Origin of the sequence: Peribacillus butanolivorans, from assembly GCF_001273755.1 — a bacterium.
Classification (GTDB): domain Bacteria; phylum Bacillota; class Bacilli; order Bacillales; family DSM-1321; genus Peribacillus; species Peribacillus butanolivorans.
The window spans coordinates 1-115,343 of sequence record NZ_LGYA01000001.1; the positions used below are offsets into that span (position 1 = coordinate 1).

A 115,343-nucleotide genomic window follows, 5' to 3' on the forward strand; every position below is an offset into this window, starting at 1 on the left:
TCGATATGCGATAAACCAGGATGGTATTTTTCTAGAAAAACCTTTTTCTAGGTTGGCCTTATTTTTGGAATTTTAAAAGTATTCACTTATTAAAATGGCGATGGATTTCTTCGGGAATAAATCTTGCCTTTATCTGTTCTTTTCATTATACTAGGAAGAATTTATTAATGAATATAAGCGAAGTATTGATGCGAAGGAAGGTAAACAATATAGAATTCGGGAAAGGAACGGTTTTGTGAGTAAGAAAAAGTTTGAAGTAATAGATGGAGAAACAATTGATGCATGTCTAGAACGAATTAAAGCAGCAGGTTACTTTCCTGTAAGGCGAACAGAAGAACCTATTTTTGCCGAAAGAATCGAGAATGGAAAGGTTCATTATGAGCCAGTTAATAGAAAAATCGTATTCGAAGCGAAATTAATCGAGTAAAACACGAACGATTTTTTGATATCCTGTAAAAATATTCGATTTTATCTTGACATTAAAAAGGCGTGAAGGTAAGATGAAGTTAGATTAATACATCTCATATAATCCTGGGGATATGGCCCAAAAGTATCTACCTAATGACCGTAAATCATTGGACTATGAGAAAAGCATCTGACTAATTCGGAAACTAGCCAAGTCTTTTTGTGTTTTTTTTAAAGGCTTTCTTCCGGGCAGATTGCTTTCTCTATGAGGAAGCAGTCTGCCCGGTTTTTTAATTTGATATAGATAATTATAAGCGTCCATCTGCATACTCAGGACGTTTTAATATGAGTGTTGGAGGGAAAGATATGAAGCCGCAAGTTGGGGTTATTATGGGAAGTGTCTCAGATTGGGAAACGATGAAATATGCATGTGAATCATTGGAACAGCTCGAGATTCCATATGAAAAAAGAGTCGTTTCCGCCCACCGTACGCCGGATTTGTTATTTGAATATGCAGAGAGTGCAAAAGAGCGAGACCTTAAAGTGATTATTGCTGGTGCAGGTGGGGCAGCTCATCTTCCAGGTATGACGGCAGCGAAAACGATTGTCCCTGTGATTGGCGTGCCTATTCAATCGAAGGCGTTAAATGGTATGGATTCGTTATTATCGATTGTTCAGATGCCTGGTGGCGTACCGGTTGCGACGGTGGCAATTGGGAAAGCTGGAGCAGTCAATGCTGGTTTGTTTGCAGCTCAGATATTAGCTGCTTTCGATTCTAAAATTGCTGATAGATTAGAGGCTTTACGAGACGAAACCAGAGAAAAGGTGTTACAGAGCAGTGAACAACTTAAATAATACAATCATTTTACCGGGACAGACCATTGGAATTATTGGCGGTGGACAATTAGGCAGAATGATGGCCTTGTCGGCTAAGGCATCGGGCTTTAGAATAGCAGTTCTTGAACCAACTACAGATGGCCCATGTGCGCAAGTGGCAGATATTGAAATCACTGGTGCTTATGATGATATTGATGCATTGAAAAGATTAGCGGATGTCAGTGACGTCATAACCTATGAATTTGAAAATATCAGTTCAGACGCTCTAGATTGGTTAAAGCAACATGCGTATCTTCCACAAGGGTCAGAATTATTAAAGCTTACACAGGATCGCTTGACTGAAAAAAAAGCCATATCGAATGCAGGAGCATCTGTTGCTCCATATGTAGAAATACAGGATATTTCAGAAATTTATCTTCATATAGAAAAAATAGGGTACCCTAGTGTGTTAAAAACGACGCGCGGCGGTTATGATGGAAAAGGGCAGTTGGTCATTAAGGAAGAAGCCGATATTAGAAAGGCAGAAACCCTGCTCCAAACAGGTGTATGTGTGCTAGAAGCCTGGATCCCTTTCGTAAAAGAAATCTCAATTATCGTGACGCGTAAAACAAATGGCGAGGTAAGTCATTTTCCGATTGCGGAAAATATTCATGTTGAAAATATCCTTCATAAAAGTATTGTACCTGCTCGTATCAGTAAGCAGGCTGAGAAGAAGGCGATTCAAGAGGCCTTACAGCTTGCTGAGAAACTTGGTTTGATAGGGACATTGGCTGTCGAGATGTTTTTAACCGATCAGGATGAGATCATCATTAATGAGCTTGCACCAAGGCCTCATAACTCTGGTCACTACACAATGGAAGCGTGTGAGACGTCTCAGTTCGAGCAGCATATACGTGCTGTATGCAATTGGCCGCTCGGAAATACGGCATTATTGAAACCAGTAGTAATGGTAAATATTCTAGGTGAACATATGGAACCTTTACTGGTTGAAATTCCAAAGCTTTCAGATTGGAAGGTTCATCTTTATGGAAAGAAAGAAGCCAAGCTGAAACGGAAAATGGGGCATGTGAATATTTTACGTCCAACGATTGAGGAAGCTCTTTTAGAAAGTAATCGAAGTAAAATATGGAATCAACAGGTTGAAACGGAGGAAGTAAAATGATTGAACGTTATACCCGCCCTGAGATGGGAAATATTTGGACAGAAACTAACCGCTTTAACGCGTGGTTGGAAGTAGAAATCTTAGCTTGTGAAGCATGGTCTGAACTTGGTGTAATTCCAAAAGAAGATGTACAACTTCTTCGTGAAAATGCAACGTTTAATGTGGATCGGATCAATGAAATTGAAAAAGATACACGTCATGATGTGGTTGCCTTTACACGTGCCGTATCTGAAACATTAGGTGAAGAACGGAAATGGGTGCATTACGGATTAACTTCTACGGATGTAGTTGATACAGCCCTTTCATATGTGATTAAACAAGCGAATGATATCCTTTCGAAGGATTTAAATAACTTTGTTGAGATTCTGAAAAACAAAGCGAAAGAACATAAATATACGGTCCAAATGGGACGTACACATGGAGTTCATGCAGAACCGACTACTTTTGGTTTGAAACTTGCTCTTTGGTATCAAGAAATGAAACGCAATGTCGAACGTTTCGACGAAGCCAGAAAAAACATAGAGGTTGGAAAAATCTCTGGGGCTGTCGGAACATATGCAAACATCGACCCGTTCGTTGAAAAATTCGTTTGTGAAAAACTGGGCCTTGAAGCAGCGCCTATTTCAACACAGACATTGCAGCGTGATCGCCATGCTCACTATATGAGCACGTTGGCTCTAATTGCGACATCCATTGAAAAATTCGCGGTGGAAATTCGTGGCTTACAAAAAAGTGAAACACGTGAAGTCGAAGAGTTCTTTGCTAAAGGACAAAAAGGATCTTCGGCGATGCCTCATAAACGGAATCCAATCGGTTCTGAAAATATGACAGGAATGGCACGCGTAATCCGTGGTTACATGATGACAGCATATGAGAATGTAGCATTATGGCACGAACGTGACATTTCACATTCTTCTGCTGAGCGTATCATCTTACCGGATGCAACAATTGCTTTAAACTATATGTTAAATCGCTTTAGCAACATCGTGAAAAACTTAACTGTTTATCCAGAAAATATGAAACGTAATATGGACCGTACACTTGGATTGATTTTCTCACAACGTGTGCTGCTATCCCTTATCGATAAAGGTCTTGTCCGTGAAGAAGCATATGACACGGTTCAACCGAAAGCGATGGAAGCATGGGAGCTTCAGGTTCCATTCAGAAGCCTGATTGAAAAGGATGATAAGATCACAAGCTTGCTTACAAAAGAAGAACTTGATGATTGTTTCGATCCTACACATCATCTGAAAAATGTTGATGTAATCTTTGATCGTTTAGGTTTATAAAAATAAAGGCGGCAAACATACCATCCCAAGCGGTTGATATGTTTGCCAAGCCTAACTAATAGCAAGAAGATTCATAATATTCACAATGTGGAGGTCTGGACAGATGGAAAAACGAGAATTGCTGTATGAAGGAAAAGCGAAACAGATTTATGCAACTGACAACAGTGAAATAGTATGGGTGGAATACAAGGATTCGGCTACAGCGTTTAACGGTGAAAAGAAGTCAGAGATTGCTGGAAAAGGTATGTTAAATAATCAAATTACTAGCTTACTATTTTCAAAGCTTGCCCAAGAAAATATTCCATCCCATTTTATTGAAAAGCTTTCCGACCGGGAGCAGCTGGTTAAAAAGGTCTCAATTATTCCTCTGGAAGTGGTCGTTCGAAATACAGCTGCTGGCAGTTTTTCTAAAAGAACGGGCATTGAAGAAGGACAACCACTGAAGAAAACGCTCGTTGAGTTTTATTATAAAGATGATGAACTCGGTGATCCTCTGTTAACAGAAGACCATATTGAAGAATTAGAACTTGCAAGCAAGGAAGACGTAGCCATTTTAAAAGAAAAAGCTCAAGAAATTAATAAGGTTTTAACAACCTTCTTTAAAGAAATGGACATTAAATTGATTGACTTTAAATTGGAGTTCGGTAAAACATCGGATGGAGCTATTCTACTGGCTGATGAGATTTCACCCGATACGTGCCGCTTATGGGATGTAGCAACGAACGAAAAATTAGACAAAGACGTATTCCGTCGTGATTTAGGTAGTTTAACAGACGCTTATGAAAAAATTCTAGCAAAGTTGGAGGGTATTCAACATGTATAAGGTTAAAGTATATATCACATTACGCGAAAGTGTATTAGATCCACAGGGAGCAGCAGTTCAGCAATCACTTCACAGTTTAACTTATAACGAAGTAAGTGATGTACGAGTGGGGAAATACATTGAACTCACAATTGAAGATACGGACCGTGATTTGGATCAGCTGGTGAAGGAAATGTGTGAAAAACTATTAGCCAATACGGTAATTGAATCTTACCGTTATGATGTTGAGGAGGTTGTCACCCAATGAAATTTGCTGTCATAGTTTTCCCTGGTTCCAATTGTGATGTCGACATGTACCATGCGATAAAAGATGCACTCGGGGAAGAAGTGGAGTATGTTTGGCATTCCACAGACAATCTAGATGAATATGACGGGATTCTCCTTCCAGGAGGTTTCTCTTACGGAGACTATCTACGCACAGGTGCAATTGCCCGTTTCTCCAATGTAATGGCGGAAGTTGTAAAAGCAGCTCAAGCAGGAAAGCCTGTTCTTGGCGTCTGTAATGGTTTTCAGATTTTACTTGAAGCAGGCCTTTTACCTGGAGCAATGCGCCGTAATGATGGCTTGAAATTCATTTGCCGCAATGTAGGATTGAAGGTTGAAAATAATCAATCCATGTTTACAACAGGCTATTCATTACATGAAACGATTACGATACCAGTGGCTCATGGTGAAGGAAATTACTACTGTGATAATGAAACATTGGCTGAATTAAAACAAAATAACCGCATCTTGTTCACTTATGATGGTGAAAATCCAAACGGAAGCTTGGAGCAAATAGCGGGAATTACAAATGAACAAGGAAATGTCCTCGGAATGATGCCTCATCCCGAACGTGCTGTTGATTCGCTGCTTGGCAGTAAAGACGGCTTAAAGATTTTTCAATCCATCGTAAAAAACTGGAGGGAATCACATGTTATTACAGCTTGAACCAAGTCCGGAAAAAATTAAATTGGATCGTTTATATGCAAGTATGGGGCTATCCGATGAAGAATTTGCAATGGTGGAGAAAATCTTAGGCAGACTGCCGAATTATACGGAAACTGGATTGTTTTCGGTTATGTGGTCAGAGCATTGTTCCTACAAAAATTCAAAACCCATCTTAAGGAAATTCCCGATTACAGGTGAGAAAGTGCTTCAAGGTCCTGGTGAAGGAGCAGGTATTGTAGATATCGGTGACAATCAGGCAGTTGTTTTTAAAATAGAAAGTCATAATCACCCATCGGCAATTGAACCTTATCAAGGTGCTGCTACTGGTGTCGGCGGTATTATCCGTGATGTTTTCTCCATGGGTGCCCGTCCCATTGCGATGTTGAACTCGCTTCGCTTCGGTGAGCTTGAGAATGATCGTGTGAAATATTTATTTAAAGAAGTGGTTGCTGGGATTGCAGGATACGGAAATTGTATCGGAATTCCAACTGTAGGCGGAGAAATTCAATTTGATCCATCTTATGAAGGAAATCCTCTAGTTAATGCAATGTGTGTCGGTTTGATCGATCATAAGGACATTAAAAAAGGCCAAGCGCATGGAGTAGGCAACACAGTGATGTATGTGGGTGCTAAAACAGGACGTGATGGTATTCATGGAGCAACATTTGCTTCTGAAGAGTTGTCGGAGTCTTCAGAAGAAAAACGGCCTGCCGTACAAGTAGGTGATCCATTCATGGAGAAACTGCTTTTAGAAGCATGCCTTGAATTAATTCAAAATGATGCTCTTGTTGGTATTCAGGATATGGGAGCAGCAGGTCTTACAAGCTCATCTGCTGAGATGGCGAGTAAAGCTGGATCAGGAATAAAAATGAACCTTGATTTGGTACCGCAACGTGAAACTGGAATGACAGCATATGAAATGATGCTTTCTGAATCACAAGAGCGGATGCTGATCGTTGTTACAAAAGGACGCGAACAGGAAATCGTTGACTTGTTTACGAAATATGACCTAGAAGCGGTTGCTGTTGGTGAAGTAACGGATGATAAAAACCTAACACTTTCTCATCAGGGTGAAATCGTTGCTGAGGTTCCAGTTGATGCATTGGCTGAAGAAGCACCAATTTATCACAAGCCATCTGCAGAACCGCAATATTTCCGTGACTTCCAAAGCATGACGGCAGAAGTACCAAACATTGAAGATTACAGAGAAACCCTTTTGGCATTATTGCAGCAACCGACAATTTCGAGTAAAGAATGGGTATACGACCAATATGATTATATGGTGCGTACGAATACAGTCGTGTCACCTGGATCAGATGCAGCAGTTGTACGTGTTCGAGGCACAAATAAGGCCCTTGCGATGACGACAGATTGTAACTCCCGCTATATTTACTTGGATCCTGAAACAGGCGGTAAAATTGCAGTTGCTGAAGCGGCTCGTAACATTATTTGTTCGGGTGCAGAACCTCTAGCAATTACAGATTGCTTGAATTTTGGAAATCCAGAAAAACCTGAAATCTTTTGGCAATTGGAAAAAGCGGCAGACGGGATGAGTGAAGCTTGTCGAAGTTTAAGTACGCCTGTAATTGGAGGAAATGTCTCTCTTTACAATGAAACGAATGGGGAAGCGATCTATCCAACACCAGTAGTTGGTATGGTAGGCCTAGTGAACGATCTTCAACATATCACAACGCAAACGTTCAAAAATGAATCAGATTTGATTTATGTGGTCGGCGAAGCGAAAGTGGAATTTGGGGGCAGTGAGTTACAAAAAATGCTTGAAGGAAAAATATTTGGGCGTGCTCCAGAACTTGATTTAACTGTTGAACAAAAGCGTCAGCAGCAAATTCTTTCAGCGATTCAATCAGGACTTGTTTCATCAGCTCATGACCTTGCGGAAGGTGGTTTGGCGGTTGCATTATCTGAATCTCTATTCGGAGCAAGTAACCTTGGAGCAAAAGTGAATTTATCTGGAGAACTCATATCCGAACTGTTTAGTGAAACGCAATCACGCTTTTTACTATCTATAAGTCCTGAAAATCAAAAGGCTTTTGAAGTACTTGTTGAAGATGCCGTTTGTATTGGTTCAGTAACAGCGGATAATAAATTAGTAGTGACGGCAGGCGGCGATAACAACGTATTGGTAGCAGACGTTGTAGAATTACAAACAGCTTGGAAGGGAGCTATACCATGCTTGCTGAAATAAGAAGCCTAAATGAAGAGTGTGGCGTAGTTGGAGTCTGGGGACATCCCGATGCAGCACAGCTTGCTTATTACGGGTTGCATAGCTTGCAACATCGTGGTCAAGAGGGAGCAGGCATCGTTGTTACGGATGGTGAGCAGATGTCTATCTCGAAGGGTGAAGGTCTTGTCACTGAGATATTCACAGCTGAAAAAATGCAGGAACTTTCCGGTTCAGGAAAAGCCGCGATCGGACATGTCCGTTATACAACGGCAGGCGGCGGCGGGTATCAAAATGTTCAGCCTTTCTTGTTTAATTCACATACAGGGGGGCTGGCTCTCGCTCATAATGGGAATATCGTCAATGCTCGTCAGTTAAAAGCACAGCTAGAAGGACAGGGCTCAATCTTTCAAACGACATCGGATACGGAAGTTCTAGCACATTTGATTAAACGTTCTGGTTATTCCGATGTGAGAGATTCTGTGAAAAGCAGTTTAAGCATGTTGAAGGGTGCTTATGCATTCGTCGTCATGACAGAAAACCAAATGATCTTGGCAAGAGATCCGCATGGTTTCCGCCCACTTTCCCTAGGGAAAATAGGCGATGCGTATTTCGCAGCATCAGAAACATGCGCCCTTGATATAGTAGGAGCGGAATTCGTCCGTGATATTGAACCGGGTGAACTTGTGGTCATTAATGATGAGGGCATCACATCCGAATACTTTTCACTTTCAAGTCAACATGCAATGTGCACGATGGAATATGTGTATTTTTCCCGTCCAGATAGCAACATTGATGGAATTAATGTTCATACCGCTCGTAAAAATCTTGGTAAGCAAATGGCACTTGAAGCTAAGATTGAAGCCGATGTCGTCACAGGAGTTCCTGATTCAAGCATTTCTGCGGCAATTGGCTATGCTGAAGCTGCAGGTATTCCTTATGAAATGGGCTTAATTAAAAACCGTTATGTTGGCCGGACATTTATTCAGCCGTCACAAAGTCTACGCGAACAAGGTGTGAAGATGAAACTTTCACCGGTAAGAGGGGTCGTAGAGGGTAAACGTGTCATTATGGTTGATGATTCAATCGTACGTGGAACAACGAGCAGAAGGATTGTTCGCATGCTAAAAGATGCAGGAGCAAAAGAAGTTCACGTTGTAATCAGCTCACCACCAATTAAAAACCCATGTTTCTATGGTATTGATACATCGAAAAAGGAAGAATTAATCGCGAGCTCTAAATCGGTGGAGGAAATACGTGAAATCATTGGTGCTGATTCATTAACTTTTTTAAGTGTCGAAGGTATGGTCGAAGCAATTGGTCGTCCGTTTCCTGGAGAAACGCGCGGTTCATGCCTAGCTTGCTTCACCGGAAATTATCCGACAGAAATTTATGATTACGAGCGAGAAAAAGCAAAATGTTAATAATGTCGGAAATAAAGAGTGATTTTCGGAGGAGGATTTCAAATGGCTAATGCATATAAGCAGGCTGGTGTTGATATAGAAGCTGGTTATGAAGCAGTAAATCGAATGAAAAAACATGTAAAGCGCACATTTCGTCCGGAGGTAATGAATGGACTGGGCGGTTTCGGAGGAATGTTTGATTTGTCTTCCCTGAACCTTAAAGAGCCTGTGCTAATTTCAGGAACGGATGGAGTCGGGACAAAACTTCTGCTCGCGTTCATGATGGATAAACATGATACTATTGGGGTAGATTGTGTAGCTATGTGCGTTAACGATGTTGTCGTTCAAGGCGCTGCGCCTTTGTACTTTTTAGATTATATTGCCTGCGGTAAAGCGGATCCTGAACGAATTGAAATGATAGTCAAAGGCATTGCAGACGGCTGCGAGCAGGCAGGCTGCGCTTTAATCGGTGGTGAAACGGCGGAAATGCCAGGTATGTACGAAACGGAAGAGTATGATGTGGCAGGATTTACTGTTGGAGCTGTTGAAAAATCACGCTTAATTACGGGTGAGACAATTTCGGCGGGTGATGTTGTTATTGGGCTTGCTTCAAGTGGTATTCACAGTAACGGATATTCTCTAGTTCGTAAAATCCTCCTTGAAGATTCAGGAATGGATCTACATGAATTCGTACCGGAGCTTGACTGCAAATTAGGCGATGAATTATTGAAACCGACAAAAATCTATGTCAAGTCTATTTTGTCCACACTTGAAAAGTTTGAAGTTAAGGGACTTGCCCATATTACGGGTGGAGGATTCATCGAGAATATTCCACGTATTCTTCCTGAAGATTGCGGTGTTGAAATCGGGCTTGGAAGTTGGACCATTCCACCTGTATTCTCGTTCCTTGAGGAAAAAGGGAACCTTGTTCAAGAGGAAATGTTCAATATTTTCAATATGGGGATTGGCATGACTGCTGTAGTGAAAAAAGAGGATGCGGCCGCTGTGGTTGCTCATCTACAGTCATGCGGTGAACAGGCTTCAGTTATTGGAACAATTGTGGATGGAAATGGAGTGTCGTTTAAACAATGAAGCGTCTCGCAGTCTTTGCATCAGGTAACGGAAGTAATTTCCAATCAATTGCTGACGCAATAAAAGATGGAGTTCTGAACGCGGAAATCTGCCTTGTTGTTTGCGATCGTGAAGATGCTTATGTGCTTGAAAGAGCTAGGCTTGAGAATATTAGAACCTTCTCTTTTTCAGCGAAAAAGTACTCAAGTAAGGTCGAGTTTGAAACGGAAATTTTGGAGATACTTCGTCAACTTGAGGTTGAATTTATTATTCTAGCTGGTTATATGCGTTTAATTGGGCCGACATTATTACAGGCGTATTCACACAGAATTGTTAACATTCATCCTTCACTTTTGCCTAATTTTCCAGGCAAGGATGCAATTGGTCAGGCTTTTGACGCAAGAGTGGAAGAAACCGGGGTCACGATTCATTATGTCGATGATGGTATGGACACGGGCCCAATCATTGCCCAAAAGACAGTACCGATTCTTGCAGGAGATACGAAAGACATTCTCCAAATAAGGATTCAGGAAACGGAACATGGCATGTATCCATCCGTTTTACAGCAGCTATTCCAAAAGAAATAACATACATTATGGAGGGACCAACATACCATGAAGAAACGTGCTTTAATTAGTGTATCGGATAAAACAGGTATTGTAGAATTTGCTAAGGGATTAATAGAAGCAGGGTTTGAAATTATTTCAACCGGCGGTACGAAAAAAACGTTGCAGGATAATGGTGTAGACGTGATTGGAATCAGTGACGTCACTGGTTTCCCGGAAATTTTAGATGGACGCGTTAAAACGCTTCATCCGAATGTCCATGGAGCAGTTTTAGCAAAACATGGTGATGCAGATCACGCGGCACAGCTTGCAGAACATAATATTGAGCCTATTCAACTTGTCTGTGTAAACCTATACCCATTCCAAGCTACAATTTCTAAACCGGATGTTACTGTAGAAGATGCAATTGAAAACATTGATATCGGTGGACCGACAATGCTTCGTTCTTCTGCAAAAAACCACGAGTATGTGACGGTTATCGTTGATTCCAATGATTATCCAACCGTATTGGCTGAACTGAAAGACGGAGGAGTTTCAAAAACAACGAATCGCCGTCTGGCTGCAAAAGTCTTCCGCCATACAGCAGCATATGATGCTGTTATTTCTGAATACATGACAGAGCTTGCTGAAGAAGAGAATCCAGAATCATTGACTGTTACTTATGAATTGAAACAGTCGCTTCGTTATGGAGAAAATCCGCATCAAAAGGCAGCTTTTTATAAAAAACCGCTTGGTTCTGTTTTCTCAATTGCTGAAGCGAAGCAATTACACGGAAAAGAGCTTTCTTTCAACAACATTAATGATGCAGATGCTGCACTTCAAATTGTAAAAGAATTCAATGAGCCCGCAGCAGTAGCTGTCAAACATATGAATCCTTGCGGCGTCGGTGTCGGAACAACCATATTAGAAGCGTACGAAAAAGCATACGAGGCGGATTCTACTTCCATCTTTGGTGGAATCATTGCCCTGAACCGTGAAGTAGATAAAGCAACTGCAGAAAAGCTTCATGAAATTTTCCTTGAAATCATCATTGCTCCTGCGTTTACAGAAGAAGCAGTGGAAGTATTAACAAGCAAGAAAAACCTTCGCTTATTAACGATTGATTTCAACGCAGCTAAAAAACCTGAGCGTAAATTGACTTCAATTGAAGGCGGATTACTTATACAAGATCGTGATGCACATAGTTTGAAGGATGCAGAAGTAAAAGTAGCAACAAAACGCGAACCTACCCTTGAAGAGTGGAAAGCCCTAGAACTTGGCTGGAAAATCGTGAAGCATGTGAAATCAAATGCAATCGTGGTATGTAACGATCAAATGACATTAGGCGTTGGCGCTGGTCAAATGAACCGTGTCGGAGCTGCAAAAATTGCGCTAGAACAAGCCGGTGAAAGAGTAACAGGCAGTGCTTTGGCATCGGATGCTTTCTTCCCAATGGATGATACTGTTGAAGCGGCAGCGAAAGCAGGAGTTACGGCAATCATTCAACCGGGTGGCTCTGTAAAAGACCAAGATTCAATCAAGAAAGCTGATGAATATGGAATTGCAATGGTATTCACAGGGATTCGTCACTTTAAACATTAATCAAAGATGAGGTGCGATAATGAATGTACTAGTGATTGGCCGGGGTGGCAGGGAGCATGCTATTGCCCGCAAACTGTTTGAAAGTAAACGGGTGGAGAAAGTTTTTGCAGCACCAGGAAATCCGGGCATGACCGATGTAGCAAATCTGGTGCCTATTGAAGAAACAAATCATGAGGATTTGGTTGCTTTTGCAAAAGAAAATGCAGTTTCATTGACGGTAATTGGACCAGAAACGCCATTATTGAATGGACTAGCTGACGACTTTGCTAAAGCGGGCCTACAGGTGTTCGGCCCAAATAGCAGGGCTGCGGTCATTGAAGGAAGTAAATCTTTCGCTAAGGATTTAATGAAGAACTACAGCATTCCGACAGCAGAATATGAAACGTTTACTGATTTTGATTCTGCAAAGGCTTATATTGAAAAAATAGGAGCGCCCATCGTTATTAAGGCAGATGGCTTGGCTGCAGGCAAAGGTGTCGTAGTCGCAATGACGATGGAAGAGGCGTTAGACGCCATCCACGATATGCTTGTCGGGGCTAAGTTTGGAGAAGCTTCTGCCAAAGTTGTTATTGAGGAATTTCTCGATGGCGAGGAATTTTCGTTGATGGCATTCGTGAATGGTGAAAAAGTGTATCCGATGGTTATCGCCCAAGACCATAAGCGCGTTTTCGACGGAGATCAAGGTCCGAACACAGGAGGAATGGGTGCCTATTCACCGGTGCCGCAAATTTCCGATGAAATGGTTCAGACAGCTGTCGAAACAATCTTGCAGCCGACAGTAAATGCGATGATTTCAGAAGATCGTCGTTTTACCGGTATTTTATATGCCGGATTAATTGCTACGGAAAAAGGTACAAAAGTCATTGAGTTCAATGCTCGTTTTGGAGATCCGGAAACGCAAGTTGTTTTACCGAGGCTAAAAACGGATTTCGTTGATACGCTTGAAGCGGTCCTTTTAGGTAAGGATTTACAACTTGAATGGCATGAAGATGCAGTACTTGGTGTAGTGGTGGCAGCAGAGGGGTATCCTGGAGATTACAAAAAGAATTCAATCATTAAAGGGTTGGACAAGATTAATCCAGATGCTCATATTTATCATGCTGGAACTGCTAAAAATAGCGAGGGATCTTTTGTTTCAAACGGTGGCCGTGTGCTTCTGGTTGCTGCAAAAGGAAAAGATTTAGCCTCTGCTCAAGCTAAAGTATATAAAGAATTGAGTCATGTTGAAAAAGACGGGTTGTTTTGGCGTACAGATATCGGTTATCGTGCCATTCAATACAATTTATCATGATATTTGAAAGAAGCTGACTCTAAGAGAGTCAGCTTCTTCTTTAGAAAAAGATTTAATAAGAATCAGGTGAAGTAAAATCATTTTCCGTTTTTTGTTCTTTTTTCATTAATGTTTGTCCATTCTCCATAGCGTCCACGATTGGACAATAGCGTAGAATGCCTTCACCTATTTTCATAGCAGAAATCATGACGACAAATAAGTAAGATTGGTTTTTCCAAGGTTTTTTAACCATTTTTGCTGTTGCCCATGATAGAAAGGTAAAACCACAGGTAATCCGCATAAGTGCATTTATTATACTAATATTTTGTTTAAACTTCATAAAAAGTACATCCCTTCACAAAAAATTAACAATTTTTCAGTTAACATTACTGTGCTAATCTGGTAAGTATGTTAGTATGAAATAAAATTGGGTTTAAAATGGTTTTTTTATTGCATTTGTTTCAAAAAAATTATGGGGGAATGTTTATGCTTGAACAGCGCTATAGATGGAAAAATAAACATCTACGTGAACATATAGATGTGCTGGATGGCAATAGGGCACCACACATTCTGCTTAAAAATACGACTTATTTAAATCAGGCTTTACGAAAATGGGTGAAAGCGAATATCTGGATCTATGATGATCGCATAATCTATGTTGGCGAAAAGCTTCCTGAAAATATAGACCGCTGCGAAATGGTTGACTGTACAAATCAGTACCTGGTCCCGGGATATATTGAGCCGCATTCACATCCTTCTCAATTATATAATCCCCTTTCTTTTTCACGTTATGCATCTCATTTTGGGACAACGACATTAATCAATGATAACTTGCCATTTCTATTGCAGTTAGAAAAAAAGAAAGCGTTTTCTCTTTTGAAAGAACTTCGTAATATTCCTGTTACAATGTATTGGTGGAGTCGTTTTGATGGACAAACGGAATTAGTAGACGAGGATATGGTATTTTCACATGGTGCAGTTAAATCTTGGCTGGAGCACGATGCCGTACTACAGGGCGGTGAACTAACGGGATGGCCGAAGCTCCTCGACGGGGATGACATGATGTTGCACTGGATTCAGGAAGCAAAGCGGATGAGGAAGAAAATAGAAGGACACTTTCCGGGTGCGTCGGAGAAAACGTTGGCGAAGATGACGTTGTTTGGTGCTGATTGTGATCATGAGGCAATGACAGGCGATGAGGTCATGTCTCGTCTGCTACAGGGTTATTATGTTTCACTAAGGCATTCTTCTATCCGACCGGATCTTCCTAAGTTGATACAAGAAATACATGATATGGGCATCGATCATTATGACAAATTCTTTTATACAACAGATGGATCACCTCCGTCTTTTTATGAAGGTGGTTTTATAGACAGCTTAATCAAAATAGCAATAGAGCAAGGTGTTCCGGTCATTGATGCTTATAATATGGCAACTATTAATATCGCCCGCTATTATAATATTGAATACCTTCATGGTAATATCGCTACTGGAAGGGTTGCCAACATTAATTTTCTGACAGATATAAAGGATCCGGCACCAGTTTCTGTAATGGCAAAAGGGAAATGGGTGAAACGGGATGGTGAAGTAATTCCCGATTCTCAGGAAATCAACTGGAGCGATTTTGATTTTAAACCGCTTGAACTTGATTGGGATCTTAGTTTAAAGGAAGATTTTGAATTTTCTATGCCGTTTGGAATTGAACTGGTCAATAATGTAATCACGAAGCCATATTATCTTTCCAATGACGTTGGGCATGAAGAACTGACCTTTAAAGATGATGAATGCTTTTTCATGCTCATTGACCGTGAAGGTAAATGGCGCATTAATACGATATTAAAAGGCTTTGCCAATAAATTGTGTGGTTTTGCAGGTTCTTATACAAATACGGGTGACATAATCTTAATTGGTAAACGGAAACAGGATATGCATTTAGCATTTAACCGGTTGAAGGAAATTGGCGGTGGTATCGTTTTGACTGAACAAGGCCAGGTGATACATGAACTGCCATTAAAATTAAAAGGAGTCATGTCCAATAAGGAGGTTCCTGAACTAATTAAAGAAGAGAATGAGTTGAAAAAGCTGCTACGTGAAAGGGGTTATCGCTTTGCTGATCCGGTGTATACCCTTTCATTCTTTTCAACAACTCATCTTCCCTATATAAGGGTAACCCAGCGAGGAGTATATGATGTAATGAATAAAACTATACTCTTTCCTACTATAATGCGTTAAAATATAAGAGAAGAAATGGTTAAAAAATCAGGGGAGTGGAAAGATGAAATTTAAGAGAGTTCTTTTCATCATTATTGCTATTTTTCTGCTAGCAGGCTGTTCGACTAAAGAAGAACCTGTACCAGATGACAGTAAGCCGAAAGATGCAGCTGTCATTAAAAATACAGATGTTAAAAATGAGCCTTCCAACATGTTTCCACTTACTGGTGTAGCCACGAATGAAGATACCGAGCAAAGGGCTGTAGCGGTGATGATTAATAATCATCCAAAAGCGCGTCCACAATCTGGTCTCTCAGATGCGGACATAGTCTATGAATTGCTGGCGGAAGGCGACATAACCAGATTTTTAGCTGTTTTCCAAAGTGAAATGCCGAACCAAATCGGACCGGTTCGGAGTGCAAGGGACTATTATATCGAAATGGCCAAAGGTTTGGACTGCATCTATGTGTGTCATGGGAATAGCCCAGAGGCAAAAACCATGCTGGACAAAGGATATATTGATAACTTGAACGGCCTATATTATGATGGTACTTTGTTTCAGCGCTCAACAGATCGAAACGCACCGCATAATTCCTACACTTCTTTTGATAATATTGAAAAGGGCGCGAAGGAAAAAGGATATGAGCTGACAGGTGCACCAGAGCCATTTACTTTCCTGACAGAGGAAGAGGCGGTTGGTCTGCAAGGAGAATCGGCTTTGAAAATTGAGATATCCTACGGATCGGCAGAGTTCAATGTAAAGTATGAATATGAAGGAACAGAAGAGAAATATAAACGTTATTCTAATGGTGAGCAAACAGTCGAGCATAAATCGAGCAAACCGATTTTACTGGATAATATATTCATCATTGAGACCACTCATCAAGTGGTTGATGATAAAGGACGCCTTAAAATTGATTTAAAAAGTGGCGGAAAAGGTTATTTACTTCAAAAGGGGAAGGTCAATGAAGTAGAATGGGTTAATAAAGATGGTCGAATTATACCAGTGAAAAACGATAAAGAAGTAGGGTTGATACCGGGGAAAACTTGGGTCAATATTATTCCGAATCAACCTGGTTTAGTAGAAGACGTCTCATTTTGATACCCATGAAAATTGAGGGGGAGAAACATGCAAATTGATAAGTTAAGAGGGAAAGAAACGGATCAGCTGTTTAAGTCGATACTTTCCTTGCGCGATTTAGACGAATGCTATCGATTTTTTGATGACTTATGTACAGTCAATGAAATTTCATCATTAGCACAGCGCCTTGAAGTAGCCCGTATGCTTGAAGAAGGTAAAACCTATCATAAAATCGAAAACGAAACAGGGGCTAGCACGGCCACGATTTCTAGGGTTAAACGCTGCTTAAACTACGGAAATGATGCCTACACCATGGCTCTTAACCGTATAAAGGAAAACGTTGAAGAAACAACGGAATCTTAATGAATTCGATTTTTTTATATTGTATGAAATAGAAAAAGCCGAGGAATTCGTTTCCCGGCTTTTTATTTTGAGCAAGCGTTTTCTATAGCAGCTACCGTCCAGTCGTATCCGTGTTATATTGGATTTTAGATTCAGAGGTTTCCAGTTGGTAAACATTTTATCGATACTTCTCTTTTTTAATGAAAAATCTTAATGCTATAATGGTGAAATGGGAAGTGTGAATGGAGGATTATAATGTACGATTTTCGCGAGTGGAAACATGTTTTCAAACTCGATCCAAATAAAGAAATAAGCGATGAGGCGTTAGAGAAAGTCTGTGAATCTGGTACAGATGCAATTATGGTTGGAGGCACCGATGGAATTACGCTTGAGAATGTACTTCATTTGATGGCGCGAGTTAGGCGATATACAGTCCCATGTGTGATGGAGATTTCATCGGTTGAAACAGTGACGCCGGGATTCGATTTATATTTTATTCCGAGTGTCCTAAATAGCACCAATCCGGATTGGATGATGAAACTGCATCAGCAAGCAGTCAAAGAATACGGATACCTTTTGAATTGGGATGAAATTTTCGTAGAAGGATATTGCATCTTAAATCCTGAGTGTAAGGCGGCTCAATTGACGAAAGCTAATACGGATCTGGATATGGATGATGTGGGTGCATATGCAATGATGGCAGAAAAGATGTTCAAACTGCCAGTTTTTTATCTTGAATACAGCGGTGCTTATGGCGATGTCCAGATGGTGGAAGCGGCGAGAGAGAGTTTGGAGAATACTGTACTATTCTACGGTGGTGGGATTAAATCAGTAGAGCAGGCCAAAGAGATGGCGGAGTTTGCGGACGTAATCGTTGTTGGCAATGTGATCTATGAAGATTTGAAAACGGCGCTTGCAACAGTTGAGGCAGTTAAATGATAATTTGACCAAAATGTAAATAGGGAAAAAATGTAGTATACTAAAACAGAAACGAATGTTCGTATAGGTGGTGTGATAATGCAATATTTAGCGGAAAAATTACTAATAGGTTTGAATGAACAGCAACAAAAAGCAGTAAAAGCAACAGATGGTCCACTTCTAATTATGGCTGGGGCAGGAAGTGGAAAGACGCGTGTGCTGACTCACCGTATTGCTTACTTGATGGTTGAGAAGGAAATAGCACCTTGGAATATCCTTGCAATCACATTTACTAATAAAGCCGCACGTGAAATGAAAGAAAGAATCCGTAGCATTCTGGGCGGTGCGTCCGAAGATATCTGGATTTCAACGTTCCACTCGATGTGTGTCCGTATTTTGCGAAGAGATATTGATCGGATTGGATTTAATAGGAATTTCTCAATATTAGATACGACGGATCAGCAATCAGTCATTAAGCAAATTATGAAAGACCGTAATATGGATACAAAGAAATATGATTACCGGGCCATTTTAGGTAGTATCAGTTCAGCAAAAAATGAATTGGTCGGACCAGAAGAATACCTCAAAACTGCGTCAGATTATTTTACTAAAGTAACGGCAGATGTATATACAGAATACCAAAAACGTTTGCGGAAAAATTCAGCCCTCGATTTTGATGATTTGATCATGATGACGATTCAATTGTTCCAACTTATACCGGAAGTGCTAGAATATTATCAGCGGAAGTTTCAATACATTCATGTTGATGAGTATCAAGATACAAACCGGGCTCAATATATGCTTGTTAAACTGCTAGCTTCACGATTCCGTAATCTCTGTGTTGTAGGGGATTCAGATCAGTCGATCTATCGCTGGCGCGGTGCGGATATTGCGAATATCCTTTCATTTGAAAAAGATTATCCTAATGCCAATATGATTTTCCTTGAACAGAATTATCGTTCAACGAAAAAGATTCTTGAAGCGGCGAATAAGGTCATCGATAATAATCGAAACCGGAAGCCGAAAAATCTTTGGACCGAGAATGTAGAGGGTAATAAGATTTTCTATTACCGTGCAGACAATGAACAAGGGGAAGCGCAATTTGTAGCAGGAAAGATAAATGAATTAGCTAAGGACGGTAGTAGAAAATATTCCGATATAGCAATCCTTTACAGAACAAATGCACAATCACGGGTAATGGAGGAAGTTCTGCTTAAATCCAATATTAACTATGCAATCGTCGGCGGCACTAAGTTCTATGATCGTAAAGAGATTAAGGATTTACTTGCCTATCTGCGTCTTATTGCAAATCCTGATGATGACATCAGTCTTCGCCGTGTAATAAATGTACCGAAACGAGGTATTGGTGCAACTTCAATGGACAAAGTAGCAGATTATGCAGATCAATATGATCTTTCCATTTATAAAGCACTTGAGTCCGTGGAAATGATTGGGATAAGCGGGAAGGCTACCAAAGCAGCAAGGGAATTCCACACGTTAATTACTAACTATACAAATCAGCAGGAGTACTTATCTGTGACGGAACTGGTGGAAGAAGTCATTAAAAAAACCGGTTACCGTGAGATGCTGCAAGCAGAAAAAACAATTGAATCACAAAGCCGTCTTGAAAATATAGATGAGTTTTTATCTGTAACGAAAGCATTCGAAAGTAACAGCGAGGACAAATCATTGATTGGCTTTTTAACTGACCTGGCGTTGGTTGCTGATATTGATCAATTAGATGAGAACTCCGAAGAAGCTACAAATACGGTAACGTTAATGACACTACATTCGGCGAAGGGATTAGAATATCCGGTAGTCTTTTTACTGGGCCTTGAAGAAGGAGTTTTCCCTCATAGCCGCTCGCTCATGGATGAGGAGGAGATGGAAGAAGAACGCCGTCTTGCTTATGTGGGGATTACAAGGGCTGAAAATGAGTTGTTCATCAGTAATGCTCAAATGCGGACACTGTATGGACGGACGAGCATGAATCCAGTTTCACGGTTCATCGGAGAAATACCCGAGGAACTTCTTGAAGATCTTAAACCGAAACCTGCTCCTAGATCCAAGCAGACTCCATTCAGTTCTCCGGCGAGAACAGGGAACACTGCGACGGCTTCCACAAGAAAAATGCCTACCTTTGGGCGAGCTGTTTCTGCCCCATCTGCAACAGGTGGTGAAGAGATTGGTTGGGCAGTTGGTGACAAGGCTTCCCATAAAAAATGGGGGATTGGAACCGTGGTGAGTGTAAAAGGAGAAGGCGAAGGAAAGGAACTGGATATTGCATTCCCAAGTCCAATCGGCATTAAACGCCTATTGGCGAAATTTGCACCAATAGAAAAAGCCTAAGCTATGAATATGCGTCTACTGGTGAAGAATAGGGATATCTGACTTAGACACCGCTCTTCTAAGATGAAGTGCGGTGGAGTCTTCTTTAGAAAGGATTGAACGTATGGACATACAAGCTGCAGAGAAGATTGTTCTTGAGCTGCAAACTTTATTGAACCAATATAGCTATGAATATTATGTGTTGGACCAGCCATCCGTACCTGATGCTGAATATGATCGGCTTTTACGTGAATTAATTGAGTATGAAGAGAAATTTCCCGAGCTGAAAACAGCCGATTCTCCAACACAGCGGGTCGGTGGGGCCATCCTGGATATGTTCGAAAAAGTGGAGCATACGACACCGATGCTTAGCCTAGGTAATGCTTTCAATGAAAGTGACCTACGCGATTTCGACAGAAAGGTCCGACAGGCTGTAGGTGACAATTTTTCCTATGTATGTGAATTGAAAATAGATGGACTAGCCGTCACACTTCAATATGAAAATGGATATTTCGTAAGAGGAGCAACCCGAGGAGACGGAACAATTGGTGAAGATATTACCGAAAACCTGAAAACAATCAAGTCAATTCCTTTGAAGGTACGGGAGCCTATTGCCATAGAAGTGCGTGGTGAGGCATTCATGCCAAAAAAATCATTCGAATCTCTAAATAAGGCGAAGGAAGAACGCGGGGAAGAACCTTTTGCAAATCCTCGTAATGCAGCTGCTGGCTCTTTGAGACAACTTGACCCAAAACTTGCCGCGAAACGGAACTTGGATGTATACCTTTATGCGATTGCTGATTTAGGTGAAACAGGGGTTCGTTCTCACAGCGAGGGTCTAGATTTATTGGATGAACTAGGGTTTAAAACAAATAAAGAACGAAAAACCTGTACGAATATAGAGGAAGTTCTTGCTTATATTGAAGAATGGACTGAACAACGTCCAAACTTGGCCTACGATATCGATGGAATTGTCGTAAAAGTGGATTCACTTGAACAGCAGGATGAACTAGGCTTTACGGCAAAAAGTCCGCGATGGGCGATTGCCTACAAATTTCCAGCCGAAGAAGTCATCACAACACTAAGAGCTATCGAGCTGAATGTTGGCCGGACGGGAGTGTTGACACCAACGGCTGTTTTGGATCCTGTTCGGGTAGCGGGAACGACTGTGCAACGAGCTTCGCTGCATAACGAAGATTTAATCCGTGAAAAGGACATCCGTATTGGAGATCAAGTGGTCGTGAAAAAAGCAGGCGATATCATTCCAGAGGTCGTCAATGTACTAGCAGAACGTCGTACGGGGGAAGAAGTAGAGTTCCAGATGCCGACTGAGTGCCCAGAATGTGATAGCGAGCTTGTCCGACTGGACGGGGAGGTCGCCCTACGATGCATCAACCCGAAATGTCCGGCACAAATCCGAGAGGGCTTGATTCACTTTGTATCACGAACAGCAATGAATATCGACAGTTTAGGTGAAAAAGTAATTAGCCAGTTATTTAAGGAAGCGCTCATACAGGATGTAGCTGATATTTATAAGCTTACATACGATCAAGTGATAGCATTGGAACGGATGGGAGATAAATCCGTCAATAAACTCCTTCAGGCAATCGAAGCTTCGAAAAGCAATTCGCTAGAAAAATTACTATTCGGCCTTGGTATCCGCCATGTTGGTTCGAAAGCAGCGAAGACCCTTGCGAGGGAATTCGGCACTATGGAAGCATTAAGCAAGGCGAGCCGTGAAGAACTTACAGCAATTAATGAAATTGGAGAAAAAATGGCTGATTCCATCGTGGCGTATTTTGAATTGGAGGAAGTGCATGCACTGTTGAATGAGTTGGAAGCAGCCGGTGTGAACCTTACCTATAAAGGGGCAAGAGCTGTTTCTATAGAAGAAATCGATTCCATTTTCGCTGGAAAAACAGTCGTTTTGACAGGGAAACTGCATCAGCTAACACGTAATGAAGCGAAAGAAAAATTAGAGGCGCTAGGAGCTAACGTTGCCGGAAGTGTCAGCAAGAAAACGGATTTGGTCGTGGCCGGCGAAGATGCTGGTTCCAAACTAGAAAAGGCAGAAGGCCTAGGCGTTCTCGTATGGGATGAAGAGAGACTGATTGAGGAACTAAAAAAATAAGAGGTGTAGCTATGAGGAAACACTCTATTTTGGGGATGATTCTTATACTACTTCTTGCTGGATGTGCACCTAGTTTTGAGGATAAGCAAGAGGTAGTTCAAGACTCCAAAAACGACAAGGATACAGCAATTATTCCGAAGTATAAAATTTCGGAAGAATATTATCAAACGATTCTTCCGTTTGAGCCATCAAAAGCCCGCGGTTTGGTCGTTTCGAATTTAAATACTCGATATGATATCGAAGAGTTTGAAAATGGACTGATGCGGTTGGCGCAAACTCAATTTGACCCGGAAGAATACCTATTTCAAGAGGGGCAAATGCTCGACAGTTCCAAGATATCATCCTGGTTGAACAGAAAATATACAAAAAGCCAGTTGAAAGAAAAGAACATGAAAGAAAAGGATAACGAAGGTTTAAATCCTGTTGATTCAGGAGAAGGTGACATTGATAAGCGGAATGATGAAAATCCAATTTATCTTGCTCATATTTTAGAACATAATTATTTAGTCAAAACAAAAGATAATTCAGTGAGCCTTGGCGGAGTTGTAATAGGCCTTGCCCTAAATTCAGTCCATTACTATCAAAAAGAAGCATACGGGGCAACCTATGAAAAGAAAATTGATAGTAAAGAACTAAAACAAGAAGGGGAGAAAATTGCTGAGGAAGTCTTAAAAAGATTGCGTAAAATGGACAAGCTGAAAAATGTTCCGATTACGATTGCCTTGTTTGAGCAAAATGAAAAATCTTCTGTAGTTCCTGGGAATTTTATTTCCTATACGAATATCGGGAAAAACTCTAACAATATTGGAAAATGGACAGACTTAAACGAAGAATACTTCCTATTTCCTTCGGCAGGTGCAGAAAAAAAATATAGGGATGACGTCAACACATTCACAAATTTTAAAGAAGATGTTGAAGAATATTTCCCTAACTTTAATGGAGTTATTGGCAGGGCATTTTATATGGATGACCAATTACAAAGCTTGAACATCGATATTCCTATCCAATTTTATGGAAACTCAGAAGCGATTGGCTTTACACAATATGTAGCTGGTCTTGTAATGGAACGTTTCCCTAAATATATTGCCGTACAAGTATCGATCACTTCTGTAAATGGACCCGAAGCACTTATTGTTCGCGAGGCAAATCAAGACGAACCAACCGTGCATATATACGAATAAAAAAAGATGAAGCTTAACAAGCTTCATCTTTTTTATTTGGAACAAATCTAGCCATGAGTAACCTTAACAAAATGGCTTTATGCCTGGCTATTATTCTTGAATGCTATTATCTTATTTATACATAATTTGAAGAGTTTAACAGTTTTAGTTAGAATAAGATTGATAGTGTTGAAAAGTTATTTAAAACAGGGAGGGATTGTTTTGGTGCAATTGTATAAACATGAACCGTTTACGGATTTTTCTCAAGTGGCAAATAGCGAGGCGTATCAACAGGGGTTAGGCAGGGTGAAAACATACTTAGGTCAGAATTATGATTTAGTCATTGGTGGAGAAAAAATCTCTACAGAAAATAAAATTATTTCTATTAATCCAGCCAAAAAAGAAGAAGTGATAGGCTATGTATCGAAAGCCAATCGTGATTTGGCTGAGAAGGCGGTTCAGGCAGCGGATGCGGCCTTTCAGACATGGCGTAAGGTAGAGCCTGAAGTAAGGGCAGATATACTGTTCAAAGCGGCAGCTATTGTCCGACGGAGGAAACATGAATTTTCGGCCTTGCTGACGAAAGAAGCTGGCAAGCCGTGGAATGAGGCAGATGGTGATACGGCTGAGGCTATCGATTTCTTAGAGTTTTATGCAAGGCAGATGCTCAAATTAAAAGACGGAATTCCTGTACAGAGTAGACCGAATGAAAATAATCGCTATGATTATATTCCACTTGGAGTGGGAATTATTATTTCCCCCTGGAATTTTCCTTTTGCTATTATGGCAGGAACGACTGTTGCTGCCATCGTAACGGGAAATACGGTTCTGTTAAAACCGGCATCGACTACTCCAGTTATCGCGGCTAAATTTGTGGAGGTGATGGAGGAAGCAGGTCTGCCTAAGGGGGTATTGAACTTTGTCCCGGGGAGCGGTTCAGAAGTAGGCGATTATCTTATCGATCACCCCCGCACCCGTTTTGTTTCATTTACAGGATCTCGTGAAGTAGGCACGAGAATTTATGAACGTGCCGCAAAAGTGAATGAAGGCCAAATTTGGCTGAAGCGGGTGATTGCGGAAATGGGTGGTAAAGATACGATTGTAGTTGATAAGGAAGCGGACCTTGAATTGGCTGCTCAATCGATCGTGAATTCGGCATTCGGTTTTTCCGGGCAAAAGTGTTCTGCCTGTTCCCGGGCTGTCATTGTTGCTGAAGTATATGATCAGGTGCTAGAGCGTGCTTTAGAACTGGCAAAGGAATTGTCCGTTGGTGATCCAGAAGATGGTGCAAACTTCATGGGGCCGGTTATCGATGGTCAAGCTTATAAAAAAATCATGGAATACATTGAAATTGGGAAACAAGAAGGTCGTTTAGCTGCTGGTGGAAAGGGTGATGATACAACCGGTTATTTCATTGAACCAACGATCATTGCCGATCTTGATCCGTATGCCCGGCTCATGCAAGAAGAGGTTTTCGGCCCAGTTGTTGCTTTTTCGAAAGCAAAAGACTTTGATGAAGCGATTGAGATTGCAAATAATACGGATTATGGCCTGACGGGAGCAGTAATTACGAATAATCGTGAACATATGGAAAAAGCACGTGATGATTTTCATGTGGGAAATCTATACTTTAACCGTGGATGTACGGGCGCAATTGTAGGCTATCAGCCGTTTGGAGGCTTTAATATGTCAGGTACAGACTCAAAAGCAGGAGGACCTGATTATCTTATCCTTCACATGCAAGGAAAAACGACTTCAGAAGCATATTAATGGAAATGTAATCCCTTCCTATTTAGGAAGGGATTTTTGCAAGAATCGAGAACATTTGACTAATTTGACTGCCTTCTTGGAATTTCCCCGGAAATTTCGGCAACTTTCTCATATTTCCCGGAAAATACTTCTTTTTCTTTAAGAAATATTTGAATTTCGACAAGGTATCTCTTGTTGCTTTACTGTGCAATAGTTTGATATGATTTAAACGATGATTTTATGGAGAAAAGCGACTATTTTAGTCGATTTGGATATTTTTTCGGAGGTGAAGAGAATGTCACGAATTTCTATGGAACAAGTAAAACACGTTGCCCATTTGGCTCGTTTGGCAATTACGGAAGAAGAAGCAGAACAGTTTCAGAATCAGCTTGAACAAATGATTTCGTTTGCGGAGCAGTTGAATGAACTTGATACGGATCAGGTAAACCCGACTTCTCACGTTTTGGATATGAAAAATGTAATGCGCGAAGATGTTGCAAAACCAGGATTACCAGTAGAAGAAGTAGTTAAGAATGCACCGGATAGCAAAGAAGGATATATCCGTGTACCAGCCATTATGGAATAAGGAGGGACAATGATGTCGTTGTTCGAACAAAAAGTTTCCGAGCTTCATCAACGTTTACATAATAAAGAGATCAGCGTTACTGATCTTGTTAACGAATCGTATAAGCGAATCGGACAGGTAGAAGACAAGGTGAAGGCATTTTTGACATTAGATGAAGAAAACGCCCGCAACCAAGCAAAACAATTGGATGACCAATTAGTAAAAGGCGAGAGCCAAGGCGCCCTGTTTGGCATGCCAATCGGTGTGAAGGATAATATTGTTACTAAAAATTTACGGACAACTTGTGCGAGCAAAATTTTGGAGAACTTTGATCCAATCTATGATGCAACCGTTGTTCAAAAGCTACAGCAGGCAGAAACGGTGACAATTGGAAAATTGAACATGGATGAATTTGCGATGGGTTCTTCAAATGAGAACTCAGCATATCAGGCAACACGCAATCCATGGAATACGGATTATGTACCAGGTGGCTCTTCAGGTGGTTCAGCTGCATCTGTCGCTTCTGGTGAAGTCTTATTCTCATTAGGTTCTGACACAGGTGGATCAATTCGCCAACCAGCTGCATACTGCGGAGTTGTCGGCTTAAAGCCTACATATGGACGGGTTTCCCGTTTCGGACTTGTAGCCTTTGCTTCTTCATTAGATCAAATCGGTCCGGTGACAAGAACGGTTGAAGATAATGCATACCTTCTTGAAGCGATTTCAGGCGTCGATCCAATGGATTCCACATCTGCTAACTTAGACGTACCGAATTTTGTGAATTCATTAACAGGCGATGTTAAAGGGTTGAAAATTGCAGTTCCTAAAGAATACCTTGGTGAAGGTGTTGGGGAAGAAGCACGTAATTCTGTACTTGAAGCTTTAAAAGTATTAGAAGGACTTGGAGCTGTATGGGAAGAAGTTTCTCTGCCGCATTCCAAATATGCTCTAGCAGCTTACTATTTGCTTTCTTCATCAGAAGCATCGGCAAACCTTTCCCGTTTTGACGGCGTTCGCTTCGGTCACCGTACAGATAATGCAGAAACCTTAATTGATATGTACAAGCAAACTCGATCGGAAGGATTCGGTGACGAAGTAAAACGCCGTATCATGCTTGGAACTTTCTCCTTAAGCTCTGGTTATTATGATGCTTATTATAAAAAGGCTCAAAAAGTGCGTACATTGATCAAAAAAGACTTTGAAGATGTATTTGAAAAATATGATGTAATCGTTGGACCGACAACACCTACACCAGCTTTCAAAATCGGTGAAAAAGTTGCCGATCCATTAACGATGTATGCGAATGATATTTTAACGATTCCTGTCAACCTTGCTGGCGTACCAGGTATTTCCGTACCTTGTGGTTTCGCTGCTAATGGTCTTCCGCTTGGTCTGCAAATGATCGGGAAGCATTTTGATGAAAGCACGATTTACCGCGCTGCTCACGCATTTGAGCAAGCAACAGATTTTCATAAACAATTTCCTAAGCTGTAAGGGGTGAAAAAAATGGACTTTGAAACGGTAATTGGTCTAGAAGTACACGTAGAATTAAAAACAGATTCAAAAATTTTCTCATCGAGCCCGAACCAATTCGGTGCCTCTCCAAATAGCAATACGACTGTAATCGATCTTGGCTATCCAGGTGTATTGCCTGTCGTCAATAAAAAGGCTGTTGATTTTGCAATGAAAGCTGCTATCGCGCTAAATTGTGAAGTGGCAGAAATCACGAAATTTGACCGGAAAAACTATTTTTATCCAGACAATCCGAAAGCTTACCAAATTTCTCAATTCGATCAGCCAATCGGTGAACATGGCTGGATTGAAATCGAAGTCGGTGGCAAGAAAAAGAAAATCGGCATTACACGTATTCATATGGAAGAAGATGCTGGTAAGCTGACACATAAAGGGAACTATTCACTTTGTGATTACAACCGCCAAGGTACTCCGCTTGTTGAGATCGTATCCGAGCCGGATATCACGTCTCCTGAAGAAGCGTATGCTTATCTGGAAAAATTGAAATCCATTATTCAATACACGGGTGTTTCCGATTGTAAAATGGAAGAAGGCTCACTTCGCTGTGATGCTAACATTTCCTTGAAACCAGTTGGTCAAAAAGAATTCGGTACGAAAACTGAATTGAAAAACTTGAACTCATTCAACTTCGTTCGTAAAGGGTTGGAGCATGAAGAAATCCGACAAGCAGAGGTATTGAATGAAGGCGGCGTAATCGAACAGGAAACACGTCGTTTCGATGAAGCTACAGGTAGAACAGTTCTAATGCGTATTAAAGAAGGCTCTGATGATTACCGCTATTTCCCGGAACCAGATTTATTGACTATCCATATCGACGAAGAATGGAAAGCACGCATTACTGCGGAGATTCCAGAACTTCCAGATGCACGAAAAAAACGTTACGTTGAAGAATTTGGTTTACCAGAGTATGATGCTGCTGTTTTAACGGTAACAAAAGAAATGGCTGATTTCTTTGAAGCAACAGTTGCTTCAGGTGCGGATGCGAAACTTGCATCGAACTGGATCATGGGTGAGGTTTCTGCTTTCTTAAACGCAGAAGGGAAAGAACTGCATGATGTTGCGTTGACTGCTGAATCATTGGCAGGGATGATCAAACTGATTGAAGATGGTACAATTTCTTCTAAAATCGCGAAAAAGGTATTCAAAGAGTTGATCGAAAACGGTGGTAACGCAGAAACGATCGTTAAGGAAAAAGGACTTGTCCAAATTTCTGACGAAGGTGCATTACGATCAGCGGTTGAAGAAGCTTTGAATAATAACCCGCAATCAATTGAAGATTTTAAAGCTGGTAAACAAAAAGCAATCGGCTTCCTTGTCGGACAAATTATGAAAGCGACAAAAGGCCAAGCTAATCCACAACTTGTTAATAAAATTTTGGTTGAAGAAATCAATAAACGTTAATAATTGACCGTATCACTTTCTAAGTGATGCGGTTTTCATATGGTTATCAAAAGAGTTTTACGAGGAAATACTGGAACTTGTGAGTGAGAAATTAATTTTATATTTTTTTTGGAGTTATCTGTAGGGGTAACTCCTTTTTGTGTCGTCTATTATATGAATGCTTAAATGAAAGGGGGGAGAGAAGTGACAGATGAGTTAGTGGAGAAGGTGAGAGGTGGAAATGATCATGCTTTCCGGATATTGATAGAAACGTATAAGGAGACGATTTTTAGAACCGTCTATTCCGTTTTACGCAATCAAAAGGATGCAGAAGATGTCACCCAGGAAGTCTTTATCAAAATCTATACTTCTCTTCCTCAATATAAAAATCAAGGTTTCAAAACATGGATTACGCGTATTGCCGTCAATCATGCAATAGATTTGAAGAGAAAACGAGAAAGGCAAAAGGAAGAATCACATGAAGTACAGACTTCGGAAGCTCATTTAGGCCTATCTGATGATGTTGAGGCAGTATTTTTTCGAAATGAAAAACGAAAGCAAGTATTACGGAAGCTGAATGACCTTCCGGAGGGGTATCGGGACGTTGTGTATGGCTATTACATACAAGAAAAAACATTCCAGCAAATTGCAGAGGAACAGCAGATTCAAGTCAAATCTGTTGAGGTAAAGCTATATCGGGCAAGGAATTGGATGAGAAAACATTGGAAAGAGGAGGATTTTTCATGAACCATGTTTCTGAAGCAGGGTGGATTGCTTATTTGGCGGATGAAATGCCTGATAATCTAAAAATAGAATATGAAAATCATTTATACTCCTGTGACGAGTGTTTAACAGTCTATATGGAGGCGATGGAAAGAGCCGAATCTAGTCTGCTCGTTGAAGAACTTGATATCGCAGATTCTGTTATGAGCTCGATTACTCAACTAAATGAAGTATCTTTTGAAGAGGTTAAGCAAATCAAAAAAGAAAAATCTCTTCGGACGATTACAAGACATTACCTGATTGCCGCTGGTTTTACGATTCTATTAATGGCGGCCGGAGTTTTTCAATCCCTGACTGAATACGTTGATTCTGTAGAATCCAGTACTGTAAAGGAAACTCAGACCTTAACCGATGGTCTTATTGATAAAACATTTAATTGGATGGACTCTATTGAAAAGAAAAATAAGGAGGGGTTTAGAAATGAATAAAAGTCCGATATTAGCTTTTTTGTTATCATTTCTGCCGGGTTTTGGTCATTTTTACCTAGGTAGGAGATATAAAGGTTTATTTTATTTTCTAGCCACGCTTGGATTAGGGCTGGGAGGCTTTTTTCTTACATTGATTAGTCAAGTGGAAGCGTTTCTTGCCTTTTCCATTATAGGAATGGTGTTTTATATCATCAGTATATTTGACTTGGTAGTTACCTCTCTAAGAAATCCTAAAAGCGAAACGGATGCAGGCGGAATAGTGGATCAGCCGGAAGCAGAAAGATTCTATGTAATTGTCCTTTCATTCGTGCCTGGTCTCGGACATTTCCAGCTCGGCCTCATGAATCGGGGACTTATTTTTCTAATTGGCTTTTTAGGCCTTGGCATTATGGTGATATTCATCAGTGTGATGACACAAATGGAAGGTCTGCTAATATTCATGGCTTTATTGCCAGTTATCTGGATTTACAGCTTTTTTGATTCTGTTCAACAGCTGAATAAAAAGCAGAGGGGTGAGGAGCTTATTGATCGAACCGTGTTGGAAGATTTCGAAGAGAGACGGGAATCTGGGAAGAAGAGTAAATCGGTCGCGACTTTATTCGCCATTTTCCCTGGGGCAGGTCATTTATATTTAGGGCTGCAGAAACGCGGAATCCAATTGATGGCCGGCTTTTTATTCGCCATTTATATATTGGATTTACTCCGTTTAGGATTCTTCTTTTTCCTTATTCCGATCATCTGGTTTTACAGCTTTTTTGATGGATTACAAAAAGCGGCTAAAATGGAAGAGGGTCCTGTTGAAGATACGCCCATAATTTCGGGAATTGTCAATCAGCAAAAATGGATAGGCCTTGGTTTGGTGGGTCTAGGAATTTATTTCTTGGCAAGTAACATTATCGTTCCGGCAATTGCACCTCATTTAGATGAATGGGTTGGAAGCAACTTAGAATATTGGTTTAGAGATTATTTTCAAAAAGGACTCGTGTGTATCCTTCTTATAGGTGGAGGAATAAAATTGTTAGCTGGAAGTAAAAAAACGAGAGACAAGGAGGAGACAAAATGAGAACATGGAGAGTCGGAACAATTTCAATGGGAGTCTCTCTGGTTGGTTTAGGTATGATTTTACTGATTTCTCAAATTGCAAATATGAATATGACGACGATTCTTCTTTCTTGGTGGCCGTTACTTTTCATTATTTTGGGAGTGGAAATTCTCTTCTATATCTATTTTTCCAGAAAAGAAAGTTCCTTTGTAAAATATGATATTCTTAGTATTCTTTTCGTAGGATTGCTTGGAACGACGGGAATTGTTTTAATTCTGCTGACATCAAGTGGAATAATGGATCAAGTCAGGGCAGCCGTGCAAAGCGAAGAAAAAACAGTGAATTTACCTGGGTTCAATGAAAAGGCTGGAAAAGACATTCATAGGGTCGTTCTAGATTCTGGATCATACCCATTGACGGTTGAAAGTGGGACCGATGAAGAAGTTTCTATATTCGGGACGTATGATGAGCATGTAACAGTAGATGCTGAATCCCTGTTGAAAAAGACGGAAGATTATTTAATGGTTGAGAGAAACGGTGATACACTTTATATCAGCTTCAAGGATTTACCGGTTCAAAATAGCCTTTTAGGCGGAGGCAGGACGAATCTCAAGGCTACTCTTATTATCCCTGCTGAATTATCATTAGAGATTAATGGACAAAGCACGGATCTTGTCTTAAAGCCAAGACAGCTTTTAAGTAATTGGAGTGTAAAAGATAGCGGCTACCTAAGTGTATACCTTCAAGAAAATAGTGATATCAAGATTGAAGCAAAAGGTGTCGAGGAGCTCGAGGGGCCTGAAAATAGCTGGAAAACGACCGAGATAAAAGAAGAAGACACGAATGAAGAAGGCACTGAAAAAAAGAATGGTACACTAAAGTCTGGAAAAGGGAATCATATCTTAACTGTCTTCGATACGTATAAAGTGAATGTTCATTACCCATAATTTTAAACCATTTACTAGAATAAAATTGTAAAAAGCTTTATAATTTCTCTGATAAGATTTCTGGAAAAAAGCATATAAAGAAATGGGCCGAAATGCGGTCCTCTTTTTTTTCGAATATTGCTTTTCATGTAGTGAACGATTAATATGTAATTTATGGAATCAATTTGTATAAGGATGATGGGAAATGAAAAGAGCAAGGTTGATTTACAACCCGACATCAGGCCGGGAAGCCATTAAGAAGAGTTTACCAGGGGTGCTTGCAAAGCTTGAAGCAGCTGGATATGAGGCTTCTACACATGCGACGACCGGTGCTGGTGATGCAACGAATGCAGCTAAAATTGCCATTGAACGCGGCTATGATATTGTCATTGCAGCAGGAGGCGACGGAACGATTTATGAGGTTGTTAATGGACTGGCCACTGCAGAAAAACGCCCAAAACTAGGAATTATTCCGACAGGAACGACGAATGATTTCGCGCGGGCACTGCATTTACCGAAGTCAATCGAAGGGGCAGCTGATATTATTGCCAGTGGGCATACGATGCCAATCGATATTGGAAAAATGAATGATAAATATTTCATCAATATTGCTGGTGGGGGTCGATTGACTGAATTGACCTACGACGTGCCAATCAAGCTGAAAACAATGCTTGGGCAGCTAGCTTACTACATTAAAGGGATTGAAATGCTACCTTCTATCAAGCCGACAGAAGTTTCAATCGAATATGATGGAAAGCTTTTCGAAGGCGAGATTATGCTATTTTTAGTCGCCAATACAAATTCGGTCGGTGGCTTCGAAAAACTCGCACCAGACGCATCCCTAAATGACGGCATGTTCACGTTACTTATTTTGAAAAAGGCAAATCTTGCTGATATTGTCCGAGTCGTAACTTTGGCAATGCGCGGTGAACATATACATGACAAAAATGTCATTTATGAAAAAGCGAATCGGATCAAAGTAACTGCAAAAAAAGACATGATGCTTAATTTGGACGGGGAATTTGGTGGCATGGCCCCAGCTGAATTCGTAAACCAGTACCGTCATTTTGATGTATTCATCCCGGAAGGAATATTGCCGGACGATCCAACAAATAAATAATGAAAAGAAGGTCACTAAAATGGGTGGCCTTTTCCTTTTAATTTAAATCTAGTAAGGAGATTAGGTAACGTGTACATCAGAAGAGCGACACCAGAAGACGCAGAAAAGGCAGCAGTATTAACACGACTTGCGATAAAGGAAATTGCCGAGGAGTTAACTGGCGAAACAGATGAAGAAACAATACTCGCCGTTCTTGCCGATTTTTTTAGAAAAAGTGGAAATCGAATCAGCTATGAAAATACCTTCGTTAGTGAACATAATGGGGAAGTATCTGGACTGATCATTGCCTATCATGGAAAAGATGCTAAAGGGTTAGATGAACCAATAGTTGAACGATTACGGCGGAAAATGAAAGATTCGAGTATTACACTCGACAAGGAAGCAGAGAGTGATGACTTTTATCTGGATACATTATGTGTTGACCCGCATTTTCAAGGGAAAGGAATTGGAAGTGCACTGATTCAATATGTTGAGGAGTATGCTAAGGAAAAAGGCTACCCAAGGGTTTCTTTAGTCGTTGAAGATGTGAATGAAGGGGCAAATCGTCTCTATAACAGGTTAGGATATAAAAAAATAAAAACCATTATGATAAGTGGCTATGAATTTGGATATATGGTGAAAAAATTAGAAGAACCCCTTGTTTAACAGGGGGTCCTTTTTACGTGTGTTTTTGATATATCACTTCTTCCACCATTCATTGAACTTTTCTTAGTGGAATGGGATCTACATTTGCTGTCCGTTCATCGCAGCCCAATCAGCATAAACTCCGGTTCCGTTGCAGCCGGGACAGTCGTGTATATCGGAAAAATGATATTCCGTTGGTACGAAAGAGCTGTATCCTCGCCCATAACAATCCGGACAGAGGCCCTTTTCTTCCATGCTTACTCGATGTTTTTCTAGCCTGTTTGCATTCCAGGCAGATATAGAGTTAAACAAACCCATTTCTTCACCTCATCTATTTTTCCTTATTTTTCTTTTTTTACCTCGATTTTATACATGGAACTATGAAAAAACATAATTCCTTCTACTATTATTTTATGAAAACCAATGTAAATTGGTGAGTCGTTTTGTGGCAAGGCTCTGAATGTGGTAAAATACAGGCTAGCTTATAAAAGAAAAGAGAAGATGATATGAAAAAAACAGCACCCATTGCTAAAAATGATATTATAGAGGTTTTATTCGAAGATTTAACGCACGAAGGGGCTGGAGTAGCTAAAGTTGATGGCTATCCGATCTTTGTTCAGAACGCCCTTCCTGGTGAAAAGGCAAAAGTTAAAGTAATGAAGACAAATAAGGGTTATGGCTTCGGACGTTTGATGGAGATTATAGAAAATAGTCCATATCGAGTTGAGGTTACAACTGAAGACTTTCATAAATACGGTGGCTGTCAGCTACATCATATGAGCTATGAAGGACAGTTGGAATTCAAAGAAAAACAAGTCCGTGAAGTGATGACTCGCATTGGAAAACTTGAGGATGTGAAGGTACACCCGATAATTGGTATGGAAAACCCAACTCATTATCGTAACAAAGCCCAAGTGCCTGTTGGTGAAAAGGACGGCAAGCTAATAGCGGGATTCTTTAAACCACGGACACATGAAATTGTAGAAACGAAAGAAAGCATTATCCAAAATGAAGTGATTAGTGAAGCTGTTCAAGTTGTAAAAGAAATCATCAGTAAACTTGGTATCCCTGCTTACAATGAAAAAACCCATAAAGGTGTATTGCGTCACATTATGGCTCGTTATGGCAAGCAAACAGGCGAATTAATGATAGTACTCGTTACAAGAACGAAAAGTATCCCTTTCATCGAAACAATCGTGAAGGAAATCGTTGAACGTCTTCCACAGGTGAAATCAATCGTCCAAAACGTAAATTCGAAGAAAACAAATGTTATCTTGGGCGACAACATGACTTTGTTATGGGGTAACGAAGTGATCTATGATTTGATCGGTGACGTGAAATTTGCGATTTCCGCAAAATCCTTTTATCAAATTAATCCTGATCAAACGAAGGTTCTTTATGATAAAGCACTTAGTTATGCTGGTCTAACGGGCGAAGAAACGGTGATTGATGCTTATTGTGGCATTGGTACCATTTCATTATTCTTAGCACAAAAAGCGAAAAAGGTTATTGGTGTGGAAGTTGTATCAGAAGCGATTGAAGATGCACGCCGCAACGCTGAATTAAATGAAATCACAAATGCAGAATTCATCGTTGGTGATGCAGGAAACGTCATTGCTGAATGGTATCAAAAGGGTAACACGGCAGACGTCATCGTTGTTGATCCACCTCGTAAAGGTTGTGAAGAATCTCTTCTAAACACAATCATTGAGATGAAACCTAAAAAGGTCGTTTATGTATCTTGTAACCCAGGAACCTTGGCACGGGACCTTCATATTTTAGAAGAAGGCGGATATAAAGCAGTTGATATCCAACCTGTCGACATGTTCCCGATGACTACACATGTTGAAAATGTAGTGTTGTTAGAATTGAAATAATGGTGTAAGTGCCCAGTCATTGGACTGGGCTTATTTTATATTGATTTATATAATTAGTGTCTTTGTTAGATAGAGATGATGAAGCAGGACCCATTAAGGGCTCTGCTTTTTAAATGTGGTGTCAAAAATTGTAGTAAGGGTGCTGAGGAAAAAAATTTTACAGGTATATTCTTGACGTTCTAACTTGGACATATATTAGGGAATATCGAATATCGAATGGGAGGTAAGGTGATTTTATTAAATTCCAAAAAGTGATGGCTGTAATCGTTGGTAGCTTTTTGATAGGTATTGGAATTAATGGTTTTTTAGTTCCATATCATTTAATAGATGGCGGTGTTATTGGAATTGCTCTTATTATTCATTATTTTTTGGGCTTTCAAACGGGGTTATCCATGTTAGTTCTTAGTATTCCTTTATTTATATATGCTTGGTGTTATGAGCGTCACTTTTTCTATAGCAGCATCCATGGATTACTTTTGACTTCTCTTTTTATGGATTGGTTGAGTCCATTAAAAAAGGCATTTTCTATTTCCATTCTCAGTAGTTCGTTAATTGGCGGAGCTATCATTGGGCTAGGCATAGGGCTTATGCTTCGATATGAGACAAGCAGCGGAGGAACAGATTTGTTAGCAAAATTCATTTCCAAATCTTCCTCCATAGATATTGCTATAGTTATTATTGTCATCGATACACTCATTATTACAGCTGCCGTCTTTATCTTAGGTATGAGAATTTTTCTTTTTTCATGTCTGACGATTGTCATTATTGGACTGATTACATCACTTATGAAAGTGAGGGATTAAATTTTCTTATCAATCCAAAAGTATAAAATAAATTAGTTTTTTAAGATGAAGGCTACATGGTCAATTGCCTTTTGTAATTTTTCACTATTTTTGCTATACATTTCTTTAGCTTCTTTTGATTCAGTTCCAAGGGCAAATAACTCTAAGTCTGCTTGGCATTTTTTCAAAGTTGCGAGCATCAAAGGCTTTTCTTGTGGAGATGGCACTTTAATTTTATCATCAAAAAGATCCACGTTTAATTCACCATTGGAATTTGCTTGTCCAAGAAAGACATTCTCGATGGTTACGCCTAGCTTATCCAATTCGGTTTTCAACCAATTTCGGTTTAGGCCAATCGTGGAAAGTGGTTCATCAAGGATTTCTCCATCCATAATGACAGTCTGAGCCTCCTTGACTGAAGCAACTGCCAGATTCAAATCTTTTGCTGTTAAAGGTTGATTTTGCTTTTTTAACATAACCGAAAAGTCACCGTTTGCTTCTAACAAACCAAACTCAACATCAGCTACATCAAAGACATCCTTCTTTCGGAGTAACCCTAACAATTCATCAGTTGTATACTTTTCCTTTTTTAAATTGTCTTCCATGACTTTTCCATCTTTAATAAACACTGAGGCTTTTCCTTCCACAAGATCACGAATAGTTTTGCTTTTCAAAGAAACTAATCCTGCTATAAAAGGTGCGAGTGCAAAAACGAGAATAGAAAGCACCCCATTTATAATACTTCCTTCAACCTTTGTGGCTAACTCTGCCCCAACGTTCCCGATGGTTATGCCAGTGACATATTCAAAAAAGGAAAGCTGAGATATCTGTTTTTTACCTAACCATTTTGTGATTAAAAAAAGGACAATTAAAAAAAATAGTGACCGTAAAACGATTTGTAACCATTCAGGCATTACTTAGCACCTCCTGCAAATCATAGGTTTAATCAAAAACCCTTATATTGTGGTTCCTCTCGTTCTAATTCTCCAACACGCTTGTGTACATCCTTCATCACTTCATTCACTACCATCATCGTTTCATGCAGGATACGTTTCGATTCATCATCTTGAGTTCGGAGTGCAAGGCTAGATAAACCAGCTTCTACACCCTTAAGGCTGGCGACACATTGTTTCACTTCAGATGCAATAGTCATCCTATATTCTCCTTATCCTTTTGGTTTAAAAATAATAGCTCCTATCATTCCGAAAATAATTGCCGCTGATATCCCGGCACTAGTTACTTCAAACATTCCTGAAATTACACCAATTAAGCCATGCTTTTCTGCCTCGGCCATTGCCCCATGCACAAGCGAATTCCCGAAACTTGTAATGGGGATCGTTGCGCCTGCACCTGCAAAATCAATAAATGGTTCGTATAAACCAAACCCATCTAAAAGAGCTCCCACTACAACAAAGGTACTTAATGTATGGGCGGGTGTTAGCTTGAATACATCAAACATTATTTGCCCGATTACACAAATAAAGCCTCCTACAACAAAAGCCCAAAAATAAATCATCATTGCTATTCACCACCATATTCAATCGAAACGGCATGGGCGATACATGGAATCGTCTCGCTTTGCTGAAAGGATAGAGGAGATAATAATGCGCCGGTAGCCACGACTAACATACGTTTGAAATCTCCCTTTTTCATGCGGTTTAATAAATGCCCATATACAACCGTTGCTGAACATCCTGGTCCACTGGCTCCGGATAAAACTGGTTGCCCCTCTCTATAAATCATTAATCCGCAATCCTTATACTGTTCTTCACGTATAGGGGTTCCATGTTTTTTAAATAATTCTAATGAAGCTTTTTGCCCAATCTTTCCTAAATCTCCGGTTACAATCAAATCATAATAGGAAGGGTCGATGTTTCGTTCTCTTAGATGGGTCTCAATTGTATCGACAGCTGCTGGAGCCATGGCTCCTCCCATATTAAATGGATCGGTCAATCCCATGTCAATGACCCGGCCGATTGTGGCTGAAGTAACTCGAGGGCCTTTTCCGGAACTACTTAATAAGGCAACTCCTGCACCCGTAACGGTCCATTGGGCAGTGGGAGGCTTTTGACCGCCGTATTCAGTTGGGTAACGGAACTGCTTTTCAACAGCGGTGTTATGACTAGAAGCACCTGTTAACAGATAATCCGCTCCTTTAGTGTTAACAAGGTAAGCACCGAGGGCAAGTCCTTCCATAGAGGTAGAACACGCTCCAAACAAGCCGAGATAGGGTGTACCCAAAGTTCGACAGGCAAAACTTGTAGGTGTTATTTGATTAATGAGGTCGCCGCCAAGGAAAAACTGAATCTGATCTTTTTGAAGGCCTGCCTTTTCGATTGCTTTTGTACTTGCTTCTTCTATGAGGACTTTGTGAGCCTTTTCATAGGAATCTTGATTTATCCATAAATCGGAATGAAGTAAATCAAAATCATCTGCAAGTAATCCTTCAGCTTCAAATGGTCCCCCGACAGTTCCTGTGGAGAGTATGACAGGTTTTTGATCGAAAACCCATGTACGATGACCCGTCAGCATTATAAACCACCCCATTGAATAAGAATTGTTTTAATCAGAGCAACAATAAAAGCGGAAAAAACGCCGAATAAGATGACGGAGCCTGCCAATTTAAACATATTACCACCAACTCCTAAAACAAATCCTTCTGTTCGATGTTCAATAGCGGCTGATATGACAGCATTCCCGAATCCTGTAAGCGGTACTGTAGATCCAGCTCCCCCAAATTGAGCGATTCGGTCATATACTCCAAATCCAGTAAGAAGCATAGCAATGAAAATTAGCGTTCCTGCAGTGGGGTTCCCAGCCGTTTGATCTGTGAAATCAAAGTAATGAATATAAAGATTTTGAATAAACTGCCCGATAAGGCAAATTATTCCACCTGTTATAAAAGCTTTAATGCAATTTAGTAGTACTGGTCTTTTTGTTTCCAGTTGGGTTTGAAGTTGCTGATATTCTTGTTGGACAGGGGTTAATTTTTTCTTTTTATTATTTGACATGCTTGTATCACCTCTTCCATCTACGTTTGTTCCTTCATTAAACTTTTGATTTTTTTAAAGTCTTTTTTCAGTGAGTCCATCTTAGTCTTATCTTTTTCGAGCTTTTGTTCCAACTGGTCAAGTTCTAAAAACATCTTTTGGTCAGTTGAGATAAGAATTTTATAATCTGGGAACATGTTTTCTAAGTCTGATTGTGCTTGTTTTTTAACGCTCTTTAAACGTAAACGATCAAAATTATCTACTTTGACTGCCACTAACAATTCCTTATCGCTATTTACGGCTTTTACATCCGAAACCTCTTCCTCTGCTAATAGCCTATCTTTAGCTTGATTGGCCACGGATTGCTTTATTGGACTGCTAGTATGTACCTTCGAAATATTCAAGTTTTTATTATTATCCATTTGATTCGAATTTCCGGAACATCCTGAGACAAACCCGATAACAGTTATTAAAAAAAGGAATGTTTTTAATGTCTTCATTTTGTATTTCAAGGAATTGCCTCCTCAAATTAAAGATATAAAAAAAGGTTGGTTGTCTCAACCAACCTTTTTATATGATTACTTATTGCTTATATTGTGGTTCTTCTTGCTCAATCTGATCAATACGAGGAGAAACGCTGTCAACAATCGATTGTGTTTGTTGAGCAGCTTGTTGATAAAGTTGTTTGGCTTGCTCGTTGTCCGTTGAAAGGGCGAAGGTCTCGAAGCTTGCTTGAGCACTTTTTAGTCCTGCTAAAGTCGTTTTAACATCACTGATTACTGTCATGGGTGTTACCTCCTTGGTTTTTAACTGCCTTTTTAGAATAACGAAATATCAATTTTTATATACCTACCAATATTCTCTAGATTGTGAAAAATTGTGATTTCATTCCCTTGTTAGCTTAAAAATCGCATGGTCTTGAGGATGAAACTTGATAAGGTTTATAAAATAATTTGTTTCCGATTCAAATTATTTTTTTTGAGGGGGTTTAGTTTTGCTTCTTCAGTATAAAAAGGTAGCAAACATCAATCGGCTGATACTTCTTCAAGTAACCCGTATTACTGAAGAACAAGTTATCAGTATACGGCGGATGTGGCTTTAGCGCCTGATGGAAACAGTTTGTTTTCATGAAAGTTTACTGCCACTGTTTCGTCAAGTAATGGTTGGTATATGTAAACTGGTGGTGTGCCGGGGGAACTGAGCAGTTTTTGTGTGTAAAAAAGTAAAGGGACTGAGTTCGATTATTTAAGGGGAATTGCGCTTATCTATATTTAATCAAACGATTGATTAATAGCTGGAATAGTAATAAATATGGGGAGATAGCTAGCTTTTTTGTATGTAAGGGGGCCAGCTATTTAAACAAATAAGTGCATTGTACGATTCAATTATTCACTCTAATTTAAAAACTGCCATAGTGTTTTTGAATTTTTTAAAAAGTTGACTCAATTCAGAATTATACATATAATCATATTAAAGCTAACGTGATAACGTGAGGTGATATAACATTATGATGATTTTGGACGATTTGTATAATAGAGTAGTTTTTCAAATTTCGTTGGAAGAAGTAATGAAAGTTCTGCAAGGAATCAAGAGCAAACAAGAGTCGGAGATTGAATCAATGAAAACTAGGATACATAAATACGAGCAAAAGCGAAGAGCAGAGGAAGCGTGGTATCAATCGCTATCCCCATTTAAACGGTTTTTTACGGGACGGGCTCCGAGCCATCATCAGGCTGTAGAGCATTTGGTGAATGTTAAAGAAAGATATATCAAAATTGAGAGTATAAAACAAAAGGTCGCTATTATAAATGAGGCGATTCGCTTACTGGAAGCAGACCCGGAAAAACGTGAAATAATATTGCCACCTACCATCATAGAAGAGATAAAGGCTTGGCGGAAAGCGGAGGGACTACCAATATGACATTAGAAACGTTAAATGCTGGATTGGATACAATCTGGGTTGTTCTGACAGCAGCCATGATTCTATTAATGGAGGGCGGCTTTGCCTTATTAGAGGCAGGGTTTGTTCGTACTAAGAATAATGTTAACATCATTATGAAGGTTTTTGCTGATATTACGATTGGTACGCTTTGTTATTTCGTAGTAGGTTTTGGGTTAATGTATGGGACGGATTTAATAGGGAGTATCGGGACGAGTGGTTTTATGCTGAAAGGTGATTTGTCGCACATTGATTTGACCATTTCAATAGATGCATTTTGGCTATTTCAAGGGGCGTTTGTTATTGCGGTAATCTCCATCGTTTCCGGAGCCGTTGCGGAAAGGATTAATTTTCGCGCGTACCTTATCTATGTGGTCATGATGACGGCGTTTATCTATCCGATTGCCGGTCACTGGGTATGGGGCGGCGGCTGGCTAAGTGAGTTAGGGATGCAGGATTTTGCAGGCTCGGCGGTCATTCATGCACTAGGTGGTTTTTCTGCACTGGCAGCAGCCATGGTGATTGGTCCGAGAGTGGGGAAATTTCCGTCAGAGGGACCTAGTTCTATTTCTCTGCCTAGTAATCTCCCGTTGGCATCGGTTGGAGCGTTCCTCTTATGGTTCGGCTGGTTTGGGTTTAATGCAGGAAGTACTCTGCAGGCTACAGATGGTCGTATCGGACATATTGCTATTGTCACGATGCTCTCAGCCGCATCAGGTGGTGCAGGTACTATGCTTTATACGTTATTTCGCTATGGACGATCAGATGCTCCGTCCGTCATCAATGGTTCACTAGCAGGACTTGTTGGGATTACAGCTGGCTGCGCTTTCGTTAGTGATATTGCTGCGATCCTAATTGGGGCAGTTTCCGGAATGCTTATGATAGCAGCAACTAACTGGTTAGAAGCCCGTAAGATTGACGATCCAGTGGGTGCCTTTCCTGTCCATGCGGCTTCTGGTATGTTTGGAACAATAGCTGTAGGTCTTTTTGCTACAGAAGGTGGTCTATTTACAGGTGGAGGATGGCATTTACTTAAGGTTCAAACGTTGGGATTAATGGTATTGTGTATTTGGGGATTTGTATTAACATGGATGGTTTTTAAAATCATCAATATTTGGGTACCAATTCGGTCTACGGATGAAGAAGAAGAGCTAGGCCTGGATATCAGCTATCATGGTATCATGGCCACTCATACCTCTCCAGAGTTTATTAAGTCAGAGAATTACTTTAAGCAGGAAGAAGAGGTAAAAAGGTAAGATTTATCTTAGAATAGAGTAAGAGGTGATTTATAAATGGGTACATGCAATCTAAATCATTCCCAGCAAGATGTCAGATTGAAATTAGAGAGTCAAATGGGATTTTTACCAAAGGACTTAGGTAAGAAATTGGGTCGCTTTCTAGAAAACGAAAATTCGCAGGAAACACTGAATGAATTGTTTCATCTTTTAAAGAAGTACGATTTGGCTTCTAAGGAAGAACAAGATGCAAGAAATGAAAAGTTAAATCATTTTATGAGATGATCGAGAAAGAACGGGAGTGCAAGAATGGCTCCTGTTCTTTTTTTGTTTCTGGTTTAAATATGTAATATTTCCGAAAATAAATGGTTAAACATTCTTTTTGAGTCGAGTGAGAAATGAGGATCATGGGAGGCTTTAATAAAAATTCTTAAGTGATAATTTCATGGGGTATTTACATACTTATACAAAGGGCGCAGGGAAACTCGCTCCTTGATATTATTAGATACATGTTTCGAGGAGTATTTAATGTAATAACAAGTAAAGGATGGAGGTGATTTATTGATCAGCGGCTATTCATGATATTTGAACAGATGAGGTGAGAAGGCATAGATTTCCGAACATGAATTTGAGAGTTATTTTCTAGAAATTTAGAATATGGATATTAATTAACAAGAATTTAATAAGGTGGGTAATAACGCCTGTTATTTACGTCTTTATTTACCTAAAATGTGTAATTATTGAAATGTATTATTTATGATGAAAAAGTACTGAATTTATAGGGGTTTATGTGTTAAGTGAGTAGGAAAAGGGAGAGAGACCTAATAAATGAAAAATTGTAAATCATGTGGTAAGACGGTGAGTGAGGATTCTAAACTTTGCCTATCATGTGGCGCTTCTGTAGGTGAAGACCAAATAACAGAAGAGGAAATGGCTGCTTCTGAATTGAGGCAAGAACAAATCGAGGAAAAGCCCTCAAAAAGGCTATTCAAGAAAAAAACGTTAATTATTACGGCAGTATTAGCATTTATCATCATTACCAGTGCAGTTGCAGCTATTATTCATAAATCCCCGAAAGAGCTGTATCTTCTGTCTGAATACAAAACGTATCAGAATTACAAAGAGGAATGGACCAATAAATATGGCAATTCAATTGAATTCCAAGAGAAAATGATGAAGCAACCTTCAAGTTCAGATATGACCCTTAGTGGAAGTGTCGAAATGGATTCATTAGGAAATAATCCAGACTTTGAGATGATTCAAGAATTATTGAGCCATATATCTCTTACTGCCAATACTGAACAGGATCCTATAAGCAAACAGGGTCACTACAAATTAGCCTTGAATGTCGAAAAGGAGAATGCTTTGGATATGGAAATGTTCCAAAGTAAGGATAAACTCGGTTTGAAGGTTCCGGTGTTATATGAAAAATTCCTTTATTTGAATTTTGTTGAATATGGTGAGTTCATGCGTATGATTGATCCCTTATATGAGGGGCCTGAAACCTTAGAAGTATCGGATCTTAAATGGCAGGCCCTGAAATTAACGGAGAAAGAACAGAAATATATTCAAAAACGCTATGGGATATTCTTATTGGACCGATTAGAGGGTGAGAACTTTAAGGTACAAAAAGGCGTGGAATATAAGCATGAAGGTGAGACGATGAAGTTAAGGGAAGTGACTCTTAAGTTATCTGCCTCGGAAACTAAAAACCTTGTAAATGATTTTATAGATCAATTAATTGAAGATAATAAGCTTCATAGCATGATAGTTAATCGAGCACAAAAAGTGGCGAAGGCTACTGCGATGGCAGATGACGTAGATGTGCTTGATACAAAAGAAATGAAACGACAATTAGTTAATGGGTTAAAAGATGCAAAGAATGAAATGAAGGATATTAGTTTTCCAAATGGGTTTTCTTCTACATTACTAATTAACAAGAGTGAGCAAGTTATCGACCGTAAAGTAACAATGGCGGTAGGAGGAAACTCAGATCAGGTCAATATGAATGTAAACAGTAAAAATATCCCTTATGGAAATGATCAGATATTTGAAGAATTTAGCGTTGCATTATCTCCTGAAAAAGATGAGGATTCCCAGGTTATGTTCCAAGTTACAAATGATGTGGCTGTTAATAAAGATACGCGGGCTGAAAACCTTAAGGCTTCCTTTATGTATGAAGAGTACGGGGAGAGTGAGGAAATCAAGTTTGCGATGAAGAGTGATATTAACGGAGAAAACGGTGGTAAGCAGAACATCATTAGGAATTTTAACCTGAACTTAGCCGGTGGTGATTTATCTGATATGCCATCTGCCTTTAAAGGAACAATTAAACAAGCGAGCGATCTTAACCTAAAGAAAGACTATTCCAATAGGAAATTTGAAGTAAAGCTTGGTCTAGAGGGTGATTTGGATTCAGGAACGGTTACAGTCAAGCTAGATTCTAAGACGAAGCTAAAGGATAAAGCCGATCTGCCAGATTTGGGGTTTGATTCTGGTGAAGGGTTAAGCGTAGTGAACATTTCTGAAAATGAGATGTATAAAATTCAGGAAGAAGTAGGAACGAATTTAATGGAGCTTGGTGTCAAATATGGGCTCATTCCGGAAGATATGTTTCAGTTCGATATTTACGATGAAGCTAGTAATGACGGTTATTATCAATTTGAAGACAAACATTCGGATGATAAGTTTTAGGTAGGGTGTGTTTTACATGAGAAACACGTTGGTTTTTACTTAAAGGTACTATTATAAAATAGGAAGGCAGCCGAAGGAATGTGGCTGACTCCTATTTTATTTTTATTGGGTGCAGCAGTCATTGAAAACCACTTTTTGAAAGAAGAGAGCCGAGTACAACCATTTAAAGTAGGATGATCCTACGGTTGAAACAAAGTTGGTCATCGAACAGCTTACAGATAGTCCACATTTAACGGGATTATGACCAAGTTGGAGGTTGATCAAAAAGAGGGAAAAGAGCTACTGCAAGACCAAACTAGAAATTAATCATTATTGTAAAAAGACTGGCCCAGCAAGGAAGAACAATGGTGTACATTCCATATGAAATGAGTGAAATCATGAAGCACTGTGACCGAATCGGTGTTCTGCAAAATGGCGTCATGAATCACAGGTACCCTCAAGGAAGCGGCCGAAAGCTTCGGGGAATAAGGCTGTTACAACATATCCCTAGAAGAAGTAGTATACAGGCTATTAAGCGAAACGGATGATAGTTTGGAGAACTGGCAAATCAGTTAAGGTAACCCGAAATGACCGTTTTGTTAAGCTTTATACCTCTTAATCAATCGTTTGATTAATTTTATGTTCTTTTGATGAAAGAGCTAGTGAAAACGTAAAAAAACAGCAGCGGCCCATAATGAGCTCCTGCTGTTTTTTTCCTAAAAGCCATCATCTGTAGCGGAGAATGGGATGCTCAAGTTCCTTTCCACGGCCCGCAGTCTTTGATTAAGTCTGTTCAATCTGTTCGTATGACGCTGATCATTTTGGCTTAGCCTAGTTATTTCCTGGTTAACACGGTTCACTTCTCGATTCACCCGCGTAATCTCTTGGTTCAGTCGATTGATTTCTCGCGTTTGTTGCTCATTTTGACGCTCAAGCTCCCGAACTCTTCTTTCAATTTGTTGAGTTTGCGGCGGTTGTCTTTCAAAATCAAACTCCTCGGGCAAATGGTTATATGGATCGTCTTGAATCTGCTGGAAATTCCAATCTTGCTGTGGTACATATTCATATCGTTCGGGTTGTTGGAAGTATGGGTTGAAATTAGCCTGAATGTACTGATGATTTCCATTTTGTTGTGGAAAAGGATAAAAACCGTGTAAATTCATAGTTAGCTCTCCTTTGCAAACGGGATAGATACCCTATAACTTATGTGAGTTTTAGTAAAGTGACAAGGCGATAGCCTAAAAGGAGTATAATGAAGAGGGGGCATGTTCCAATGAAAATATAAATTCATCGCTAAATTTGCAGAAACCATCCTGTTCCTATATCGTTTAAGTAGGAGAAAATTTTCTTCCATCTTGAAACCAATTACTGTGATAATCGTATATATAGAAAAGAGCGTAAGTCAGGAGTGTAATGAAAATGAATCGCTTTCTTGCTGATGTTGTCCCAATATTAATTGCAATTCCAATGGTTTTGCCGGTTTGGCTGATTAGCTATTTTGCATTGAATCAATCGTTTGTTCTTTCTGTTGTCTTTTCCATAGTTGGAGGGGGCCTCGCATACTGGCTAAGTTCCGTCTACTTTTCCTCACGATTCCTCAAAAAACATGAATTGACAAGAAAAGAATATCAATATATAAAGAAAAATTTAAGTGAAGCAAAACCGAAAATATGGCGAGTGCAAAAGGCACTAATTTCGGTCAGGCATATCTCTTCTTTTAAACAGAGGAAGGATATGATAAAGATGATCAGGAAAATATATAGTCTTACCAAAAAAGAACCGAAGCGCTTTTACCAGGCGGAACAATTTTATTATTCCCATCTGGATTCAGCCACGGAGTTGGCAGAGAAATATGTTTTTTTATCTCAGCAGCCCAGAAAGAATAAGGAGCTTGAACTATCTTTAACAGAAACACGTAAAACTTTAAAGGATCTTACCAAAACAATAGAAAAGGATTTATATAAAGTGATTGCCGATGATATAGATAACCTCAACTTTGAATTGGACGTTGCGAAGCAAACCATTAAAACTAGAAAAGAGTCACAAGTAATCGATGAAAGCAGGAGGTTAAAATGAATAATAATGATCCAAACCTGTTAAATAATACGACTAACGCCAATTTAATTGATGATCTTTTAGCCAATCCATTTGACGAGGTGCAGCAGTTGGAGAAACTTTCTCCCCAGGAAGCGAAGCCGGTCAAACTGATTGATGTCATTCCGGAAGAAAACCGGGCAAAAGCCTACCAGCTTGCTGAACAAATTGACCCAACAAATCACCAGGCGATGATTTCCTATGGTACACCCGCTCAATCAAAGCTATTAACCTTTTCGAATTCGATGCTTGAGCATGTACAAAAAAAGGATGTAGGTGAAGTGGGCGACATTATCAGTGATTTAATGAAGAAGTTAAACGATCTGAGCCCGGATGAGCTTAAACCGGATAAGCCCTCATTTTTTGCGCGTATGTTCGGGAAGTTGACGGGATCTGTACAGGAAGTACTTTCTAAGTATCAAAAAACAGGGGCTCAAATTGATCGAATCAGTGTAAAACTCGATCGGAGCAAGAATATCCTGCTATCGGATATCGTAATCCTTGAAAAGCTTTATGAAACGAATAAGGAATATTTTCAAGCGTTAAATGTCTACATTGCAGCGGGGGAAATTAAACTTGAAGAAATCCATGAGAAAACAATTCCAGAGCTAAAGAAGTCTGCGGAATTAAGCAATGATCAAATGAAGTTTCAAGAAGTCAATGATATGCGCCAATTTGCTGAAAGATTAGATAAAAGGCTGTATGATTTGAAATTGAGTCGTGAAATCACCATTCAAAGCGCCCCGCAAATTAGGCTGATACAAAACACAAATCAGGCGCTTGTCGAGAAAATCCAATCTTCGATTATGACGGCCATTCCACTTTGGAAAAATCAGGTTGCAATTGCATTGACCTTGATCAGACAGCGTCATGCTGTGGAGGCACAAAAGCAGGTTTCCAAAACGACAAATGATTTGCTATTAAAAAACTCGGAAATGCTGAAAACAAATACCATTGAAACGGCTAAGGAAAATGAGCGAGGGCTTGTCGACATTGAAACATTAAAGAACACCCAAGCTAATTTAATTTCCACGCTTGAAGAAACAATGCGAATTCAAGAAGAAGGCAGGCATAAACGTCGACATGCTGAACAGGAACTGGCCGCGATGGAGAATGAACTAAAGCAGAAACTTTTAGAGATAAAGGGATAAGGAGAGATTACATGGAAACTATTGAAGCTATAAAAACGAGAAGAAGTATTGGGGTTGTTAAACAAGATCCGGTACCAAAAGAATTGATTGAACAAATAATTGAAGCTGGAACATATGCGCCTAATCATCATCGAACAGAGCCTTGGCGTTTTTTTGTACTAACAGGAGAAGGAAGAAATAAACTTGGGCAGGTCTTTGAAGAGATAACAAGAATTGAAAATGCAGATGATACTCCGGAGAGTTTAATAAGTAAGATGGAAAGACAAAAAAAGAATCCTCTAAGAGCTCCGGTCATTATTGCAGTAGGTATTGAACCTAGTGATAAGAATAATGTCTTAGTATCCGAAGAATATGCAGCAGTGAACAGTGCCGTTCAGAATATGCTTCTAGCCGCACATTCTCTAGGTCTTGGGGCAGTATGGAGAACTGGAAAAATCACTTATAATACGAAGGTTCGGGAATTTTTCAACTTATCCTCAAAAGGAGAAATACTAGCATTCATTTACTTGGGTTATCCCGATATGGAGCCAAAACCGGCTAAAAAAACACCGATTGATGAATTGACTACTTGGATCGATTGAAAAATTAATGGAAAGTAAATATAGGAGCAGTTGCATCAGTATAAACACACTGCGGCAGCTGTTTTTTTTGTTCGATAAGATTTCTTTAATAGGTTTTTACCATATAGGATTTTGGCTTTCTTATGCTTCGTTTCAAGTGACGATTGAGGTTTTAGGTTGTACAATACATAGGGTGAATAAATTTTGATGAATTAGGATGTGTCTATAGATGAGAACGATTGATCCATTTGAGATTCTAGATGGAAAAGCGATTAAATATTTGGATGTTTTTGGCGTTGAGGATGGAATTGCTTTAAAGAGTAAGTATGAAGATAAAACGTATTGGATATATGATTATTATTGCATGCATCAGACATGTGATTGCCAGGAAGTGTACCTTGAATTCGTGGAGGAGCGCAAGACCACCAGTCAGGCCGGACAGCATTTTGGAGTTCGGGTTTCATTCCGAGATAATCAATTCGTCCTAGAGGATTATAATATTTCCAAGCAAAAGGCGATGGATATTGCTGAAGACACGTTAAAGTACAGTAAAGACGTAATGGAACTGTTTAAGAAGCGCTATCAGCAAATGAAGGAAAAAGGCACACAAATTATCATGGAGAGTGCAAAAGCGGCTAAAATGCCTCATGTTCATACAGAACCAGTCATCGGAAGAAATGAGCCATGTCCATGTGGTAGCGGGAAAAAATACAAAAAATGCTGCGGTGCAGCTTAAGTTCATTTAAGGGAGGCTGACTCGATTCGGAGTCGCTTCTTTTTTTTGAAATCTAACATGGAAAAATAGAATGATTTCATAAATAAAAAAAATACTATAGTATTACGGGAACGTTTGTTCTATAATAAGGGTACCAGATAATGACAAGAAGAAGAAATAAAAAGTAGTAATTTAGACGGAATTTTCCGAATACTCCTTTTTTATTTTCAAAAATCTGGTATATATAAGAGAGAAGAGTTTTTTGATCTCATCTCTTTCAACGGTAGACGGCAACCAGACGGGATAGAAGATCCCCCACTGATGGCAGTTTAACTTATTGAACGAAGGAAGGGGTAATCAAATGACAAAAGAAAAAAGATTAATACCTTACAAAGTTCTTGAAGTAATGGACACGGTTAAAGAAAAAATTCCTGAGGGTGTAGAGCTTGTGAAAGCCCCGGCAATTTGGGAAAAAAGCAATTATGGTGAAGGCGTGGTCGTTGCGGTCATCGATACAGGCATTGATAAAGAGCATCCAGACCTCAAAGAAAGTATTATTGGTGGAAAGGATTTTACCAATACCGGGGATTATCAAGATGATAACGGGCATGGAACACATGTCAGCGGTACGGTTTTGGCTGCCCTTAATAAAGTTGGAGTAGTTGGAGTGGCTCCGAAAGCAAGTATTTTAGCGTTGAAAGCCTTAAATGGAAAAGGACAAGGCGATATAAATTGGATTAATGGAGCTTTAGAGTATGCGATTAATTGGCAGGGGCCTAATGAAGAAAAGGTTTCAGTTATTTCACTTTCCCTCGGTGGTCCTCCAGATGAGGCGGAACATAAGCTTATTCAAAGAGCGCTTCAGAAAGATATCCTTGTTGTATGTGCAGCTGGAAACAGTGGGGATGGGCGTGATGAAACGGATGAATTGGATTACCCAGGGGCATATCCCGAGGTAGTGGAAGTCGGAGCCGTGGATTTAAGCAGAAATTTGGCGGATTTTTCAAATACAAATGATGAAATTGACCTGGTAGCGCCAGGAGTTGATATTCTCTCTACGTATCCAGGAAATAGATATGCTAGGCTGAGCGGAACGTCTATGGCAACGCCTCATGTAAGCGGTGCGGCAGCTCTTTTGAAAGTGATTGCTGAAAAGGAATTTGGCCGTAAGCTAACTGAAGCGGAATTATATGCACAGTTAGTGAAAAGTACAGAAGATCTGGGAATAAGCAAAAGAGCCCAGGGTAATGGGCTACTAAACTTAACAATAGCGGAACAAAGAGTTGAAAAATCCATTAAGATTACCATAGAATCAGAAAATCTTCAGTTACCAAGTAAAACGGTGGTCATGGAATATTAAAAATAAAAAAGGTGTCCCAAGAAACTTTGGGACACCTAAAAGATTATTTTTTACTTTTTCTAATGGCTGCTAAAAGGGCTACAATAGAGAGAATCAAGGATATCCCTGCAAGAGTAATGATCAGTGTTTCATTGTTATCATCATCTTCTGCTTTTGCAGAATCCTTTGAACTGTCGGCTGAATTTGAAGCTGTGTGATCACTTTTTTCTGCATGGCTATGGCCCTCAGATCCTGTATTAGCTTTGGAAGCTACCGAAATTTCAGTTACAGAATGCGGTAGGTTGGAGCTTTCATCTCCACTCCATTCAACAATTTCACCATCTTCATAATATTGAAAGGCATCCCAAGCTACATTTGTTTCTTCTTTAGGGTTTTGGGCAACGAATAAAAATTGCTGGAATTGTCCAGCGGCAATTCCTTCATCGGTCGCTTCCCATGTTACCGTTTTTACATGACCTTCTTTGTCACCTTCAGTTGTTACTTTCCACCCTGGTACAGGCTGGTAGCTTTCAAAAGTAATGCCTTCCGGAATCTTTAAAGTCACCTTGGTGGTGGCAGTTTCTTTTTCAACGGGTACTTTAAGTGTATAAGTTTCCCAAGCCTCAGGTGCAGATGAACTAGGCTTAACGGTAACGTGTGCATTCGCTGAACCGGAAAAAATGAATAGAGCAGCAAATGTAGAGATAAGAAGCTTTGATATGTTTTTCATTTGAATAAATCCCTTCTGTTATGAATTTCCAACTAATATTGTAAAATCAGCATCAATTGAATCTAGACTTTCAGTTAATCCATGGACCTGAATCTTCCACTTTCCTGACATGGTTAGAATCGACTTGGATGTAAACGTACCTGTATTTTCTCCCTGAAGTTGAAGCTTTATTTCTCCTCCGTCGGCCTCTACAGGCTCCATTATGATTGTAAGCTGTTCAATTTCGGTATAAGGCATGCCTTCATCATTGGATATGTTTACTTGGATTCGGTTATCACCGACTTCATTGGGAGTTACCATTAACGTAACCTCATTATTTTCTGCAGTCATCAAAGTTTTCTCAATTGGTCCTGGAGAAGACATGGCCGTTTGGACATTTGTTAATAGAGCGGCTACAAGGAGAACGACGATTCCTACACCAAACTCTATTCCCACACTATAACCAAGTTTTTTTTCTTTCTTTTTCCCCCTGAAAAAATGAAATGCTCCTAAAACGATCATGACTAACATGAGACCAACTTTCGCAAGTAACAATTGTCCATATGTTGTTTTTAACAATGAATGGATAGTCGGTACATGCTGTAAGCTGCTATATATCCCGCTAACGATCAGTATGATTACAAACAGAAATGCCCATCTGGAAAACCTTTGAATGATTGACCAGTAAAATGTTTTCTTATCTTCTGTCTGCCGATCAGCAAGCCCAGGCAATATTACCAATAAGGCCATAAGGCCGCCCAACCATAAAGCCGTGGACAATAAATGGAGGAAATCCATCAAAACGGCAAGAACCTGATTAGGAACAGCTGCCGTATGTCCAATTGAAGCCTTACAAACCATCAAGATGGCTATTATGATGAAAGAAAGGAAGGGTAGTGATTTATTCAGGGAGTTCTCCAGCATGAAATAAATCACTAAAAATAGAAGGAGCAATATTAGAATTTCAACGATCCAGATGGCTCCAAAGTTTGTAGCATTCAATACTTCTTTTATATAACTCACATTAAATGCATCAGTCCAACCTACGCCAGCGTCAATCGTCACCTTTAAAGGCAGACTGAAGAAGATGGAAAATGCTAAACCTGCATATGAAAGCCAAAGGTATAGACGGGCTCTTCTGCTGGTTTCAAAAAGGCGAGAATCCTTCATTAACGATAATTGGAAAAAAAGGATTCCGGTAAGGGCTGCAAAAGATATGTATTGAAGACTTTGCAGGAAAACGTTGATGGAATTCGGAAAACCTGCATTCATTTCGGGATTTTCTTGGTTTGATAGGCCCGCTGAATCTCCGAATTGAAAGGGGATTGTCCCTTCAATGGGGTGGCCATCACTCGAAACCACTCTCCATTTTATGTTGTAAATTCCTTCATCGATAGTGCCTTTCCACTTAGCTTCCAGTATTTTTTCACTTTGTTCCGAGATTGTACTGTCTTGAATTTGTATTTTGTCCCCATCTTGGCTGAATACCTCAAGTGAATGAAAAGCTGGTTGTATATTCTCACTGAATTGAATGCTGATCTTTTCAGGAAGAGTATCCATTACTTCATTTGGACTAGGATTAGAACTTATAACAGAAGCATGACCAGAAGCCGTTACTGGATATAAAAGCAAACTGAATAGGCTGATAACCAGCCATAAATAATTCTTCATATTGGTGCGCCATCATCCTTTCATAAGATTATGCAAGCTCAGTATAAAATAAAAATGTGAAAAAACAGTGAAAAAAAAATACTTATATAATGAAATTAAGAAATACTAGAAAGATATAAAATACCTATAATAAATTTACCACTTAACGTAACTAAAATGAAAAGAGGACAGAAAATGAAATTTCAAAGTTATCCCAACACCTATGTCGGCTATGTACATATCATTATAGAGGATTTATCGCGTAGTTTAAAATTTTATAAGGAGATTATTGGATTCGAAGTACTTGAGCAATCAGCTGATAAAGCAGTGTTAACAGCAGATGGAAAGACACCACTACTGATTTTGGAACAACCAGATGGTGTAACACCGAAGCAATTGAGGACGACTGGTTTATATCATTTTGCGCTTTTAGTACCGTGCAGAGCTGATTTGGCTAAGATATTACTGCACTTGATTCAATGTCGATATCCGCTGCAAGGAGCTTCGGATCACTATGTAAGTGAGGCCATTTATTTAGGGGATCCTGACGGAAATGGAATTGAAATTTATTGTGATAGGCCGGAAGAAACCTGGAAGTGGCAGAATGGGCAAGTTGAAATGGGTACGGTGGCCCTTGATGCAGAAGGACTATTAGCAGAAAATGATGAAACACCTTGGACAGGTCTGCCAAGTGAAACCGTAATGGGCCACATTCATTTACATGTAGCAGACATTGGTGCTACCGAAGAGTTTTATACAAAAGGACTAGGCTTTGATATTGTTGTACGATATGGAGGGCAAGCCCTATTTGTCTCGACAGGCAAATACCATCATCACATTGGCCTTAATACATGGAATGGAGTCGGGGCTCCTGCACCGGAGGCAACAAGTGTAGGACTGAAGTCGTTCACGCTTATTTTACCTAGTGAAGAGGCACGAAAAAACACAGTAGAGCGATTAAAGCAATTAGGATCATTTATAAACCAGGAGAAAGAAGCTGTTGTAACAAAGGATCCGTCAGGAAATGTCATCCATTTAGTCGTTCCCACATTAAGAAATAATTAAGGTTTCTTTGTTAACCTGACCCTACCACATTTGCAGGAATAATAGGGGGGATAGGCGTTGTTAAAGAAAAGGTTTAAAGAAAAAGGTGTGAAGGTGATCTTGGTCGGTTCTCTTGTGGGAATGGGAACGTTCACTTATATGCCTACAGCGGAGGCTACGGAGGATACAGCGGTCACACAGGGAGAGGCCCAAACGGTAAATACTCTATCTAAGCTCAAAATAGATGGTATAACATTGAATCAACAGTTTTCTGCCGATGTTCTAGAGTATAGTGCAACAGTAGGGAAGAATGTTGAAAAAATCAGCTTACTTGCTGAGAGTTCCAGTGAGACTGCTACCATATCAGTGAATGGTATACAACTGACAAATGGGAAGGCTGAGGATTTTTCTCTTCAAACTGGTAAGAATACGTTCACGATCACGGTCAGTGATGGGATAAATGAAACGACTACCTATACCGTCCAGGTTGATAAATCGGAAAGCGATGACAACCTTTTAACTGCGATTGGATTATCAAAAGGTTCTTTAACATTTGATGCGTCTGTAACAGCTTATAAGGTTTCTTTGGCGAATAAAGTCAATACCATTACGGTGGCTCCAACAGTGAGTGACAGTACTGCAAGGGTAAATGTAAATGGAATAGATGCAACGAGTAAAGGAGTAAAGGTGAACCTTCCAGTTGGTAAGACAACAGTGAAGATTGTCGTTGCAGCAGAAAATGGAGATAAAAAAACATACACGCTTACGATGACAAGGGCTGCAGCAAAGGCAAAGAGAACCGAAGATAAGGATACCTCTAAAGGAGATGAAGCTAAAAAGGAATCTTCAACAGGAGCAAGTAAAACTCAACCTTCCTCCGATAACGGTGACAAACCATCATCAACTCCTTCGGATTCATCCAAAGGTCAAATGCTAAGTAGCCAAGCACCTAAAGCACAGCAGATTGCAAGCATTTCTACACAAAAAACCTTATCGGATTCTGTTAAAAAGGTAATGTCAGCTGGGTCCGTAGGTGAGGAAGGCAATAACGCACCAGTGTTGAACACTTTGACAGTATCAAAAGGAACGTGGAACAAATCTTTTGATTCTGATGAGCATACATATCATATCGAAGTAGATAAGGATATTACCTCAGTCCAAATTGAAGCTATAGCTAGCGCAAGTGGAGCTACGATAAAATATGACGGTGAAAGCAGTAAAACCGTAACGATTAAGAATAAAGCTAAGACGGCAATTTCAGTAACAGTCTCAAAAGATGGAGCACGACGTACCTACGTCCTTGTTTTCGATAAAGATATCGATGTAGACATGGATGAGGAAGAAACTGTAGATGATGCCAAAACTGAAAAAGAGGCAGTAGTTGGAGCAACACAAATGAGTACATCTAGTAAATCGGAAAACCTTAAATCCAATAACAAAGGTAGCCAGATGATGACGATGGATAATCAATCAACAGAATCCATTTCATTTTTGGGGAAAATAAAGAAATTCGTTCTCTCTCTTTTTTAATATTACCAAGGGACTGTTTCAAAAAATTTGAAGGGGTCTTTTTTTAGAATACAAAAAAAGGACAAGATTTAATAGGCTTGTCCTGAAATTTATATTGGTAAAACAATTTTGACTTCAGTTCCATGATTTAGCTCGCTGTTAAAACGAACCTTTCCTCTGTGCGCCTCAATAATTCGGCAGCTAACGGTCAATCCTAGACCCGTTCCTCTTTCTTTAGATGAATAAAAAGGTTCTCCTAGATGTTTCAAACGATTTTTTTCGATTCCACTTCCATTATCCCTGATGGTTATGGAAAGGGTATTGTCGATTTGCTCGAAATCAATCCAAATGTGATCGGCGGAGGCCTCCATAGAGTTCTTAATCATGTTTATAAACACTTGTTTGAGCTGATTTGCCTCACATGAAAGAAGCGGGATTTCATTTTTTACATCTATCGATATTTTTGTAGAATATGAGTCTGCCTCTGGTTTAAGCAAGGTTTTGACTTCATCCATCAGTTCAATAATTTGGTGTTTACTGAATGGGAGTTCCTGAGGTTTTGCAAGAACAAGTAATTCGCTTACAATCAGATTGATTCGGTCTAATTCACTGAGCATAATAGTGTAGTATTGTTCAAAGGGGTGGTCGCTCTTTTTAAGTAACTGGACGAATCCTTTTAAAGAAGTTAATGGGTTACGTACTTCGTGTGCTACACTGGCAGCAAGTTCACCGACTATTGACAACTTTTCGGTTCTTCTTAAGCGTGCTTCCGTTTCTCGGATTTGAGTTACATCTTTAGCATAGGTAATAATTCCGACTAATTCATTTCCAATAAGCATCGGGACAAATGTACATGAAAGTAAAAGAGACTTCCCGTATTTCGTGAGAAACTCTATATCTTTTCCTTTTTTTATCCCCTTTTGGTTTTCCACGACGTATTGACAGGATGTACGAATCAGTTCTTCATCTTCTGCGGAAAAGTTTAACTCAATAAAAGAGGCACCTTGGATTTCTTCTTGATGAAAGCCTGTAACTGTTTCAAACCTTGGATTGACGGTGGTAATTATTCCGGTTAAATCAAGCATCAGCATCGGATAAGGGTTGTGTTCGAACAATGATTTATAGCGCTGTTCACTCTCAAATAATTGATTTTCTGCGACAACTCTTTCAGAAATATCCCTGCCAATGACCACTAATCCTTTTCGGGAACCATCTTCAAAGAACAAAGGAACTTTGATGGTATCAAAGGTCTTATGATTGCCGTTGGGTAGCGGGATGATTTCCTCACACCGCGTAATCTCCTTTTTTATCCACGTTTCTTCATCTGAAATTTCACAGTAGATTAACGACTCTTTATAAAATTCGGAGTATTCTGCGAGCTCACTGTCTTTTTTTCCCTTATAGTCTACATGTTCCAATTGAAATAATTGCAGACCAAAGGTGTTGGATTCAAGCCATCGGCCATCTCCATCCTTGAAGTTAACGAAGTCTACCATTGAATTAATGAGCGTGCGACGACGCTGTTCCTCCTCTTTTAATTGCTTGAATTTTTCTCTTTTAGCCAAATAAAGAAATAAAATCAAGCCTATTGATAAAAGAAAAACAATTCCTTCTGCTCTTTGGAGTTGAATAAAGACCTCTTTGTTTTCAATATTAGTAGTTAAAAAGTAGTCGAACACGACTAGTGTAAGAATCCCAAATAGGATATATAGTACTAAAATGGAGCGTTTGGACATGGAGATTCTCCCTGATTTACGACATTTCAAAGGTTAAAAATACATACACATTTTAACAAACTATCAAAGAAAAATATATGCAGAATCATAAATAAAAAAACAGGAGCCCTAACAGTCACCTGTTTTTCCTGAAGAAGGTTACTTTCTTTTTCTTCTTAAAGCGTTTATAGATAAGGAAAAATAGTAAGAAGAGGAAGGCGAGTACAGCTAGTGTATATTCGTTCATTTCCACAGATAGGAGACCATAAGGGATTAAGGATAGAAAGAAAAAGTATATAAGATTTCCGAGTGCGGTCGCTAATAAAAAATCCTTGAAGGTTACAGAGCTGACTCCAGCTGCCAAGTTAATTAAACTTGTTGGTATGAGTGGGAATATCCTTCCGGTAAACACGTACATAAAGCCATGCTCTACAACGGATTCTTTCCATTTTGGGCCCATTTTCTTTAAGAGAGGTGCCTGAAACCAGTTCCTGGCTGCATAAAAAATGAATCCTGATGCAACGACACTTGTAACCCAACTCCATAAGTACCCATATATGAATCCAAATATCGCGACATTGATGGTTAGGAGTAAAATTAAGGGTATAATGGTAAAAGAATTTTGGACAATCATCAACACAAATGTCACAACAAAAGTAAGCAAAAGGTTTTCTGTCAATATGGTTATAACTGAATCCAAATCACTTTTCCAAACCATGGTGAACAATTCTGCATTGGAAACGATAAATATTACTATTACCAATAGACCGATTAAGGTCAGTATTTTTTTCAAAAGGTCACCACCATTCATACTAATAGTTTATCATCTTCAGGTTCAATGGTGAAAAAAAGAGCTTCCGCATGAAGCAGACAGCTCTTTTCCATTATAGTGGGTTAACGACGCGAAGATTCCTTTATAGCCACTTTTCAAACTGAATTCTTTTATTCATTCCATAAATAATTGGCGCACCAACTAAAAGGACGATGAACTCACCGACAGCCGTGGTCATCCAGCTTAACAAGAATGGTAAATCCAGGGCAAGGTTCAGTTCGATTGCAATTAAAAACATTGTGAACGTGAAAAAGATAATCGTAACGATCATCCGTCCTTTAATGCTCTTTATGAAGCGTGAGGCAAAAATGACAAGCAATAAGGCAAGCAGAGATTGCCCTACCCCGAATATCAAATCATATGGCACCATCGGCGAAAAGAGCAGATTCGATATGAAAACGCCGCCCACTATGCCGTAGATATATTTTTTGTTAAATACAATCAGATGATTCAATATTTCCGGAACCCGAAATTGGTATATTCCAAATGATATTGGCTGAAACACAAATGAGACCACCACATATAAGGCGGCCAATAACCCGCTTATCACGAGTGTACGAACATTCATTTTACTCTCTCCCTAGTTTTTTATCGTGGGATGGTTACGAACCACGTTTAGGCTTTTGCCCGAAGACTAATAGTATCCCATGTAGGCTTGTTTCGTCAATTTGTAAAGAATGGTTTCAAAATAATAAGTTTTCAAGCTGTGGATGTCTCAAATGATTTTGATTTATTGCAATAAAGGATGATATTATTTTTACATGTACTTCAAAGGAGTGGTTATAATATGTCGATCGAGAGTGTCAAGAGCCATTTTAAAAAATGGGACCGGGAAGGCGATGTAATGGAGTTCGAAACATCAAGTGCTACGGTGAATGAGGCTGCAGAAACCATCGGCGTTATTCCAGCGCGGATTGCTAAGACTCTTTCCTTTAAGGGGGAAGGTGAGCATGCGATTTTGGTTGTTGCCGCAGGGGACGCAAAAGTGGATAATAAGAAATTTCGTCAGATGTTCGGGTTCAAGGCACGAATGTTGTCAGCTGAGGATGTGCTTGAACAGACTGGTCATGCCATTGGAGGAGTCTGCCCGTTTGGGTTGGCAAATGACCTAGATGTTTTCCTTGATGTGTCGATGAAGCGCTTTGAGTCTTTATTCCCAGCATGCGGAAGTGCGAACTCTGCAATAGAACTTAAATTCGCTGAATTATTTGAATATTCAGGAGCGAAGGATTGGGTTGATGTTTGTAAGGCATGGGAAGAAGAGCAGAATGAGGAAGAAGCAGTAGGTAAGACAGTTGATGGATTTTGATTTATCGTACCAAAAAGAACCACATAGAATGGAAATGAGTCCACTTTGGTGGACTTTATTTGTTGATAACGAGAGACATTACCTTTTCCCTTTTTATTACTGGATTTTTAGTAAGCTTTTAACTTGTTCCTAATAGGTTTGCTCCCATTTTTTTCTGAAAAGTTGACCGCAGATGTAAATTAACGGTCTAATTAGGGGAGGTTTGTTCAACATGGCGCATAGGCAAATCGTTCAGAAAGTTCGTAAGTGGAGGGTTAAAGATGTTCAATGGAAGCTATAAAAAAAACAATAGCAGTTATCACAGTCTTAAAACTCTTTATGAAGAAAATATCACGGTTAAGAGCATTGCCCAGGAGCTTGAGTTTTGCCATAAAAACGATTTAGCACTGGGGATACAAAAAGAATTGGAAAAAAAGAATTTCGATATATTGGCGGTAGAGGATCAAGGGGAAATTATCGGATATATCGAAAGGCAAGAACTTGGTGAAGGCAAGATTGAGGAGTATTTGAAAAGTTTTACACCAAGAGAATTGGTTTCGGATTCAACCCCTTTGATTCAACTTCTCCATATTTTTAAGAATAAAACGAGGGTGTTCGTGTTAGAGAATAATTCAATTAAAAAGTTGATTACCTACGCTGATCTTCAGAAGCCTCCAATCAGAATGCTGATTTTTGGCTATATTACCCTTTTGGAAATGAGGATGAGCGATATCATCATGGATAAATTCGGGGATGACAGTTGGTATCCAATGATCAGCGGAGATCGTTTAGAAAAGGCTACCGAATTATATAGGAGGAGAATCGATAAAAATGAGGATATCAATTTAATAGAGTGTCTGCAAATCAGTGATAAATTCGATATCATTCATAAAGATCAGGAATTGAGGTTCTTCTTCCAAATTCCTTCTAAAAGTAAAGGAAAGAAAGATGCGAATGCCATCAGGAAATTACGGGATAAGATTTCTCATGCTAATGAACTTGGGTTGGACATGTCCTGGATAGAAATCATCGAAGTGGTGGAATCCTGTGGCCAACTGCTCGAAATCTCTGAATCCTATCGGTATGAAAAATAAAATGATGGTGAGAGACGTCTTAGGTAGACCATACTTCAAATAACTCTGCAATTTTAAAACAGAGCTGTACTACATTTTCAAGGCGAAGAGACCATGTAGTAGGATGGGCTTGTAAGTTTAACTGGAATTTAGGAGAACCAGCTACTATGCTGGTTCCTTTTTGTTTAACCCCCCTGACAGAAAAAAACTGCCCATACGTGAGGCAGCTTCTTCAAATAGTTAGAACTCCGGTAGTTCATCCAGGTTATTTTCCTTTACCCCATCGGGCTCACTCCGCAATATGTCACGGCCATATTTATGGAAGACATCAACATTGGCGAGGTTGCCTGCCTTAGCTTCCGAAAGAGCGGTGGGATAGTCAAGCTCCCGCCCAGAGTTTGTTTTGATGGCAATAATATTGTCATCTTCATTTTTTCGTACTGCGATAATTTCTTCTTTTCCAGTTGTATCATGTTGGTTTACTTGTGGGGTTCCCTGCTGTTTGTAGGATTCATATGCTTTTTCAAATTGGTCCATGCTTGGACACCTCCTATTTATAGGGTGAGCTATTTGGTCAGCAATATACAAACCAGGTTTCGTCCAGATTGAGCCGCATTTTTGGCAAAATGGGCCGACTTTTCGGCATTTTTTTTTGAAAAGACAGTTGTCCGGGCTTTATTCTTCTGGCATGGCACTTGCATCATAAATAAGTGGAAGTGAGAAATATCCACTTAAAAAAGGGAGGAATATGAATCATGAATGTAAAACAAGGGGCAAGTACTGCGGATGCAAAAAAAATACAAGACGTTAAGACAATGAAGGCGGCGGTCGTCAATGAATTTAATCAAGAGCTTGAGATTAAAGATGTACCAATCCCAGAATTAGAATATGGTGAGATATTAGTGAAAATTAAAGCGTGTGGCGTGTGTCATACCGATTTACATGCGGTACATGGTGATTGGCCGGTAAAACCGAAGCTGCCGCTTATTCCTGGACATGAGGGTGTAGGCATTATTGAGAAGGTGGCAGAAGGCGTTACTACATTAAAAGTTGGTGACCGCGTTGGGATTCCATGGCTTTATTCGGCATGTGGCGATTGTGAATACTGTCTGACTGGACGGGAAACGCTTTGCCTGGATCAATTGAATGCTGGATATTCTGTGGATGGCGGTTATGCGGAATATTGCAAAGCGCCAGCAAAATATGTGGTCAAGGTTCCTGAAGGGCTTGACTTTGCGGAAGTTTCACCGATTTTCTGTGCTGGTGTAACGACTTATAAAGCGCTTAAAGTGTCAGAAGCTAAACCTGGAGATTGGGTAGCAATCTATGGAATTGGTGGATTGGGTCATGTTGCTCTTCAATACGCGAAAGCTATGGGCTTTAATGTCATTGCCGTTGATATTCAAGATGATAAGCTTGATCTGGCTACAGAATTAGGAGCAGATTTCACGGTTAATGGTCTTAAGAGCGATCCTGTACAAGCCATTAAGGAAAAAGTTGGTGGAGTACAAGCAGCCATTTCTGTAGCGGTTACGAAAAAAGCTTTCGAACAGGCTTACAGTTCAGTTAAAAGGGGTGGAACATTGGTCGTTGTCGGATTGCCGAATGACGAACTTCCAATTCCAATTTTTGATACGGTACTAAATGGGGTGACTGTAAAAGGGTCAATCGTTGGTACAAGAAAAGATTTACAAGAAGCTGTTCAATTTGCGGCTGATGGCAAAGTAAGGACGAATATTGAAACGAGAACGCTTGATGAAATCAACGACGTGTTTCAAATGATGGAAAAGGGAGAAATCAACGGACGAATCGTATTAACTTTAGAATAGAAATAAACAAACGAGGGGGTCCTAAAGTCGGACACCCTCGTTTGTTCTAGGTAGCTTATAAGAATTCTATAATTAGATTATGTCTGATTCTTCTCATTTAATATATATCGCAATTTTCTCATGGAGATCTGCAAACGCTTGGCCGCTTCATTTCGGTTTCCATAGGTTTTTTGAAGTGCCTGCATGACGAGTTCTTTGCCAATTGTAGATTCGAGTTGTTTGATTTCCTTAAGGATTTCCTCGAGCATTAGTTCATCTTTCTCATTAAAGTCGGCAACCAGCTGTTTACGCCATTCTTCGAGATGATTTTCAGTCGACTGATTCGCATTCGGCGGTTCTTTTTTTATTGGAATAACCTGGTTGGTAGATAGAAGGATATCTTTTGCCGAGATTTCCTGTTTATGGTCAGCAAGAGTGAGAGTTCGCATGATTATATTAGATAATTCGCGTATATTACCGGGCCAGTCGTATTGCTGTAATTTTTCAATAGCTTCATTGGAAAAGGAGATATCTGCCTGGCCAGTTCTTTCAACCAAATGACGGACAAGGAGGGGAATATCTTCTTTTCTGTTACGCAAGGCGGGGATATCAAGAGTGACGACGTTCAGTCGATAAAATAGGTCTTCCCGGAATTTGTTTTTTTCAACTGCCTGCTGCAGATTTTCATTGGAGGCGGCTACTAAGCGGGCATTTGTTCTTAATGTCCCGCTACTTCCGACACGCATAAATTCCCGTGTTTCCAAAACTCGAAGCAATTTGACTTGTATGGCCGGACTCGCGTCGGCAATTTCATCGAGGAAAAGGGTGCCATTCCCTGCAATTTCAAAGAAACCTTTTCGTTGTTGGGTTGCTCCGGTGAAGGCCCCTTTTTCATGCCCAAATAATTCGCTTTCGAGAAGGGATTCCGAGATTGCTCCACAATTAATACCAATAAAGGGCTCGTGGCTTCGCGGGCTTGCTGAGTGAATGAAACGGGAAAGTACTTCTTTGCCACTCCCTGTTTCTCCCTCGATCAAGACATTGACGGATTTTTGAGCCACTTTGAAAGCCATTTCAATCAGTTCCTTCATTAATAAACTTTCTCCTACAATGAGACCCGACTCTTTGGCAAGGTTATGGATAAAGTGTTGATTCAAATCGTCGTTTTCATTCAATAGGTTGTCAAGTTGCTTTTCCAATACTTCAATATCCACAAAGGGTTTTTCCATATAATCACTCGCTCCAAGTTTCATTGCCTCGACAGCGGTCTTGACTGTGCTGTATCCGGTCATAATCAGTGCCTTGCAAAGCGGTTGTTTTTGTTTCAGATACTGCAGGAGAGATAGGCCATCACAATCTGGAAGCTTTAGGTCTATCATCGCGGCATCAAAGCGCTGCTGATTAAAATCTATTTGGTGAAATTCCTTTCCACTGTTCACGACCTGTACGTGATATCCTTTTATCGAAAAAAGGCGGGATAAAAAGGTACCAACTTCTTTTTCATCGTCTACCACAAGTAAATGAATCATCTCATCATCTCCTTTCATCTTCTGGCTGCAAGGGAAGCCTCAGGAAAAATACACTTCCTTTTCCAGGTGCGCTTATTACGTCAATTTTGCCTCCATGGTCTTTCGCAATACCAAGGCTCACAGATAATCCTAGGCCTGTACCTTTTTCACGGTCCTTAGTCGTATGAAAAGGATGAAAAATGAGCGGCAGCCGCTCTGCTTCAATCCCAGCTCCGTTATCAGCAACCTTCACCACCATGAATTCTTCTTCAGAATAGGTATGAATCGTAATGAATTTTTCCGATATATCACAATCATCCAATGCATCCTGGGCATTCAATAGCAAGTTGATGATTATTTGTTCTATCTGAGGTTGGCTTCCCTTTATGAAAGGAAGATCTTCCTGAAGGGAAAGATGAAGGGAAATTTGTTTCTTCCCTAGTTGAAACTTCAGAAGGTTCATTACCTGATGGATGGCCTCGTTAATAGAGTAATAGTGGAATCTATATTCATCTTGACGGGAAAAGGTAAGTAAGCTTTTCACGATTTGCCTGCACCGGTCGCCGCAATTTTTAATATCGGTTAGAAGCATATAATCTTCGTTTTCTGGTAAAGTGTTCCGTAATAAAAGCTGTGAGTTTCCAAGAATGGCCGTTAATGGGCTATTCAATTCATGGGCAACTCCAGCTGCCATTTCGCCGATGGCTCCGAGCTTGCCGGCATGTAACAATTGAGCTTCCATCTGTCTTCTCTCGGTGACGTTTTTATAATAAGCAATGACTCCATAGACCTGTTGATCCTTATTTTGAATCGGATAGGCATGCATTTCCAAGATCGCTTCAGGCTGAAGCAAAATTTCTTGAAACCCTGGCTTATCCTGTACAAATGTCTCTTGAATCAGAGTCTGAGATTTCTCAATTAAAGGACTTAAGTCAAAAAAAGCTCTGGCTGCATCATTAGATTGGTAGACTTCTCCTTGGCGATCAAAGACGATGATCATATCTTCGACGGCCTTGAAGGTATCCTCCCATTCTTGTTTGGAATGGAGAACTTCTTTATAGAGCTGGGCATTCTCCAAAGTCAGTGCAAGCTGGTTGGAAAGTTGCTCAAGAAAATCCAACTCATCTTTATGCCACGTTTTCTTTTTCTTTCTGCCGAAGGTCCAAACCCCTATTTTTTTATTTTTCCCATACAGGGGCACCAATAGAAGCGTTTCAATCTCAAGAGATAGCAGTCTTTTTTTTTCCGGGAAGTCTGGTAGCATTTTGATTTCCACTTGAATGGATTGTTCGTCTTTCAAGGCAGATGAGAAGTCCTGAAAAGGGTGTAATAGGTTTTTGGATTCAATTTCAAGCTCGCATTGGCCATTAGGACAAATATGGAGAAGAGTTGGTTCTTCTTCGTATAAAATGACAAAATGACTGTCATCGAATGTAATTAGGTGCTTGAGTTTTGAGATAACAATTCGGAGAATTTCGTGAATATCCATGTCTATATTCATGTTTTTAGTGATATCGTTCATAATTTCAAGCTGCATATTTTTCTTCTTCAACTGATCCACGGTTTTCTTAAGTTCCGTGTAATATGTTTTTTTCGAAGACTTAACGCCTGTCATTAAATCGATCAACTCAGATTTGTTCATGTTTTCACCTCTTATAGGGCTGTAAGGAGCAACTGCCTAATCTGTTCTAATGACATATCCCGAGGGTTTGTAATCATGCAGGCATCCTCGAGGGCGGTCATTCCTATTGTATCAATCATGTCTTTGGTAATGCCCACGTCACCTAGGCTCCTGGGTGTCCCGATATCCTGGGACAAGTCCCTTACAAAGTGTACGGCAGCGGTGCCGGCTTGCTGCTCAGTTAAAGCTCTCGTATCAATCCCCATGATCTCTGCTATTTGGCTGAATCGCTTCGGGGCCGCAATTCGGTTGAAGTCCATGACATGGGGGAGAAGGATAGCATTGATTTCACCATGCGGAAGCAGGTACTTTCCGCCAATGGCATGTGAAATTGCATGGGCTGCTCCCAATATGGCATTGGAAAAGGCAAGACCGGCTTGCAGGCTGGCCATCGCCATCGCTTCTTTTGCTTCCTCATTATGTTTAGACGCAACGGAAGGGCGTAGGTAACGGGAAACAATGGACAAGGCGTTTGTGGCTTGTACATCGGTCAAAGGAGTTGCAGCGATAGATACATAGGATTCAATGGCGTGTGTCAAAACATCCATTCCAGTAGCGGCGGTCAAATCTGCTTCTAAGGTCGTTAAGGTAGCCGGGTCAACAATCGCAATATCAGGAACGAGGGATTTTGAAATGATCGTCATTTTTTTCTCCCGGAACGAATCGACAATCACAGAAAACTGTGAGACTTCCGAACCCGATCCGGCAGTGGTCATGATCATCACCATAGGGGGTAGAGGAGAATGGACTTTATCAACTCCTTCATAGTCACTGATGGTTCCACCATTCGTTGCCAAAAGGGCGATCCCTTTTGCGACATCCAAGGCACTTCCTCCCCCCACACCTATGATGGCGTCACATTCATGATTATTAAAAAATAAACAACCGGCTTCGATCTCCCTGTCTTTCGGATTGGTCGTCGTTTCAATGAAGGTGGCAAAAGCAAGCCCCGCATTTTGGCAGGCTTCCATGACAATATCAAGCCAACCAGCATTGGCTACACCGGAATCACTAACTATCAGTGTCTTTTTGGCACCCAACCGCAAGCAAGCCTCGCCAGCTTGTTCAATAGAACCTTTTCCAAAAATAACTTCCGGCATCACAAATTTAGTTATCGACATCTTCGCGCCTTCTTCCCTGATTAAAGTCATTTTCTCTTTGTACTATTTTCCCGAAGAAAGGCGAAAATCCTGTTTGAATCGCAGGAATTTTTATATAATGTGACAAATTATTTAATTAAACACAACTTCTGGCACAGGTCAAATTTCCTTCTAGTTTCTTGAATTTGTAAATTCGTTACTTTAGGCACAGATTAATAGGGATAAACCTACCTAGTTAGAAATTTCTATATATTGTAAAATGATAGAGGGAATCTATTAAACTGGGAGGCAATCTATGAAAAAACAATTTCTATCCTTATCATTAGTCGCAGCATTATCATTAGGGGCAGCCGGGACCACTACTACTGCTTTAGCAACACCAAATACTTCTCCAGTACATCATGCGCCGTCCACAGACAAGCAAATCGTTAAAAGGATCGATGTCGACAAAATCTACAAGAATATTGAATACCTCTCACAAACACCTCGAGTAGCCGGTACGGAATCTGAGTATAAGGCCGTCCAGTTCATCAAAAAGCAATTTAAATCTTATGGCTATAAGGCCGATATCGAAGAGTTTAGTTTTATATCCTATACAGATCCAAATCTGGTCGAGCTGTCCGTTGACGGATTTGATGGGGAAATCCAATCGAACCATTTAACCTATTCAGTAAATGGTAATCTATCCGGTGAAATGGTATACGCCGGTTTAGGAACGAAGGAAGAGCTTGAAAAAGCGGGTGTTACAGGGAAGATCGCCCTTATTCAAAGAGGCAGCTTCACTTTTGCAGAGAAAGTATTGAATGCAGCAGAAAAAGGGGCAGCAGGTGTCATCCTATTCAATAATGCAGATGGGGAATTAAATGGGACCCTTGGAGGGGCTAATGATCAGTATATTCCATCAGTCACGATAACGAAAAAGGATGGAGAAGCCCTGCTTGAAAAATTGAATGCTGGAGTTAAACTGACCGCATCATTAAAAATTGAAGGGGCTTATACCGGAGAAAAAACCTCTTATAACGTGGTGGCAACAAAAAAAGCAACCAAGACCATTAAAGCTAAGCAGAGCGATATCATTTATATCACAGGCCATCATGATTCCGTCGCCGGAGCACCTGGAGCAAATGACGATGCATCAGGCACTTCCGTTACACTTGAACTTGCACGTGTTTTAAAGAATCTTCCTACAGATACGGAAATTCGCTTCGTTACCTTTGGGGCCGAGGAAAATGGATTGCTAGGTTCGCAGCATTATGTGGACAACCTCTCTGATGATGATATCAAGCGGACGATTGCCAACTTCAACCTAGATATGGTAGGAAGCAGGGACGCTGGAGATTTGGTTATTTTGACTAATGATGGAGAAATGAACCTTGTAACCGAGCTGGCTCAGGAATCAAGTACAAGACTGAATGGTGAGCCGACTCCATATGGACAAGGCGGGCGAAGTGACCATGTATCTTTCGCTGAGGCTGGAATTCCCGCTGCTTTATTCATCCACAGTCCATCAGAACCTTGGTATCATACTCCTGATGATACCATTGATAAAATCTCAAAGGAAAAGCTTCAAGATGTTGCTGAAATTGTCAGCACTGCTGTCTATGACCAAGCTAAAATCGAAGCTAAAAAACCTAATCTAAATCATAAAAAAGGGAAAAAGGTGAAGGTTCCGCATTTATTTGACGAAAAGGAATTGAGATAATGCATTAAAATGAGTATGAATTTTAGAGGGTGCAGCCTGCACTCTCTTTTTATGTTTGAAAATGGAAAAAACAGGGGTGGAAAGTCTAAGCTGGAATCTTTCTGTATGGGATGAATTCCCTAAAGACCTATCATAAATAGCTTATTTATCCCTATTTAACTCTAAGACTATAATCCTTATAATGAAAAATATGAAAAATATGACAGTATACCCAATGATAATAGTATGTTTGAGGTGATTTTTAAGTGTATGCAAATTCATTGAGTGAAATTCACTCTGCCCTCTCCAGTAAAATGTCCAATGTGAATGAAAAAATTAATCGTTTGGAGCAAGCAAAAAGACAAATCAAAGAAGAACAGAATACATGTCTGGGGGAAATCCGTAAAATTAAAAATCCAGACTTAGCAAAAAGCTGGACAGGAAATCGTGCAGAAGACTTCCAGGATGCCCGTAGTGATGCATACCAGGCTATGTCTACGATCATTTATGATGATTATGACGACTACCAAGAAAAAATCGAGGGAAAAATCACGATGCTGAATATAGAGAATAAAGCTCTGAGTGCAGCAAGCACCATAGCCCATGAAGCGGATGTTCTTTTAGGTAAAGGAGAAGCCGTCATTGATCAATTAGAAAGTAAAATATCATATTTAAAAGGGTGTTGTTTTAATGACGACAATCAAACTGAATCATCCTGCCGTAACAAAGCAAGTCGATCAGGTGAAGACGGCGCTTGGTACAGTCACGCTTGGAAATCTGCCGGCAGGCGAGCTAGGCAACAATAAATTGGAGTTCACCTCGAAGTGGATTGACCGGGAAACGAACCTCGAGAAGGTCTTCGAGCAATATATCAAAATCGTCCAGAAAAATGTGGAAGATACCCGTGCTAACATTGACTTATTAAAAGAACAGGATGAAGCCATTGCCCATACGTCTTCACATGGGTATCAGCCGCGATGAAAATATACGAAGCGAATACATTGAAGGCTGCGACCAAGTCGCGTGCCGAACAATATGAAAAGCTAAAGGAGCAAGTCGTCGCGCTGAAAAAGGAATTTCAGGGTATCGTCGGCCTGGATCACGAGTTTCAAGGGGCCGGTGCCGCTGCCATCAAAGGCTTCTATGAAGCGCAAATCGAGGTGGCCGACGCCTGGATGGAACTATTCACTACCCAGATCAGTTTTTTGGAAGGCGTTCCAGCCAGTCTGGAAGAGGCAGACCTCTCCGGAAATACGGTGGTCGAGGTTCCCTTTTTAGACGGCGAAGTCTCGAATGGCGTTAACCAAGCGAAGTCGCTTGTCGATGAACAAGCGAGCGATCTCCAAAGAATCCTGAACAGTATTGATGATATCCTTCCTCTCAATATGTTCGACCAAAAAGACTTTAATGAAAAAATCACGTTGGCCGGACAGAGACTGGATGACACCATGACAAAGGTAGAGAACGTCGACCGGCAATTGGTCGAGGAATATGATGTGTCCGTCGGGCAGGAAAACGTGGCCGTTGGCCTCTTCCGTGCATTGCTTGATGCCACCAAACAGGACGGCAACGTTTCGCCGATGACTTTCAATCAATCGGCATTTAGGAATAGTGACGTCTATCAAGTGAAGGATGAAGTCGCCGGTCAGATGAAAGACTATCAGACCTTCAAAAAGCAACAAGCCGAAGCCAAGGAAATCGAACGTGAAATGGAAGAACTCGAAAACCGTCCGTGGTATGAAAAAGCTTGGGATACGACAAAAACCTTTACAGGGGAATTCACGGGATATTATGATTCAATCAGGAACCGGAGTCGATCCATTATCGGGCCGCAAGCTGTCCGAAGCCGAACGAATCGCCGCCGGCGCCATGGCCGCCGCTGGATTCATCCCAGTCGTCGGCTGGGCCGGCCGGGCCATCAAAGGCGGCAGCGCTATATACAAAACGGCCAAAGGACTCAACGCAGCAAACCACGCGCTCGATGCCTATAAAACAACAAAAGGCTTTAGCCTCCTCCAGAAAACCGAATACGGGATATACGGACTCCTCGCTGCCAACGGCCTCGGCGAAGCGGTCACCGGCAAAGACATGTTCGGAAACCAATTGACTGAGGAACAGCGCCAGAACGGGCTGATGATGGCACTTGGAATTGGTGGGGTTGCAGGTGCGGCTAAGGTCGCTGATAAAATAGCGAGTGGTACAAAATTCATCCCTTACAGCATGGAATTTGCGCAAAAGCAGGTTCAGAAAGTTCAAGCTACAATAACAGACATAGCGAGATCAGGAAAAACCACGTTAAAAAATATAGGTAATGAAATAGGTAAAAAAGAAATCCCTAAACGGATAAGCATGGAACAAGTTTCCCTCGTAGGAGGACCAACTCTTCGCCAAGTTGTGATGGAAAAGCAGACAATTAAGGAAGCCTATCAGAAATTTACGGTGAAGGATAGCAAAGTAGTGGGTGTTTCAGGGAAGAATCTTCCTAAGGGTACGGGTAAAGGTAGTTCTGGAGTAAGTGAAGTCAAAACATTTATCGACAAAGGGCAACAGTTTACAAATGGTAGAAAAAATAGGTTAAAGCCTGATATTAGGTATAAAGCTGGAGAGTATGATTATTTATATGAAACAGATAATTTAGGTAGGATTTCAAAATTTGAAACAGAAAATTTACAATTAACAGAGAGAAAAGACAGATTGTCACACAGCAAAAATACACCAGGTAAAGTAAAAGGTAAAGACCATGCAGGGCATTTGGCAGCTGATAGGTTTGGAGGCTCACCTAAGATTGACAATTTGGTTTCGCAATTATCTGATGTTAATTTGAAGCAATATAAGAAAATTGAAGGAATATGGGCTGCAGCTTTAAAAGAAACACCTCCCAAAAAAGTAACAGTTGATGTTGATATAATTTACTCTGGGAACGATATGCGTCCAGAGAAATTTAAAGTCAGATATACTATTGATGGTGAGTTTGGTTCTGCAAATCTTAAAAATTAATCAAAGGAGTGAAAAAGTAGTATGAAAGAATTTGAAGAGATATTTAGTGAATTGCAAGCAGATATGATATCCATATGTATGGAATATGTTGAAGATAGAGCTGATAAAGTATATGTTTATGCTTCATGTGAAGAAGGAATTATTTCGAGCAGTTTCTTTTATTTGATTAACAATAAGTATGTAAAGTCTCATAAATTGAATGATGCATTGGAGAATGGGGATGAAAGATATGATGTGTCTACAGAACGAGGGTTTATGGTATTAGATATCATCAATGATAATGTCGAAAAAATCAAAGTATTGTGCGAAGAATATGAAAGAGACCTGCCAACTGAGTTGAAATTAATATATGATACCAAGAGTGGCAAGCTTCAAGCTGAATACAAGTATGATTTAATTTATACTAATGACGATGTTAAAACGGCCCATCATATTGCTAATGAGTGGTTTGAGGAGATAAAAAATAATAACCTTTAAATTGTTTACAGTTAAAGACATGCTCTAATTTGAATTAATGACTCATGAAGGTTATACCTTCAAGGAGTATCAATGTTATTTTAATATTAAGGCAAGAACGAGAATAGGGCGAGATGACATTTGACTAGATAGGACCACTCATAGATGTCATCGGCAACCAAACTAACGAGATTGCATAAGCTCATGGGTTTAAACGTGACACTTGTCAAGAAATAAAGAAGATGTCATACTGTCAATATAAAAACATGAAACTTACAAACTTATGAAAACTAAAAGATATTACTAAACTTAGAACATGTATGAACTTAAAGCACTTGATTGTCTACTATAGGCGACGAGTGCTTTTTTGCATGTTTACATACATGGATTAAAACGATCATGATTATTTAATTAGTGTACTAAGTGTTAAATTTTTATACGAGTGCGAACATTAATAGGAGGAGAGCAGGCGATGATTGGGTAATGGAAACACAAGTATCGATAGATAAGTATCAATTATTAGACGAATTAAAAGAATTAGCAGAAGAATTTTAAAAAAATTTTCACTAGAGAAAAATCAACTTAAGCCATATTGGGTTCCTCAGATAATATGCCGTGAGGTATTAAAATCATTCTATTGAAAAAATATGGATATACTCAGGCAAGGTGGCTTAGAAAAAAGTAGCAAGTGGTACAAAATTCATTCCTTACAGTAAGGAATTTGTGTAAAAGCAGGTTCAGAGGGTCCAGGCCTTCGGAAGAGAAATCGGCAAAGTGAAAGTGCCTCTCCGTATTAGGGTCGAGGAATTAGCGACGGCGTATGGAAACAACTACAAACATGTCACTTTTGATAATACGACGGTTAAGGATATCGTACAGAAGTTTGCAGTGAAGAGACTTTCTTCTGTAAACCAAGTGAAGGCCGATGATGCGATGGTTGAAGCAGCTAGAAAACTACCAGCATATGCGAGAAGACCTAACCAACCAAGAAATTATAAATATAAAGAACGTAATGAAGACGGAACTACAATGTACACTTTTATTTCAACCAAAAACGGTAAAGAATATCAAGTGAATTATGACAAAGGTGGATTCCCGATTTTTCATTCAAAATATGATATTTTCTTACCAGAAAAATATTATTTAGAAACAGATGCCGTACAATTTGAGTATTTATCTAAAGCCTTATATGAAGAAGTAATCAGGAATCCAGAATTAGCTGAAAAGTTCACTGCAAAAGAATATGAATTATTAAAAGAAGGTAGAGTTCTAAAAACACTTACTTGGCATCATCATCAGGAATCAGGTAAAATGCAAATTTTTGGATTGTTTTGAACACCAAGCAGCCGGACATACTGGTGGAAGAGCTATATGGGGCGGTGGTGAATCGGGAAGAAAGGGTATTATAAAAAAAGAGATTCTGGAGATTGTAACATGGGATTGAAAAAGTGGCTATTTGTAGAGGAAGAAAAGCCCGATGAGAGTGTAATAGCTTCGATTGAAAAAGCGTTTGATATAGAATATCCTGATGATTACAAAATATGTGTTATGAAATATAACGGAGGTTTTCCAGAACCTAATATCTTTAATTTCAGTGAAGGGCAACAGGGAGTATTTAATGATTTAATTAGTTTTACTGATAATGATATAAATATAGAAATGTTTTATGAGAGATTTTCTGGTCCAACGTTAAAAGGAATTGTGCCTTTTGCTAGATCCATTTGGAAACTACTTATGCTTTGATTATCGAAATAATCATTCTTCTCCCAAAATAGTTTTTCTCAATCATGAAGAGGAAGCGTTATTATTAGTGTGTGATACATTTAATGATTTGTTGAAGCAATTGTATTCTAAAGAAGATACAAAGTAGGAGGGGGAGCAAAAAATAAAATGGAATACAAGTTTGAATACACATTTAAAAAAATTTCGGTAAGTGAACTTGAAAATTTTGAGGAAAAATTTAATATAGTACTACCGAAAGATTTTAGTAGGTTTTTATTATCTAATAATGGCGGAAAAGCAGTAAATAGAAGATTTCAAACAAAAGATCATACAATCACTTCTTCGATTATACTATTTTTTCCTTTATCAAGTGAAATAGATGAAAATCTAGAAAGTAATTTCATTAAGTATAATGAAAGCAAGATAGTACCAAAAGATTTTCTCCCTATAGGATTAGATCCGGCTAATAGTTTAATCTGTTTATCTTTAGATAGAGAACAAGAAGGTAAAGTATATTTTTGTGACATGGACTATTTTGAAGAAGATAACGAGTTAAGGAAAGAATTTATCAAACCGATATCTGGAAATTTTAAAGAGTTCATGGACAATTTACTTGTCGCCAAGTAAAAACAAATACTTAATTTTGGGGAAATAATAAATAATATGTAGATAAACCAAATCTTAACTGATTTAAGTTAAGATTTGGTTTATTTTGTATTTAAGGTCAAAAGGATCATAACCATGGCTGGTGTCAAAAGGCTTTAGCCTCCTCCAGAAAACCGAATACAGGATATACGGACTCATCGCAGCCAACGGACTAGGAGAAGCGGTCACCGGCAAAGACATGTTCGGAAACCAGCTAACTGAGGAACAGCGCCAGAACGGCCTGATGATGGCACTTGGAATTGGTGGTGTGGCTGGTGCGACGAAGGTCGCTGATAAAGTAGCAAGTGGGACAAAGCTCATCCCTTACAGTAAAGAATTTGCGCAAAAGCAGGTTCAGAATGCTCAAGCTACAATAACAGACATAGCGAGATCAGGAAAAGACACGTTAGAAAATATAGATGAAGAAATAGGTAAAAAAAGAAGGCTGAACAATGTGGATATGCAGACGGCGGTATGATGTTAGGCAGGTAAAACGGATTCGATCTTGAAACAGCAGCAAGCTGCTGTTACAAGATCGGCCGCCGATGCCGGAATTATACCAGCTTAAGTAGAGCTTGTATACCTGTTAGGATAATCCCTATTATAAAACCACAAACCGCTCCGTTCACACGAATCCATTGTAAATCTTTTCCTACACCATTTTCCATCATATCAATTAGAGTTTCGTTGTCTAGCTTATCTAAATTTTCTTGTACAAGATTGCCGATTTGCGTATGATTATTTTCAATGAGAACAGTAATTTGTTTCTGTATCCAATGATCAATGTGGGTGCTATTTTCTTTAATATTGTCTAGTGTGTGATGAATCATTGGAGTCAGATAAGTATCCATGAAATGTTCATCTTCGACGAAATCCAATGCTTCTTGTTGAATTTGTTGTAGACTTCCCGTTATTGTCGCCTCAGGCTCCCATTTTGTTAGAAGTTGTTTTTTCCATTTTTCAACTCCTTCTAACAGTTCCCGGTTATGGTTAATGCCTTGTATCTCTTTCCTGATATATAAGATTAAAGCCTCTCTATTTGGTTCGTCCTCGTTTTGTAAATTATTTACGACACTTAATAACAGGTTTTGTATGATATTCCCAAGTTTCTCTTCGTTAAGTAGACTTTGAATGGATTTAACGGCAAACTGAAGCATACCTTCCAGTTCAATCTTACTAAGTACATCCATGGAAACAGTGCCTAGTTGGTGACTTGTTTGTTTTTTTCCTAACCAATCTTCAGCTTTTTTCAAAACATGATCCAAAGCCTTCTTATCAAACTCTTCGTTAAGTAACTGTGAACTTACTAAATGTAGAATCTTACTCATGTCTATGTTAGAAAGTGATGCTTTAATTTTTTTTGCAACGAAAGGTGTAATCTTTTCAATATCTATATAACCAATCATTTGCTTGATAAGTTTAATCAGGACTTTTCTAAAAGTATCACTTTGTATCTCTTTTACTAAAATAGGGATCAATTTTTCAGTAAAAGGAATATGTTTTACTTTGTCCTGAATACTTTCCTTAGAAAGCCAGTCGTTTTTTAACATCGAAACAAGTGCATTTGTCATTCTTTTACGATTGTTGGGCAAAAGCGCTGTATGGGGGATTGGTAATCCAAGCGGATGGCGGAATAATGCAGTGACTGCAAACCAATCTGCTAATCCGCCAACTAAACCAGCCTCAAATCCTCCATGTAATAAATCTAGCGGCAATGAACCTTGAAATGGAGTGGTTGCAATATAACCCAACCCCATGATAATTAGTGAATACCTAGCAATTTTTCTTGACGATTTTATTTTTGGTGACATTATATTCCCTCATCCTTAAAATGATATTCAATTACTATATCCAAATCATTAGCAAGAGTTTTATGTCTTACTTTTATCTAGTAGTATAGCAGGTAGTTCAAAAAATTACCCCCAACAAAGTCAGTAAGTTCATTTACTCAGGGGAAAGGCATATCACTTATACCTTAAAATGCATCTCAATATAAATCGAACCCACAATCATTAATATTTCACGTTTGAATTTTTTGTTATTTCCCCTTTAACTTTTCAATATGCAGATAGTTCATTCACAATAAAAAAAGCCGATTTACTCAATCGGCTTAATCCACTAATTTAATTAAAAGAGTCAAAAGAGCCCTCCAGATTATCGGTTTTTTGGATCATATACATCATTATTATGCGCCTATTTTTATCGAATTATTTTTAGCGTTCTCTCCATTTTTTTTATCTTTCATGCGACTGAAAATAAAGGCTAGAACGGAGCCTGATATATTATGCCAAACGCTGAAAATGGCACTAGGTACCGCGGCCAAAGGCGAGAAATGAGCTGTTGCTATAGCTACACCTAAACCAGAATTCTGCATGCCAACCTCCATTGCCACTGCTTTCTGTTTAGCTAAATCCATTCCGCATAAACGAGCAAAGAAAAAGCCGAGGAAAAAACCAAGAACATTATGAAGAACGACTACTGCAAAAATCAGCAATCCTGTTTTAGCCAGCTGTGCTTGGCTGCCAGCTACTACAGCAGATACGATCAGAACAATAGAAATGACAGATACTAGAGGCAAGGCCTTTGCACCAACCTCTGCCTGTTTGCCGAAAAACTTTTTAACAACAAATCCAAGCATCAGTGGGATAATCACCACTTGAATGATAGAAATAAATAATGATCCAATACTAATATTAACCCATTTACTTGCCAAGAGCAGAATAAGCAGGGGGGTTACGATAGGTGCTAGAATAGTGGAAACAGAAGCAATGGCAACTGCAAGCGCAACATTTCCTCTCGCAAGAAACACCATGACATTTGAAGCTGTTCCACTTGGGCAACATCCAACCAAAATAACACCAACAGCCACTTCTTTCGGTAAATCGAACCCTATTGCTAATGCAAACGCTAATAATGGCATAATGATAAAGTGTCCTGCTACCCCTAGTGCTACTTCTTTCGGTCGACGGAAAACTTCTTTAAAATCCGCTGCTGATAGTGTAAGTCCCATGCCAAACATGACAATTCCTAATAACGGGACAATATAGGCTCCAATCCAAATAAAATGATTAGGCATGATATACGCAATAATTGCGAAAATAATGACCCATAAGGTAAACGTTTTACCAGCAAATGTGCTGATTTTCTCTACTAACCCCATAGTGACCTCCTAGATGTTTTAAAATAAATCAATTATAATTTATATTCAGAATATTTAAAACCCTTTTATGTAATAAAAAGTGTCAATGCGTTTCTAACCAGCCATTTGGGAATCAATTTACTACTTCTTTTTATGTTTATGAAGATTAACTTTAATAAAAAAGCGGACAAGGTTTTAAAAACTTTGGTCGTCGCTATTTTTATTAGATAGGCCTATATATTATTGGCAAACTAATTTATAAGGAAAGTAACCACTGGTTTTCTAGAGCGCGAATTAGTATTTGTTGTTTTAAATGCTCAATTATTGCTATTGTATGAATAGCTAGGGTTATTAAATGAAGTGGAGATGTGGTTTCTTTGATACATATATTAATTGCTGATGATGATCGTCATATTAGAGAATTATTAAAATTTCACTTAGAAAAAGAAGGGTACATGGTGTTCGAAGCAAAGGATGGAAATGAAGCTTCATCATTACTAGAGAAAGAACGAATCCATCTTGCTGTTGTAGATATTATGATGCCGTATAAAAACGGACTGGATCTTTGTAAGGAAATACGGGATCAATATGATCTACCGGTTATTTTATTGACAGCTAAAGATCAACTTATCGATAAAGAAAAGGGGTACTTTGCTGGTACTGATGATTATCTGGTCAAGCCATTTGAACCCCGAGAGCTATTATTTCGAATTAAAGCTCTTTTGCGCAGGTATCGCATGGTTAATTCTGAATTGATTTCCTTGAATCAAACGGTTATTGACCGTAAAAGTTATGAAGTGCGAATAAAGGGGAATACGTTGCTCCTGCCGCTTAAGGAATTTGAGCTACTAGCTCAGCTGGGGAGTTTTCCTGATCAGGTCTTTACACGTGAGCAGCTTATTGAACTGGTGTGGGGTGCTGACTTTGAAGGGGATGATCGGACGGTTGATGTCCATATTAAACGGTTAAGGGAACGTTTTGCCGGGCGTACCGATGATTTTGTGATAACGACTGTCCGTGGCTTAGGTTATAAACTGGAGGTCAATAAGAAGTGAAAACACTCTATTTCAGGATTGTTATTCAAACTATTTTGATTATGGTGCTTGCCAGTGTCATCGCATTTTTAATTTCCAATGTCTATTATCATAAGGTTCAGAAACCACACAATGGCGAGAAGATAAGCAAAGTTGCTGGTGAGATCGTCTCTTTATATGAAGAAAATCCAGGTCAGGATATTGATGCGTATTTAAATCATATAGCAGGATTGCACTATCAAATGTATTTATTTAATGAGCAGGGTGAAGGGACTTTATATGGGGAGCCGTTTCGGGATACAACTTTGGATTCAGACATTATTTCAGGAGTTTTGAACGGGAAAACCTATCAAGGGATAGCTAATTATAATAATGGGCTATTTATTACGGGGTTTTTTGAGGATGTATTAATCAATAGCATTGGGGTCCCAATTAATGTGGATGGCGAGAAATATGCCTTGTTTGTACGGCCGAATATAGAACTGCAGTTTGGAGAGTTCCGCTTTTACCTTTCTGTTTTGCTCGTACTTACACTCCTACTCAGTTTTTTATTTGTGATTATTAACACGCGTTTCATTGTTAAGCCAATTACGAAATTAACAGAAGCCACAAAGAGAATCGCTGATGGGAATTATAGTAGTAAGTTGAATGTTACCCGCAGTGATGAAATTGGGGATTTGGCTAAACATTTTACGAAAATGACTCAAAGCATACAGCGGTTAGATGATATGAGACAGGAATTCGTTTCAAATGTTTCTCATGAAATTCAATCTCCACTCGCATCAATACAAGGTTTTTCTCAAACCCTTCAATCGGAGGAATTAACAAAGGAACAAAGAAATGAGTACTTGTCTATTATTGAAAAAGAGAGCCGGCGCATGTCCTTGTTGAGTAAACAGCTCCTAATGCTTGCTTCCTTAGATAAAGAGGATGACGCGCTGCAACGGTCTAGTTTTGATTTAGCACAACAAATAAGGCAAGTGATGTTTATGCTGGAATGGAATTGGCGGGAAAAAGATATGGTGATTGAAATGGATTTACCATCAACCGTCGTTTCTGCAGATGAGAAACTTTTAAATCAAGTATGGACGAATTTGATAACCAACAGCATTAAATACTCCGAAAGCGGCAGTTCGATCGTTATTCGACTCAAAAAAATGGGTAACTTTGTTGAAGTGATGATTTCAGACACGGGTATGGGAATTCCAGAAGAAGACCTCCCTTATATCCTTGATCGCTTTTATAAAGTAGATAAAGTGAGAAATCGCAGTGAAACAGGAAGTGGCTTAGGACTTTCGATAACGAAGAAGATGGTTGAACTACATGGCGGAACGATTGAGGTTCAAAGCGAACTTGGCAAAGGGACCACTTTTTATATCCGTTTGCCCCTTATGTAATCATTCGTTCATCTTCCATTCATATTGATTGATTACAATCAATTCATACCGGTTGAAGTACATCTGGATCGGTAATAAAAGGAATGGGAGATGAAATAATGTTTTTAGCAATACGTGAACTAAAGCATTCAAAGTTACGTTATCTGCTGATTGGACTGATTATGGTATTGGTCGCTTTGCTTGTCTTTATCATTTCAGGATTAGCCAATGGACTTTCTTCAGATAATGCTTCATCCATACAAAATATGAAGGCCGACTATTTCGTAATGGAGCATGACTCTAAAAATAAATTGAACCGATCGATCATATCCATGGAAAAGCTAGATGAAATCCGGGCTTCATCGGATGTTAAAGCAGCCGAAGGACTTGGGCAAATGATGATCACATTGAATAAAGTCGGCTCATCGGAGAAAACGGATGTCACGATTTTTGCGACCAATGCTAGTGGTATTTTAGCACCGAAGGTCATAGAAGGAACGAACTATGACAATAAGAAACAAGGTGAAGTAGTTGCAGATAGTTCTTTAAAAGAAGTTGGTTATAAATTAGGTGATTCACTTAAAGATGATCTATCAGGTAAGGTTTTCACCATTGTTGGTTTTACTGAAAAGCAGTCTTACAGCCATTCACCGGTAGTTTACATGAATGTTAAGGGATGGCAGGAGATTAACCCAGCATTGAAAAATCAAGGGAATGATTCAATCAGCACGATAGCCGTGCAAATGGATTCAAAGGCAGAAGAAAATGTACGTGAATCATTGCCTGAAGACCTAACACTCATTTCGAAAGATGAATCCCTTCAGAGTATACCAGGGTTCAAAGAGGAACAGGGTACATTGACGATGATGATTGCCTTTTTGTTTGTTATAGCAGCTTTTGTTTTGGCGGTGTTCTTCTATGTCATTACTTTACAAAAAACGAATCAATTTGGTGTCCTTAAGGCACTTGGAGCTAATACGAGTTTCCTTGCAAAAAGTATCGTTGGTCAGGTTATGCTACTTGCCGTGGCATGTATAGCCATTAGTGTTGCACTGACATATGGTGTCACTTTAATTATGCCAGAGGGAATGCCATTTGAATTGAGTACCAATTTGGTTATTAAATATTCCCTGTTACTTTTGGTTGTATCCGTATTGGGTTCACTGCTATCACTATATCGAGTAGCGAAGATAGATGCGATCGAAGCAATAGGGAGGGTATCATGATGGGGGATAAACTATTATTTGAAAACGTCAGTAAGATTTATGGGGAAGGCGATAATAAGGTGACAGCTCTTGATAATATTTCCCTGAATGTGAGAGCGGGGGAATTTGTTGCCATCGTGGGTCCATCTGGCTCAGGAAAAAGTACTTTTCTTTCCATAGCAGGTGCGTTACTTTCCCCAAGTAAAGGTCGCTTACTGCTGAATGATGAGGATATTACATCACTATCTCCAAAGAAATTGACTCGAGTGCGCCTTGAAAAGATCGGGTTTGTATTCCAATCGTCGAATCTTGTTCCATATCTAACAGTACGAGATCAGCTTCTGCTCATTTCTGAACTGATTGGCAAACGGGATAAAAAAACTATGAAAAAAGCGGACGAATTGCTTAGCCACCTTGGACTTGGACATCGGGCAGATCACTTGCCAGAAGCACTGTCGGGCGGAGAGCGGCAGCGTGTAGCCATCGCCCGTTCGTTGATGAATGATCCTGAAATCATTTTAGCGGATGAACCAACCGCAAGTCTTGATTCCAAAAGAGGCAGGGATGTTGTTGAAATGCTTGCTCATGAGGTGAAGTCAAGAAATAAAGCGGCCATCATGGTAACGCACGATGAAAGAATGTTAGATTTATGTGATCGAGTGGTCAATATTACAGATGGCAAGGTTTTTGGGTGAAAAAGTTAAACGTAAACACATTTTCATGATTTGAGTTATTACAATAAGCGCTGATATATTCCGATGTAACTGATAAATAGGCCGCCGCTTCTCCAAAGGAATTAGGAGAGGCGGCGGCCTGAATTTTTGGGAACCTTGTTTAGTTAAATTCAAAAACAAGATGAACTTTACTATTTGAGAAAAACTAATCCTAATGGACAGTAAGCAGCTGAATTCTAGTTGGAAACAGTAGTCGATATAAATACTTTATAGAACGGACTTAAATTATGTAAGGAAAGACGGAAAAGGTGATCTCCTAGTATATTTTATAAACGGCTATAAGATAGAAAAAGGATACTATGCTGGTATACCTGACCGTTATCTTCGGATTAAGGTGTTAGGGTAGGGGGGCATGTTTTATTATCTTAAAAAACAAACAGTGATAGGTTGCCTTCACACCTGATTCATCTTGGTATTTTGTTTCGTATATGTTGATTAACTCTCGAAAAAAAGAAGGGCGCTGGCAGTAGATTTCTTTGTTGCTGTTAGCTGCACCAATCTTTTTAATTGAAGTGAAAAATTCACGTACTGTCTGAAAGTACTCTAGTTCAAGCTTTTCTAATTTTGTTATCTCTAATGGAAATGCTGATGAAAAAGGGATTGCTTCTTCACAAATTTGGGATAATTCTTCTAGAGCGTAAAACATTTGGCCTGGTGAACTATCAATTGAAAGTTGAAGCTTTTCTTTCGCATATTCATAGGACATATGAAGCTCCTGAAAGGTTTTAATTCCAAACGTTGAAAATATCAGGTTGCCTTCAGGCGTTAATCGTGTAAACAATTGTTCAATGGTCCCAGGAAGATTATTCAGCCATTGAAACGTTGCATTAGAAATAATTAAGTCGTAATTTTCATTAAGCGTCATTTCTTCGATATCAGCACATAAAAAAGTAACACGGTCTTCCATTGTTATTCCTTTCGCCATTTCAACCATTCCTGGTGCTAAATCAACAGCGGTAATATAAGCATTAGGAAATGTATTAACGAGTAACCTGGTTAAGTAACCAGTACCGCAGCCAATTTCAAGGATGTTAATTCTTTGTTTGCTGTTTTTTTGAGGGAGCAAATCCACTAATTGTTTCGCCATGTTTTTTTGAACATTGGCATATGTATCATATGTTTTCGCATGTTCACTGAATCGCTTACTTAACAATTGTTTATCAATCATGAATGTACTCCTTTTGAATAAATGTTTTTATAAGCTGCACACATTCCTGTGGTTTTGTGAAAAATGGAATATGACCAGCGCCTTCGATAATATGAACCTCGGCTTTCCCACCCAGATTTTCTTTAATGAAAGATGAGGCTTCGAGTGGACAAATTTTGTCTTCTCTCCCATGGATCAATAAAATGGGAGTTTCAATCTGGTCGAGCTTTACTCTAACATCTTTCTGAAGTAAATAATCCAAACCTATAAGAAGCGAAAATACGTCATCCCCATGAAACTCGCTTTGAATTGTCGTGATGAATTGATGATAAAAACCTTCTTCTTTTTCAGCTTCGGAAAACATTGCTTCATAGAAAGAAGTCAAAGTCTTCTCTTTATTGCGCTGCAGTTGTTTCTTCATGCGCTCGACCATTCGTGGATCCCAGCCAAATGAATAATTATCTCCTGTGGTAAACCGACTTGTTGCGCCAATTAGTATAAAACCTTTTATTTTTTCTCGATACGAACTTGCAAGTTCAAGTGATAATAGAGATCCTAATGACCAGCCAAGTAAAAAAACAGGACCATCAATAGAAGCGATTGTGTCTATGACTCGTTCTTCAAAGTCATTTAGTGTTTTCATATCTCTCCATTCTATGAATGAGAGGTGAAATACTTCTGACAGCGGTTTGATTAACTGTTGAAACGCATCTTTTTCCATTCCCCAGCCAGGAAGCATGACTAAATTCGGCTGTTTCATTAAATAACACCCATTTCTTTTCCAATGATCGAAACTTTTTCAACTGCCCAATCAAGATCTTTTTTATCGTGGAGAGCTGTTACAGTAAAACGGATTCTCGCCTCATTTTCAGGAACGGTCGGCGGCCTGACAGCAATAGCTGCAATTCCTTCTTTCTGCAAACGTGTGGCAAATTCCATCGCTTTTTCGTTTTCCCCGATGACGATAGGAACAATTTGTGATCGACTTCCACAAATATTAAACCCGTAATATGTGAGTTCTTCTCTAAAGTGTTCTGAATGTGTTTGGAGCAGTGAGCGGCGTTCTGGTTCTTGCTGTACAAGTTCTATCGCTGTTTTCATAGCACCGAGTATGGCCGGGGGGAGTGCAGTTGAATAAATGAATCCGCGCATGCGATTTTTTAAATAGTCGATGAGCCATTTTTTCCCGACGACATAGGCCCCGAATGAACCGAGTGCTTTACTGAATGTTCCCATTTGGATATCTATTTTATTTTGAAGATGGAGATGACCGGCATAACCTTCACCGTTTTTACCGTAGATGCCGCTTCCGTGTGCTTCATCAGTCATTAACATAGCGTTATAACGTTCTTTTAACCGAACAAGGTCTTCAAGATAAGCAAAGTCACCGTCCATGCTGAAGACCGTATCCGTCACGATTAATTTACGTGCTTCCATCGATGATTTTTTCAATAATGCTTCTAAATGATCTAAATCATTATGACGATAGCGTAGATGCTTTGCACGGCTTAAGAGAGCTCCATCGACAATGCTTGCATGATTCAATTTATCGCTATAAATAATATCGTTACGGGACAGCAGGGTGGAGATAATTCCAAGGTTCGCGTTATATCCACTGTTAATAATGAGTCCTGCTTCGGCTTTCTTCCAATTGACAAGAGCTTGTTCTGCTTGCTCGTAAAGAGGATGATTGCCAATAATTAAACGTGAAGCCGTTGCTCCTGCACCATAAGTATGTACTGCATCTACCATAGCCTTTTTCAGCCGCTCATCCCCTGCATATCCTAAATAGTTATTAGAAGCTAGATTTAGCATCCTGCACCCGTTGATCATAAGCCATGGCTGCTCGGCGAATTCCGTTGAAACGAGTTCACGTTTTTGCGATATCTCTTCTAAATAAGCCAGTTCTTTCTTAATTTTTTCTTCCCAACAAGGTAATTGTTTTTCACTGTGCATAGCCATTCTCCTTTTTATATGTTAACTAAAAATAATATAGGTTAACATATAAAACATTCTAATCATGACTCAATGAAACTGTCAAGCTTTGAAAAGGAACATGATAATAAATTGATTATCCATTAATCTAGGAGAAATCAAGGGGCGAAAAAAGACACTTATCATAAGTATGCTGTTGGTCATTTGAACCAGGTCGAGGAGCATGAAACTAACATAATAATAGGTTAATGAGAAGGAGACAGTGGCTTTGTTAAGCTAATGTATAAAAAAGCTTAGTGAAAATTAGTGTCTTTGTATGTATTAATCTTGTTCATTGAAGATAATCTAACTTCCAAGGTAGTCTTTTTGTTAAACCTTCAAATCTTTGAAGGATTAAATGGAATTCCATGTTACTATAGAGCAGTGAAATTAACCTATTTCTTTTCACATTAACCATTACATAAAGGAAGGTAATTAAATATGAAAAAGATTTCTTTAGATGTTTTCTTTATATTAATAGGAGCTTTTATTTTCGCTTTGGCAATAAATCTTTTCGTTATTCCCAATGAACTTGGTGAGGGAGGAGTCACGGGGATAACCATCATTTTGTTTTATCTTTTTGAATGGTCACCAGGGCTGTTAAGTTTGATTATTAACGCTTTCCTGCTCATTGTCGGTTATAAATATTTGTCGAAAATAACAACGGTTTATACAATCATAGCCGTTGCATTTAATTCACTTTTCCTCCATTTAACCGAAAGTTGGTCGATATCTTCAGATGAATTGGTCGTCAATGCGATATTTGGCGGTGTTTTTGCCGGTGCAGGTATTGGCATAATCATTCGAGTTGGAGGCACGACTGCCGGTACAACGATCTTAGCACGAATTACGAATAAATATTTGGGATGGAGCTTAAGCTATGGACTTCTGTTTTTCGATTTAATCGTTGCGTTCTCATCTTATTTTATTATTGGTGCAGAAGGTCTAATGCTTACTATCCTTATGCTTTATATTGGAACAAAAACGATGGAATTCATCATTGAAGGATTGAACCCGAAAAAAGCGATTACCATCATTTCAAAAGAAGCAGATCAGATTGCAAAACAAGTAACCGTTTTGATGGATAGAGGGGTGACTGTTTTTAGTGGTCATGGATACTATACAAAAGAATCCAAGGAAATCCTATATATTGTTATTAGTAAGCAAGAGGTACTCAAATTAAAGAGAATTGTACAGTCTACTGATAGAAGTGCTTTTATAGCCATACATGATGTTCGTGATGTATTTGGAGAAGGATTCTTAGATATTTCGAAGTCTTAAAACCATATTGAGGAGCCAATGTGGTTCCTTTTAATGGGGAATCTTATATAGTATTTTTGAAACATTTGATTTGGAACTAAAGAAATAATTGCAAAGAGCCTAAATAGGCTTTTTTTATTTTTCCAAAAAGAGAAAAATCTGTAAATTAAGAATAATTTGTTATATTATGTAAGTAAGAATCCAAACACCCTGAGGAGTGCAGCCATTAAATATGGAGGTGTGTCCAATATGATCCTTTTAAAAGTGGATGACAGAAAGTTTGGGAAAAGCAATATCAAGTACAGCATAGTTGATAAGGAAACGAATAAACTGATTATTAGTGGTGTGTTTGAAGAATTTGGACAAGCAAGTGATAAATATTATGAACTAAAGGATGAGTATGGTTCATCCAATGTGAAGATGGTATTGAAGTGAATAGAGGGGAGCCTTTGGGTTTCCCTATTTAAAACTTATTTAGAATAAATGTCCATTACGATAATTTTTATAATCAAATAAAGGAATAATCTTAGGTTTGTGAATCATATAATTAAGTAGACAAGGCTTATATCCTACTTGTTGTTTACAAAAAAATACAATTTAATTGTAAAGTATGGAATTTAGTGGTAATATAAAGCGCATAAATGAAAACGTTTACAGTGTTCATGTAAGGAGGTGATGTATAAAAGGTTGGATAGAATAATAATATAGTAGATTTAGAAGCGTATATTTTTTTATCATTTTATGCAAACGTTTTCTTGAATTTGCATAAGATCTTATGAAAAAGGGAGAGTTGGTAGGCATGAAACGTAAAAAATGGTACGGGGGAATCTTTTCTGTTTTATTAATTTTTAGTGTGATTTTGGCTGGATGCTCTTCTTCTACAGGTGGAGACAGTGACTCTAAAGACAAAGATAAAGTGACGCTGGATATCTTTCAATTCAAAGTAGAGTTTAAGCAGCAATTTGAGAATTTGGCAAAACAATATGAAAAAGAAAATCCAAATGTAAAAATCAAGATATCAACAGTGGGTGGTGGAAATGATTATAAATCAGCCATTACTGCAAAGTTTGCTTCAGGTGAGGAGCCAGCAGTTTTTAACATTGGCGGACCAATAGATGTTGAACAATATAAAGATAGATTATTAGATTTAAAGGATACAAAGGCTGCAGCTGCTGCGCTTGATGGTACATTGGATGGCGTGGAAGAGGACGGGCACGTTCTAGGGCTTCCATTTAACCAAGAAGGATACGGCTTGATTTATAACAAACGAATTTTTGAAGAAGCCGGAGTTAAACCTGAAGAAATTACTAGTTATTCAGCATTAGAGGCTGCGGTTAAAAAACTGGATTCACAGAAAGATAAATTGAAAATCGAGGCGGTTTTCGCTTATCCGGTTAAAGAGAAGTGGGTAACAGGAAACCACTTATCAAATGTCTTTTTAGCACCTGAATTTGATGGGAACGTATTAACTGCGAGCAAGTCACCAACCGTTAAATTTACGGATGGTGACAAGTTTAAGCAACTGGTCGATATTCAAAATAAATATTCCGTTCAGCCGACGGCAAGTCTAGATTATTCACAACAAGTGGAAGAGTTGTTCTCGCTTGAAAAGGTTGCAATCATTCAGCAAGGAAACTGGGTGTATAACACAGTGTACGATATGGATCCTGAGTTAGCCGAAAACGGTATTGGTATTATCCCGATTCCGAATGGGGATACAGCTGCGGGGATGCCAGTTGGGGTTCCAAACTATTGGGCAGTGAACAAAAAATCAGATGAAAAAGTTCAGGAAGAAGCGAAGAAATTCCTCGACTGGATGTATACATCTGATGAAGGAAAAAAAGCTGTTTTGGAGGATTTTAAATTCATTCCAGCTTATGAAGGGTATGACGTAGAAAAAATTGCCGATCCACTTTCAAAAGAAATTTATAAATATTCACAAGATGGAAAGACGACTGGCTGGGTTTTTAATGGATATCCAGTTGGTTGGAATGATGACCTAGGTGCAAGTGTCCAAAAATACGTAACTGGTAAACTAACATGGGATGAACTTGTGCAACAAAATATTGAAAATTGGGAGAAAATTCACAGTAAATAAGTATTCCGTAAAGGGGAAACAACCAATCGCCGTCGAAAGCTGTGTCGATTGGTTGTTCTTTGTTACAAGAAAGTCGTTAAAGGGAAAGTTCGGTTACTAGATATTCTTCGATTTTCGATTCCGAAATTAAAACTCATTTTCTACTAATATATCTTTCATAAGGAGGTCGGTTTCATTGAGAAATCGGGATGCCGCATATTGGCTGTTTTTGACACCTGTTCTGGCTGCACTCATTTTGGTGGTGATTGTGCCACTCATTTACGGATTTTATTATTCATTTACGAATTGGAACGGACTTGGAACTCCGGACTTTATAGGGCTTAAAAATTATATAGACTTATTTACGGATAGAGGGTTTCTGGATACATTTTGGTTCACCATTAAATTTTCAGTAGCAGCTATTGTGGTAATTAATATTATCGGCTTGAGTTTAGCGCTTATCGTGACGTCGAAAATTAAATCAAGCAATCTACTTCGGACAGTTTTCTTTATGCCAAATTTGATTGGTGGCTTGATTCTCGGTTTTATTTGGCAGTTTATTTTTATTAAAGTATTCGGCGCAATTGGTGATTTGACAGGGATTGAAGCTTTTAATGGCTGGCTGTCAACGACAGAAACCGGTTTTTGGGGATTAATCATTTTAACGTCTTGGCAAATGGCTGGCTATATCATGATCATTTATATTGCTTATTTACAAGCGGTTCCTGAAGAACTGATCGAGGCGGCTAAAATTGATGGGGCCAACAGCTTTCAACGTTTTCGCCATATTACTTTTCCGCTTGTAGCACCGGCTTTTACCGTTAGTTTGTTCTTAACGCTTTCCCACTCCTTTAAAATTTATGATCAAAACCTTTCTTTGACTAATGGAGCGCCTTATAACTCAACTGAAATGGTTGCGATGAACATTGTTAAATCCGCTTTTACCGAAAATGATATGGCATATGCGCAGGCAAAGGCCGTTATCTTCTTCGTAATTGTGGCAGCAGTTTCTCTAACACAAGTGTATATCAATAAGAAAAGGGAGGTTGAGCTGTAATGAGAAAAAAATGGAAGCTATGGCTGGTTGGATTCATCGGTTTCATCTTGGCATTATTGTGGCTCGCTCCGTTTTATTTAATGATTGTCAATGCTTTTAAAATGAAACGTGATATTTTTGCCGACACGCTGGGTTTACCTAAAACTTGGACATTCGAAAACTTTACTCAAGCTTTCGAACAATTGGATTTCCTTCGGACTTTATTTAATTCTTTATTGATATCGGGCGTCAGCGTGGTAATAATTATTATCTTTTCTGCAATGGCGGCTTATGCGCTTTCACGAAACAAAAGTAAAGTCAGTTCTTTGCTCTTCTTCGTGTTTGTGGCAGCCATGTTGATTCCATTTCAATCTGTGATGATACCGCTTGTTGCCCAATTCGGACAGCTTGGGATGTTGAACAAGGCTGGGTTGATTTTCATGTATTTAGGCTTTGGCAGCAGTCTCTCGATATTCTTGTATCACGGTACTTTAAAAGGGATTCCTACCTCGCTTGACGAAGCTGCGAAAATAGATGGAGCGAACAGGTTTCAAGTATTTTGGTATATCATTTTTCCTTTATTAAAACCTATGTCGATTACAGTTGGAATCTTAAATGTTATTTGGATTTGGAACGACTACCTGTTGCCATCCCTTGTTATTGGAGGCGCTGGCTCGGAGACAATCCCGCTTAAATTATTCTTCTTTTTCGGACAGTATACGAAACAATGGCATCTAGCCTTGGCTGGGCTTACTTTATCCATTATTCCAGTCATTATCGCGTATTTTTTTGCTCAGAGGCAAATTATCAAAGGAATTGCGGATGGTGCCGTTAAATAAGTATTTAAATATAGGGAATATTAAGCCATGTGCGGTGAACGGGAAGTGGTGTTGAATATGTCTGTTACGATAAAGGACGTTGCCAAAAAAGCGAATGTCGCTCCATCAACGGTATCGCGTGTTATCCATAACAGCCCAGCAATCAGTGAAAAGACAAAGCGTAAGGTACGTAAGGTATTAAAGGAAATGGGCTATCATATGAATGAAAATGCCCGGAATTTGGTCACGAAATCCACCAAGGCTATTGGAATCGTCATGAAAAATTCAGCCAGAGAATCGCTTTACAATCCTTTTTTTCCAGAGGTTATCCGTGGAATCGGGGATTTTTGCAATAAAGAGGGATACAGTCTTTCTCTAACGACCGGTGAAACCGAGGATGCTATTTTTGAAGACGTCGTGAAAATGGTTCAGGGTAGACGAGTGGACGGTATGATTGTTTTGTATTCGAAAAAGGATGATAAAGTGGTGCCCTATTTATTAAAGCAGGGCTTTCCATTTGTTTTGATTGGGAAACCAAGTACGAACATGAGCGGAATCACCTTCATTGATAACGATAATGTTCAAGCAGCCAGGGAATTATCGGAGTTTGTAATCAATCTTGGTCATCAGCGAATCGCTTTTTTAGGGGGGAGCCCTGAGTTTGAAGTGATTCAAGCCCGCTTAAGAGGGTTTCAACAAGCTATGGAGCAGGCCGAATTAAATGTGCCAAAGGAATATATCAAGTTGATCCCTTTAAATCGAGCAGATGGAATAAAGGCAATCAAGGAATTACTAAATCTACCGGAAGCTCCAACCGCTTTTATGGTAATGGATCTTTTATTGGGAGTACTTTTACTAGGGGTGTTGGCGGAAAAGAATTTAAAAGTACCTGAGCAAGTTAGCGTCGTCTGTTTTAATCATTCAGAGTTTATTGAATTTTTAAGTACGCCACTTACAACAGTCGATATTCATACGTATCAATTAGGCTTTGAAGCGGCAAAATGTGTGTTTGATTTAATTGCAAATCCCGAAATGATGGAAAAAAGTATCAGGATTCCAACTAAAATCATAAAGCGAGAGTCGCATTTTGTTGTTAAAAAGGAAAATAAATGAAAAGTGTAGAAATGTTTTTCCAATTAAAGCTTGATTTTTGCTAACATAAATTTACAATAAAGATTATCACTAACAATTTTTTGAAATTCATACTTTTCGAAATACCAAGTATGTTCTTATAATCGACTGAGTTTTTATTATTTCGAACGCAAACGTTTGCGTTCGAAATTAAGAGGTAGTAGTTAAACATATAGAGCAAGTTGTCGACAAATTAATGTGGAGGAGATTGTTCATGAGAGTTCTAGTATGGAATGAGTATCGCCATGAAAAAGAAAAACCTGATGTTGCTGAAATTTATCCGGATGGAATCCATGGTGCGATTGCTGGCTTTTTACAAAGCGAACAGTTCGAAGTGAAGACGGCTACACTCGAGGAAGAAGAGCATGGGTTAACTGAAGAGATACTGATGAAAACCGATGTACTTCTCTGGTGGGGACATGTCGCACATGAAGAAGTTCATGATGAAATTGTCACACGGGTTCATAAGCGGGTACTCGAGGGAATGGGTCTTATCGTCCTCCATTCTGGACATTTCTCAAAAATCTTCAAACAATTAATGGGCACGACTTGCGATTTGAAATGGCGGGTAGCGGATGAAAAGGAGCGGCTTTGGGTTGTTGATTCAAGTCACCCAATCGTTGAGGGAATCGGAGAATATATAGAACTTGAAAAGGAAGAGATGTACGGGGAACATTTTGATATCCCTACGCCGGACCAACTATTATTTATCAGCTGGTTTGAAGGTGGGGAGGTCTTCAGAAGCGGTTGTACGTATCAGCGTGGTAAAGGTAAGATTTTTTATTTCCGGCCAGGTCATGAAACATATCCGACATACCATAATCCGCAAATACAACGGGTGATTAAGAATGCCGTTGAGTGGGTCAAGCCGGAAGTTAACAATAAATCGGTATATGGAAAAGCCGAACCGTTGGAAACTATCTCAATAAAGAGATGAAGTGAAGGAGAGAGTAGAATGGGCAGAGTGAAAGTAGGCGTCATTGGATGCGGCAGTATTGCAAAAAACAGGCATTTTCCAGAATACGAAGCGATCCAGGAAACAGAGATAATTGCCGTTTGTGATATTGTGCAAGACCGGGCGAATACAGCAGCACAAAGGTATAACGCACAAGCATATACTGATTATATAGAACTTTTGAAGAATGAGGAGATTGAGGCTGTCAGTGTATGTACCCCTAATTACTTGCACGCCCGAATCACAATTGCTGCCTTGGAAGCAGGTAAGCATGTTCTTTGTGAAAAACCAATGGCAACTTCTTTAAATGACGCAGAAAAAATGAATGAAGCAGCTTCAAAAAGCGGCAAAATATTAATGATTGGTCATAATCAGCGTTTTGTCCCCTCTCATCAAAAAGCGAAACAGCTTATTGATAGTGGTGAGATAGGGAGGGTCTACAGCTTCCGAACGGCTTTTGGACATTCTGGACCAGAGAATTGGGCCGTGGACGGACGGGACAGTTGGTTTTTTAAAAAAGATCAGGCAGTTATCGGTGCTATGGGCGATTTAGGCGTTCATAAAGCTGATTTATTGCGTTATATCCTGGGAGAGGAATTTGTTGAAGTAGGAGCATTTGTAGAAACGACTGCCAAGAAAAATACAGATGTTGATGACAGTGCTGCCTGTATTCTGCGAACGGAGAGCGGAATTATTGGTACTCTCACAGCCAGCTGGTCGTATGCGAAAGAAGACAATGCGACGGTCATTTATGCGGAAAAAGCCGTATTACGTCTTGAAGACGATCCTAAATACTCACTGATTATTCATCATGATAATGGTAAGACGGAAACCATTGAATTAGGTAGCATCCAGACAAATGACTCTGAAGGACAGCATGATTCTGAAGTAATCAGCCACTTTGTAAAATGTGTGGTAAACAATGAGGTGCCTCTCATCTCAGGAGTTGAAGGATTAAAATCATTAAAAGTTATTCTTGGCGCGATGGAATCGAATGCATCCAGAAAAATCATCCGCTTATAAAGGGGTTAATAGTCATCATGTACAAATTAAAAATGGGAATAATCGGTGCTGGTGGAATTGCTCAACAAAGGCATATCCCAGCTTTTCAAAAATTTCAAGACAAGGTAGTTTTATACGCAATTCAGGATATAGATGAACTGAAGGCGAGAGATGTGGCACGTGAATATCATATCGAAAAGGTCTTTACCAATTATGAAGAAATGTTCGCGGAAGTGGATGCAGTTACGATTGCCACGCCAAACAAGTTTCATGCGGAAATTTCTATCGCCGCGCTGCAGGCAGGTGTACATGTGTTGTGCGAAAAGCCTATGGCGATTACAACCGAGGAATGTAAAGCAATAACCGAGGCTGCAAACTTATCGGGGAAAGTACTATCTATTGCTTACCATTACCGCTTTATGAAGGAAGCTCAGGCTGCGAAGAAAATGATCCAGGCCGGTGAAATTGGTGAGCCGTATGTAGCGCGTGTACAGGCAATCCGACGTCGGAAAGTTCCTGGGTGGGGAGTTTTTACGAGTAAGGAATTGCAGGGTGGAGGAAGCGTTATTGATTACGGCTGCCATTTACTTGATTTGGCCTTATGGCTGATGGATGACCCGGAGCCGATTGAAATTGTAGGTTCGACATATAATTATGTCAGTAAGGGTGTCGATCAGGTCAATCTATGGGGTAATTTCGATGCCTCTGTATTTGAAGTAGATGATCATGCTACCGCGTATATCAAATTTGCCAACGGTGCATCTTTATTATTCGAAACATCATGGGCCGCGAATATCCGTGAAGAAGCAACAGTCTTGAGTTTATCCGGAACGCAGGGCGGACTGGATGTGTTCCCCTTAATTTTGAATCAGGCAAAGCACGGCATGCTTTTAAATAGTGAGGCGGTATGGATGCCTGGAGAGGATACACCCGATCTCCAACAGGCAGAGAATTTTATTGATAGCTGCCTCGGAATTGCCGAACCATTGGTAAAACCATCGGAAGCCATGAAAGTTTCGAAGATAATTGAAGCCATTTATCAAAGCTCAGCAAGTGGAAAGGTTATGAGTATCAATTAATGAAAAAGTGGGGTGGGGCTAGTGAAGTTAGGGATTTTTACAGTGCTATTCGCACAAAAATCATTCGAGGATATGCTTGATTATGTGGCAGCCTCCGGTTTAAAAACAGTTGAAATCGGTACAGGCGGGTATCCAGGTAATGTCCACTGTCCGTTAGATGAACTGTTGGAAAGTGAAGAAAAGCGCAAAAAATACTTGGAATCTGTTCAAACAAGAGGCCTAACTATCAGTGCATTCAGCTGCCATGGCAATCCCATCTCTCCAGATGAATCATTTGCCAAAGAAAGTGATGAAACGCTCATAAAAACAATCAAGCTTGCGTCCTTACTGAATGTCCCAATCGTCAATACATTTTCCGGTACGGCGGGTGACCACGAAGGAGCTAAATATCCAAACTGGCCTGTTGCGCCATGGCCGAATGAGTATAAAGACGTTTTGAAATGGCAATGGGAAGAAAAGTTGATTCCTTATTGGAAAAAAACTGCAGCAATTGCTGATGAACACAATATTAAAATCGGACTCGAACTGCACGGAGGCTTTCTCGTTCACACACCTTACACTTTGCTAAAACTACGGGAAGCTACATCGGACGCAATCGGCGCTAACCTTGACCCAAGCCATCTCTGGTGGCAGGGGATCGAACCGGTGGGAGCCATCAAAATCCTTGGGAAAGCGGGAGCAATCTACCACTTCCATGCAAAAGACACATACTTGGATCAGGATAACATCAATATGTATGGCCTTACCGATATGCAGCCATATGGAAACATCCAAACCCGTGCCTGGAACTTTCGCTCGGTGGGCTGCGGCCACAGTCTTCAAGAGTGGTCCGACATCATGAGTGCACTTCGCACATATGGCTATGACTATGTCGTTAGCATTGAACATGAAGACCCGCTAATGTCAATTGAAGAAGGTTTTCAACGTGCAGTAACCAATTTGAAAACGGTCCTCATCAACGAAAGCCCAACTGATTTATGGTGGGTGTAATTTATAGCCGATAACGAGCAGCCTATCGTAGGTTGCTTTTTATTTTGGAATTTACGAGTAAATAATCGAAACTCACGAGTAAAATAGTCAATTTCACGAGTAAAAGGGCAAAATTTGCGAGTAAAGTTAAGTCTATGTTGAAAAGTCTAGGACAGATTGAATAAAAAAGAATGCCCCCGAACTCAGGGGCATCCTTTTGAGTCATCTCTGCCTAGGCGTATAATCCAACTCATTAAACAGTTCCCTCAATTCATCCAACGTTAGGTCGCGCCATTGTCCGAGGGCTAACCCATCCAAATGGATATTCATGATCCGAATTCGATGTAAATCGCGGACCTCATAGCCTAGCGCTGAGCACATACGGCGGATTTGTCTGTTCAATCCTTGCATTAATGTAATGTTAAACGTATATTTGTTCAACTGTTTGATCTTGCAAGGGAGTGTCTTCGTACCTAAAATCTCCACGCCGGATGCCATATCTTGTATGAAAGAAGAGGTTAGCGGCTTATCCACAGTTACGATGTATTCCTTTTCATGCTTATTCTCTGCACGCAGAATTTCATTCACGATATCACCATCATTTGTAAGCAGGATGAGGCCGCTTGAGTCTTTGTCAAGACGTCCAATATGAAAAACCCTTAGTGGATGATTAACAAAATCAACAATATTTCCTTTAATGTGTTTTTCTGTCGTACTCGTAATGCCTATTGGCTTATTCAGCGCAATATAGACATTTTGCTGTTCTACCTTTATGGGGTTACCATCAACCCGAACATCATCGCCTGGTTCAGCCTGACTGCCAAGCTCAGCAACAGATCCGTTAATCGTTACGCGGCCTTCGGCAATCCATTTATCCGCGCCTCGTCTCGAAGTAATCCCGGACTCACTAATATATTTATTGATCCTCAACTAAAGCACACCTTTACATTCAGATTTTCTTCTTTAAAGGATAACGTAAATCATGATGGATAGACAAGAGGGAAAGGCAAGAAAGCGTTCATGGATGCAAATTACCGAATGACTTTTACATGGACTTCGTGACAGCTTGAAGGTCCTTTTTCTTTTTACTCGTCAAGTAGACGCCAGTGAAGACAAGTAGCCCCCCAAGGATTTGGACGATAGTAATCGTTTGTCCTAAAACCAGGCTTAGAATGGCGGTAAAGACGGCAATCAGATTAAGATAAATTCCAGCCTGGCTGGCATTGATATGACGAAGCGAAATATTCCAGAAAATAAAGGAACCTACGGATGGGAAGATTCCAATATATAAAAGACCTGTGATTGCTGGGCCACTTAAATCAAAGTTCAGTCCAGAGCCAATGGCAAATGGAGCAACGAGAATCAAACCGAGAAATACAGAAACGGCTGTGGCTGAAATAATCGGAATGCTTTTCAGCTTTTTCCCGATTATTGAATAGAAGGTCCAAACGAGAATAGCCAGAATCATCAATAGGTCGCCTTTATTATAAGTGAGATGGAAAATTTCCAGGAGATGTCCTTTTGTTAAGACTAATAATACGCCGGATAATGAAATGATAAGGCCTAGTACATGATGGATTGAAATTTTCTCCTTTAACAGCAATGCAGAAAAAAGAACGATTAATGCAGGATTAATTGAATTGACAAGAGCAGCATTCATAGATGTTGTATAGGTCAGAGCCCAATAAAGGAAAAAATTATAACTGATGATGCCGAGTAAACCCATTGCTAAAAGTACTTTCCAGGCTTTCCATACACTCTTCCAATTTGGTTTTTCAATCCAATGGGCTAGTGGGAATAATAAGAAAACGGCAATTAGCCAGCGGGTAAATGTTAGTTGGATTGGGGAAAGTTCGGTCACAACGTATTTGCCAAATATATAATTGCCGGCCCAAAACAGATTGGCCAAGATGAGAAATAAGAGAATATAGGATTTTTTCATAAGGTAGCCTCTTTTCGAATTGAAGGAATATTCACTAAATATATCAAAGTAGAAAAATGTAAGCAATCTACAAAAGGAAGCAATTTAATAGAGGATCCTATGGATCAGCCATTTTAGCAGGATAATTGAGGAAGGATCTAAAGGGAATAATTATAATAGAAGAAAAGAACACTTTCATAACCGAAAATCACAAAGCTACATTGGTGTTACTACGACGAATATCGTCCAATATTTTCGTGAATTTAGAAATCCTCTAACATCAGTTATGGGGTTTGATACCATTGGGCAAAGTAAAGAGGAAAGTAACGCCACTGAATTAAATGAAATTGTGAAGTTTGCCTATACCGATGATGAACACATAAAAGGGATAAGTATAGATACTAATCACCAAAGTAGGTCTATTGAAGAAATGATTGAATTGTTTGGTACTCCAAGTATACAGCTTGTGCACAAGGCGATTCTATATCATGGTGAAAAATATGATGCTATTTTCTATTTTAATGATAGGGGATTGCTGCGGGAAATATTGATTAAATAGGGGGTTCAGCCGAACAGATCATCTGTAAAGTGGAGGTGATGCATATGCTGGAAAAAGGACAACTTCAATAAGGGGGGAAGCCTGTCCAAAGTGAGATTTAATTCATACATAAATTATTTGGAGTAGTAATTCATAAATGAAAAGTATATTGAGGTTCAATGATTCTAACCATATTTGTTAGAATCATTGAACCTTTTTTTATTATTTTTTTCCTTGTTCTCTAAATCTATTAAACTCTTATTTAAGCGAAAATCGCGCTGATTTCGGCAATTTCATCCATGGTTAATTCCACTTCTAACGCTTTTAAGTTGCGTGTGACCTGTTCTGGTTTTTTCGCTCCAGGAATTAGGACATCTATCGAGTGCCGAGTTAAATACCAAGCTAGTACTACATCAGCAACATCGGCATTTCTTCTGTTTGCTATCTCTCGGACTTCTTCTACTTTTTGCAGGTTGCTAACAAAGGCTTGTCCTTGGAAAAGTGGACTTTTTGCACGGCCATCCTCAAATGTCGAATCTTGAGAATATTTTCCACCGAGCAGACCGGAAGCAAGCGGGAAATAAGGTATAAAGGAAATATCATTTTCAGCTGTATAGGGCAGAAAATCTTGTTCTGCTTCCCGTCTGAATAGGTTGTACTCGGATTGCAGGACATCGATATAGCCGTCTTTATTCGCTTCCTTTAATTGCTCAAAGGAAAAATTTGAGACGCCGATTGCCTTGATTTTACCTGCATCTTTCAATTCCTTTAAGGCACCGACCGCTTCATCCTTTGGTGTATCTTCATCAGGGAAATGAATGTAAAATAAGTCGATATAATCGGTTTGGAGTCTTTTTAAACTAGATTCTACTGCGTTTTTCAGAAAAGCCGGAGAGTTATCTAATACGACTTTCCCATCGACAAATTTATGGGCCCCTTTTGTAGCAAGGACTACATCCTCGCGTTTGCGGGTCTTTTTAAGAATTTCACCGATAATTTCTTCTGAACGCTCTGGACCGTAAATGAAAGCTGTATCCCAAAAGTTAATTCCCTCATCAAGAGCAGTTATTAAGACATCTTTTCCTGTATCCTCACTTAGATTAGGAAAAAGGTTATGTCCGCCAATGGCATTCGTGCCAAGACCAATCGGATTCACATATAGATCTGTTTTACCAATTCGCGTTTGCTTCGACATATTACTAATCATCTCCTTTAGCATTATCATAACAAAAAGTGGCAGGTAAATACCAAAATAAAGAAATGTGAGTAGAGTGGGAACTGTTAAAAACTCTATCTTGAAAAAAAGCAGATGATTTGTACAAAATCATCTGCTTTCCTATTATAACGTTGCGCTTTCCAATTCCTCAGATTGGGCTGCTTGTCCGATCTGACTGAGTAGAAGGCCACTGGCAATTCCGACAAGAGCTGGGATGATCCATTCCATTCCGTATGAAGAAAGAGGAAGGGCATCACTAAACGTTTGTACGGGTCCTAATGGTAAGCCGAATGCGTTTAATCCATCTATTAGAGCAAAAACGCCGGTGAAGATCATTGCACTCCGATATACTTTTTTCGGGTTTTTAAAATGACGGCTGAAGAACGTTAAAACTATCAGGACAATTGTTAACGGGTAAGCCATCACAAGGAATGGTACCGATACTTTTAAAATTTGATTCAGACCCATATTTGAAAGAATGAAGCCGACAAGTGTTACAATCAGAATTAAGGTTTTGTAGTTGGCCTTGGGAATAAGATTTGAAAAATACTGTCCGCAGGCAGTTGTCAAACCGACTACGGTCGTGAAGCAAGCTAAGGTGAAAATAACGCCTAATAGAATCTTACCGCCTGTTCCAAGTAAAAGGGTGGATGCGACAGTCAGGATCTCTGTTCCGTTTTCAAATGAACCATCTGCTGCCATACGCGCTCCCATTACACCTAAGGAGATATAAACTAAAGAAAGCAATACGCCGGCGATGAGGCCTGCTTTTAATGTATATCTCGTCAATTGTTTCCGATCTGAAATCCCTCTTTGCTGTATCGAAGTAAGGATAACTATCCCGAAAGCAAGGGCAGCTAAAGCATCCATCGTGTTATAGCCTTCGATAAAACCTTTTGAAAATGCTCCTGTTGCATACGTATCAGTTGGAGCTTGGAATGGTGCATCAAGCTTTACAAATCCAACGACGCAGAGAATGACCATGGCCAAAAGCAGGGTAGGTGTAATCCAGCGTCCCATAAAAGTTTCCATTTTTTTAGGATTCAAAGAAATGACATAAACAATGGTAAAGAATACGGCCGTGAATAAGAATAGAAATAGGGATTGATTCATCGAGTCGCCAAGGTACGGCTTGAATCCCATTTCGTAGGCAACGTTTGCATTCCGTGGAATCGCAAGAAACGGTCCGATGCTCAAATAGATGACGACCATGAACAGTGTGCTGAATATAGGATGCACACGCGCTCCGATTGTTTGCGCCCCACCTTTAACAAGTGAAACGGCGAGGAGTACTAAAATTGGAAGGCCGACACCGGTGGCGACAAAACCTGCAATGGCGGGCCAGAAGGAAGTCCCGGAAGAAGCTCCTAAAAATGGAGGGAAAATAAGGTTTCCAGCTCCGAAAAACATCGAGAAAAGCATAAGGCCGATAAATAATGTGTCTGTTTTTTTCATGGTGATTTCTCCTTTTTTTTAAAATGATAGTACCCGTCGACTGGCCCAAAAAGGCTATTAAAAGTGTTATTTTGCAAATAAAAAACTCGCCCCTAATAATCAGGGACGAGTTTGTGCTCGCGTTACCACCCATATTCCGCGCTTCATAAGAAGCTACGGCACTCAGTCAACGTACGAATTCATACGTGATCCATTGTAACGGCGGAAAGCCCGTCAAAGCCTACTTCACTTTCAGCTTTGCATCTCAGAGATGATTTTCGGATAGGCCTTGGACATCGACTTCCACCATACGTCGACTCTCTGTAGAACAGGGTTCTTATCTTACTCTTTCTCTTCACAGATTTTATAATATATAGATAATTTAGCAAATTCTAATTATTAAGTCAACATAATTTGACAGTACAAATCGTCAAGAGCAGGAGATTAGTCCCCTATAATCGATCCTTCCTTTATTTGGAGATATTTATTGTGAAAAGAATCGGATATAACTCCCTATTATCTTTCTAACCGCATATATATTATAATAGAAGACAGAACACTAAAGGAGACAACATTATGTCTGAAAATAAAAAGTTAAGCCTGGCGGATGCAGTCAAACAAAAATTGGCGCAAAAGCAAGCGGGCTCAAGTCAAGATAAACTGGAAACTGGCGTTGTGAAAAAAACGAAACAGCTAAAAAGCCAGTTAACTAAAAAGCCAAATAATCAACGTAAGCGTACAGGGGTATAATCCCAATTTGTCAAAGGGCAATTACTGTTCGGTGCTTATCAGAGAGCAGTTACCTTTCATGAATAAAGGTACTGCTTTTTTTATATGAACTTTCAAATAAAAATTTATTATTATTAGGGAGAAGATTGTACTTTCGCTTGTAGGAAGTATTCAAGTGAAAATTATTTTCGTTTTTACCACTTATAGGTAGTTTACGGGCGGGATTTCTGGTAATTTAATGGTATAAGAATTGTTCCCTCCTACCTCTTCGGATATTGGTAAAACTAAATAAAACATATTTTTACAAAAGTAGAAATAACTCCTCAAGTCTTATATTAAATTCATTACAATTCTATTTGTTTCTGTTTTAAAATTGTAAGAGTCATGAAATGTTGTTACCATATTGTTTTGTTAAAATAATATTTTAAAGGTTTATAAATAATTTTCTTAACTAAAGGACCTATAAATCTCTTTTCATAGACAAAGTCTTGAGAATAGTTATTATTCGATTTTCATAAAGACTCCATATCGATGATTATCCTTTAATTGAAAATATGAAATATATCGGGGGAATAAAGATGGATGAACGACTGATTGGGAAAAAATACTATGAAACAATGATTGAGGATACACGCAATCATCCAATTCAAGCATTAGGTGAAATGTTTCTCGTGGAACAAAAAAAGGAAAGAGCGGATTTAACTGCAGTTCGGTTTGCTCAAGGAGAAGTATACTTCCAGCATCATGACTATGAAGCAGCCATTTTTAAGTGGGAAAACATAGAAGGTGAACTTGGTTCATGGGCGAAAAAGAATATTGCAGATGCTTATTTTGAACTAGAGATGTATTCGACCGCTGAGGATATATATAAATCCGTCAGTACGGATGAAGCGGTATTGAAAACGGAAGTCCTTCTACAGCTGTTCTCTCTTTACATAGTAGAATCAAGAAATGATTTGGCATCTAAAGTTGTTAAGGAAGCAGTCGACTTTCAACCTGATTACCCGAATGTCACCGCAATTGCACGCTCCTTTTTTGAAGAACAAAAGGATTGGAACAGTGCTGTAGTTTTAGCCGCGAATGAAAGTATCCGTACGGAATCAATGATTTGGTTTGATGTGCTGAAAACGTATATCCAGCAAGGTGTTGCTCAATCGATGGCTCCGGATTATTTCTCAAATGTTCTCGAGGCGTTATACAACCTTGATCAGGATCGCTTTGAAAAAATGACGGTTGCACTTTGGAAAAATTATAAATATACAGATTCCTACTTTGAATGGCTTAGAGTCATTAATAATTTGATAGATGGCATCGAATTACATCCAGGTGATGTATGGGATGAACTTTCTGTCTATTACCGGGATGCTTATGCCGGTTTGCTTGAAGGAACACACTTAATCAAAGATTTGAGTCCTGTTGTGCCGAGATTGTTGGAAAATTGGTTAAAAATCGCTGATGGAGAGCTTTCGTTATTTGCAGCGGCGTCCGTTCTGTCATGGAATGAAATTTTCCCTGATACAATTAATGCACTGGTTGTTCAGGATGCAGAAAGTCTGTTAGCAAAATCGCCTAAATTGGGAGGCGGATTGGAAGCGGGCGAAAAACTGTTCAATTCCATTATTCAGTGGGCTGAAGAGAATAACTTAACAGTTGGCAATAAGCTGAAATGGATGGTAGACGGACTTAAGGATACTGAAAATTTCAATCTTCTTCTTGTCGGAAGCACAGGCAATGGCAAAACATCCTTTATTCAGTCGCTCGCTGGAGAGAGTATTGCTGCCGAGGACCATTCGTCCCTTGTCAGTGTCAAAGATGGAGATAATCTGGAAATCTATGAAATTACAGATACAGATCACAAGGTCGTTGGTGAGTTAACTGAATTGGATGAAACACGCCGTCAGCGCGGAACCATTGTCGACGTGACCCTTATCAGTGACTACCTAAGAAATAATCGCCTGCGTTTACTTGATACACCAGGGTTCAATGGGGAAAAAAGTGTAGACTCTGATTTCCAAGGGTATTTACAGGGCAGCGATGGATTGATGTTTGTTCTCGATGCACGAGCTCCTTTCACCGGTAGTGAACGAGATTTGTTATTGGAAATTCAAATGATGGCACCGAAACTTCCGATTCATTTCTTACTAAATAAGATGGATACGATTTACAGTGACCAAGTGGCAGTCCGGATGGAAGATGAAACATGGGATAAAGTGAATGCGTATTTCCCGAACGCAAAAGTATTTGCTTTCTCCAAACTTTATGACAGCAAACAGCAGTTACAGGACCTTTCATCCTTCCTTGATTCGAATTATCAAGCTGATAATTGGAAGGAAAGAAGATCTGAGAAGATTCTTGCATTCATTCGCAAAACGTTATCTTACCTGCTAGAAAAACGGGCAGCTAATGAGCGGAAATGCGAGCACTCCATTTCTTGGAATGAGCAGATGGAAGTCAAATTGAATGGAGCCGTCAATCAACTGGCAGATTTGGAAAAAGAAAAAAGTGAAAATATCATAAGGTCGTACCGTTCAATTAAAGAAGAAGTGAAAAAACAGCTTTCTTCAAGAATCCCTGAATTACTGAGAGAATGTTCTAAATCATTAACGGAAAGTAGCGATTTCAGCCAAGTTCATATACAGTTGAACGAGGAAATGAATGAGCAGATTCAGGCATATATTTCAGACAAGATTATGCCGCAATATTATCGTTCTCTTCAAGACTGGATTGCTACATCTCAGTTGGAATTTACACAAATTCAACAGTTTATGGATGAAATGAGCGCAGGGTTCAATGAATTGTACAAAGAAGAGCGAATTACACTTGCCGGAGACTTTAGAGTTTTGGATGACTGGCGCCGTGATGCGGATCGGATGACAAGCAGTATCCGCATTGAAGACGTTAATATTTTACTACGCCGGACCCCATCGCAATTGCTGCTTAAAGGGGCAGGGAAGCTGTTTGGAGCGATTCCGCAAAATAAAGCTAATATGTACAACCGGTATAAGAAGTACCTAGAAAGTGAAGACTACCTGGATGTTGCAGAAATGATCAGTGACCGTTTCCTTACACAATTCGGATTGTTTGAAAAATCTTTGGATAGAGATATCTCACTTTTCTATCGCAGTTCATTTGCCTTACTTCAAAAGACGATAGAACAAACACAGACTGAAATCAAAGATCATCAGGCAGCACTGGAGCATATGAGAGAAAATCCGGAAGTATACCGTGACCCGATTACTCTGTTTGAAGTGAAACTACGTCAGTTAGAAAGACTTGAAAAGATCGAGAAAAAGCGTCTGGCTAAGCTACAAAGAAAATAAGTGTAACAAGAAACATTTTAAATATTCAAAAATCTATTGACTTTACGACTATATCCCTATAAAGTGGTAATTACGAAAAACGTAACACATTATATTCTCTTATCAAGAGTGGCGGAGGGACTGGCCCTAAGATGCCCAGCAACCGTTCCATTAGGAATTGGTGCTAAATCCTGCAAAACAGAAATGTTTTGACAGATAAGAGAGGGATAAGTCTGCAAATCAGCTGATTAAACCTCTCTATTCTAGAGAGGTTTTTATTTTGGGATTTACACCAACTTAATTGATAAGATTAATGATTGGAAAGTAGGAGGAACTAAAATGAGGAAGTCAATTTTTAAAAGGGTTTTCGTTTCGGTCATAGCTTCGGCTTTGCTTTTAACGGGCTGCTCTTCAGGACAAAGTTCAACAGAATCAAAGAAGGATGAAAAAGTATCCTTTAAAAATGTTCCAGAACGATTTGCAAAAGGGGAAGGTGCCAAAATCAAAGTCATTCGTAAAATTGGCGGAGATGATCATACGGCTCAATATTTAGCTGGAGCGAAGGAAGAAGGAGAAGCATTAGGTTTTCAAGTGGATACGTATACAGCAAATGGCGATACGGCTAAATTCCATGATGCAATCGCCCAGGCTTTACAAGAAGATTATGACGGCTATATTATCTCCCATGGTGATGATGCAGCAACAGTGAATGACGTTCAAAAGTTGGTTGATGCAGGAAAGAGCGTTGTTACATTCGACTCTATTAGCGACTTATCTAAAATTGACGGTGTGACCTTAACTTCACAGGATGATGAAGCATTGGCAACTCTGGCTTTTGATAAATTGATAGAAGAACAAAAAGGTGAAGCAGCGATTGCATACCTTTGGGTAGATGGTTTCCCGCCAATGGTGAGAAGAAATGCGGTGTATCAGGAAAAATTAAAAGAAAATCCTGGGATTAAAGAAGTCGAAAGATTCGGAGTAGCATCTGCAGATACTTCAGTTCAGACACAAAATGCGGTAGCCGCAATGTTGAATAAATATCCCAAAGGCAAACTAGATGCGATTTTCGCAACATGGGATGCATTCGCAATTGGAGCGGCTCGTGCGATTAAAGAAGCTGGCCGCGATGAAGTGAAGATATACGGAATCGACGTATCTAATGCTGATCTTCAGGAGATTCAAGCGAAAGGCAGTTCTTGGTCTTACACGGCAGCTGTCGATCCGAAATTGATTGGTGCAGTGAATATGAGGATTTTAGCAAAAAAATTAGCGGGTGAAGAAACACCGCAAACATATGACTTAGAAGCTTCACTTATTTCACAAGAGCAGATTCAAGCTTCAAAAGAAGCGGTCAACATGGCCAACTTGTCCGGTATTGTCGAAGGATGGGGAGTATCAACGGAATTTGAAGAAGAATGGATGAAAGTATTGAAAGATCATTATAAAAAGTAAAAAACAGAGTCAGTAGACACTCTCTTTCTAGTGAAGAGAGTGTCTGTTTAATAGGGGGAATGGGCATGAGCACACAACTAGAAATGAAAAAGATATCGATTGAATTTCCGGGAGTAAAGGCGCTTAGTGAAGTTGATTTTTCAGTACAATCAGGGACAGCCCATGCAGTGGTCGGCGCAAACGGAGCAGGGAAATCTACGCTAATGAAGGTCTTATCGGGCGCTCATGCCCATTATACAGGTGAAATTTTTCTGGATGGAAAGAAGCAGGATATCCGTTCACCGAAGGCTGCACAGGAACAAGGTATTCAAATTGTTTATCAGGAAGTAGATACGGCACTCATTCCTTATTTAACTGTTGGGGAAAATGTAATGTTGAATGATACGGTGCAAAACATGGGCAAAAAACAAATGGTCCATTGGAAAGAGTTGCATAGAAAAGCCACTTATATCCTGGCAGAGATGAAAATTGGTGTCTCTTCGAAAAAGCTGGTAAGAGATCTTACCTTGGCTGAAAAACAGATGGTTCTGATTGCAAGAGCAGTCTCGACTGAATGCAAATTCCTGATCCTCGACGAACCAACTGCTCCGTTAAGTTATACGGAGACGACAGAACTATTTCGAATTGTAAATGAATTAAAGCAAAGAGGCGTTGGCATCATATTTATTTCCCATCGTCTTCCAGAGATTTTTGAAATTTGTGAAGAAATTACGATTATGAGGAATGGGAAAAGTGTTGCATGCCGAGAAGTAGCGGATATTACTCAAAACGAAGTGGTCGAGGGAATGCTTGGGAAAACAATGGATGAACAGTTCCCTGTTGTAAATGCTGCGATTGGTGAAGTTGTTCTGGAAGTGAAGGGACTGTCAGATGCCGAAAAAGTTAAAAATGTTAGCCTTCATCTAAAAGCAGGAGAGATTGTTGGTTTGGCAGGATTGGTTGGAGCAGGGAAAACAGAGCTATGTAAAACCCTATTCGGTCATACTGCTATCACAACAGGGGAAGTCGTGATGAATGGTAGAAAGCTTTCATTGAAAACACCGCATCATGCAGTAAAAAGTGGTCTGGCACTTGTACCGGAAGAACGCAGGAAAGAAGGCATTCTTGTTCAGGAATCAGTTGCAACGAACTTGACTGCAGCAAGTATCGGGAAATTCAGCAAGATATTCAGCTTTGTAGATCGTAAGGCGGAAAAGAAAAAAGCGAAGGAACTTATTACGAGTCTTGGTATTAAAACCCCTTCAGAGGAAGCTAAGGTTGAAAACTTGTCAGGTGGTAATCAACAAAAGGTCGCTATCGGAAAGTGGCTGATTGCTGATGCAAATGTATACATATTTGATGAACCTACAAAAGGCGTCGATGTAGGGGCAAAGAAGGACATATTTGAATTGATTGCCCAACTTGCCAGAAATGGAAAGGCAATTATATATGCATCATCTGAGTTGTCTGAAATCATGGGTATTACTAATCGAACTTATGTGTTATATGGTGGAAAGACAGTCATCGAATTAGAGACAAGCAAAACCAATGAAGAAGAATTACTATTCTACTCAACAGGAGGCAAATAGGATGAGCACACCGATTCCTGTTCTCACACAGACAACAAAAGCGAAGAAAAAAGTAGACTTATTCGACTTTTTCTATAAATACGGCACAATCTTGACGATTATTATTTTGGTTGGGATATTTGCCTTTTCAAATCCATCTTTCATTCAAGCTAATAATCTAATTAACATTCTGCGTTCTATTTCAATCGTGACCATCATTGCGATTGGAATTACGATATCCTTAACTGTGGATGGTTTTGACCTATCCGTTGGTTCTGTAGCATCATTGGCTAATGCGATCGTCATTTCGATGTTTGTTTGGTTTTCGCAGGATACCCTGATTGCGATATTAGCTGCAATCGGTGCGTCGCTTGTAGTAGGAGCATTAAATTCATTCATGATTGTAAAATTGAGAATTCCTGACATGCTGATGACATTAGCGACCATGTTCATCATCCAAGGGATTGCCCTTACCTATACAAAAGGAGCAACGGTTTCACAAAATATGGTCATGCCTGATGGAACGTTCGCTGAAGGACTGATCAGCCCATTTTTCGCTAAGATTGGACAGGTCCCTTGGATTATTCTGATCATGGCAGTCATTGTGATAGCTACCCATATCTTTTTAACTTATACCAAGCACGGTCGTTATATGTACATTATTGGGGGAAATAAGGAAGCTGCCAGACTTTCTGGAATTTCGGTAAATAAATACAAAGTACTGGCCTATCTCCTTTCGGCTCTCTTTGCCGCAATCGGGGGAATTGTTCTTGCTTCCCGCGTCATGACATCCGAAATCAATTCCGGGTCTCCTTACTTAATGGATGCTGTTGCAGCAGCATTTATTGGTTCATCCGTTCTAGGAGCAGGGAAACCGAATGCCTTCGGAACCTTCATCGGTGCAGTCCTGATTGGAATCCTTCAAAACGGACTGATTATGATGTCTGTCCCATACTACGCGATGGACATCGTTAAAGGAACCGTACTTGCCCTTGCGCTAGCGGTTACCTATTATAAGCAAAAACACTAGACTTATGTGTGAATGACACCTTATTTTTCATTGTAAAGTAATCCGCAAAACGTTAAATATACCAGAATCGTTACCTATTAAATGAAACAGTTCTGGTATATTTTTATTTAGGATTATGCATTTCCAAAACTAATCCCATCATAATTTTCTTCCTAAAAAACTCCAAACACTCTGATCGTCTGATGTACCTCATGTGTTAAATCACTTTCTTTCGAAGATGCTTTTTTCATTCTCGTTCTTTTAAAAAATAGAAACTTGTTATTTCAGGTTCTGTTTAAGCATTCTCCTATTTAAAGTTTTGGATTTCCTCGTTGCCTTTGAATTTGTTATCTGCCAATATGCTGATTTCTTCAATATGGTTTCGGGCTGTTTCATCGCCTAATTTATAAATGATGGCGTACAGCTTTTTCGTAGCTTCATCGTATTTATCATTTGCCCGGTCATGATGATAGAGAAGATATGGTACATGAGAACGGCATATGACTCCAAGTCATCTGTTCGATGTTCCTCTAGGCATTGCTTTAATTCTGCTAGTTCTTCATCTGTAGCGTATATAGTAAAGCTTGGATTTTCCTCAAGTTTTTTTCCTAGTACATCGCCGCTGACCAAATCCACATGATAGGTCTGTTTTTCCTACAACATTTTTTCTTCACCCTTTCAAGCGTTTATCTATGATGTACCACTATTTGTAAAAATATAATCATAAAAGTGAACATTCTCCATAATAAATCGATAGAGATAAAGATGTCAGATATTTCTTGTGAAATCGGGTAAGATAGATTTATAGAATAATATGGAAGTGTATGTGTATTCAGTAAAAGTGAGGAGTGACTTTTTGAAGAGATTACTCATATTTATTTTAATGATGGCATTAATTGTTTCAGGCTGTACCACCAGGAATTACGATTCCAACATGGAGCTAGGAAAAAGTCAGGTGGAAGAGGCAAATTATTTAGAGGCCCATGAGGCATTTGAATTAGCGTATAAAGAAGACCAAACAGGGGAGATGAAAGAGTTAATGGAACTTTGCGTCCTTTTGGCAGATGGAATGAAGAAATACGAGGAACAAGATTTTGAGGCGTCTCAAGTGTTTTTTGAAGAAGCTGCTGCATATAAGGCAAATTATGAGAAAAGTAAACTCATGGTACAAAAGGCAATTGGAATGTCCTCAGAAGCTGGAGAAGCCAGTGCAGAGCCAGTTGAAGACACTGACGCAGAGCAATCGAGGGATGAGTCTGAAGACCCAGTTATCGAGTCAGAAGAAGAGGATAAGCCAGTGGAGGCCCCCGCCACATCGAAGCTAGCTGATAAAGGAAATCACGAGAGTAACAAGGATTCAGATAAGACATTGACGAAAGCTCAGGCGGAAAATCTTGTGAAAGACTACGCTGACATGGAAAACTATCCTCAGCTTCAAATTCAATATGATCGTGAAGATGAAAAGGGAGATTACATATTCCAAGTGTTTGAAATGGTCAATGACAGTAAGGGAAGTGGGCATAAGGCTACTTGGGGTTGGTATGGCGTGAATAAGAAGACAAAAGAAGTCTATGAGCTTATGTAAGAAATAGAATGGATGAAAAAGGTGCCTTGTTATTTGAGGCATCTTTTTTTTTCGTAATGGGAGGTAAGAAATCTCAGAGCTATTAACCAGTCAATATTGTTCTTTTTTCGGTCAAATCTACATTCATTTTATCTTTTTTGTAAAAAGTTTGCCGTATTCTTTATTTCTTAAGAATTTTTTAATAATTACTGTTTATGATGGAGCCAAGTAAAGGACTTTCATAGGAGGGATAAAGGATGGAGAATTATAATGGGGATGAGCAAGTTCGGGTGAAAGCTGAACCGAAAAAGGGCAAGTCGCTTTGGTTAACTAGTCTTGTTTCTGGAACTGTTGCTTCTATAGTTACATCTTCTGTATTTGTATTTGGCGGAGATTTTATAGATGCAGAGAAAAATACAGTGACCGAATCATCACAAACTGCAGGGGCAGAACAAACCGAGAGCGTGGAAAAGAATAAGAGTATAAATACAGAAAAGTTATCGACAAGCACAGATTCAAATGAAAGAGCAGATATGGTTGAATCAGCTTCAAAATCGATTGTAGGTGTCGTAAATTTACAAGAGATGCAAAATCAGAACCCATTCCAGCAGCAAAGCACGGAGAGCGAAACTGTTGAGAGCGGCACGGGGTCAGGAGTTATTTATAAAAAAGATAATGGTAAGGCCTATATCATCACGAATAATCATGTTATTGAAGGTGCTAAGGAAGTAGAAATTTCATTGTATGATGGACAAAAGGCAACTGCAACAGTTGTTGGTGCAGATGCTTTAACAGACCTAGCGGTTTTGACGATTAATGCCTCGGTAGCACCAGAGGGAATTAATTTTGGAGATTCAGATAGAATGCGTCCAGGTGAAGAAGTTTTGGCCATTGGTAACCCTCTCGGACTTGATTTCTCACGTTCGGTTACGCAAGGAATTGTAAGTGCAACTGGGCGTTCCATATCAGTCGATACATCTGACGGAGAGTGGGAACTTGATGTCCTTCAAACAGATGCGGCAATTAATCCTGGTAACAGTGGAGGTGCATTAATCAATACTGCTGGTGAAGTAATAGGCATAAACAGTTTGAAAATTTCTGAAAGCGGTGTGGAAGGCTTAGGTTTCGCTATACCAAGTAATGACGTAATACCGATTGTAACGGAACTGATTGAAAATGGAAAAATCACGCGGCCATATTTAGGGGTCAGCTTGGCGAACACAGAAGAACTGCCACAGTATTACCTTCAAAATGTCCCTGAAGCTGCAAAGTCAGGTGTAATGGTAACGGGTATAGAAACTGGATCGGCGGCTGCGAATGGAGGACTTAAGCAACAGGATATCATTGTGGAGATTGATGGAACGAAAATTAGTACCTCTGCTGAATTAAGGAAATACTTATACACAGATAAGAAAATCGGCGATAAAGTAAAGGTCAAAGTGTATCGAGGTAATGAAGAGAAAACCTTAACGATTACGTTACAAAATTCATAAAAAAAGAGAAATGACTCCTGAGCAATTGGCAGGAGTCATTTTTATAGCTAATGAGTCGATAAAATATTTGGGTAAATAATAAAAAATAAATAATAGTATAAAAAATGGATATTATCGGAAAAATAGGTAGTGTATTTTAACTATTTGGTTTATTTTCCATATAGTCTTGAATACCTAAAAGTGAGTTGTAATAACTTTAATTTGTCAAGGTTTTCATTGTGAATATATTGAAAATTATAAAAAGTTTGACAAATTTGTGAAATGTAATAAAATAGAAAGAAAGGGGATGAAATAATGGAAGCTAATCAGAAGATGTTAGATGCAGTGAAGTGGGTATCAGGCACAGGTTGTGTAATCGGAATTATTATTTTTGCTTTAAGTTTATTTGTAAGCGATTACAATAAGGATTATATATTAACTGCTGTTGGAATGGCCATTACATTAAGCGCAGCTGCCATTTTCCTAGTTGGTATATTTTTTGTCCTGACAGAAGAAATGGTGATGAACACACATAAGGGTAAAACAGTTGTACCGGAAACAACTAAAATCATAAAAATAAATTCAAAAGTTAAAACAAAAAGAAGTACCGAGTTCAGTAACTAAAGCAATGAATAGAGCGTAATACCGTTTTCGTAGATGGCTTTCTTATCATCAGATTCACAAGCATGCATGAACTAATCTAGTTGTTCACCTGCTTGCAGGAATGAAGCTACTATAAGGACTATCATTCCTGTTCTCAAAGAAAGGTCATATACATCAACACCAAGAGCAACGGATGTAAGAACCATGGAGAATATGAACCCCATAACATGTCCACGTGGAAATAACTGTTTCATACTCAAATTTCCTTTCAGGTAGATGAAGCTACATCCGGAATGCTAGTGAAGAATCAGCTGTCGGTATGATAGTGAAGTTGTATTCTGGAACTGGGAACAGAGAGTAGCCCACTCTAGAGAACGTGTATTCAAAGGATCGCTTGAAATATTTCTTGGGCATGGCAGTAGGTTGTACACGATTAAAGCGTAACCAACTAGTTAACAAATGCTCCAACAATGAAAGCATATTCAATGATCCAAATCCAGTTGATTTAGAATATGTGTACATACAACATGGCTTGGCCATCCACATCAAACTCACTACATTCCTGAATGAAAAGTTCTAACTCTACATTCTGAACTCTGAACTATACCACGAAAAATGGACACTTTAAAAAGGTCCATTTTTCGTGGTTTTTCTATGTGCATATAATAAAAGAAACAAAAGGGATGCAGTTGTCAAAATTGGATATTTAAGTAGTGAGTTTCCTTTATTCAGGTGGAGGAATTCCAGAAAAGTGAATGGACTAATGCGCTTGAAGTAACATGTGGGGAAACGGCCTGCCCCCTGGTCACTTTATAAATTTTGAGGTGTGAAAGGATATCCCTTTTTCATGCCCCATTCATATTTACAAAACACAAATAGCCTACTCCCGCAAAAATAGGAGGACAGGACTAAACAGCAGTTTAGGAAAAGTAATACTGACAGGGCAATAAGTATTGCGAGAAGAAGGAACCTGATTACCAATATTTTATTATTGTTCTTAAATAAGATTAACCCTGTTATAGAGCAAAGTAGTACAAGTGTGCCTGTGATTAGTCCTAATATAATGTATACGACTTTCCCCCATTTTCCTTTCCCCTATTTTAACCAAGCCTATTAGAATGGCTAAATGTGCCACAGCAAATGTCCTAGAAAGGCATTCAAGTGGGCATCATAAAGGATCAAAATGTTCATTTCACACTCTTTGTTTCCTTATATATAATGGCAAGTGTTGTACGACAAGGGTAATGAAGCAGGGAAAACAACATCATATACAATGCCGTTACCGAGTCCATGGTCGAGTGAGAAAAATTCGTTTTTAATCCTGGATACCATCAACATCCATTAACGATTCCATCGATAGCTATCTTCTTAACAGGAGAGGTAATAAAACTTGAATATTCAGTAATTTAAATCCAGTCTTGAGGTAATGTACGAGGGAGAATATAATGTGAAAATTCATTATATTAAAGTAACATTAAATGGAAAAAGAACCGGGAATACTTGCAAATCCTTCACTAATAAGTGAATTCTCCGTAAGTAAGATATTAAACAATTATTATATTTCATTTCATAAAGATTTTCGAACATTTCAGTTCAGTTACCATCTTCTTACTGCTCTTTCATGAACTTTATGTGACAGATGTCACTTTGTATTGTCTTTTTATACACTTGGGATTAATATTGGTATGTCGGGGTTTGTGAACATGGTAACACTTTGTCCGAATAATTACCAATAGGAATTTTATTATGTAAGAAAGGGGTAGTACTATGAAAATAAAATGGGCTTTATTAACTATACTTTTTACTATTGCCACTGTGCTAACCGGTTGCGATAACCCATTAATGGTCTTGGACCCTAAAGGGCCAGTAGCTGCAACACAAGCAGATGTTATTATGATTTCGATATGGACAATGGCCTTTGTCGTTCTTGTCGTTATTGTACTGTATATCTTCATGATAATGAAATATCGTGCATCCAAACAGCGTGATGATTATGAACCACCTCATATTGAAGGAAGTAAGGTTCTTGAAATAATTTGGGTTGCGATCCCAATTTTAATCGTCGCTTTCCTATCAGTTGTTACTGTTAAAACAACAAATGAAGTTGAGGCAACACCTAAAGGATACCAAGAGCAAGAACCATTAGTTATTTACGCTTCATCTTCTAACTGGAAGTGGCATTTTAGTTATCCGGAAGAAGATATTGAAACAGTTAACTATCTGTTTATACCGACTAACCGACCAATTGAATTTAAACTTTATTCATACGGACCAATTGCTAGTTTCTGGATTCCGCAACTTGGAGGACAAAAATACGCGATGTCGGACATGGTAAACACGTTGCACTTAGCAGCTGATGTTCCAGGAGATTATATGGGTCGAAATTCAAACTTCAGTGGTTCAGGTTTTGCTCAGCAAACGTTCAACGTTAAGGCAATGCCTACAAAAGAATATGATAAGTGGGTAGATGAAATTAAAGCTACTGCTGAACCGATTACTGAGGAAAAATTCAATAAATTATTAGAACCTGGTCATGTGGGACAATCCACTTACACTGGAACTCACTTAGAGTTTTCTCCAGCTCCTGAAGGGGAACATGCTGGTCATAGTATGCACGGATCATCTGATACTGAAAAAACTGATTCTGAGAAATCCGATGAATCCACCAAAGATTCACACGAGGAACATTCAGAACACAGCAACATGAATCATTAAGAATTAATCTCACTCGATAAAACAACTAGGTTTACACAAGGAATATTTTCCTGAAAGGAGTCACAAAAGTATGGATTACTTTGATCGATTTGCCGTACCTCATCCAAGTCCAGCGATTTATGCATCCATGGTTGCTATTGGCTTAACCATGCTTGCGGTTGTTGTCGGAATTACCTATTTTAAAAAATGGGGTTACTTATGGCGTGAGTGGTTAACAACGGTTGACCATAAACGTATTGGTATCATGTACATCTTGTCTGCACTACTTATGCTTTTCCGTGGTGGAGCCGAT

General features: G+C 39.4%; 111 protein-coding genes, 3 pseudogenes, 3 riboswitches and 1 other annotated feature (1 of these 118 running past the window's edge). Of the genes and pseudogenes, 83 read left to right on the plus strand and 31 right to left on the minus strand.

Going from position 1 to position 115,343, the window contains the following annotated elements; translation table 11 throughout:
• The first annotated feature begins 235 nt into the window (after positions 1 to 235).
• The 13 genes from AKG34_RS00005 (at position 236) to purD (ending at position 13,540) form a co-directional block, all read left to right on the plus strand.
• Positions 236 to 427, plus strand: coding sequence for an NETI motif-containing protein (locus tag AKG34_RS00005; protein ID WP_053344199.1), 192 nt, complete (start codon positions 236 to 238; stop codon positions 425 to 427).
• Between the two features lie 74 nt (positions 428 to 501).
• A riboswitch (purine riboswitch) is annotated at positions 502 to 603 on the plus strand.
• A 168-nt stretch (positions 604 to 771) separates the two neighbouring features.
• Positions 772 to 1,260 carry a 5-(carboxyamino)imidazole ribonucleotide mutase gene (purE, locus tag AKG34_RS00010; RefSeq protein WP_053344200.1) on the plus strand — a complete coding sequence of 163 codons (489 nt, stop codon included), beginning with the start codon at positions 772 to 774 and terminating at the stop codon, positions 1,258 to 1,260.
• Positions 1,244 to 2,404 (plus strand): 5-(carboxyamino)imidazole ribonucleotide synthase, encoded by a 1,161-nt coding sequence (gene purK, locus AKG34_RS00015; RefSeq protein ID WP_053344201.1) that lies wholly within the window; start codon positions 1,244 to 1,246, stop codon positions 2,402 to 2,404. The genes purE and purK overlap by 17 nt, the downstream gene beginning before the upstream one ends.
• Positions 2,401 to 3,693 carry an adenylosuccinate lyase gene (gene purB, locus AKG34_RS00020; RefSeq protein WP_053344202.1) on the plus strand — a complete coding sequence of 431 codons (1,293 nt, stop codon included), beginning with the start codon at positions 2,401 to 2,403 and terminating at the stop codon, positions 3,691 to 3,693. Before purK ends, purB begins: the two co-directional genes overlap by 4 nt.
• A gap of 103 nt (positions 3,694 to 3,796) precedes the next feature.
• Positions 3,797 to 4,516, plus strand: coding sequence for a phosphoribosylaminoimidazolesuccinocarboxamide synthase (gene purC, locus AKG34_RS00025; RefSeq protein WP_053344203.1), 720 nt, complete (start codon positions 3,797 to 3,799; stop codon positions 4,514 to 4,516).
• The gene (gene purS / locus AKG34_RS00030) at positions 4,509 to 4,763 is read left to right on the plus strand and encodes a phosphoribosylformylglycinamidine synthase subunit PurS (RefSeq protein WP_053344204.1); all 255 of its coding nucleotides are present in this window, start codon (positions 4,509 to 4,511) and stop codon (positions 4,761 to 4,763) included. The genes purC and purS overlap by 8 nt, the downstream gene beginning before the upstream one ends.
• Positions 4,760 to 5,446 carry a phosphoribosylformylglycinamidine synthase subunit PurQ gene (gene purQ / locus AKG34_RS00035; RefSeq protein WP_053344205.1) on the plus strand — a complete coding sequence of 229 codons (687 nt, stop codon included), beginning with the start codon at positions 4,760 to 4,762 and terminating at the stop codon, positions 5,444 to 5,446. The genes purS and purQ overlap by 4 nt, the downstream gene beginning before the upstream one ends.
• Positions 5,430 to 7,652 (plus strand): phosphoribosylformylglycinamidine synthase subunit PurL, encoded by a 2,223-nt coding sequence (purL, locus tag AKG34_RS00040; RefSeq protein WP_053344206.1) that lies wholly within the window; start codon positions 5,430 to 5,432, stop codon positions 7,650 to 7,652. Before purQ ends, purL begins: the two co-directional genes overlap by 17 nt.
• On the plus strand, positions 7,637 to 9,052 hold the full coding sequence (purF, locus tag AKG34_RS00045; protein WP_053344207.1) for an amidophosphoribosyltransferase: 1,416 nt from the start codon (positions 7,637 to 7,639) through the stop codon (positions 9,050 to 9,052). Before purL ends, purF begins: the two co-directional genes overlap by 16 nt.
• Positions 9,053 to 9,094: 42 nt before the next feature.
• Complete coding sequence (gene purM / locus AKG34_RS00050; protein WP_053344208.1) at positions 9,095 to 10,123, plus strand: phosphoribosylformylglycinamidine cyclo-ligase; 1,029 nt, start codon at positions 9,095 to 9,097, stop codon at positions 10,121 to 10,123.
• On the plus strand, positions 10,120 to 10,689 hold the full coding sequence (gene purN / locus AKG34_RS00055; protein WP_053344209.1) for a phosphoribosylglycinamide formyltransferase: 570 nt from the start codon (positions 10,120 to 10,122) through the stop codon (positions 10,687 to 10,689). The genes purM and purN overlap by 4 nt, the downstream gene beginning before the upstream one ends.
• 27 nt (positions 10,690 to 10,716) lie before the next feature.
• Complete coding sequence (purH, locus tag AKG34_RS00060) at positions 10,717 to 12,249, plus strand: bifunctional phosphoribosylaminoimidazolecarboxamide formyltransferase/IMP cyclohydrolase (RefSeq protein ID WP_053344210.1); 1,533 nt, start codon at positions 10,717 to 10,719, stop codon at positions 12,247 to 12,249.
• A 19-nt stretch (positions 12,250 to 12,268) separates the two neighbouring features.
• A complete protein-coding gene (gene purD, locus AKG34_RS00065; RefSeq protein ID WP_053344211.1) occupies positions 12,269 to 13,540 on the plus strand; it encodes a phosphoribosylamine--glycine ligase in 1,272 nt (423 codons plus the stop codon).
• 52 nt (positions 13,541 to 13,592) lie between these two features.
• Here purD and AKG34_RS00070 read toward each other — a convergent pair whose 3' ends face one another.
• Positions 13,593 to 13,859 carry a YgaP-like transmembrane domain gene (locus AKG34_RS00070; protein ID WP_053344212.1) on the minus strand — a complete coding sequence of 89 codons (267 nt, stop codon included), beginning with the start codon at positions 13,857 to 13,859 and terminating at the stop codon, positions 13,593 to 13,595.
• Between the two features lie 146 nt (positions 13,860 to 14,005).
• Here AKG34_RS00070 and AKG34_RS00075 point away from each other — a divergent pair, with 146 nt between their 5' ends.
• The 17 genes from AKG34_RS00075 (at position 14,006) to AKG34_RS00155 (ending at position 33,861) form a co-directional block, all read left to right on the plus strand.
• Positions 14,006 to 15,751 carry an adenine deaminase C-terminal domain-containing protein gene (locus tag AKG34_RS00075; RefSeq protein ID WP_053344213.1) on the plus strand — a complete coding sequence of 582 codons (1,746 nt, stop codon included), beginning with the start codon at positions 14,006 to 14,008 and terminating at the stop codon, positions 15,749 to 15,751.
• A 43-nt stretch (positions 15,752 to 15,794) separates the two neighbouring features.
• The gene (locus AKG34_RS00080; protein ID WP_053344214.1) at positions 15,795 to 16,832 is read left to right on the plus strand and encodes a DUF3048 domain-containing protein; all 1,038 of its coding nucleotides are present in this window, start codon (positions 15,795 to 15,797) and stop codon (positions 16,830 to 16,832) included.
• A gap of 27 nt (positions 16,833 to 16,859) precedes the next feature.
• Complete coding sequence (locus AKG34_RS00085) at positions 16,860 to 17,174, plus strand: YerC/YecD family TrpR-related protein (protein WP_053344215.1); 315 nt, start codon at positions 16,860 to 16,862, stop codon at positions 17,172 to 17,174.
• A gap of 234 nt (positions 17,175 to 17,408) precedes the next feature.
• Positions 17,409 to 18,092 carry a heptaprenylglyceryl phosphate synthase gene (gene pcrB, locus AKG34_RS00090; protein ID WP_053344216.1) on the plus strand — a complete coding sequence of 228 codons (684 nt, stop codon included), beginning with the start codon at positions 17,409 to 17,411 and terminating at the stop codon, positions 18,090 to 18,092.
• A 78-nt stretch (positions 18,093 to 18,170) separates the two neighbouring features.
• Positions 18,171 to 20,420, plus strand: a complete 2,250-nt coding sequence (gene pcrA / locus AKG34_RS00095; protein ID WP_053344217.1) for a DNA helicase PcrA — start codon at positions 18,171 to 18,173, stop codon at positions 20,418 to 20,420.
• A 103-nt stretch (positions 20,421 to 20,523) separates the two neighbouring features.
• Positions 20,524 to 22,530, plus strand: a complete 2,007-nt coding sequence (gene ligA / locus AKG34_RS00100) for an NAD-dependent DNA ligase LigA (protein WP_053347929.1) — start codon at positions 20,524 to 20,526, stop codon at positions 22,528 to 22,530.
• An 11-nt stretch (positions 22,531 to 22,541) separates the two neighbouring features.
• Positions 22,542 to 23,711 (plus strand): CamS family sex pheromone protein, encoded by a 1,170-nt coding sequence (locus tag AKG34_RS00105; protein WP_053344218.1) that lies wholly within the window; start codon positions 22,542 to 22,544, stop codon positions 23,709 to 23,711.
• Positions 23,712 to 23,912: 201 nt separating this feature from the next.
• Positions 23,913 to 25,460, plus strand: coding sequence for an L-glutamate gamma-semialdehyde dehydrogenase (gene pruA, locus AKG34_RS00110; RefSeq protein WP_053344219.1), 1,548 nt, complete (start codon positions 23,913 to 23,915; stop codon positions 25,458 to 25,460).
• Between the two features lie 274 nt (positions 25,461 to 25,734).
• Positions 25,735 to 26,025 (plus strand): Asp-tRNA(Asn)/Glu-tRNA(Gln) amidotransferase subunit GatC, encoded by a 291-nt coding sequence (gatC, locus tag AKG34_RS00115; protein WP_053344220.1) that lies wholly within the window; start codon positions 25,735 to 25,737, stop codon positions 26,023 to 26,025.
• A 12-nt stretch (positions 26,026 to 26,037) separates the two neighbouring features.
• A complete protein-coding gene (gene gatA, locus AKG34_RS00120) occupies positions 26,038 to 27,498 on the plus strand; it encodes an Asp-tRNA(Asn)/Glu-tRNA(Gln) amidotransferase subunit GatA (protein WP_053344221.1) in 1,461 nt (486 codons plus the stop codon).
• Between the two features lie 12 nt (positions 27,499 to 27,510).
• Positions 27,511 to 28,938 (plus strand): Asp-tRNA(Asn)/Glu-tRNA(Gln) amidotransferase subunit GatB, encoded by a 1,428-nt coding sequence (gene gatB, locus AKG34_RS00125; RefSeq protein ID WP_053344222.1) that lies wholly within the window; start codon positions 27,511 to 27,513, stop codon positions 28,936 to 28,938.
• Between the two features lie 183 nt (positions 28,939 to 29,121).
• Entirely contained in the window at positions 29,122 to 29,664 is a 543-nt protein-coding gene (locus AKG34_RS00130; RefSeq protein ID WP_223305394.1) for a sigma-70 family RNA polymerase sigma factor, read from the plus strand.
• Complete coding sequence (locus tag AKG34_RS00135; protein WP_053344224.1) at positions 29,661 to 30,128, plus strand: hypothetical protein; 468 nt, start codon at positions 29,661 to 29,663, stop codon at positions 30,126 to 30,128. Before AKG34_RS00130 ends, AKG34_RS00135 begins: the two co-directional genes overlap by 4 nt.
• Positions 30,121 to 31,191 (plus strand): hypothetical protein, encoded by a 1,071-nt coding sequence (locus tag AKG34_RS00140; protein ID WP_053344225.1) that lies wholly within the window; start codon positions 30,121 to 30,123, stop codon positions 31,189 to 31,191. The genes AKG34_RS00135 and AKG34_RS00140 overlap by 8 nt, the downstream gene beginning before the upstream one ends.
• On the plus strand, positions 31,188 to 32,117 hold the full coding sequence (locus AKG34_RS00145; protein WP_053344226.1) for a hypothetical protein: 930 nt from the start codon (positions 31,188 to 31,190) through the stop codon (positions 32,115 to 32,117). The genes AKG34_RS00140 and AKG34_RS00145 overlap by 4 nt, the downstream gene beginning before the upstream one ends.
• Before the next feature lie 184 nt (positions 32,118 to 32,301).
• The gene (locus AKG34_RS00150; RefSeq protein ID WP_053344227.1) at positions 32,302 to 33,216 is read left to right on the plus strand and encodes a diacylglycerol kinase; all 915 of its coding nucleotides are present in this window, start codon (positions 32,302 to 32,304) and stop codon (positions 33,214 to 33,216) included.
• A gap of 69 nt (positions 33,217 to 33,285) precedes the next feature.
• Positions 33,286 to 33,861 (plus strand): GNAT family N-acetyltransferase, encoded by a 576-nt coding sequence (locus AKG34_RS00155; RefSeq protein ID WP_053344228.1) that lies wholly within the window; start codon positions 33,286 to 33,288, stop codon positions 33,859 to 33,861.
• 78 nt (positions 33,862 to 33,939) lie between these two features.
• On the opposite strand, the gene AKG34_RS00160 is transcribed toward AKG34_RS00155, so the two are convergent.
• On the minus strand, positions 33,940 to 34,158 hold the full coding sequence (locus AKG34_RS00160) for a hypothetical protein (protein ID WP_053344229.1): 219 nt from the start codon (positions 34,156 to 34,158) through the stop codon (positions 33,940 to 33,942).
• A 188-nt stretch (positions 34,159 to 34,346) separates the two neighbouring features.
• Here AKG34_RS00160 and rlmD point away from each other — a divergent pair, with 188 nt between their 5' ends.
• Positions 34,347 to 35,717 (plus strand): 23S rRNA (uracil(1939)-C(5))-methyltransferase RlmD, encoded by a 1,371-nt coding sequence (gene rlmD, locus AKG34_RS00165; protein WP_053344230.1) that lies wholly within the window; start codon positions 34,347 to 34,349, stop codon positions 35,715 to 35,717.
• Positions 35,718 to 35,971: 254 nt separating this feature from the next.
• Positions 35,972 to 36,520, plus strand: coding sequence for a YitT family protein (locus AKG34_RS00170; RefSeq protein ID WP_053344231.1), 549 nt, complete (start codon positions 35,972 to 35,974; stop codon positions 36,518 to 36,520).
• A gap of 32 nt (positions 36,521 to 36,552) precedes the next feature.
• On the opposite strand, the gene AKG34_RS00175 is transcribed toward AKG34_RS00170, so the two are convergent.
• From AKG34_RS00175 to AKG34_RS00205, 7 genes are all read right to left on the minus strand, one after another.
• Entirely contained in the window at positions 36,553 to 37,413 is an 861-nt protein-coding gene (locus AKG34_RS00175; RefSeq protein WP_053344232.1) for a DUF421 domain-containing protein, read from the minus strand.
• 32 nt (positions 37,414 to 37,445) lie between these two features.
• A complete protein-coding gene (locus AKG34_RS00180) occupies positions 37,446 to 37,652 on the minus strand; it encodes a DUF1657 domain-containing protein (protein ID WP_053344233.1) in 207 nt (68 codons plus the stop codon).
• Between the two features lie 12 nt (positions 37,653 to 37,664).
• Complete coding sequence (gene spoVAE, locus AKG34_RS00185; protein ID WP_053347930.1) at positions 37,665 to 38,015, minus strand: stage V sporulation protein AE; 351 nt, start codon at positions 38,013 to 38,015, stop codon at positions 37,665 to 37,667.
• A gap of 5 nt (positions 38,016 to 38,020) precedes the next feature.
• The gene (spoVAD, locus tag AKG34_RS00190; RefSeq protein WP_053344234.1) at positions 38,021 to 39,031 is read right to left on the minus strand and encodes a stage V sporulation protein AD; all 1,011 of its coding nucleotides are present in this window, start codon (positions 39,029 to 39,031) and stop codon (positions 38,021 to 38,023) included.
• Complete coding sequence (spoVAC, locus tag AKG34_RS00195) at positions 39,031 to 39,510, minus strand: stage V sporulation protein AC (RefSeq protein ID WP_053344235.1); 480 nt, start codon at positions 39,508 to 39,510, stop codon at positions 39,031 to 39,033. The genes spoVAD and spoVAC overlap by 1 nt, the downstream gene beginning before the upstream one ends.
• Before the next feature lie 20 nt (positions 39,511 to 39,530).
• Positions 39,531 to 40,001: a YhcN/YlaJ family sporulation lipoprotein gene (locus AKG34_RS00200; protein ID WP_053344236.1), complete on the minus strand. Its 471-nt coding sequence runs from the start codon at positions 39,999 to 40,001 to the stop codon at positions 39,531 to 39,533.
• A 70-nt stretch (positions 40,002 to 40,071) separates the two neighbouring features.
• On the minus strand, positions 40,072 to 40,275 hold the full coding sequence (locus tag AKG34_RS00205; protein ID WP_053344237.1) for a DUF1657 domain-containing protein: 204 nt from the start codon (positions 40,273 to 40,275) through the stop codon (positions 40,072 to 40,074).
• A 721-nt stretch (positions 40,276 to 40,996) separates the two neighbouring features.
• Here AKG34_RS00205 and AKG34_RS00210 point away from each other — a divergent pair.
• The 5 genes from AKG34_RS00210 (at position 40,997) to AKG34_RS27335 (ending at position 45,884) form a co-directional block, all read left to right on the plus strand.
• Positions 40,997 to 41,410 carry a hypothetical protein gene (locus AKG34_RS00210; protein WP_053344238.1) on the plus strand — a complete coding sequence of 138 codons (414 nt, stop codon included), beginning with the start codon at positions 40,997 to 40,999 and terminating at the stop codon, positions 41,408 to 41,410.
• A complete protein-coding gene (locus AKG34_RS00215; protein WP_053344239.1) occupies positions 41,407 to 42,684 on the plus strand; it encodes an ammonium transporter in 1,278 nt (425 codons plus the stop codon). The genes AKG34_RS00210 and AKG34_RS00215 overlap by 4 nt, the downstream gene beginning before the upstream one ends.
• A 36-nt stretch (positions 42,685 to 42,720) precedes the next feature.
• Positions 42,721 to 42,948, plus strand: a complete 228-nt coding sequence (locus AKG34_RS00220; protein ID WP_053344240.1) for a hypothetical protein — start codon at positions 42,721 to 42,723, stop codon at positions 42,946 to 42,948.
• Between the two features lie 543 nt (positions 42,949 to 43,491).
• Entirely contained in the window at positions 43,492 to 45,357 is a 1,866-nt protein-coding gene (locus AKG34_RS00225; protein WP_053344241.1) for a zinc ribbon domain-containing protein, read from the plus strand.
• 347 nt (positions 45,358 to 45,704) lie between these two features.
• Positions 45,705 to 45,884, plus strand: coding sequence for a hypothetical protein (locus tag AKG34_RS27335; protein WP_152952219.1), 180 nt, complete (start codon positions 45,705 to 45,707; stop codon positions 45,882 to 45,884).
• Between the two features lie 168 nt (positions 45,885 to 46,052).
• Here AKG34_RS27335 and AKG34_RS00230 read toward each other — a convergent pair whose 3' ends face one another.
• Entirely contained in the window at positions 46,053 to 46,499 is a 447-nt protein-coding gene (locus AKG34_RS00230; protein ID WP_236694845.1) for a hypothetical protein, read from the minus strand.
• 256 nt (positions 46,500 to 46,755) lie between these two features.
• On the opposite strand from AKG34_RS00230, the gene AKG34_RS00235 reads away from it, so the two are divergent.
• The 5 genes and pseudogenes from AKG34_RS00235 to AKG34_RS00255 all read left to right on the plus strand — a co-directional run bounded on the left by AKG34_RS00235 (position 46,756) and on the right by AKG34_RS00255 (position 51,216).
• Positions 46,756 to 47,412 carry a 5-bromo-4-chloroindolyl phosphate hydrolysis family protein gene (locus AKG34_RS00235; RefSeq protein WP_053344242.1) on the plus strand — a complete coding sequence of 219 codons (657 nt, stop codon included), beginning with the start codon at positions 46,756 to 46,758 and terminating at the stop codon, positions 47,410 to 47,412.
• Complete coding sequence (locus tag AKG34_RS00240) at positions 47,409 to 48,581, plus strand: toxic anion resistance protein (RefSeq protein ID WP_053344243.1); 1,173 nt, start codon at positions 47,409 to 47,411, stop codon at positions 48,579 to 48,581. The genes AKG34_RS00235 and AKG34_RS00240 overlap by 4 nt, the downstream gene beginning before the upstream one ends.
• A gap of 11 nt (positions 48,582 to 48,592) precedes the next feature.
• Complete coding sequence (locus AKG34_RS00245) at positions 48,593 to 49,162, plus strand: nitroreductase family protein (protein WP_053344244.1); 570 nt, start codon at positions 48,593 to 48,595, stop codon at positions 49,160 to 49,162.
• 637 nt (positions 49,163 to 49,799) lie between these two features.
• A pseudogene (locus tag AKG34_RS29510) lies at positions 49,800 to 49,877 on the plus strand (SEC-C metal-binding domain-containing protein); the annotation flags it as partial.
• 340 nt (positions 49,878 to 50,217) lie between these two features.
• Positions 50,218 to 51,216 carry a S8 family peptidase gene (locus tag AKG34_RS00255; RefSeq protein ID WP_053344246.1) on the plus strand — a complete coding sequence of 333 codons (999 nt, stop codon included), beginning with the start codon at positions 50,218 to 50,220 and terminating at the stop codon, positions 51,214 to 51,216.
• Between the two features lie 43 nt (positions 51,217 to 51,259).
• Here the strand turns inward: AKG34_RS00255 and AKG34_RS00260 are convergent, their stop codons facing one another.
• Both AKG34_RS00260 and AKG34_RS00265 read right to left on the minus strand, forming a co-directional pair.
• Positions 51,260 to 51,925 (minus strand): YcnI family copper-binding membrane protein, encoded by a 666-nt coding sequence (locus AKG34_RS00260; protein WP_053344247.1) that lies wholly within the window; start codon positions 51,923 to 51,925, stop codon positions 51,260 to 51,262.
• 18 nt (positions 51,926 to 51,943) lie between these two features.
• Positions 51,944 to 53,575, minus strand: coding sequence for a copper resistance protein CopC (locus tag AKG34_RS00265; RefSeq protein ID WP_053344248.1), 1,632 nt, complete (start codon positions 53,573 to 53,575; stop codon positions 51,944 to 51,946).
• Positions 53,576 to 53,749: 174 nt separating this feature from the next.
• Between AKG34_RS00265 and AKG34_RS00270 the strand changes: the two genes are divergently transcribed.
• Together AKG34_RS00270 and AKG34_RS00275 are read left to right on the plus strand one after the other, a co-directional pair.
• Complete coding sequence (locus AKG34_RS00270) at positions 53,750 to 54,619, plus strand: VOC family protein (protein WP_053344249.1); 870 nt, start codon at positions 53,750 to 53,752, stop codon at positions 54,617 to 54,619.
• A gap of 57 nt (positions 54,620 to 54,676) precedes the next feature.
• Positions 54,677 to 56,128: a cadherin-like beta sandwich domain-containing protein gene (locus tag AKG34_RS00275; RefSeq protein WP_053344250.1), complete on the plus strand. Its 1,452-nt coding sequence runs from the start codon at positions 54,677 to 54,679 to the stop codon at positions 56,126 to 56,128.
• A gap of 89 nt (positions 56,129 to 56,217) precedes the next feature.
• Here the strand turns inward: AKG34_RS00275 and AKG34_RS00280 are convergent, their stop codons facing one another.
• From AKG34_RS00280 to AKG34_RS00290, 3 genes are all read right to left on the minus strand, one after another.
• A complete protein-coding gene (locus tag AKG34_RS00280) occupies positions 56,218 to 57,843 on the minus strand; it encodes a PAS domain-containing sensor histidine kinase (protein WP_053344251.1) in 1,626 nt (541 codons plus the stop codon).
• Positions 57,844 to 57,958: 115 nt separating this feature from the next.
• The gene (locus AKG34_RS00285) at positions 57,959 to 58,615 is read right to left on the minus strand and encodes a TVP38/TMEM64 family protein (protein ID WP_053344252.1); all 657 of its coding nucleotides are present in this window, start codon (positions 58,613 to 58,615) and stop codon (positions 57,959 to 57,961) included.
• Positions 58,616 to 58,736: 121 nt separating this feature from the next.
• The gene (locus tag AKG34_RS00290; protein WP_053344253.1) at positions 58,737 to 59,222 is read right to left on the minus strand and encodes a QueT transporter family protein; all 486 of its coding nucleotides are present in this window, start codon (positions 59,220 to 59,222) and stop codon (positions 58,737 to 58,739) included.
• A gap of 6 nt (positions 59,223 to 59,228) precedes the next feature.
• Positions 59,229 to 59,273, minus strand: a riboswitch (PreQ1 riboswitch).
• A 168-nt stretch (positions 59,274 to 59,441) separates the two neighbouring features.
• Here AKG34_RS00290 and AKG34_RS00295 point away from each other — a divergent pair.
• Together AKG34_RS00295 and AKG34_RS00300 are read left to right on the plus strand one after the other, a co-directional pair.
• Positions 59,442 to 59,963 carry a YbaK/EbsC family protein gene (locus AKG34_RS00295; RefSeq protein ID WP_053344254.1) on the plus strand — a complete coding sequence of 174 codons (522 nt, stop codon included), beginning with the start codon at positions 59,442 to 59,444 and terminating at the stop codon, positions 59,961 to 59,963.
• A 260-nt stretch (positions 59,964 to 60,223) separates the two neighbouring features.
• Positions 60,224 to 61,036, plus strand: coding sequence for a hypothetical protein (locus tag AKG34_RS00300; protein WP_053344255.1), 813 nt, complete (start codon positions 60,224 to 60,226; stop codon positions 61,034 to 61,036).
• A gap of 219 nt (positions 61,037 to 61,255) precedes the next feature.
• Here the strand turns inward: AKG34_RS00300 and AKG34_RS00305 are convergent, their stop codons facing one another.
• On the minus strand, positions 61,256 to 61,552 hold the full coding sequence (locus AKG34_RS00305; RefSeq protein ID WP_053344256.1) for a DUF3892 domain-containing protein: 297 nt from the start codon (positions 61,550 to 61,552) through the stop codon (positions 61,256 to 61,258).
• Between the two features lie 278 nt (positions 61,553 to 61,830).
• Between AKG34_RS00305 and adhP the strand changes: the two genes are divergently transcribed.
• Positions 61,831 to 62,844, plus strand: a complete 1,014-nt coding sequence (gene adhP, locus AKG34_RS00310; RefSeq protein ID WP_053347932.1) for an alcohol dehydrogenase AdhP — start codon at positions 61,831 to 61,833, stop codon at positions 62,842 to 62,844.
• 77 nt (positions 62,845 to 62,921) lie between these two features.
• On the opposite strand, the gene AKG34_RS00315 is transcribed toward adhP, so the two are convergent.
• Genes AKG34_RS00315 through AKG34_RS00325 form a run of 3 tightly spaced genes read right to left on the minus strand, consistent with a single transcriptional unit; the run spans position 62,922 to position 67,133 of the window.
• Positions 62,922 to 64,352 (minus strand): sigma-54-dependent transcriptional regulator, encoded by a 1,431-nt coding sequence (locus AKG34_RS00315; RefSeq protein ID WP_053344257.1) that lies wholly within the window; start codon positions 64,350 to 64,352, stop codon positions 62,922 to 62,924.
• 4 nt (positions 64,353 to 64,356) lie between these two features.
• The gene (locus tag AKG34_RS00320) at positions 64,357 to 65,973 is read right to left on the minus strand and encodes a sensor histidine kinase (protein WP_053344258.1); all 1,617 of its coding nucleotides are present in this window, start codon (positions 65,971 to 65,973) and stop codon (positions 64,357 to 64,359) included.
• A gap of 11 nt (positions 65,974 to 65,984) precedes the next feature.
• On the minus strand, positions 65,985 to 67,133 hold the full coding sequence (locus AKG34_RS00325; RefSeq protein WP_053344259.1) for an iron-containing alcohol dehydrogenase: 1,149 nt from the start codon (positions 67,131 to 67,133) through the stop codon (positions 65,985 to 65,987).
• A gap of 274 nt (positions 67,134 to 67,407) precedes the next feature.
• Here AKG34_RS00325 and AKG34_RS00330 point away from each other — a divergent pair, with 274 nt between their 5' ends.
• The 11 genes and pseudogenes from AKG34_RS00330 to AKG34_RS00375 all read left to right on the plus strand — a co-directional run bounded on the left by AKG34_RS00330 (position 67,408) and on the right by AKG34_RS00375 (position 75,091).
• Positions 67,408 to 68,814: a M28 family peptidase gene (locus tag AKG34_RS00330; RefSeq protein ID WP_053344260.1), complete on the plus strand. Its 1,407-nt coding sequence runs from the start codon at positions 67,408 to 67,410 to the stop codon at positions 68,812 to 68,814.
• 260 nt (positions 68,815 to 69,074) lie between these two features.
• Positions 69,075 to 69,599, plus strand: a complete 525-nt coding sequence (locus AKG34_RS00335; protein ID WP_236694846.1) for a YwqH-like family protein — start codon at positions 69,075 to 69,077, stop codon at positions 69,597 to 69,599.
• Positions 69,484 to 69,774 carry a YwqI/YxiC family protein gene (locus AKG34_RS00340; RefSeq protein WP_053344261.1) on the plus strand — a complete coding sequence of 97 codons (291 nt, stop codon included), beginning with the start codon at positions 69,484 to 69,486 and terminating at the stop codon, positions 69,772 to 69,774. The genes AKG34_RS00335 and AKG34_RS00340 overlap by 116 nt, the downstream gene beginning before the upstream one ends.
• Positions 69,771 to 70,361: pseudogene (locus tag AKG34_RS28530) on the plus strand (T7SS effector LXG polymorphic toxin); the annotation flags it as partial. The gene AKG34_RS00340 and the pseudogene AKG34_RS28530, both read left to right, overlap by 4 nt.
• Before the next feature lie 223 nt (positions 70,362 to 70,584).
• Positions 70,585 to 71,790 (plus strand): DNA/RNA non-specific endonuclease, encoded by a 1,206-nt coding sequence (locus AKG34_RS26400; protein ID WP_236694847.1) that lies wholly within the window; start codon positions 70,585 to 70,587, stop codon positions 71,788 to 71,790.
• A gap of 21 nt (positions 71,791 to 71,811) precedes the next feature.
• On the plus strand, positions 71,812 to 72,267 hold the full coding sequence (locus AKG34_RS00355) for an immunity protein YezG family protein (protein ID WP_053344263.1): 456 nt from the start codon (positions 71,812 to 71,814) through the stop codon (positions 72,265 to 72,267).
• 753 nt (positions 72,268 to 73,020) lie between these two features.
• Entirely contained in the window at positions 73,021 to 73,581 is a 561-nt protein-coding gene (locus AKG34_RS00360) for an HNH endonuclease (protein WP_236694848.1), read from the plus strand.
• A gap of 99 nt (positions 73,582 to 73,680) precedes the next feature.
• On the plus strand, positions 73,681 to 73,989 hold the full coding sequence (locus tag AKG34_RS29155) for an SMI1/KNR4 family protein (protein WP_269083708.1): 309 nt from the start codon (positions 73,681 to 73,683) through the stop codon (positions 73,987 to 73,989).
• On the plus strand, positions 73,955 to 74,116 hold the full coding sequence (locus tag AKG34_RS29160) for an SMI1/KNR4 family protein (RefSeq protein ID WP_269083709.1): 162 nt from the start codon (positions 73,955 to 73,957) through the stop codon (positions 74,114 to 74,116). The genes AKG34_RS29155 and AKG34_RS29160 overlap by 35 nt, the downstream gene beginning before the upstream one ends.
• Before the next feature lie 20 nt (positions 74,117 to 74,136).
• Positions 74,137 to 74,595 carry an SMI1/KNR4 family protein gene (locus AKG34_RS00370; protein WP_053344264.1) on the plus strand — a complete coding sequence of 153 codons (459 nt, stop codon included), beginning with the start codon at positions 74,137 to 74,139 and terminating at the stop codon, positions 74,593 to 74,595.
• A 217-nt stretch (positions 74,596 to 74,812) separates the two neighbouring features.
• The gene (locus AKG34_RS00375; RefSeq protein WP_152952221.1) at positions 74,813 to 75,091 is read left to right on the plus strand and encodes a hypothetical protein; all 279 of its coding nucleotides are present in this window, start codon (positions 74,813 to 74,815) and stop codon (positions 75,089 to 75,091) included.
• 76 nt (positions 75,092 to 75,167) lie between these two features.
• Here the strand turns inward: AKG34_RS00375 and AKG34_RS00380 are convergent, their stop codons facing one another.
• Positions 75,168 to 76,424 (minus strand): DUF445 domain-containing protein, encoded by a 1,257-nt coding sequence (locus AKG34_RS00380; protein ID WP_152952222.1) that lies wholly within the window; start codon positions 76,422 to 76,424, stop codon positions 75,168 to 75,170.
• A gap of 374 nt (positions 76,425 to 76,798) precedes the next feature.
• Positions 76,799 to 77,773, minus strand: coding sequence for a bile acid:sodium symporter family protein (locus AKG34_RS00385; RefSeq protein ID WP_053344267.1), 975 nt, complete (start codon positions 77,771 to 77,773; stop codon positions 76,799 to 76,801).
• 356 nt (positions 77,774 to 78,129) lie between these two features.
• Here AKG34_RS00385 and AKG34_RS00390 point away from each other — a divergent pair, with 356 nt between their 5' ends.
• The 4 genes from AKG34_RS00390 to AKG34_RS00405 all read left to right on the plus strand — a co-directional run bounded on the left by AKG34_RS00390 (position 78,130) and on the right by AKG34_RS00405 (position 82,062).
• Complete coding sequence (locus tag AKG34_RS00390) at positions 78,130 to 78,807, plus strand: response regulator transcription factor (RefSeq protein ID WP_053344268.1); 678 nt, start codon at positions 78,130 to 78,132, stop codon at positions 78,805 to 78,807.
• A complete protein-coding gene (locus AKG34_RS00395; RefSeq protein WP_053344269.1) occupies positions 78,804 to 80,183 on the plus strand; it encodes a sensor histidine kinase in 1,380 nt (459 codons plus the stop codon). The genes AKG34_RS00390 and AKG34_RS00395 overlap by 4 nt, the downstream gene beginning before the upstream one ends.
• 98 nt (positions 80,184 to 80,281) lie before the next feature.
• Complete coding sequence (locus AKG34_RS00400; RefSeq protein ID WP_053344270.1) at positions 80,282 to 81,388, plus strand: ABC transporter permease; 1,107 nt, start codon at positions 80,282 to 80,284, stop codon at positions 81,386 to 81,388.
• Complete coding sequence (locus AKG34_RS00405) at positions 81,385 to 82,062, plus strand: ABC transporter ATP-binding protein (RefSeq protein ID WP_053344271.1); 678 nt, start codon at positions 81,385 to 81,387, stop codon at positions 82,060 to 82,062. Before AKG34_RS00400 ends, AKG34_RS00405 begins: the two co-directional genes overlap by 4 nt.
• Before the next feature lie 376 nt (positions 82,063 to 82,438).
• On the opposite strand, the gene bioC is transcribed toward AKG34_RS00405, so the two are convergent.
• Genes bioC through bioF form a run of 3 tightly spaced genes read right to left on the minus strand, consistent with a single transcriptional unit; the run spans position 82,439 to position 85,204 of the window.
• Positions 82,439 to 83,269, minus strand: coding sequence for a malonyl-ACP O-methyltransferase BioC (gene bioC / locus AKG34_RS00410; RefSeq protein ID WP_053344272.1), 831 nt, complete (start codon positions 83,267 to 83,269; stop codon positions 82,439 to 82,441).
• Positions 83,262 to 84,008: an alpha/beta fold hydrolase gene (locus AKG34_RS00415; RefSeq protein WP_053344273.1), complete on the minus strand. Its 747-nt coding sequence runs from the start codon at positions 84,006 to 84,008 to the stop codon at positions 83,262 to 83,264. The genes bioC and AKG34_RS00415 overlap by 8 nt, the downstream gene beginning before the upstream one ends.
• The gene (gene bioF, locus AKG34_RS00420; RefSeq protein ID WP_053344274.1) at positions 84,008 to 85,204 is read right to left on the minus strand and encodes an 8-amino-7-oxononanoate synthase; all 1,197 of its coding nucleotides are present in this window, start codon (positions 85,202 to 85,204) and stop codon (positions 84,008 to 84,010) included. The genes AKG34_RS00415 and bioF overlap by 1 nt, the downstream gene beginning before the upstream one ends.
• Before the next feature lie 459 nt (positions 85,205 to 85,663).
• On the opposite strand from bioF, the gene AKG34_RS00425 reads away from it, so the two are divergent.
• The 10 genes from AKG34_RS00425 to AKG34_RS00470 all read left to right on the plus strand — a co-directional run bounded on the left by AKG34_RS00425 (position 85,664) and on the right by AKG34_RS00470 (position 95,570).
• Complete coding sequence (locus AKG34_RS00425) at positions 85,664 to 86,503, plus strand: YitT family protein (protein ID WP_053344275.1); 840 nt, start codon at positions 85,664 to 85,666, stop codon at positions 86,501 to 86,503.
• Between the two features lie 228 nt (positions 86,504 to 86,731).
• The gene (locus AKG34_RS00430) at positions 86,732 to 86,917 is read left to right on the plus strand and encodes a hypothetical protein (protein WP_053344276.1); all 186 of its coding nucleotides are present in this window, start codon (positions 86,732 to 86,734) and stop codon (positions 86,915 to 86,917) included.
• A gap of 364 nt (positions 86,918 to 87,281) precedes the next feature.
• Entirely contained in the window at positions 87,282 to 88,580 is a 1,299-nt protein-coding gene (locus AKG34_RS00435; RefSeq protein ID WP_053344277.1) for an ABC transporter substrate-binding protein, read from the plus strand.
• Between the two features lie 175 nt (positions 88,581 to 88,755).
• Positions 88,756 to 89,616 (plus strand): carbohydrate ABC transporter permease, encoded by an 861-nt coding sequence (locus AKG34_RS00440; protein ID WP_053344278.1) that lies wholly within the window; start codon positions 88,756 to 88,758, stop codon positions 89,614 to 89,616.
• Positions 89,616 to 90,434 (plus strand): carbohydrate ABC transporter permease, encoded by an 819-nt coding sequence (locus tag AKG34_RS00445; RefSeq protein ID WP_053344279.1) that lies wholly within the window; start codon positions 89,616 to 89,618, stop codon positions 90,432 to 90,434. Before AKG34_RS00440 ends, AKG34_RS00445 begins: the two co-directional genes overlap by 1 nt.
• A 57-nt stretch (positions 90,435 to 90,491) precedes the next feature.
• On the plus strand, positions 90,492 to 91,526 hold the full coding sequence (locus AKG34_RS00450) for a LacI family DNA-binding transcriptional regulator (protein WP_053344280.1): 1,035 nt from the start codon (positions 90,492 to 90,494) through the stop codon (positions 91,524 to 91,526).
• A gap of 232 nt (positions 91,527 to 91,758) precedes the next feature.
• Positions 91,759 to 92,481 (plus strand): ThuA domain-containing protein, encoded by a 723-nt coding sequence (locus AKG34_RS00455; protein WP_053344281.1) that lies wholly within the window; start codon positions 91,759 to 91,761, stop codon positions 92,479 to 92,481.
• Between the two features lie 18 nt (positions 92,482 to 92,499).
• Complete coding sequence (locus AKG34_RS00460) at positions 92,500 to 93,522, plus strand: Gfo/Idh/MocA family protein (protein ID WP_053344282.1); 1,023 nt, start codon at positions 92,500 to 92,502, stop codon at positions 93,520 to 93,522.
• Positions 93,523 to 93,539: 17 nt separating this feature from the next.
• Positions 93,540 to 94,580, plus strand: coding sequence for a Gfo/Idh/MocA family protein (locus AKG34_RS00465; RefSeq protein ID WP_053344283.1), 1,041 nt, complete (start codon positions 93,540 to 93,542; stop codon positions 94,578 to 94,580).
• 21 nt (positions 94,581 to 94,601) lie between these two features.
• Positions 94,602 to 95,570: a sugar phosphate isomerase/epimerase family protein gene (locus tag AKG34_RS00470; RefSeq protein WP_053344284.1), complete on the plus strand. Its 969-nt coding sequence runs from the start codon at positions 94,602 to 94,604 to the stop codon at positions 95,568 to 95,570.
• Positions 95,571 to 95,771: 201 nt separating this feature from the next.
• On the opposite strand, the gene rluF is transcribed toward AKG34_RS00470, so the two are convergent.
• On the minus strand, positions 95,772 to 96,479 hold the full coding sequence (rluF, locus tag AKG34_RS00475; RefSeq protein WP_053344285.1) for a 23S rRNA pseudouridine(2604) synthase RluF: 708 nt from the start codon (positions 96,477 to 96,479) through the stop codon (positions 95,772 to 95,774).
• A gap of 115 nt (positions 96,480 to 96,594) precedes the next feature.
• The gene (locus AKG34_RS00480) at positions 96,595 to 97,491 is read right to left on the minus strand and encodes a DMT family transporter (protein WP_053344286.1); all 897 of its coding nucleotides are present in this window, start codon (positions 97,489 to 97,491) and stop codon (positions 96,595 to 96,597) included.
• A gap of 265 nt (positions 97,492 to 97,756) precedes the next feature.
• Between AKG34_RS00480 and AKG34_RS00485 the strand changes: the two genes are divergently transcribed.
• Positions 97,757 to 98,029: a hypothetical protein gene (locus AKG34_RS00485; RefSeq protein WP_053344287.1), complete on the plus strand. Its 273-nt coding sequence runs from the start codon at positions 97,757 to 97,759 to the stop codon at positions 98,027 to 98,029.
• A gap of 241 nt (positions 98,030 to 98,270) precedes the next feature.
• On the opposite strand, the gene AKG34_RS00490 is transcribed toward AKG34_RS00485, so the two are convergent.
• Together AKG34_RS00490 and brnQ are read right to left on the minus strand one after the other, a co-directional pair.
• Entirely contained in the window at positions 98,271 to 99,203 is a 933-nt protein-coding gene (locus AKG34_RS00490; RefSeq protein WP_053344288.1) for an aldo/keto reductase, read from the minus strand.
• 144 nt (positions 99,204 to 99,347) lie between these two features.
• A complete protein-coding gene (brnQ, locus tag AKG34_RS00495) occupies positions 99,348 to 100,679 on the minus strand; it encodes a branched-chain amino acid transport system II carrier protein (RefSeq protein WP_053344289.1) in 1,332 nt (443 codons plus the stop codon).
• A gap of 98 nt (positions 100,680 to 100,777) precedes the next feature.
• Positions 100,778 to 101,026, minus strand: a binding site (T-box leader).
• Between the two features lie 208 nt (positions 101,027 to 101,234).
• Here brnQ and AKG34_RS28190 point away from each other — a divergent pair.
• From AKG34_RS28190 to AKG34_RS00515, 5 genes are all read left to right on the plus strand, one after another.
• Positions 101,235 to 101,408, plus strand: coding sequence for a hypothetical protein (locus tag AKG34_RS28190; RefSeq protein ID WP_162878730.1), 174 nt, complete (start codon positions 101,235 to 101,237; stop codon positions 101,406 to 101,408).
• A gap of 557 nt (positions 101,409 to 101,965) precedes the next feature.
• The gene (locus AKG34_RS00500) at positions 101,966 to 104,707 is read left to right on the plus strand and encodes a GTPase domain-containing protein (RefSeq protein WP_053344290.1); all 2,742 of its coding nucleotides are present in this window, start codon (positions 101,966 to 101,968) and stop codon (positions 104,705 to 104,707) included.
• 96 nt (positions 104,708 to 104,803) lie between these two features.
• Positions 104,804 to 104,909, plus strand: a riboswitch (SAM riboswitch).
• A gap of 116 nt (positions 104,910 to 105,025) precedes the next feature.
• Positions 105,026 to 106,141: a sugar ABC transporter substrate-binding protein gene (locus AKG34_RS00505; protein WP_053344291.1), complete on the plus strand. Its 1,116-nt coding sequence runs from the start codon at positions 105,026 to 105,028 to the stop codon at positions 106,139 to 106,141.
• 65 nt (positions 106,142 to 106,206) lie between these two features.
• Positions 106,207 to 107,709, plus strand: coding sequence for a sugar ABC transporter ATP-binding protein (locus tag AKG34_RS00510; protein ID WP_053344292.1), 1,503 nt, complete (start codon positions 106,207 to 106,209; stop codon positions 107,707 to 107,709).
• Position 107,710: 1 nt separating this feature from the next.
• Positions 107,711 to 108,718 (plus strand): ABC transporter permease, encoded by a 1,008-nt coding sequence (locus AKG34_RS00515; RefSeq protein ID WP_053344293.1) that lies wholly within the window; start codon positions 107,711 to 107,713, stop codon positions 108,716 to 108,718.
• A gap of 378 nt (positions 108,719 to 109,096) precedes the next feature.
• On the opposite strand, the gene AKG34_RS00520 is transcribed toward AKG34_RS00515, so the two are convergent.
• Complete coding sequence (locus AKG34_RS00520) at positions 109,097 to 109,333, minus strand: hypothetical protein (RefSeq protein WP_053344294.1); 237 nt, start codon at positions 109,331 to 109,333, stop codon at positions 109,097 to 109,099.
• 220 nt (positions 109,334 to 109,553) lie between these two features.
• Here AKG34_RS00520 and AKG34_RS00525 point away from each other — a divergent pair, with 220 nt between their 5' ends.
• From AKG34_RS00525 to AKG34_RS00535, 3 genes are all read left to right on the plus strand, one after another.
• On the plus strand, positions 109,554 to 110,282 hold the full coding sequence (locus AKG34_RS00525) for a COG3014 family protein (RefSeq protein ID WP_053344295.1): 729 nt from the start codon (positions 109,554 to 109,556) through the stop codon (positions 110,280 to 110,282).
• Between the two features lie 236 nt (positions 110,283 to 110,518).
• Positions 110,519 to 111,754: a S1C family serine protease gene (locus AKG34_RS00530; protein ID WP_053344296.1), complete on the plus strand. Its 1,236-nt coding sequence runs from the start codon at positions 110,519 to 110,521 to the stop codon at positions 111,752 to 111,754.
• 294 nt (positions 111,755 to 112,048) lie between these two features.
• Positions 112,049 to 112,357: a hypothetical protein gene (locus tag AKG34_RS00535; protein WP_053344297.1), complete on the plus strand. Its 309-nt coding sequence runs from the start codon at positions 112,049 to 112,051 to the stop codon at positions 112,355 to 112,357.
• A gap of 71 nt (positions 112,358 to 112,428) precedes the next feature.
• On the opposite strand, the gene AKG34_RS28535 is transcribed toward AKG34_RS00535, so the two are convergent.
• Positions 112,429 to 112,590, minus strand: coding sequence for a cytochrome C oxidase subunit IV family protein (locus AKG34_RS28535; RefSeq protein WP_235566005.1), 162 nt, complete (start codon positions 112,588 to 112,590; stop codon positions 112,429 to 112,431).
• Positions 112,591 to 113,526: 936 nt separating this feature from the next.
• Positions 113,527 to 113,696 (minus strand): annotated as a pseudogene (locus AKG34_RS29515) (nucleoside recognition domain-containing protein); the annotation flags it as partial.
• Between the two features lie 407 nt (positions 113,697 to 114,103).
• Here AKG34_RS29515 and qoxA point away from each other — a divergent pair.
• Entirely contained in the window at positions 114,104 to 115,051 is a 948-nt protein-coding gene (gene qoxA, locus AKG34_RS00545) for a cytochrome aa3 quinol oxidase subunit II (protein WP_053344298.1), read from the plus strand.
• Between the two features lie 70 nt (positions 115,052 to 115,121).
• Positions 115,122 to 115,343 carry the 5' end (the start) of a cytochrome aa3 quinol oxidase subunit I gene (qoxB, locus tag AKG34_RS00550; RefSeq protein ID WP_053344299.1) on the plus strand. 1,725 nt of this gene lie beyond the right edge of the window, so only the first 222 of its 1,947 coding nucleotides appear in the window; its start codon is at positions 115,122 to 115,124; its stop codon lies beyond the right edge, outside the window.

Coding starts and splice junctions, on each gene's coding strand:
- purE (WP_053344200.1), top strand. CDS start 772: ATGAAGCCGCAAGTTGGGGTTATTATGGGAAGTGTCTCAGATTGGGAA.
- purB (WP_053344202.1), top strand. CDS start 2,401: ATGATTGAACGTTATACCCGCCCTGAGATGGGAAATATTTGGACAGAA.
- purC (WP_053344203.1), top strand. CDS start 3,797: ATGGAAAAACGAGAATTGCTGTATGAAGGAAAAGCGAAACAGATTTAT.
- purS (WP_053344204.1), top strand. CDS start 4,509: ATGTATAAGGTTAAAGTATATATCACATTACGCGAAAGTGTATTAGAT.
- purQ (WP_053344205.1), top strand. CDS start 4,760: ATGAAATTTGCTGTCATAGTTTTCCCTGGTTCCAATTGTGATGTCGAC.
- purL (WP_053344206.1), top strand. CDS start 5,430: ATGTTATTACAGCTTGAACCAAGTCCGGAAAAAATTAAATTGGATCGT.
- purF (WP_053344207.1), top strand. CDS start 7,637: ATGCTTGCTGAAATAAGAAGCCTAAATGAAGAGTGTGGCGTAGTTGGA.
- purM (WP_053344208.1), top strand. CDS start 9,095: ATGGCTAATGCATATAAGCAGGCTGGTGTTGATATAGAAGCTGGTTAT.
- purN (WP_053344209.1), top strand. CDS start 10,120: ATGAAGCGTCTCGCAGTCTTTGCATCAGGTAACGGAAGTAATTTCCAA.
- purH (WP_053344210.1), top strand. CDS start 10,717: ATGAAGAAACGTGCTTTAATTAGTGTATCGGATAAAACAGGTATTGTA.
- purD (WP_053344211.1), top strand. CDS start 12,269: ATGAATGTACTAGTGATTGGCCGGGGTGGCAGGGAGCATGCTATTGCC.
- AKG34_RS00070 (WP_053344212.1), bottom strand. CDS start 13,859: ATGAAGTTTAAACAAAATATTAGTATAATAAATGCACTTATGCGGATT.
- AKG34_RS00075 (WP_053344213.1), top strand. CDS start 14,006: ATGCTTGAACAGCGCTATAGATGGAAAAATAAACATCTACGTGAACAT.
- AKG34_RS00080 (WP_053344214.1), top strand. CDS start 15,795: ATGAAATTTAAGAGAGTTCTTTTCATCATTATTGCTATTTTTCTGCTA.
- AKG34_RS00085 (WP_053344215.1), top strand. CDS start 16,860: ATGCAAATTGATAAGTTAAGAGGGAAAGAAACGGATCAGCTGTTTAAG.
- pcrB (WP_053344216.1), top strand. CDS start 17,409: ATGTACGATTTTCGCGAGTGGAAACATGTTTTCAAACTCGATCCAAAT.
- pcrA (WP_053344217.1), top strand. CDS start 18,171: ATGCAATATTTAGCGGAAAAATTACTAATAGGTTTGAATGAACAGCAA.
- ligA (WP_053347929.1), top strand. CDS start 20,524: ATGGACATACAAGCTGCAGAGAAGATTGTTCTTGAGCTGCAAACTTTA.
- AKG34_RS00105 (WP_053344218.1), top strand. CDS start 22,542: ATGAGGAAACACTCTATTTTGGGGATGATTCTTATACTACTTCTTGCT.
- gatC (WP_053344220.1), top strand. CDS start 25,735: ATGTCACGAATTTCTATGGAACAAGTAAAACACGTTGCCCATTTGGCT.
- gatA (WP_053344221.1), top strand. CDS start 26,038: ATGTCGTTGTTCGAACAAAAAGTTTCCGAGCTTCATCAACGTTTACAT.
- gatB (WP_053344222.1), top strand. CDS start 27,511: ATGGACTTTGAAACGGTAATTGGTCTAGAAGTACACGTAGAATTAAAA.
- AKG34_RS00135 (WP_053344224.1), top strand. CDS start 29,661: ATGAACCATGTTTCTGAAGCAGGGTGGATTGCTTATTTGGCGGATGAA.
- AKG34_RS00140 (WP_053344225.1), top strand. CDS start 30,121: ATGAATAAAAGTCCGATATTAGCTTTTTTGTTATCATTTCTGCCGGGT.
- AKG34_RS00145 (WP_053344226.1), top strand. CDS start 31,188: ATGAGAACATGGAGAGTCGGAACAATTTCAATGGGAGTCTCTCTGGTT.
- AKG34_RS00150 (WP_053344227.1), top strand. CDS start 32,302: ATGAAAAGAGCAAGGTTGATTTACAACCCGACATCAGGCCGGGAAGCC.
- AKG34_RS00160 (WP_053344229.1), bottom strand. CDS start 34,158: ATGGGTTTGTTTAACTCTATATCTGCCTGGAATGCAAACAGGCTAGAA.
- rlmD (WP_053344230.1), top strand. CDS start 34,347: ATGAAAAAAACAGCACCCATTGCTAAAAATGATATTATAGAGGTTTTA.
- AKG34_RS00170 (WP_053344231.1), top strand. CDS start 35,972: ATGGCTGTAATCGTTGGTAGCTTTTTGATAGGTATTGGAATTAATGGT.
- AKG34_RS00175 (WP_053344232.1), bottom strand. CDS start 37,413: ATGCCTGAATGGTTACAAATCGTTTTACGGTCACTATTTTTTTTAATT.
- AKG34_RS00180 (WP_053344233.1), bottom strand. CDS start 37,652: ATGACTATTGCATCTGAAGTGAAACAATGTGTCGCCAGCCTTAAGGGT.
- spoVAE (WP_053347930.1), bottom strand. CDS start 38,015: ATGATTTATTTTTGGGCTTTTGTTGTAGGAGGCTTTATTTGTGTAATC.
- spoVAD (WP_053344234.1), bottom strand. CDS start 39,031: ATGCTGACGGGTCATCGTACATGGGTTTTCGATCAAAAACCTGTCATA.
- spoVAC (WP_053344235.1), bottom strand. CDS start 39,510: ATGTCAAATAATAAAAAGAAAAAATTAACCCCTGTCCAACAAGAATAT.
- AKG34_RS00205 (WP_053344237.1), bottom strand. CDS start 40,275: ATGACAGTAATCAGTGATGTTAAAACGACTTTAGCAGGACTAAAAAGT.
- AKG34_RS00210 (WP_053344238.1), top strand. CDS start 40,997: ATGATGATTTTGGACGATTTGTATAATAGAGTAGTTTTTCAAATTTCG.
- AKG34_RS00215 (WP_053344239.1), top strand. CDS start 41,407: ATGACATTAGAAACGTTAAATGCTGGATTGGATACAATCTGGGTTGTT.
- AKG34_RS00220 (WP_053344240.1), top strand. CDS start 42,721: ATGGGTACATGCAATCTAAATCATTCCCAGCAAGATGTCAGATTGAAA.
- AKG34_RS00225 (WP_053344241.1), top strand. CDS start 43,492: ATGAAAAATTGTAAATCATGTGGTAAGACGGTGAGTGAGGATTCTAAA.
- AKG34_RS00230 (WP_236694845.1), bottom strand. CDS start 46,499: ATGAATTTACACGGTTTTTATCCTTTTCCACAACAAAATGGAAATCAT.
- AKG34_RS00235 (WP_053344242.1), top strand. CDS start 46,756: ATGAATCGCTTTCTTGCTGATGTTGTCCCAATATTAATTGCAATTCCA.
- AKG34_RS00240 (WP_053344243.1), top strand. CDS start 47,409: ATGAATAATAATGATCCAAACCTGTTAAATAATACGACTAACGCCAAT.
- AKG34_RS00245 (WP_053344244.1), top strand. CDS start 48,593: ATGGAAACTATTGAAGCTATAAAAACGAGAAGAAGTATTGGGGTTGTT.
- AKG34_RS00255 (WP_053344246.1), top strand. CDS start 50,218: ATGACAAAAGAAAAAAGATTAATACCTTACAAAGTTCTTGAAGTAATG.
- AKG34_RS00260 (WP_053344247.1), bottom strand. CDS start 51,925: ATGAAAAACATATCAAAGCTTCTTATCTCTACATTTGCTGCTCTATTC.
- AKG34_RS00265 (WP_053344248.1), bottom strand. CDS start 53,575: ATGAAGAATTATTTATGGCTGGTTATCAGCCTATTCAGTTTGCTTTTA.
- AKG34_RS00270 (WP_053344249.1), top strand. CDS start 53,750: ATGAAATTTCAAAGTTATCCCAACACCTATGTCGGCTATGTACATATC.
- AKG34_RS00280 (WP_053344251.1), bottom strand. CDS start 57,843: ATGTCCAAACGCTCCATTTTAGTACTATATATCCTATTTGGGATTCTT.
- AKG34_RS00290 (WP_053344253.1), bottom strand. CDS start 59,222: ATGAATGTTCGTACACTCGTGATAAGCGGGTTATTGGCCGCCTTATAT.
- AKG34_RS00295 (WP_053344254.1), top strand. CDS start 59,442: ATGTCGATCGAGAGTGTCAAGAGCCATTTTAAAAAATGGGACCGGGAA.
- AKG34_RS00300 (WP_053344255.1), top strand. CDS start 60,224: ATGTTCAATGGAAGCTATAAAAAAAACAATAGCAGTTATCACAGTCTT.
- AKG34_RS00305 (WP_053344256.1), bottom strand. CDS start 61,552: ATGGACCAATTTGAAAAAGCATATGAATCCTACAAACAGCAGGGAACC.
- adhP (WP_053347932.1), top strand. CDS start 61,831: ATGAAGGCGGCGGTCGTCAATGAATTTAATCAAGAGCTTGAGATTAAA.
- AKG34_RS00315 (WP_053344257.1), bottom strand. CDS start 64,352: ATGATTCATTTACTTGTGGTAGACGATGAAAAAGAAGTTGGTACCTTT.
- AKG34_RS00320 (WP_053344258.1), bottom strand. CDS start 65,973: ATGAACAAATCTGAGTTGATCGATTTAATGACAGGCGTTAAGTCTTCG.
- AKG34_RS00325 (WP_053344259.1), bottom strand. CDS start 67,133: ATGTCGATAACTAAATTTGTGATGCCGGAAGTTATTTTTGGAAAAGGT.
- AKG34_RS00330 (WP_053344260.1), top strand. CDS start 67,408: ATGAAAAAACAATTTCTATCCTTATCATTAGTCGCAGCATTATCATTA.
- AKG34_RS00340 (WP_053344261.1), top strand. CDS start 69,484: ATGACGACAATCAAACTGAATCATCCTGCCGTAACAAAGCAAGTCGAT.
- AKG34_RS26400 (WP_236694847.1), top strand. CDS start 70,585: ATGATTCAATCAGGAACCGGAGTCGATCCATTATCGGGCCGCAAGCTG.
- AKG34_RS00355 (WP_053344263.1), top strand. CDS start 71,812: ATGAAAGAATTTGAAGAGATATTTAGTGAATTGCAAGCAGATATGATA.
- AKG34_RS29155 (WP_269083708.1), top strand. CDS start 73,681: ATGGGATTGAAAAAGTGGCTATTTGTAGAGGAAGAAAAGCCCGATGAG.
- AKG34_RS00370 (WP_053344264.1), top strand. CDS start 74,137: ATGGAATACAAGTTTGAATACACATTTAAAAAAATTTCGGTAAGTGAA.
- AKG34_RS00375 (WP_152952221.1), top strand. CDS start 74,813: ATGTTCGGAAACCAGCTAACTGAGGAACAGCGCCAGAACGGCCTGATG.
- AKG34_RS00380 (WP_152952222.1), bottom strand. CDS start 76,424: ATGTCACCAAAAATAAAATCGTCAAGAAAAATTGCTAGGTATTCACTA.
- AKG34_RS00385 (WP_053344267.1), bottom strand. CDS start 77,773: ATGGGGTTAGTAGAGAAAATCAGCACATTTGCTGGTAAAACGTTTACC.
- AKG34_RS00400 (WP_053344270.1), top strand. CDS start 80,282: ATGTTTTTAGCAATACGTGAACTAAAGCATTCAAAGTTACGTTATCTG.
- AKG34_RS00405 (WP_053344271.1), top strand. CDS start 81,385: ATGATGGGGGATAAACTATTATTTGAAAACGTCAGTAAGATTTATGGG.
- bioC (WP_053344272.1), bottom strand. CDS start 83,269: ATGATTGATAAACAATTGTTAAGTAAGCGATTCAGTGAACATGCGAAA.
- AKG34_RS00415 (WP_053344273.1), bottom strand. CDS start 84,008: ATGAAACAGCCGAATTTAGTCATGCTTCCTGGCTGGGGAATGGAAAAA.
- bioF (WP_053344274.1), bottom strand. CDS start 85,204: ATGCACAGTGAAAAACAATTACCTTGTTGGGAAGAAAAAATTAAGAAA.
- AKG34_RS00425 (WP_053344275.1), top strand. CDS start 85,664: ATGAAAAAGATTTCTTTAGATGTTTTCTTTATATTAATAGGAGCTTTT.
- AKG34_RS00430 (WP_053344276.1), top strand. CDS start 86,732: ATGATCCTTTTAAAAGTGGATGACAGAAAGTTTGGGAAAAGCAATATC.
- AKG34_RS00435 (WP_053344277.1), top strand. CDS start 87,282: ATGAAACGTAAAAAATGGTACGGGGGAATCTTTTCTGTTTTATTAATT.
- AKG34_RS00445 (WP_053344279.1), top strand. CDS start 89,616: ATGAGAAAAAAATGGAAGCTATGGCTGGTTGGATTCATCGGTTTCATC.
- AKG34_RS00450 (WP_053344280.1), top strand. CDS start 90,492: ATGTCTGTTACGATAAAGGACGTTGCCAAAAAAGCGAATGTCGCTCCA.
- AKG34_RS00455 (WP_053344281.1), top strand. CDS start 91,759: ATGAGAGTTCTAGTATGGAATGAGTATCGCCATGAAAAAGAAAAACCT.
- AKG34_RS00460 (WP_053344282.1), top strand. CDS start 92,500: ATGGGCAGAGTGAAAGTAGGCGTCATTGGATGCGGCAGTATTGCAAAA.
- AKG34_RS00465 (WP_053344283.1), top strand. CDS start 93,540: ATGTACAAATTAAAAATGGGAATAATCGGTGCTGGTGGAATTGCTCAA.
- AKG34_RS00480 (WP_053344286.1), bottom strand. CDS start 97,491: ATGAAAAAATCCTATATTCTCTTATTTCTCATCTTGGCCAATCTGTTT.
- AKG34_RS00485 (WP_053344287.1), top strand. CDS start 97,757: ATGGGGTTTGATACCATTGGGCAAAGTAAAGAGGAAAGTAACGCCACT.
- AKG34_RS00490 (WP_053344288.1), bottom strand. CDS start 99,203: ATGTCGAAGCAAACGCGAATTGGTAAAACAGATCTATATGTGAATCCG.
- brnQ (WP_053344289.1), bottom strand. CDS start 100,679: ATGAAAAAAACAGACACATTATTTATCGGCCTTATGCTTTTCTCGATG.
- AKG34_RS28190 (WP_162878730.1), top strand. CDS start 101,235: ATGTCTGAAAATAAAAAGTTAAGCCTGGCGGATGCAGTCAAACAAAAA.
- AKG34_RS00500 (WP_053344290.1), top strand. CDS start 101,966: ATGGATGAACGACTGATTGGGAAAAAATACTATGAAACAATGATTGAG.
- AKG34_RS00505 (WP_053344291.1), top strand. CDS start 105,026: ATGAGGAAGTCAATTTTTAAAAGGGTTTTCGTTTCGGTCATAGCTTCG.
- AKG34_RS00510 (WP_053344292.1), top strand. CDS start 106,207: ATGAGCACACAACTAGAAATGAAAAAGATATCGATTGAATTTCCGGGA.
- AKG34_RS00515 (WP_053344293.1), top strand. CDS start 107,711: ATGAGCACACCGATTCCTGTTCTCACACAGACAACAAAAGCGAAGAAA.
- AKG34_RS00530 (WP_053344296.1), top strand. CDS start 110,519: ATGGAGAATTATAATGGGGATGAGCAAGTTCGGGTGAAAGCTGAACCG.
- AKG34_RS00535 (WP_053344297.1), top strand. CDS start 112,049: ATGGAAGCTAATCAGAAGATGTTAGATGCAGTGAAGTGGGTATCAGGC.
- AKG34_RS28535 (WP_235566005.1), bottom strand. CDS start 112,590: ATGAAACAGTTATTTCCACGTGGACATGTTATGGGGTTCATATTCTCC.
- qoxA (WP_053344298.1), top strand. CDS start 114,104: ATGAAAATAAAATGGGCTTTATTAACTATACTTTTTACTATTGCCACT.